This is a genomic window from Pseudomonas sp. Irchel s3a12 (assembly GCF_900187485.1).
Classification (GTDB): domain Bacteria; phylum Pseudomonadota; class Gammaproteobacteria; order Pseudomonadales; family Pseudomonadaceae; genus Aquipseudomonas; species Aquipseudomonas neuropathica.
Map to the genome: position 1 here is coordinate 455,990 of NZ_FYDN01000001.1, position 112,354 is coordinate 568,343.

Here is a 112,354-nt window from a genome sequence, read left to right on the forward strand (position 1 = left end):
GGCGACTGGGAAGCCTGCAGCGTGGCCTACATGGCGGTGCGCGAAGGGCATCGGCGCCAGGGCGTGGCGCGGGCGATGATCGGTGAGATGGTCGGGCGTTATCCCCATGCGGAGCTGGCCTGCACGATCGGCAAAGTCCCGTACTTCGAAGCGTTGGGCTTTGAGGTGATTGGCCAGCGTGAAACCCAGGTGTTGATGAGCACCCGGCATTACCGCAGCAATGGCTTGCGCGGATTTATCGACACCACGCCGATTTACCGCTCGCTGGAAGTGCAGCAGATCCACACCTACCTGCTGCAGAAAAATGGCAAGCGGGCGATGCTCGATGCCGAGAAACAGCGCGACCGGCACCTCGATCAGACCACTCGCCATGTCGAGGATTTTGTCCGCCAGCGCCTGACCGTGCACTGACCTCGCTTCGGCGAAAAAGCCCTTGCTGTGAATCGCGCAGCAAGGGCTTTTTTGTGGGCGCCATTCAGCCGGGTTTGACGTTCAAGGTGATCCGCGCCTTGGGGTTGGCGGGGCCCGTGAAGGGCAGCCCGGAGGACTATCGCGAGTTGCTGGCGCAGGCAGCATAGCGTTCGATTCACGCCGATCAGGCGCCGGGCTACTGATTTGCGCAGACAAAAAAAGAGCCTCAAAGCTCTTTGATGGGGAGGAAGTAGAGCCCTCGAGGCTCAAGATGCGCATGAAGCAAGGCACGGGCTTGATTGGGGTTCAGAGCACCCGTGCCTACGCAGCGCCCGAAGAGCGGAACCACTGCGTGATTCCATCGTAGGAGTGTGCAAGTGACGGCTCAAGTACCGCCAGTCGCCCGAACGGCGGCGCGTCCGACCATGGCAAGGATGGTTGCGAATAACTCGTCGCTGGCCTCTTTCGCGCTGACTTCACCGTTGGCCGCCGCGTGCGACAGCGCTTCGGCAGCGCCGAGCATTGCGCGCAATCCGGCTTGAGTAATTTCCCCGCCGTGGGCGTACGGTTGTAGATCGCGACGGCATTTTTCGAGGAAGATCGCCTCGTACTCACGCTTTATCTTCTCCAGATCCGGAGTGCTCGCCAGCGCTGCGATGATCCCGGGGATTTCTCTGCCTTGCAGCATCACGCAATCAACGTACGCCGTGGCAATCACCGAAGCGATGCCGGTCAGTGTCGGTTCGCTTCGGGCAATCGCGGCGTCCATCAACGCCGTTTGCCGAGCATCGAAATCCCGATAGAGCGCTGCAAGCAAACCGGCTCGGGTGACGAAATGATCGTACACCACCGGTTTGGTCACCCCGGCCATTTCGGCGAGATAGCCGAGGGTCAGGGCGTCAGAGCCTTCGGCGCGGATGATTTGCCAGGCGACATCGAGCAATTGGCGCAGGCGATCTTCACGGGACAGGCGACGCCGCGGAGCGGGGGAGTCGGGTTCGCTGATTTCAGTGGTTGACATCGTTTATATACCAAACGTAACTTACTGTTCGTAACTTACCAAGAGTATATAAGCCTTGGTGAATAATCACCAACCGGAGAATTGCCATGCACGCCTTGATCGTCGTCGCGCATCACGACCCACGCTCGCTGACCCACAGCGTCGCCGCGCAAATCGCTGCAAGCCTTGTTCAGGCCAACCCGGCCAACACTTTTGAAATCGCCGATCTCTATGCCGAGGGCTTCGAGCCATGTTTTGGCGCGGCGGATTTCGCCGTGCATCACCGCGAGTCCGCGCCGCCCGCTGATGTCCTGGCCGAGCAGGCACGCATCGACCGCGCCGATACCTTGGTGCTGGTGTATCCGGTGTACTGGTGGTCGATGCCGGCGCAGCTCAAAGGCTGGATCGATCGGTTGTTCAGCAATGGCTGGGCCTTCGATTTCAGTGGTGACCTCAAGCATGTGAAGCTGCTGCAGCGCCTGCGCGTGCATCTGGTCGGCCTCGCCGGCGCGGATGCACGCACTTACGAGCGCCACGGCTATGGCGCTGCGATGAAGGCGCAGATTGAGCACGGGATTTTCGACTACTGCGGAGCGACGGTGCTGAGTTCGACGTTGTTGCCGGAATCGGAGTTGCGCGATCCATCGGAGCAATTGGCGGTTGCAAGGGAACTCGGTAGCCAAATCTTCACATAACCCCTGTAGGAGCTGCCGGAGGCTGCGATCTTTTGATCTTGTTCTTAAAATCAAAAGATCGCAGCCTCCGGCAGCTCCTACAGTGTTTTTGCGCTGTCAACGGGTGCCAGGCCAGCCTGATTTTTCGAGGGCAGCGAGCAGGGTTTCGGCATCCAGTCCCGGCACCGAGTGACCGTTGCCTTCGGTGCTGTCACTGGCCAGCAAGGCGTTGATGATCGCTTCCTCAACCGCCTCGGTCGCGGCCAGGAACAACTCGCTGATATGGTCATTGTTGACCATGCGCAAGCCGTCACAGGTCGGCGCGCCTTTGCCTTCGTACGCCGCCGGTGGCACATGAGCGTTGCCGGTGGCGAAGGCGATGAAGATGTCGCCGCTATGATCCTCGTTGCCGCCGCCGGTGCGCGCCAGGCCGAGGCTCGCGCGCTGTGCCAGGCGTGTGCACTGGTGGGGCAACAGCGGCGCATCGGTCGCCAGGCAGACGACGATCGAACCCATGCCCGGATGTGGCAACGATGCCCGCAAGAACGGCGAATCTTTCTGTTCCATGTAGCGCCCGACCGGGTAGCCATCGACCCGCAGTTCGCTGCGAATGCCGTGGTTGGCCTGGACGATCGCGCCGACGGTCCAGCCGCCCTGCGCAGCGCTCAAGCGCCGCGACGAGGTGCCGATGCCACCCTTGAATTCATGGCAGATCATGCCGCTGCCACCGCCGACGGCGCCTTCCGTCACTGGGCCGTTGACCGCGTTTTTCAGGGCTTCAGCCACATGCGCGGGCTGCACGTGAAAACCGTTGATATCGTTGAGCAAGCCGTCAAAGGTTTCCAGCACCACTGGCATGTTCCAGTAGAGACGGCCGTCGTCGGGTTGCTGCTGACGATCCAGGACAACCAAGGCATCTCGCACCACACCGAGGCTGTGGGTGTTGGTGAAGGCAATCGGGCTGGTCAGCAGACCCGCCTCGCGAATCCATTCAAGCCCGGTGGCGTCACCATTGCCGTTGAGCACATGCACGCCAGCAAAACACGGTTGCTGATTGGTCGAACCCGGACGCGGTTCGATCAGCGTCACGCCGGTGCAGATATCCCGTCCGGCGCTGCTGCGTCCGCGAACATTGCCGTGGCCGACGCGTACGCCGGGTACATCAGTGATGGCGTTGAGCGGGCCGGGATGCAGTTGACCGATGCGGATGTTGAGGTCACGGGCACGAGGTTTCATTGATTTCTGTCTCTCTAAAAAATGCAGGGTTGTTCACCGCCCCTGTGGGAGCGAGCCTGCTCGCGAAGGCGTCGGCACTTTCAACACATCAGTGCCTGACCCACCGCTTTCGCGAGCAGGCTCGCTCCCACAGGGTTTGGTGAAATGTTCAAAAGGGGTTACTGGCCGTTCTTGACCTTGCTCCACACCCGCGTGCGCACCCGTTCGGTGGCTTTGGGCAGGGGTTCAAGGGTGTACAGCGTGGCCATCGCCGTGGCCGATGGATAAACCGCCGGGTTGTCCCGCGTGGCGGCGGCCACCAGCGCTGTCGCGGCGCGATTGCCATTGGGGTACGACAGATGATCACTGACCGGCGCGATCACTTCGGGGCGCAGCAGATAATCGATAAACGCCAGCCCTTGGGGCCGATTCGGCGCGTCCTTGAGCAGCACCAACGTGTCGAACCACACCGGCGCGCCTTCCTTGGGCAGGCTGTAGGCGATCTTCACGCCGTTGTTGACCTGCTCGGCATTGGTCTTGGCCTCGAGCATCGCCCCGGACCAACCGACCGCCACGCAAATGTTGCCGTTGGACAGGTCGCTGATGAATTTCGACGAGTTGAAATAGGCGATGTGCGGGCGCAGTTTCAGCAGTAGCGCTTCGGCTTTTTTATAGTCTTCGGGATCGGTGCTGTTGGGGGGCAAGCCGAGATAGTGCAGGGCGACCGGCAGCATCTCCGACGGCGAATCGAGCATCGCCACGCCGCACTGGCCGAGTTTGGCGAGGTTGGCTTCGTTGAACACCAGATCCCACGAATCCACCGGTGCCTTGTCGCCTAACGCTGCGCGCACCTTGTCGACGTTGTAACCGATGCCGTTGGTGCCCCACAGATACGGCACGGCGTATTGATTGCCGGGATCGTTGTTGGCCAGTTTTGCCAACAAATCGGCATCAAGATTCTTCCAGCCCGGCAGTTGCTCGCGTGGCAGCGGGGCCAGCGCGCCGGCCTTGATCAGCGTCGGCAGGCTGAAGTTGCTTGCCACCACCACATCGTAGCCGCTGCGACTGGTCATCAATTTGCCTTCGAGGACTTCGGCACTGTCGAAGGTGTCGTAGACCGGCTGGATACCGCTGTCGCGCTGGAAGTCGTGGAGGGTGTTCGGGCCGATGTAGTCGTACCAGTTGTAGACGTGCACGCTCGGCGCGTCAGCGGCCATGGCGATCGAGCTGGCGCCAATACCGGCCAGCAGGCCCAGTTGAATGCTGAGGTTGATACAGCCACGGTGACCACGCATGATGCGGCACTCCTGGCCTGTGCAGGCCGGTGATGAACAGGAGTGGTCAGCCTATCGGGCCGGTCACGCCTGACCCATTCCCATCATGGGTTACTCAAAAGGGGTAGTGCGTGGACGCATTGCTGCAGGAACTGCCGGTGCATCAAAGCCTGGCGCGGGTATTTGCCGGTGTCGGTCAGGACGGTTTCTGGCGTGCGCTGGTAGACACGTTGCGGCTGCTGGTGCCGCTGGACAACGCGCTGGTGGCGTTGATGAAAGCCGGGCAGGCGCCGCAATTGCTGATCGACTTTGACAGCAAGGGCCGCGCCGACGAGGAGGAAGAACTGGCCGGTTACAGCGCCGGGATGTACCTGCTTGATCCGTTCTATCAAACCGCCTCGACCGGTATTGCCGACGGCTTGCACAGCCTCGCCTCGGTGGCGCCGGACCAGTTTCTGCACAGCGAGTACTACCAGAGTTACTTTCGTTCGGTGGTGGGCGAGGACGAGTTGCAGTTCATGATCAACGTCGAGGGCGGCGTGCTCGGTTTGTCATTGGGCCGTTCGACGCCGTTCGACATGGCCGAGCAGGGCCGGTTGCTGTGCGTGCGCGATTGGGTGTTGGCGGCAATGCGTCGGCATGTGCAGTTGCTGCCGCCGCAGGGCGCGGCGGCGGAAATGGTGGTTGGGGATCTGGCGACGTTGCTCGACCGCTTCGACGCGCGGCTGACGGTGCGTGAGGTCGATACGGCGCGGCTGATTTTGCAGGGCTTCTCCAGCAAGGCAATGGCCCAGCAGATGGGCATTTCGCCGGAGACGGTCAAGGTGCATCGGCGCAATCTTTATCACAAGCTCAATGTCACCGGGCATGGCGAGTTGTTTGCTTTGGTGCTGCGCCCACCAACTCCCTGACCCAACACAATCCCCCTGTAGGAGTGAGCCTGCTCGCGATAGCGGTGTGTCAGATATCACCTATTTGACTGATAGACCGCTATCGCGAGCAGGCTCACTCCTACAAGGGATCTTCGGGGTGTCAGATAGTGCGCTGGAAGATCAGGGCCTTGAGACCGCTTTCAGGATCAATGTCCGGAAACTCCGGCGGATTCTCCAGTCGCTCTACAAAGCGCAGACTCGGTGCTTCCTGAGTCACGCCATCAATCAGAAAGTCCGAACCGAATGCCGGGTCGTTCATGCACGCCAGCACTGTGCCTTGCGCCGTGAGCAATTCCGGCAAGCGGCGCAGCACGCGCTGGTAATCCTTGGTCAGCAGGAAGCTGCCTTTCTGGAACGACGGCGGGTCGATGATCACCAGGTCATACGGGCCGCTGTTGATCACCTTGCCCCACGACTTGAACAGGTCGTGGCCGAGGAAACTGACTTTGCTCAGATCATGGCCGTTCAAGCGATGATTGTCGCGGCCACGGCTCAGGGCCGCGCGGGACATGTCCAGGTTGACCACATGACTGGCGCCGCCCTCGATGGCCGCCACGGAAAAACCGCAGGTGTAGGCAAACAGATTGAGCACACGTTTGCCGTTGGCCTGCTCGCGCACCCAGTTGCGCCCGTAACGCATGTCGAGAAACAGCCCGGCGTTCTGTTTGCGCCCCAGGTCGACGCGGTACTGCAAGCCGCCCTCGACGATGCTCATTTCTTCGATTTCATCGCCCAGCAACCATTCGGCAGTGCTCTGTGGCAAGTAGCGATGCTGGATCAGCAACGTGTGCGCGCCAGACTGTTTCCATTCGGCGGAATCTGTGAGACCCAGCAGCAACGCTTTGAGATTGTCCAGTTGCTCAGGCGCCGGTTCCTTGAACAGCGACACCAGCACCACGCCTTGCAGCCAGTCCACGGTCAACTGCTCCAGCCCGGCCCAGCAGCGACCGCGCCCGTGGAACAGGCGACGGGTTTCGCTCGGTGCAGCCGCGAGGGCCGGCAGCAGATGGGCGTGGAGGGTGGCGAGGGCTTCAGGGTTCATCGGTCAGAATCGGCAAGCAAAAGGGCCGGCATTTTAACCACAAATACACCGTCGCGAACGATTGCCGCTGACGGGCAAAAACGCCGTTTCGCAAAAGACCTGTATCAAAAGTGAATTTCTGCAGAGCCCGCTGCTCATACCAGTTAAGCAGCGGATTCAAGCCGCTAAATCGTTAATGCAATTCAGGGAGTGCAGTTCCATGTGCCCAATACCTACGGCGAGCGCGCACCTTCCTGACGGATTGATTCTGGTGGTTGAGGATGATCCGTTGATTCTGGAGTTTCTCTGCGAAATTCTTCAGGAGGAAGGTTTCAAAGTCGAGCCACGTACCAGCGCGGATGACGCCAAGCTGTATCTGGAAGAGCACGCGCCGGAAGTGGCCTTGCTGCTGACCGACATCACCATGCCCGGCGAAATCAATGGCGCCGGGTTGGCCAATCTGGTCGGCGAACGCTGGCCGGACAAGCCGGTCATGGTCATGTCCGGCTATGAAACCCCGGAGACGTCGGGGGTCAAACACCCGGTGGCGTTCATCAAGAAGCCGTGGGCCATCGGCCAGTTACTCGACTGCGTGGATAGCGCGTTCAAGTCCAAGGCTCCGCGCCTGCACTGAGATGCCGGGACGAATCGCCGGGCAAAAATGCTACATTGCCCGGCCAATCCGCCCAGTCTTGTCAAAGGATGCGATCTTTTGTCTGCTCACGATAACGTCTTCGATCGCGCGTTCGGCGCGTTTCTGTTCGACATGGACGGCACCGTCCTTAACTCCATCGCCGCCGCCGAGCGGATCTGGGCAGCCTGGGCCGTGCGCCATGGCGTCGATGTGGAAACGTTTTTGCCGACCATTCATGGTGTGCGCGCGATCGACACCATCACCCGGCTGAACCTGCCGGGGGTGGATGCCGAGGCGCAAGCGGCGTTCATCACCGAGGCGGAAATCGAAGACGTCGAAGGCATTGTCGAGATACCCGGCGCGGCGAGATTTCTCAATAGCCTGCCCAAAGATCGCTGGGCGATGGTGACGTCGGCGCCACGGGATCTGGCGTTGCGGCGCATGGCGGCGGCGGGGATTCCAACGCCTGCGGTGATGATCACCGCTGAAGATGTGAAGGCGGGTAAACCCGACCCGGCCGGCTATTTGCTGGCGGCCCAACGACTGGGCCTGGAGCCGCATGATTGCCTGATCTTTGAAGACGCCACCGTCGGTATTCAGGCTGCCGAAGCGGCCGGTGCACCGCTGATGATCATCACCACGACGCATCAGCATCCGCTGGAAACGGCCCATGCGACGCTGGCCAGTTATGCTGCGGTGCAGGTCAAGGTCGACAACGACGGCAAACTTCACCTGCAAAAAAACTGACACAACACAGTCCCTGTGGGAGCTGGCTTGCCAGCGATGAGGCCCTGTCAGTCACTATAAATTTGACTGAACTACCGCTATCGCTGGCAAGCCAGCTCCCACAGGGTTAAGTGTTGCCCTGTGGTCAGTAAACCCCCGGCACCAACCGCCAGCTCCGTGCGCAATAAGCGTCGTACTCCGTGCCAAACTGCGCCCGCAGCAGGGCTTCTTCCGAGTGAATCCGGGCAATCAACGGGATCAACGTCAGCGCCGCCAGCATCAACCCGACCACCGAACGAAACGCCAATGCCCAGCCCACGGCATTGATCAACAACCCCAGATAACTCGGATTGCGCAGCCGTTGATAAATGCCATCGGTGACTAACCGATGCCCCGGTTGAATCGCCACCAGTCCGCTGAAACGCCGTCCCAGCACAAACACCGGCCACAACCGCAGCACGCCGCCGACGATAAACAGCAATGCGCCGAGCCAGCGCACGCCTTCACCGCCCAGCGTCCAGAAATTCACCCGGTCGCAGTAAGCCGGCAGAAAACCACTGAGCAGCCCGATCACACCGAACGCCGGAATCACCCAGCGATTGGCGCGGTCTTCGCGCTCGCCAGTGCTCAGGTTGACCTCACTGAACAGCGAAGCAATCACCATCGCCACCGTCGCCAATGCGACGATCACCAGCGAACCGTGGGAAAAGAACATCGCCACGCCGCCAATGCCCCACACCGCCAGGCCGAGGTAGGCGAGGGTGGCGAGTACCGCGACGACGGTCATTTGTGCGGACATTCTCATGGTCAACTCACGGCTGGATGCTGATCTGATGAGTGTAGATCCACCGCAAAACCTGTGGGAGCGAGCCTGCTCGCGAAGGCTTTGGGTCAGTCACATTCGATGTTGGATGTGCCGGCCCCTTCGCGAGCAGGCTCGCTCCCACAGGTTATGGGGTAGATTTCAATTCTGTGAACGACACGAATTCCTGTGGGAGCGAGCTTGCTCGCGAAGAGGCCCTGTCAGTCAGCGGCTATCTCACCGTCAGTCAGGACTTTCCTGAAGGTTTCCACCAATGGCCGCAAATTGATCCGGTGCCACGCCGCCCACAACGGCGTGGTCAACGTCAGCCACGGCAGTTCGCGCAGCACCACACCCGGCGGTGCGTTATGGCTCAGGCCTTTTTGAATCATCGCAATCCCCAGCCCCGACGCCACCAGACCCAGCGCGGTAAACGGTTCGGTCGCCTGCATGCGCACATCCGGGGTGAAGCCGGCGCGAATGCAGGCGCTGGCAAACTCATCTTTGGCATCCTGACGCGGCTGCACGCCGATCCATTCCTGATCGGCCAGATCCTCGGGACTCAACGCCGCTTGCTGCGCCAAACGATGCTGCTCCGGCAACGCCAGCAGCATCGGGTCATCGAGCACCTGGAAACTCAGCAGATCCGGATCGTCATCGGTCGGCGGCTCGCTCACCAACGCGATATCGAGACTACGCTGTCGCAAGCCCTCCAATTGCTCGGCGGAGCTGAGGTTGTACAACGCGACGTGTACGTTGGGACGATCCGCGCGTAACACGCGCAAGGCATTGGGCAGGACACCGGCGTGCATGGCGTTCTCGATATAGCCGATGCACAAACCGCCTTCTTCGCCGCGACCGAGGCGCTTGCCGAGGGATTCCAGGCGATTGGCGTGGGTCAGCAGGGCGCGGGTTTCGGCGAGGAAGGTCTGGCCATCACGGGTCAGGCGAATGCGTTGCTGACTGCGCTCGAACAGCGTCAGGCCCAGGCGTTCTTCGAGCTGGGCGATCTGCCGGCTCAGCGGCGACTGGGAAATATGCAGCCGTTCGGCGGCGCGGCCGACGTGTTCTTCCTCGGCGACTACAACGAAGTAGCGCAATTGGCGGATGTCGATCATGTCAGACCTATAGGGACTCAAGTGCTGCAGATTATGTCTTGGACGGTCTCGGTGTCGCAATCTAGGATCTGCTCAACGGTCACGCCGACCAAGAACGTATGAGGACAATCCAATGAGCTTGAAAGACAAACTTCCCGGTCAACTGGGCTTCGGCACCGCGCCACTGGGCAACATGTTCCGCGCCATCCCCGAAGAAGAAGCGCAGGCCACCGTGCACGCCGCGTGGGATGCCGGCGTGCGCTACTTCGATACCGCGCCGTTCTACGGCTCCGGTCTCTCGGAGATCCGCCTCGGCGAAGCACTGAAGCAGTACAAACGCGACGACTACGTGCTGAGCAGCAAGGTCGGCCGGGTGATTCTCGATGAAATCGAAGACGCCGCCGCCCGCGATCTCGGCGAGAAGAGCGGGGTGTTCGAGCACGGTCGGCCGAACAAGATCGTCAACGACTACAGCGCCGACGCGACTATGCGTTCGATCGAAGACAGCCTCAAGCGTCTGCAAACCGATCGCCTCGACATCGTCTGGGTGCACGACATCGCTCAGGATTTTTACGGCGATCAATGGCTGGAGTACTTCAATCAGGCCCGCACTGGCGCATTCAAAGTGCTCACCCGCTTGCGCGAAGAAGGCGTAATCAAAGGCTGGGGCCTGGGCGTGAACAAAGTCGAGCCGTGCGAACTGACCCTTGATCTCAGCGAAGCGCAGCCGGACGGTTTCCTGTTGGCCGGTCGCTACACGCTGCTTGATCACGAACGCCCGCTGCAGCGCTTGATGGATGCGGCTCGGGCGCAGAACGTTGAAATCGTTGTCGGTGGCCCTTACAGCTCAGGCATTCTCGCCGGCGGCTCGCACTTCGAATACCAGCAGGCCAGCCCTGAAGTCATCGCCAAGGTCGAGCAGATCAAACGCATCGCCGCCGCTTACAACGTTGATATCAAAGCCGCCGCGCTACAGTTTTCGCTGGCCAATCCGACGGTCGCTGCAGTGATTCCCGGCGCGAGCAAACCCGGTCGTATCGCCGAAGATGTCGCGGCGTTGTCGGCGATCATTCCTGCCGGTTTCTGGCAGGCGATGCGCGACGCCAGACTGGTTTCTGAACGTGCACCATTGCCAATCGATGAGGTGAAAGCATGAAGATTGATCTGAGTGGAAAACTGGCCATCATCAGCGGCAGCACCGCCGGCATTGGTCTGGGCATCAGCCAGTCGCTGGCCGAATCCGGCGCCACCGTGGTGGTGATCGGCCGCGACACGGCCAAGGTCGAGCAGGCGCTGGCGAGCATTCGGCAGAAAGTGCCGGGGGCGCAGTTGCGTGGTTTGACTGCGGATCTGGGCACGGCCGAGGGCGCGCAAAAACTCTTCGCCGCTGAGCCGCGCGCGGACATTCTGGTGAACAATCTCGGCATCTTTAATGACGTGGATTTCTTCGATACGCCGGACAGCGAGTGGACGCGCTTCTATGAGGTCAATGTGATTTCCGGCGTGCGCTTGGCGCGGCACTACGTGCCGGCGATGGTCGAGCAGGGCTGGGGCCGGGTGATCTTTCTTTCCTCGGAATCCGGCGTGGCCACGCCAGCCGACATGATCAACTACGGCGTCACCAAAAGCGCCAATCTGGCGGTGTCCCACGGTCTGGCCAAACGTCTGGCTGGCACCGGGGTGACGGTCAATGCGATCCTGCCGGGGCCGACCTTCACCGACGGCCTGGAAGACATGCTCAAGGAGGCTGCCGCCGAATCCGGGCGCAACCTGCGCGATGAAGCCGACGCCTTTGTGCGCAAGGCCCGCCCGACCTCGATCATCCAGCGCGTGGCGGATGTCGAAGAGGTCGCGCATCTGGTGACCTACATTGCTTCGCCGCTGTCCTCGGCCACCACCGGCGCCGCGTTGCGCGTCGATGGCGGCGTGGTCGACAGCCTGACTATCTGAATTCTGGAGAGACGTTTATTTATGCCAACAGCATCCGCAACCATCGACATTCCGGCCTCGGCCGATCAGGTCTGGCAATTGATCGGCGGCTTCAACACGCTGCCCGATTGGCTGCCCTTTATTCCCAACAGTGAGCTGAGCGACGGTGGCCGTGTGCGCACCTTGCAGACCGCTGACGGCGCTGTGGTAATCGAGCGACTGCAAGCGTTCGATAACGCCGCGAAGACTTACAGCTATTCGATCGAACAGGCACCGTTCCCGGCGACTGATTACCTGGCGACGATCAAGGTTGAAGCCCAAGGGCAGGGTGCACGGGTGACGTGGTCGGGTCGTTTCAACGCCAAAGGCGTGAGTGATGAGGAAGTGGTGGCGTTGTTTAACGGCATCTATCAGGGTGGCCTCGAGGCACTCCGTGCCAATTACCCAACCTGAGTTGATGATCGTTCCCACGCAGAGCGTGGGAACGATCATGTTGGGAATCAGGAGTTTTCGATCAGGCTCTGCCGGCAATCGAGCAGCAGTTTCGCCCCGCCCAGATCACTGCTGCCGACTTCAAGACTGAAGCCATGCAAGCTGACAATCGCCGCCACAATCGACAATCCGAGGCCAAAGCCACCCTGCGGCTGCCCACCCTCGGCGCGATAGAAGCGCTGGAACACCGCCTCACGCTCAGCCTCGGGAATCCCCGGCCCTGAGTCGTGCACCTCAATCCGCGTTTGCCCACCGGCGTTCACCCCACGCAACATCACCGTGCCGCCCGGTGGCGTGAACTTGATCGAGTTGCTCAGCAGATTGGCCAAGGCCTCGAACAGCAACGCCCGATCACCATTGAGCGGCGGCAGGGTCTCCGGCATGTTCAGCTCGAAACGCAGCTCGCCTTCCTCGGCCAATGGCAAATAAAACTCGTGCAGTTCTTTCAGCAATTGCACTGGATCGAGCTCGACAAAACCTGAACGGCGCTGGCGATCCTCAAGCTCGGAAATCCGCAACAACCCGCGAAACCGCGCCATCAGCGTGTCCGCTTCGGCGAGCACCAGATCCAGTTGCGCCGCTTCCTGCGAACCTTCACCAGCCTGCTGCTGCATGCGATACAACTGCGCGCGCAGGCGCGTCAGTGGCGTGCGCAGATCATGGGCGATGTTGTCGCAGACGCCTTTGACTTCATTCATCAAGCGCTCGATGCGCTCCAGCATCGCATTGACGATGGCCGCGAGCATGTCCAGTTCATCGCGGCGATTGGACAGCGGCAGGCGCCGGGTCAGGTCGCCGGCAACAATCGCCTGAGCGCTGGCCTGAATCGCCCGGATGCGCCGCAACGGTCGACGGCGCAGCAAATGCCAACCGGCAATGCCCGGCAGAATCGTCAGTGACACGCCCCAGAACAACGCATGCAAAATGATCCGCGTGACGGCGAACAGCGAGCCGTTGTCGCGCAGCAACACCAGCCAGCGCCCATCGCGGGTTTGTGTGGCCACCGCATCGCAGCTGTCATTGGGCAGGGTCGGGTCATCGGAGTCGGCGCATTCGGCAAGCATGTGGATCTTGCCGTCCAGCGGCAGGCCTTCGGGGATCTGCTGGAGCGCTCCACCGAGGTAAACGCCGTTGGCGTCGAACAGGCCATAGGCGTCGATGCCGCGAATGTCGAAGGTCATGCTGGCGGCGAGGGCGTCTTCCAGTTGTTCGCCGCGAAAGTGCGAAAACAGGTGCTGACGTTGCATCAACGAGTGTTTGGCGAGGTTGTCGAGGTAGCCGGAGACCTCGTAATACATGACCCCCATGAGGATCGCGCTCCAGGCCACGAACAGCGAACTGTAGAGCGCCAGCAATCGGCTGCTGGAGGAGCGCCAGCCGTCAGACGGGTTCGGCAATGACATAACCCGAGCCCCGTACCGTGCGGATCAACGGCACATGGCCGGCGGCGTCGATCTTCTTGCGCAGACGGCCGATGTGCACGTCGATCAGGTTGGTCCCGGGGTCGAAGTGATAGCCCCAGACCTCTTCGAAAATCATCATCCGCGAAAGGATCTGGCCACTGTTGCGCATAAGGAACTCGAGCAGCTTGTACTCAGTCGGCAACAGCGTCAGCACCTGTTCGGCGCGGCGCGCTTCATGGCTGATCAAGTCCAGTTCGAGGTCGGCCACCTGCAACGTCGTTGCCTGAGTGGCGCCGCTGTTCTGCCGACGCAGCAACACTTCGACCCGTGCGGCCATCTCGTCGGTGGCGAACGGTTTGGTCAGGTAATCATCACCGCCGGCGCGCAAGCCGCGTACGCGCTCGTCGACATCGGAGAGGGCGCTGATCATCAGAATCGGCGTGGCCACGCCCATGGTACGCAGCGTGGTGACGATGGCCAGGCCATCGAGTTCGGGCAGCATGCGGTCGAGGGTGATCAGGTCGTAGTTGCCGCTCACGGCGCGGTCGAGCCCTTCGCGGCCATTGTCGACCCAGTCGACTTCCAGCCCGTGGCTGCTCAGTTCGGCGACGATTTCCCGAGCGGTCACGGCGTCGTCTTCGATGGTCAAGATACGAGTCATAGGCAGGCCTGCTGATCGGTTCAAACGGAATGGCAGCATTTTGCCAAGAAATTCCGCTGACGCTTTAAATTAACTTTCATGTTGACCTGTCACAAACGCAGATTTGGAGCGCTATTGATACTTGAGGCCAATGCATAAAACCCGCTGTTATCCGGCAATTATTGCAATTTGCAAGGTTTGCGTAAGTTCATTCTTTCTAACTTATTGAAATTAAAAATTTTATTTAATTTTCGCGAATGGCACGGTCACTGCAATTCCTCTGCTGACGAGTTGTAACACCATTTTTCATGCCTGGAGCAGAACAACAATGAATAGATCTTCTGATGGGTTTTATCCTGCCGTTGAAGAGTCGAGCAGCGTTTCGGGCGTGTCCTGGGGCGCGATTTTCGCAGGTGCCGCGGCTGCCGCTGCCCTGTCGATGATTTTGGTCCTGCTCGGGTTCGGTTTGGGTTTCTCTGCCGTTTCACCGTGGGCCGGAGAGGGCGTCAGCGCCAAGGGCCTGGGCATTTCAACGATTGTCTGGCTGGCGCTGACGCAAATCATCGCTTCCGGCATGGGCGGTTATATCGCCGGTCGCTTGCGGGTGAAGTGGGCGAACATGCACGGTGACGAGGTGTATTTCCGCGACACCGCGCACGGCTTCCTGGCCTGGTGTGTGGCTACATTGGTCACTGCAGTGCTGGTGGTCGGCTCGGTCAGCAGCGTGATCAGTGGTGGTGTGCAGGCCGGTGCCAGTGTGGCTGGCGGTGCTGCCAGCGCCATGACTCAAGCAGCCGGTTCTGCGGCGGCCAACACCGACAGCAACCAGTACGGCTACTACATCGACAGCCTGTTCCGCGATGACCGTCCGGCCTCTGTCAGCGATGACGCCGCTCATGGCGCTGTGGCCCGCATCTTTGCGCAAAGCCTGGCCAACGGTCAGCTGAGTGCTGAAGACCGTACTTACCTCGCACAACTGGTCGCGCAACGTACCAACCTGACTCAGGCCGATGCCGAACGTCGCGTTGACGAGATTTATGCGCGCACTCAGAAAGCCCTCGCCGACGCCAAAGTCAAAGCTCAACAAGCCGCCGACACCGCTGCGAAAGTCGCTGCCTTGACCTCGCTGTGGATGTTCATTTCGCTGTTGGCCGGTGCGTTCTTCGCCAGCCTCGCGGCTACTTACGGCGGTCGTCGTCGGGATGCCGTCGAGTACGTAGAAGTCGACACCTACACCACGACCACTCCAGTCCGTTAAACAAGGAGCATCACCATGCGCTCATTACTGCTGTTTTTCCTCGGCGTACCGATCCCGATCATCATCCTGATCGCCCTGTTCGTGCACTGATTGCTCCATTGAGGCCCATGCCTCGGCCGTTTCCACCTTCGGGTGGAAGCGGCTTTTTGCTTTCTGACGGGCAACAAGGGGAAAATCCGCGTCGGCAACGGGGCGGCCGTTGCGCGCACGTTTAAGGATGAATACGTTGAACAAGCAAGCAATCAAACGAAAAGTCGTCGAAATGCTCGATAGCGGGCATTCCAGGGCCGAAACCTTCAAGGCGTTTTCGGGTGGCAAGGTCAAGGATCGAGTGCTGGCGGGCTGGATCGGGGCGCATCCGGATCCCGCCCTGAGAAAACGACACGCCGTTAAAGTCAACATTCTGGTCGCACTGATGGGTATCTGGGGACTTCTCGGGGCGATAGCCGGGCTGCTTCAAATCAATGACGGTGGCATCGCTATGGCATTGACCATGGTCTTGATTATTGGCGTGATTCCGCTCTTGTTTGCGTGGGGCTTTTACAAGGGCATCGCGGTGATTTACACAATCTATGTCACCTTCACGATCAGCCAGATTCCTCGTGAATTCTACGGCTTCAGTGAAGAACCCGTGTCGACTCTGCTCGGCGTGGCGTTCATTCTGGCCATGGTGTTCTACGCCGCCTGGGTCAAATCGCTGCTGTTTCCGGACCTCGCTTTGGTCGGTACAAGGAAGATCAAAGGGCAGTACGTCTTCTCCAATTGATCGTTGGACAATCCAGCCGCTTTCACTGGCTTGGATCAATATTTCGCCGGGCGATATCGCCTAACGTAAATGATCCAGGCCTTTGCTGAGGCATGAACTACAGTGCTTCACGCGCACCTTGTTGCGCTGACGAAGTAGCTGCGTCGACGCCCCTCACAGCCACAATAAACGCGTCGACCCGGTGTAGTGCAGCAAGGAGCTGACACCACCTCAACCGAACTCTCACGGATGAACATAGCAATGCACTGCCAAGAAAGAACCTTCGATATCCAGCCGTTGGCGCAGGCGGACATGACCGTCCACATCAACGGTCAAGCGGTCACCGCCGCCATCGGCGAAACCGTCCTCAGCGTTATCCAGTCCCTCGGCGTTCGCCAGATTGCCCGCAACGATCACGACCAGATCACCGGCGCCTATTGCGGCATGGGCGTGTGCCAGTGCTGCCTGGTGAAAATCAACGGCCGGCACAAACGCCGTGCCTGCCAGACTGTGGTGCGTGACGGCATGCAGATTGAAACCCAGGTCAACCGCATCACCGCGCAGGAGGTGGTCGTATGAGCCTGCAACCGGTCATCGTCGGCGGCGGCCCGGCGGGGATGGCGGCGGCCATCGAACTGGCGCGCCACGGGGTGCGTTGCACCTTGCTCGAAGAAGCTTCACGCCTTGGCGGTGTGGTCTATCGCGGGCCGCTGCGTGACGGCGTGCAGCTGGATTATCTCGGCCCGCGCTACTCCGAAGCGCTGGGCAAACTGCACGGTGATTTTCAGGAACAGGCCGGGCTGATCGATGTACGCCTCAACCATCGTGTGGTCGGCGCCGAAGGTACTCGTGCATTGGTAGTGCTGGATGGCGATGAGCAATTGCACGAGATCGAGTATCCGCAATTGCTCCTGGCTGCCGGTTGCCACGAACGCAGCGTGCCGTTTCCGGGCTGGACGTTGCCGGGGGTGATCATGCTCGGCGGTCTGCAACTGCAAATCAAAAGTGGCGTGGTCAAGCCGCAAGGGCCGGTGATCATCGCCGGCACCGGGCCGTTGCTGCCGCTGGTGGCGACGCAGTTGCATGCGTCGGGCGTCAGCGTCGCGGGCGTGTATGAGGCTTGCGCGTTCGGCAAGATTGCCCGCGAAAGTCTGGCGCTGCTGAACAAGCCGCAATTGTTTCTCGATGGTTTGAGCATGCTCGCCTACCTGAAACTGCACGGCATCCCGATGAACTACGGCTGGGGCGTGGTCGAGGCGCATGGCGAGGGCGAGCTGAAAAGCGTCAGCGTCGCGCCGTACTCGGCCACGTGGGAACCGGACATGAGCCGCGTCGAGCGTTTCGAAGCCAAGACCCTCGCGGTCGGTTATGGCTTTATTCCGCGCACCCAACTGAGCCAGCAGATGGGCATGGATCACGGCTTCAGCGATGACGGTTATCTGCGCGCCAACGCGAACGTCTGGCAGCAAAGTAACGAACCCCACGTGCACCTGGCCGGTGACATGGGCGGGATTCGCGGCGGTGAAGCGGCGATGCTCGCCGGCAAGATCGCCGCAACCTCGATTCTCCTGCAACGCGGCGTGCTCGAAGAGGAATTGGCGCGTGTGCGCCGCGACCGCTACTTGAGCAAACTCAAAGCCATCGTGCGCTTTCGCGCTGCTGTGGATCGCTACACCGAACGCGGCGTCGGCCAGACCGCATTGCCTGCCGCTGACACGGTGATCTGCCGTTGCGAACACGCGACCCGCGCTGACATCGACTTGGCGCTGGAGCAAGGCGTGCAAGACATCGCCAGCCTGAAAATGCGCACCCGCGTAAGCATGGGCGATTGCCAGGGGCGCATGTGCGTCGGCTACTGCAGCGACCGCTTGCGTCAAGCGACCGGGCGCAAGGACGTCGGTTGGCTGCGCCCGCGATTCCCGATTGATCCGATTCCTTTTTCCGCGTTCCAGTCTGTCGGCACGGAGGCCGCTGCCCATGAGTAAGTTCTACGACGTGATCATTGCCGGCGGCGGCGTGATCGGGGCGTCCTGCGCCTATCAATTGTCCAAGCGCAAAAACCTCAAAGTGGCGCTGATCGATGCCAAGCGCCCGGGCAACGCCACCCGTGCGTCGGCCGGCGGTTTGTGGGCGATCGGTGAGTCGGTCGGCCTCGGCTGCGGGGTGATTTTCTTCCGCATGATGTCGGCCAACCGCAAGCGCGAAACCCAGGGCGCGGCGGTAGCAGTGGACGCAAGCACGCCGCACATTCTGCCGGAGTCATTCTTCGATTTCGCCCTGCAGTCCAACGCGCTGTACCCGGCGCTGCACCGTGAGCTGAAAGACAACCACGGCATGGATTTCAAGTTCGAAAAGACCGGGTTGAAATTCGTCATTTACGACGATGAAGACCGGCTCTACGCCGAGCACATCGTCGGCTGCATTCCGCACCTGGCCGATCAGGTGCGCTGGCTCGACCAAGCGGCGCTACGCGAGTCTGAACCGAGCGTCAGCCACGAAGCACGCGGGGCACTGGAGTTTCTCTGCGATCACCAGGTCAGCCCGTTCCGCCTCGCCGATGCCTACATGGAAGGTGCACGGCAGAACGGCGTCGACATCTTCGTCAACACCAACGTCACCGGTGTGTTGCATCACGGCAGTCGCGTCACCGGTGTGCAGACGGCCGAGGAGGGCGTGTTCCACTGCAAGACGCTGATCAACGCCGGTGGTGCCTGGGCGGCGGACTTGAGTGAATGGGCGACGGGTATTCGTATCCCGGTGAAACCGGTAAAGGGCCAGATTCTGCTGACCGAGCGCATGCCGAAAATCCTTAACGGCTGCCTGACCACCAGCGACTGCTACGTGGCGCAGAAGGACAACGGCGAGATCCTGATCGGCAGCACCACCGAAGATAAGGGCTTCGACGTCACCACCACCTACCCGGAAATCGCCGGGCTGGTGCAGGGCGCGGTGCGCTGCCTGCCGGAACTCAAGGACGTCAATCTGAAACGCACCTGGGCGGGTTTGCGTCCGGGCTCGCCGGATGAGTTGCCGATTCTCGGACCCATGCGTGGGGTGGAAGGGTATTTGAATGCCTGCGGACACTTCCGCACCGGCATTCTGACCTCGGCGATTACCGGTGTGCTGCTGGACAAACTGGTCAACGATGAGCCGTTGCCGCTGGATATCACGCCGTTTCTGGCGGACCGCTTTGAAGTCGCGCCGGTCAAGCAAGCGTTGGAACTGGAACTGGCCTGACCTTGGCAAGATGATCGTTCCCACGCTCCGCGTGGGAATGCCTCAAGGGACGCTCCGCGTTCCAGCTTGCGAATTGGAACGCAGAGCGTCCCGGGCTGTATTCCCACGCGGAGCGTGGGAACAATCGGGTGTGGCTCAGGTGTTGCGGGATTCTTCTTCTAGCTGGTCCGATTCGAACAACCGCGCCAGTTCCGCCCGAGCTTCCTGGGCGGTTTGCAGGACTTTCGCCGCGTCGTCGTAGATCGCGTGCTGCGCCTCCAGCACCTGTTCGTCGTGGTGCTTGAAGCGCTTGATCCGCGCATCGGCCTGAGCCTGGGTGAGACCGAGCCCGACCAACGTGCGCCGACTCATCTCCAGACTTGAGTAATACGTCTCACGAATCGCCTCCGCGCCAACATCGACCAAACGGTGCACGTGCTGACGGTTACGCGCCCGGGCGATGATCTTCATGTGCGGATACAGCTTGCGCACCACCTCGGCGGTCTTGATATTGGTCTCCGGATCATCCGTGGCAATCACGAAATATTCCGCCTCACCGACCTTGGCCGCATTGAGGATTTCCGGGCGCATCGGGTCGCCGTAGAACACCGGCACACCGCCAAAACTGCGCGACAGTTCAATGGTTTCCACCGAGGTGTCCAGCGCGACGAATTTGATGTTCTGCGCACGCAGAATCCGCGCGACGATCTGGCCCATCCGGCCCATGCCGGCGATCACCACGCGTGGCGTGTCAGTGTCGATCTCACGGTATTTTTCCGGCACTTCCACCGGCTGCACTTTTGGGCTGACCAGCCGCGCGCAGAGCAACAGCAACAACGGCGTCACCGCCATCGACAGGGTGATGGTCAACACCAGCAAGTCATACAAACGCGGTTCGAACAGGCCCTGGTCGCGACCGATCTTGAACACCACAAAAGCGAATTCACCACCGGCCGCCAAGACGATACCGAGGCGAATCGCGCTGACCTTGTTCAAGCCACCAGCCAGACGCCCGACGACGAACAGCAGCGGCAATTTCAGCCCGATCAACAGCAGCGTCAGCCCCAGCACAGTGATCGGCGCACTCAGCAGCAAGCTGAGGTTGGCGCCCATGCCGACGCTGATGAAAAACAGCCCGAGCAGCAAACCTTTGAACGGCTCGATCTGCGCTTCCAGTTCATGGCGATATTCCGAATCCGCCAACAGTAAACCGGCAAGAAACGCGCCCAGCGCCATCGACACACCGACCAGATCCATCAACCACGCCGTGCCGATCACCACCAGCAACGCCGTAGCCGTCGACACTTCCGGCAGACCGGTTTTCGCCACCACGCGAAATACCGGACGCAACAGATAACGCCCACCAACCACGACCACGGCAATACCGCCGAGCACCTGCAACGCATGGTTCAGGCTTTCCGCGTTACTGGTGTCGTGAGCACCACCCGCCAGCATCGGCACCAGTGCGATCAACGGGATCGCGGCGATGTCCTGAAACAACAGAATCGCAAACGCCAACCGCCCATGGGGGCTGGTCAGTTCCTTGCGCTCGGCCAGACTTTGCAGACCGAATGCCGTCGAGGAAAGGGCCAGGCCAAGGCCGAGCACAATCGCGCTGTTCAGTGGTTGACCAAACACCGACAGCGCCAGCACGCCGATCACTGAAGCGGTCAGCAGCACCTGCGCCAGACCAACGCCGAACACCGATTTGCGCATCACCCACAAACGTCGCGGCGACAGCTCAAGGCCGATGATGAACAACAGCAACACCACGCCCAGTTCGGAAATATGCGCGACGCTTTGCGGGTTGCCGATCAGGCCCAGCACCGAAGGACCGATGATCACCCCGGCAAACAGATAACCGAGCACGGCGCCTAGTTGCAGACGTTTGGCCAAAGGCACGGTGAGCACGGCCGCGAACAGAAAGACGACAGCGGCTTGCAACAGATTGCCTTCATGGGGCATGGGGGGTTACTCCTGACAACGGTACGGCGGGGGTGACAAGGATAAGGGCTACAGCGACTTTTCATCCACCGAAGATCCCCTGTAGGAGCTGTCGAGTGCAACGAGGCTGCGATCTTTTGATCTTGCTTTTGCCTTCGAAGAATCAAGATCAAAAGATCGCAGCCTGCGGCAGCTCCTACAGGGGATCTTCATGTGGTCTGTAATAAATTGCATCAATTGGTTACATTTATAGCCTAAGCGAATCAATCTCCCGAGTCCCGCCATGGCCATCAACTTCGACCTCAACGACCTGCAAGCTTTTCGCGCCGTGGTCGAGCAGGGCAGCTTCCGCAAGGCCGCCGACACCGTGCGCCTGTCGCAACCGGCGTTGAGCCGGCGCATCGAAAAGCTTGAAGACGCCCTCGGCGTAAAACTCTTCGAACGCACCACACGCAAGGTCAGCCTGACCCAGGCCGGGCGCGGATTCATGCCCAGTGTCGAGCGTTTGCTCGATGATCTCGACGTTGCGTTATTGGGCATCAGCGAAGTCGCATCGACCCGTTTGGGCCATGTCACCGTTGCTTGTGTGCCTTCGGCGGCGTACTACTTCATGCCCCGCGTGATCGCGCGCTATCACCAGCAATTTCCACGGATCAAAGTCAAAGTGCTCGACTCCAGTGCGCACGATGTCTTGAGTGCGGTGGTCAATGGCGAGGCGGATTTCGGCTTGAGTTTTCTCGGCACGCAGGATGCCAAAGTCGAGTTCGAACCGCTTGTGCAGGAGTGCTACGTCGTCGCTTGTCGCCGCGATCATTTGTTGGCCGGGCGCAGTAGCGTGACGTGGGATGAGTTTTATCAGCAGGATTACATCTCGCTGGACAAGACCTCCGGCAACCGCTTTCTGCTCGACCAGGCGTTGAGCACGGTGGTGCCGCAGCGTTCGAGCGTCTGCGAAACCCGGCATGTGACAACGATGATCGGTTTGGTGGAGGCGGGGTTGGGGGTGGCGGCGGTGCCGCTCATGGCGATGCCTGGGCCGGATCATCCGATCCTGACGCGGGTGCCGCTGACCGATCCGCAAGTGATGCGCAGTGTCGGCATCATCAAGCGCCGGGGTCGTACGCTGACCCCGGCGGCATTGGAACTGGAGCGGCTGGTGGTGGAAATGAAGGTCCAGCCGCCGATTGTCAGCGCTTGACCGAATCCAGTCCGGTGGCCTGCACGTCTGCTTGCGCGGCCGGCGCGGCGAGGTAAGCGAGCAGCGCTTTGGCTTCTTGCGGATGCTGTGCGCCGACCGGAATCCCAGCGGCAAAACGCGTCACCGACTGCACCGATTCCGGAATCTTCGCGACGAAACTCACGCCCGGCACCGGCAGCAATTCGCTGACCTGCTGGAAGCCCAATTGGTAGTCGCCAGTGGCAACCACCGAGCCGACCGGGATTTTCGCAATCATCTTGGCCTTCGGCTTCAACTGATCTTCAATGCCCAGTTTCTTGAACAATTGCTGCTCGATGTACACGCCGCTGGCGCTGTCTGAGTAGGCCACTGACTGTGCGTCGAGCAGGGTTTTCTTAAGGCCGTCGACACTGCTGATGTCCGGTTTCGGCGCGCCTTCGCGCACCACCAGGCCGATCCGCGAATCCGCCAGTTCAACGCGCGAGGCTGGGTCGACCTTGCCTTGCTTGATCAAGTCATCGAGGGCATAGCCGACCATGATCACCACGTCGGCGTGTTCACCGCGCGCGAGGCGATTGGGGATCGCCTCGGGTGCTTTGCCCATCGACGGACCGAGGCTGGTGGTCAGTGTGTTGCCGGAGGCGGCGGCGAATTTCGGGCCGAGGATTTTGTAGGCGGCGGTGAAGCCGCCGGAGGTCATCACGCTCAATTCTTCGGCCTGGGCCGCGAGGTTGAACGCGAGACCGGCGAGCAGGGCGGTGACAGTAAACAGTTTTTTCATGGCGAGTGTTCCTCAGGCCGCGACAGGTTGCAGACGACCACCGGCACGGCGGTACAGATAAAGAGTGGCGCACAAGGCACATAGCGCACCGATGCTCATCCAGTAACCCGGCGCGGCTTTGTCGCCGGTGTACTGAATCAGGAAGGTCGACATCGCCGGGGTGAAACCGCCGAAAATTGCCGTGGCCAGGCTATACGCGAGGGAGAAACCGGCAACCCGCACTTCCACCGGCATGATCTCGGTGAGCGCCGGAATCATTGCGCCGTTGTACAAGCCGTAGATAAACGACAGCCACAACAGTGACAGCAGCATGTGGCTGAAGCTCGGCGCCTGCACCAGGTACGACAGCGCCGGATAAGTCGTGGCAAGGGCCAGCAGCGACATGGCGATCAGCACCGGGCGACGGCCGATACGGTCGGACAACAGGCCGCCAATCGGCAACCAGAAGAAGTTCGACACACCGACCAGCAGCGTCACCAACAGTGCGTCGGAGGTGCTCAGGTGCAGCACGGTTTTGCCGAAGGTTGGCGCGTACACGGTGATCAGGTAAAACGCGGTGGTGGTCAGCGCGACCATCAACATGCCGCCGAGTACCACGCCCCAGTTCTGGCCGAGGGTGCGGAACACTTCGCCCATGCTCGGGCGGTGTTTGCGTGCGGCGAACTCTTCGGTTTCCGCCAGGTTACGGCGCAGGAAAAAGATAAACGGCACGATCATGCAGCCGACGAAAAACGGAATCCGCCAGCCCCAATCGGCCACCACATCCGGCGCCATCCACGCGTTCAAGGCGTAGCCCAAAGCGGCGGCGACGATGATCGCCACTTGCTGACTGGCCGACTGCCAAGCGGTGAAGAAACCTTTGCGGCCCGGCGTGGCGATCTCGGCGAGATACACCGACACACCGCCCAATTCCGCCCCGGCCGAGAAGCCTTGCAGCAAGCGCCCGATCAACACCAGTGCCGGCGCAAACAGGCCGATGCTTTCGTATCCGGGCACCAGCACTATCAGGATCGTGCCGCTGGCCATGATCGACAGCGTGACGATCAACCCTTTGCGCCGACCGACATCATCGATGTACGCACCGAGCACAATGGCGCCGAGCGGACGCATCAAGAAGCCTGCGCCGAACACCGCAAAGGTCATCATCAGAGAGGCGAATTCACTGCTCGCCGGAAAGAACACCGCCGCGATCTGCGTGGCGTAGAAGCCGAAGAGGAAGAAGTCGAATTGTTCGAGGAAGTTGCCCGAGGTCACCCGGAAAATGGCACCGGCCCGCGAGCCGTTGTGAGGGATTGAGGCTGTCATAGAAAAGTACTCCACCGCTTTTATGACGTGCGCGACGGGAGGGCGGCGCACGGTTTTTATTGAGGTGGATGGTGGCGCAGGTGTAACCGGATGTTAATTGCATTATTGGCATGGATTGATGTGCAAAGTGGATCAATGGGGTTTTTTGGGTACAAATCCATTGCTGCTGTGACGGCTGTTTATGGTTTCGCCACCCCAGCCCTCTCCCGAGGGAGAGGGAGCCGATTTCGGTTGGTTTTGAAACTTGCATTCGACTCGGTATCGCACGTCGGCACACTTTTGCCAAACACCTCGGTCAGTCCCCTCTCCCTCCGGGAGAGGGCTAGGGTGAGGGGCTCTTGATTTCCTCTAGCGCCCACCCCCGGCAAAAAAGGAATGATTCCCGCCCCACGCAGTCGGAGTTGAGGTACTACACAATTCAGGAGGTTCACCGATGAACAGCAAAACCCTAATCGCCAGCCTGGCCCTCATCGCCGGCATTGCCGGGATCAGCCCACTTGTTCAAGCGGCGCAAACCTCAAATGAACAGGCCGTGCAATCCCCGGTCAGCGACCGCGAATTGAAGGTCAATGATCGGGCGCCGGATGTTTATCAGCGCAGTGAAAAAGCCATCGACTGGAAAACCAAGGGCCTGAAAAAACCTGTTGATCAGGCGCAATGGGTACAGATCAATGACCAGTACGTCATGGTGATGATCACCAACGGGACGATTGTCGAGATGAAGCCGGTCCCGCGTTAAATCTCCGGCAATAATCAGCCATGGACGGTTGATTGCAATCGAGCGCCGTTCGGGTAAAACCCTTGGGGCGTTTTGGATGTCGGGAAGTCAGGAGCAACAGGTTGGAAAAGAAACCGCTGTATCGCAAAGAAAACACCACCGCCCATAACGTCTGGCGCAACAACCCAGGCGGGCACTACCGTGATCAACGAAACACTAAAGCGCAAAGCCACAGCGAGGCCACGCGCGGCTCTATGCATGGCATCAAACACCACGGCTACGACTACACGCCGTTGTTTCGTTTTCTGTTATCCCGCGTCGGCGGTCATTGGGATGAGATTTTCAGCGAAGCGGTATCTCGCCTTGATCGGCCAGAACCGGTTTTCTGGATGGTTGCCATCCACGAAGACGATCGCAAGGACATTGTGCGACTGGGCGAGTCGGCCTACTTCAACGGCCTCTTCGTCGATGAGCAAAAGCAGCTGCAAATCGTCAATCCGCAGCTGAGTGTCGAAGAGATGAAGCCTCATTGCCGGTGTTGCACGCATACCTTCAATGGCATTCCGTTTGGCCTGCCTGCGGACTGATCGAGCTACTCGACCCGAACGTGATTCATCACCTGCCCACCCCCCAACCGATACTGATTATTGCCACTGCGCTTGGCCTCATACATCGCCAGATCGGCAATGTGCAGCAAGCGATCCATAGCCGTCGCATGATCCGGAAACACCGCCACGCCAAGGCTGGTACCGATATGGCGCTGGTCGTTGCCGATGCTGATCGGTGGCGACAGTTCGATGAAGATTTTCTGGCAGATGCTGCGCGCTTCGTCCTGCAAACTCAGGCTCGGCGCCAGGTCTTGCAGGATCACCACGAACTCATCGCCGCCAATGCGCGCGACGGTATCGGTAGCGCGCAGGATGCGTTTCAGCCGCGTGGCCATGGTGATCAGCACCCGGTCGCCAGCGGCATGGCCGTAGCGGTCGTTGATGGTTTTGAAACCGTTGAGGTCGACGAACACCAGTGCGACGCGTGTCTCGGACTGTCGCGCGTGATCCAGCGCTTCGGACAAGCGTTGTTCCAGCACCAGGCGATTGGGCAGGCCGGTCAGCGGATCGAAGTGGGCGAGGTGTTGCAGGTAGCTGGCCGAGGCTTTTTCTTCGGTGATGTCGCGCACCACGCCCATCATTTTCACCACCGCGTCGTGGTCGTTGCGTACAACGTTGCCGGTTTCCCGCAGCCAGCGAATCGTGCCGTCGGGCCAGACCACGCGGTACTCCTCATCGTGGTTTTCGCCAGTCTCCAGGCAGCGCAGTTCGCCTTCGCGCACCTTGGTGCGGTCGTCCGGATGGACGCAGGAACAGAACAACGCATAGGACGGGGTGATTTCGCCGATCTTGAACCCGAACATGCCGTAAATCGCATCTGACCAGTACAGCCGATCCGTGTCGACTTCCCAATCCCAAGTGCCGATACGCGCAAAGTACTGGCTACGCTTGAAACGCTCGACGTCGCCGTCCTGCTGAATGTGTTGGCCATCGGCGGCCCGTCTCAGCAGATCACGGTACTGCGCGAGCTGCCTGCGCAAACCGCGTTCGCGCCACAGCAGCAGGGCGATGACGGCGAGCATGATCGCGCCCACGGCAAGGCTGATCCAGAACAGAGTCATTCGGGCGCTGCCAGCATGGCGGGTCGATCCGTGGGGTAGTGGCGGTTGGCTATGTTAATGCTTCATTACTCGGTTCGGATACCATGTTGATCTGCGCTGGCAGGTTGCCAATCCCCGGCATTTCTGGGAAAACGGCGGCCGGCTGAACAATAGAGTGAATGTTATGAATGATGAACTGCAGGTAATCGATCTTCAGGCCGGCGAAGGCAAAGCCGCCGTCAAAGGTGCGCTGATCACCACCCAATACACGGGATGGCTGGAAGACGGCAGCGAGTTCGATTCTTCCTACAGCCGTGGCAAACCTTTCCAGTGCGTGATTGGCACCGGGCGGGTGATCAAGGGTTGGGATCAGGGCTTGATGGGGATGCAGGTGGGGGGCAAGCGCAAATTGCTGGTGCCGGCGCATTTGGGGTACGGCGAACGGACGATGGGCAAGATACCGCCGAATTCGAATCTGGTGTTTGAGATTGAGTTGTTGGAAGTGCTGACGCGGGAGGACTGAAACCGGATCTTTTTTTACGCTTGGGAATAAACGCGATGGATGTGTGGCAGTGGGTTTCACAAGTTGCCGATTGGCTGGTGGAGAGGCATGCCTCGCGCAGAGGATCGACCTACAACTACATGTATTTCGTTTCCGCTGCCGCTGCAGTTGGCAGCTGGGTAGTCGCGAAAGAACTGCTCGCCAAACGCAAGGCTCTCAAAGCAAACGTGTCTGAAACTCTGCAAAATGAAACGTTACGTGCGATGTCCTTTGCTCAGGAGGATGGGCGGCCAGTCAAACGCACCGCGACTTTGGTCCGGCAGGAAGATACCTTTTTCGTCACGGTCATTCGTCATGACGATGAAGAACGCGTGGAGTCATCCAGTGAAGCGTTGCACTCGCTGGACGATGTCGACGTTTACTTGCGTGACCACACACCCTTTATCCTCGCGGATTTTCGAGCGTCGTGACTCACGCGTCCGATGCAGAAAGACCGCTTTCGCGAGCAGGCTCGCTCCCACATTGGGTCGGCGGTGTACTCGAATGCCGCGAGTCACCGCGAACACCTGTGGGAGCGAGCCTGCTCGCGAAGAACGATCACGCGGTCAATCAGGCTGCGTGGGCCATTTCGGCGAGTGTGTCGGCCACGGTTCTTTGCAGTGAGGGGAACCGGCGGGTTACGCGGCGCAGTGCGGGCAGGACGGCGTCGATTTCCAGTTCATCGAGTTGGGGAAGGGCGGTGACGGCGGAGGCGACGATGGATTCGCGTTCGCTTTCGAAGAGCACCAGGCAGGCGTTTTGTGCCCAGCGTCCGTCCCGTTCGTTGAAGCCCATGGCCACCAGTGCTGCGACGACTTGTGCATCGGTTTTGTTGGACATGTTTATTGCCTCAGGGCGGGGTCGATTTTGTCGAGGGCGCGGTTGACCGCGAGTTCGCCGAGCATGACCACTTGCTGGATGCCGAGCACGGTGTTGCGGTAGGGCGAGTCGAGCAGGGCGGCGAAGTCGCTGAGCATGATGCTGGCCGAGGCCATGGATTCGCAGGCATGGGCCATGAGGTCTTCGGCGCCGGTGTTGGGGTCGACGAGGAACATGGTGCTGGGTTTGCGTGGTGGTGAAGGCGGTGTGGGTTTCAAGTAGTGGTCGAGGGCGCGTTCGGCGGCTTCGTGGAGTTTTCTGGAACCTGGTGTGGAGTAGGGGGACGTTGGATTTGGATCGATTTCCGCGTCTGTTTCGGGCGGATTTGGCGTGATTTTGAACATATGCTAGGAAACCTCAATGAGGCTGACACCGTTTGCGACTAAACATTGGGTGGCAGCTATACGCAGGTTAGTCGACCGGACTCCTAGCTAAACCGGCGCGCTCGAAAGCGCCCTACGCATAGCCGCCATTGAGTGCAGGCATGGAAATGCCAGACTGAATAACTGCTTGCAAGCTAGAGATGAAACCGAGCGACTAAACCCGATCACTGAACATTCAGTGACGCGAACCAAGTTACCGGCAGCCCCCAAGCCGCACAAGCCGGCGGATTCTGGCGTAGTTGTAGGCAAAGGCGCAAGGCGCTGTAGCCTTGTGGCTGATGTCTAAATGATGCTGCGTTTGACTGCGCGCCTTCGCGAGCAGGCTCGCTCCCACAGGGGGAACGCATTCCAAACTGTGGGAGGGAGCCTGCTCGCGAAGGAGCCTTCAAAATCACCTCAGGATTCAACCCTCACGCCCCGCCCAAACCGCTCCCGATACACCGACGGCGGCACACCTACCACGCCGCGAAACGCCACACGAAAACTCTCCACCGACCGATAACCGCAACGCTCGGCAATCTGCTCGGTGTTATGCGGCGTACTCTCCAGCAACTCCCGCGCCCGCGCCAACCGTTCGTGCTGCAACCACGCCTTCGGCGACTGCCCACTGGCCTCGGTAAACCGCCGCAGAAACGTGCGCTCACTCATCGCCGCTTCACTGGCCAGATCACGCACCTCCAGCGGTTCATGCAAACGCTCGCGCGCCCACTGCATCACCCGCGACAGATCATTGCGCGGCGTCAGGCTGACCGGTGTCGGAATGAACTGCGCCTGGCCGCCGGTGCGTTGCGGCGACATCACCAGTCGCCGCGCCACCGAGTTGGCGACTTGCGTGCCGAAGTCCCGCGCCACCAGATGCAGGCAGGCATCGATCCCGGCAGCGCTGCCGGCCGAGGAGATCAACTGACCGGAATCGACGTAAAGCACATCGGCATCGACAGCAATCGCCGGGAAGCGCTGCGCCAGTTCCGCCGTGTAACGCCAATGGGTGGTGGCGCCGTGGCCATCGAGCAAACCGGTGGCCGCCAGCACAAATACACCGGAGCAGATCGACAGCAAGCGCGCGCCCCGGGCATGGGCCTGACACAACGCGTCGATCAATGCTGGAGGCACCGCCGCGTTGCGGTCGCGCCAGCCGGGAATGATGATGGTGCGCGCCTCGGCCAACAATTCCAGACCGCCATCGGCCAGCACCTGAATGCCGCCCAAGGCGCGCATCGGGCCTTGATCGACCGCCGCAATGGCGTGGGTGTACCACGGGAAATCGAACTCCGGCCGGGTCAGGCCGAAGACCTCCACGGCGATGCCGAACTCGAATGTGCAGAGGCCGTCGTAGGCCAGAATTGCGACCAAACCTGGTGATGTCGGCATTTGGCGGAAAATTCCCGGTGAGTGTCTTGTGCGCCACTGTAGCCGCAAGCGGCGGCTCGATAAAGTCTGTTCACACCCGTTCAGATAAAGGAGCAACACCCATGGTCAGTCTGGTTCGCGACATCCCTGCGGCGCCGTCGGCGATCGCCCTGATGCACTTCAGTAATCGTCTGACCTTCGAAACCGATTGTTCCGACGTATTCAGTAGCCAGGAGGCTGGCGAGATCGATTTTGTCCTGGTCGATGTCCGTGGTCCGCTGGCCTTTGAGCGCGGGCATGTGCCGGGCGCGATCAATATCCCGAACCGTTTGCTGACGGCCGCGGAACTGGCCAGCTACCCGAAAACCACGCTGTTCGTGGTCTATTGCGCCGGCCCGCACTGCAATGGCGCGAACAAGGCAGCGGTGAAACTGGCGGCGTTGGGTTACCCGGTCAAGGAGATGATTGGCGGCGTTACTGGATGGCTGGATGAAGGTTTTCAACTGAGCCTGACGCCTGCGGCCAAATCCGCAATCGGCTGCGAATGCTGATCCCCTTGTAGGAGCTGCCGCAGGCTCGGGCCGCGTTCGGACGATCTCTTGATCTTGATGGTTAAAAAAACAGATCAAAAGATCGCAGCCTGCGGCAGCTCCTACAGGGAAGTCAGCGTTTTTCTGCGCTGGAAATGCGCTTGTCCTACAGCCTTTGCACCACGACGGCGCACCCGTTGACCCCGGTCAATCGGTGCGCCGATCTTTCATAAGTATTTGTCGCTTAAACACAATTTACCCTGTGCGCGCCGCCATAGACTGCCGGCCACTTCGGTTTTTGTAGCCAATTGGCCATGACCGAACGCTGAATCGAAAGCTGCCAATAAAAGCCTCCGCACACAGGAGTTATAAATGAAGAAGCTAGTGATGTTCGGTGCCCTGGCACTGTCGATGTTGTCCCTGACCGCTGTGGCCGAAGACACCAAGCCGATCCGCATCGGTATCGAAGCCGGTTACCCACCATTCTCGATGAAAACCCCTGACGGCAAACTCGCCGGTTTCGACGTCGATATCGGCGATGCGCTGTGCGCGCAGATGAAAGTCAAATGCACTTGGGTCGAGCAGGAATTCGATGGCCTGATCCCGGCGCTGAAAGTGAAGAAGATCGACGCGATTCTGTCGTCGATGACCATCACCGACGACCGCAAGAAAAACGTCGATTTCACCATCAAGTACTACCACACCCCGGCGCGCTTCGTGATGAAGGAAGGCTCCGGTGTCAAAGACCCGCTGACCGAGCTCAAGGGCAAGAAAGTCGGTGTGCTGCGTGCCAGCACCCACGACCGTTACGCCACCGAAGTGCTGGTGCCAGCCGGGATCGACCTGGTGCGTTACGGCTCGCAACAGGAAGCCAACCTCGACATGGTTTCCGGACGTATCGACGCGATGCTGGCTGACTCGGTCAACCTGAGCGACGGTTTCCTGAAAACCGACGCGGGTAAAGGTTTTGAATTCGTTGGCCCAACCTACGAAGACGCCAAGTACTTCGGTGGCGGCGCCGGCATTGCAGTGCGCAAGGGCGATACCGCGCTGGCCGAGCAATTCAACAAAGCCATCACTGAAATCCGCGCCAATGGCGAGTACAAGAAAGTCCAGGACAAGTACTTCGACTTTGATGTGTACGGCCATTAATACGCCGTAGAAGAAAGTGGCCCCGTTTGCGCGGTGGCCACTTTTTTTGCGCTCTAATTGTGATGAGACCCTTGTAGGAGTGAGCCTGCTCGCGATAGCGGTGTGTCATTCAATGAATGTGTTGGCTGACCCACCGCTATCGCGAACAGGCTCACTCCTACAGGGGATCTTTGTGATCCAGATATTGAGGAGTTACCCATGCGACGCATCGACCATGTTCTGCCCTGGAGCCACTTGGGCAGCGAACGTTCGCTAAGTGTGTTCCGCTATGGCGCCGGCCCACGCAAGGTGTACATCCAGGCCAGCCTGCACGCCGATGAACTGCCGGGCATGCGCACTGCGTGGGAACTCAAGCAACGCCTCAACCAACTCGAGCAGCAAGGCCGTTTGCAGGGCGTGATCGAATTGGTGCCAGTGGCCAACCCGATCGGCCTCGATCAACACGTGCAAGGCGCGCACATGGGTCGCTTCGAACTGGGCAGCGGCAAGAATTTCAACCGCGCCTTCGTCGAACTCAGCGCGCCGGTCGGGGCGTTGATCGGTGAGCGTCTGGGCACTGATGCCGAGGCCAACGTTGCACTGATCCGCCAAACCATGGGCCAGGTATTCGATGAACTGCCGGCACCGGCCTCGCAACTGGAAGCCTTGCATCGCCTGTTGCTGCGCCATGCCTGCGATGCCGACATCACCCTCGATTTGCATTGTGATTTCGACGCGGCGATTCACTTGTACGCGCTGCCGCAGCACTGGCCACAGTGGCAATCGCTGGCGGCGCGCTTGAAGGCCGGCGTGGCGCTGCTGTGTGAAGATTCCGGTGGCAGCTCGTTCGATGAATCCTGCTCGACGCCGTGGTTGCGTCTGGCGCGGGCATTCCCGAATGCCGCGATTCCGGCGGCGAATCTGGCGACCACGCTGGAACTGGGTAGCATGGGCGATACCCGGGTCGATCAGGCTCAAGCCAATTGTGAGGCGATTCTCGGCTTCCTCGCGGAGCAGGGTTTCATCAGCGGCGAGTGGCCGGCAGCGCCGAGCGAGTGCTGCGAAGGCCTGCCGTTCGAGGGCACCGAATACCTGTTCGCGCCGCACCATGGTGTGGTGAGTTTCCTGCGCAATGCTGGCGAGTGGGTGGAGCAGGGCGATGCGTTGTTTGAGGTGGTGGATCCGTTGCAGGATCGCGTCACCACCGTGCGCGCGGGCACCAGTGGCGTGTTGTTTGCGCTTGATCGCGGGCGTTACACCGAGCCGGGGATCTGGCAGGCGAAAGTGGCGGGGCGGGTGGCGTTTCGTACTGGGAAACTGACCAACGACTGACGGATCTTCACGGGATTCACCGGCCCTTTCGCGAGCAAGCTCGCTCCCACAGGGGAATGCATTTCCAATGTGGGAGCGAGCTTGCTCGCGAAGGGGCCATCGGCGGCACACTGCTGATAGCCCTTCATTGGATCTGACGGCCTCATCGCTGGCAAGCCAGCTCCCACAGTGATTGAAGGTGTTCACAAACATTGTGTTCACACAAATCCTGTGGGAGCTGGCTTGCCAGCGATGGCGGTATCAGCAACACCATTGAGTTTGGAACCACGCCGCAGGATTTTAGGCTCTCCCCGAACCCGACACTCCCCCAGTGATTGAAGGTGTTCACAAACATTGTGTTCACACAAATCCTGTGGGAGCTGGCTTGCCAGCGATGGCGGCATCGACAGCACCACCGAATTTGGATCCACGCCGCAGGATGTTAGGCTCCCCCCCGAACCCGACACTCCGTGAAGGAAGGCTCTATGTTGAAGGTCTTTGCTCTCTTGACCCTACTGGCGTCCAGCGCCGTGCAGGCGCAAACCACGCTGCAATCCGATCTGCCGCTCAAGTACATCGAACAGGTGCACGCCGACGCCGAGGCGCGTCCGTTGGTGATTTTTCTTCACGGCTACGGTAGTAACGAAGCCGATCTGATCGGCATGAAATTCCAGCTCCCGGCGCAATACAACTACCTGTCGGTGCAGGCGCCGTTGTCGTTGGGCGAAGGACGTTTCCAGTGGTTTCGCAAGAAAGGCGAAGGTGCCTACAACGGCGAGACCGATGATCTGAAGGTCAGTGGCCAGAAACTGCGCGATTTTGTCGCGCAAGCGGCGCAGAAATATCACACCACCCCGAGCAAGGTGTACCTGATCGGTTTCAGCCAGGGCGCGATGATGACCTACGAAGTGGGGCTGCGGCCGCCAGTCGCTGTCGGCGGGATCGCTGCGTTGAGCGGGCGTTTATTGCCAGTGTTGAAAGCTGAACTCAAAGGCGAGCAGCAGCCGTTGCCGCTGAGTATCTTTATCGGCCACGGCACCGCCGATGATCCGGTGCCGTATAAAAACGGCACCGAGGCCAACACGCAACTACAGAAACTCGGTTACAAGCCGCAGTTCCATGCCTATCCCGGCGTCGGCCACAGTATCAGTGCGGCCGAGCTGCGCGACTTGAGTGGCTGGCTGCAGCAGCTCAATCCTTGAGGATGGTTTTCACCAAAGCATCGTGACCTTTCTTGTCGCTGGCGCGGGAGATCACCTGCACCAACGCCATCTTCGTGCCGGAGCCGGCCATCAGCGTAGTGTTGAGGGTCTGGCCACCGCCCTGGGTCGCGGTGCTGTCGACCTGACGCAGGCCAAGGCCGGTGCCTTTCTGGGTCAGGCTTTTTTCGCTGAGTTTGTTGAAGTCCGGCAGGGCCTTGCGTTGGTCGTCGATGAAGCTCGAGACGGTGCTGTCGAGGAACTGGCCGTCGTTGTCCTTGACGTGCTGGCCTTCGGGGATTTGGTTTTCAGCGGTAATGACCACGGTTTTTGTGGCCTCGTTGGTGTACATCGTGCCCTTGGTCCCGCTCGGGCTGGCCGGCAGCGGGTCGGCGATGAAACCTTTAGGCAGCACAAAAGTGAACTTGCCATCGAGCATCGAGACTTTCTCGGCGGTGGCTTTTTCCTTGGCCGCTTGCGCGTGAAGGGCGCCGAAACCGGCGAGGGCCGCCACCAGCAGGACGACGGTTTTTTTGCTCAACAATGACATGTGAATCTCCGGTGGATGGTCGCGCGAGGCGGGCGATCATCCCACGGAGGAGGGCGGGCGTTCCAGCGCGAATCGTCTGAGCGGTTACTGCGCCTGCGCTTTCGCCAACGGACGGGCCAACAGGCGTTTGGTTACGCCGAGCATGGCCACCGACACCGCGACACCGACGGCGAATCCACTCAGCCCCATGCTTGGCAAGGTCAGCGCCGAGACCAGACAAAACGCCGAAAACGAATACATGCCGGTCGCCGTCGCCCGTAACAATGCGGCGGTAAATGCCGGGCCGCGCGTTTGTTGCGAGAACACCGCCATCACACTGCCGAGTACCGGGAACACCGCGAGCAAACCGCTCCAGCGCTCGCCGACGGTGCTGGCGAGCATCGTCACCACCAGGGTCAACGCGGCGCCGGCGATCATCCGCCAGATCAGTTTGTCCGACTTCGGCGCCGGGCCGTTCAACACCGGTTGCACCGTAGGGAACAGATACGGCGATGTCAGCAGCGCAATTGCCGCCACCGCCACGGAAAACGGCAGCGACGCCGGGATCAGTGACAACACCCCCGCGATGACGGCCCACACCGATAGCGACGCCGGCAGTGCCACTGGCCAGTTCGCCCGTTGCGCGACCTGCGCATAGGTGATGCAGAACGCAATCATCGCGAACATCGCCGATAACGCCGCCACCGCTGATTGCGCGGCAAACGCCGGACCCTGCTCGATGGCGAGGAAAAACAGAATCGGCCCGACCACCACCGGCAATCCCGACAGCCACCCGGCTACGCTCGGCCCCCAGCGTTTGCCTGCCAGGGAAATCAGCAGCAGAAAACCGGGAATCAGCAGCAGTTTGAGGATCAGCACGCAGGTGTCTCCGTCCGTTGAGGGTAGGCCACGGTAGCATTGTCGATCGGCGATTGCTGCCTATGTGCGCAGTTTTTGTATACAAACTATCGAGGGTGATACCCGGCTATGCTGTGTGTATCAGGGTTTACCGGAGTCGATGCCGCGATGAGAAGAACACCGAAGCTGGTGCGAGGATGCTGCGGCATCGGCTTGTGGGCGTTGTTGCTGACGCCGACCTGGGCCAATTGGCAGGACGCCGTGCCCGGCGCGCAGATCATCGGCACCGGTGATTTCAGCGTGTTCGGGTTCGATGTCTACAACGCACGCCTGTGGAGCGCCGCGCGGCCCTTGGACGACGACCAGCCGTTTGCGCTGGAGTTGATTTACCGTCGCAAGATTTCTCGCGACGACCTGGTCAAGGCCAGCGTCGATGAAATCAAACGACTGTCAGGGAGTAGCGTCAGCCCGACGCAATTGGCCGGTTGGCAGGTACAGATGCAGCAATCGTTCGTCGATGTGCAGGCTGGCACGCGGATTACTGGGGTCTATCTGCCAGGGCAGGGCGCGCGGTTTTTTGTCGGCCAGCAATTACAGCATGAGATCGATGACCCGCTGTTTGCCCGGGCGTTTTTTGATATCTGGCTCGATCCGCGTACGCGCAATCCCGAGTTGCGTGAGCAGTTGTTGGGTGTGAGTCGATAGATTTTTTGATCTTCTAGGCTTCGGCTGAAACGTCTAAGCTGCGTCTTTCCGATTTGTTTCTGGATGTGTGCGTGAAATTCAGCTTGCCCAAAATCGCCACCGCGCCGTTTTGCCCGCCGGAAGTGGCTGGCAGTGTCGCGGTAGATCCCAATGCCTCGTTCTTCAAACGCGTGCTGCGTTTCGCCGGCCCCGGGTTGCTGGTGTCTATCGGTTACATGGATCCGGGCAACTGGGCCACCGCCATCGAGGCCGGTTCACGGTTCGGTTACAGCCTGTTGTTTGTGGTGTTGCTGGCGAGTCTGGCGGGCATGGTCGTGCAATGCCTGTGTTCGCGGTTGGGCATCGCCACCGGGCGCGATCTGGCGCAACTGTCCCGCGAGCGCTACAGCACGCCGACTGCGCGCTTGCAGTGGGTGTTGGCGGAAATCTCGATTATCGCCACCGATCTGGCCGAAGTGCTTGGGTGTGCGCTGGCGTTCCATTTGCTGCTCGGCTGTTCGCTGACCTTCGGCATTGCCCTGACGGCGTTCGACACCTTGCTGGTGCTGGCCCTGCAAAATCGCGGCTTCCGCCGTCTGGAAGCAATCATGCTGGTATTGGTCGCGACCATTGGCGTGTGTTTCTTCGTTGAACTGCTGCTGATCAAACCCTACTGGCCGGACGTCGCCCAAGGTTTCAAACCGTCGCTGGCGGCGATTGGCGAAGCGGCGCCGTTGTACCTGGCCATCGGTATTCTCGGTGCGACAGTGATGCCGCATAACCTCTACCTGCACACCTCGATCGTGCAGACGCGGATGATCGGCAAGGACCTCGCCAGCAAGCAGGACGCGGTGAAACTGGCGCGTATCGACACCATCGGTTCGCTGGCGCTGGCGTTGCTGGTCAATGCGGCGATCCTGATTCTCGCTGCGGCGGCTTTTCACCAGTCCGGGCACACCGAGGTGGTGGATATTCAGGACGCCTACCACTTACTAGACCCGCTGGTGGGCGGCGCGCTGGCCAGCGTGTTGTTCGGCGTCGCGCTGCTGGCATCGGGGCAGAGTTCGACCTTCACCGGCACCATCGCCGGCCAGGTGATCATGGAGGGTTATCTGAACCTGCGGATCCCGTGCTGGCAGCGGCGCTTGATTACTCGCGGACTGGCGTTGATTCCGGCATTCGTCGGCGTGTGGCTGATGGGCGATAACGCGATCGGCAAGTTGCTGGTGTTGAGTCAGGTGGTGTTGAGTCTGCAGTTGCCGTTTGCCTTGTATCCACTCATTCGAATGACTAACGACAAACAACTGATGGGGCCGTTTGTGAATCGCTGGCCGACACGGGTGTTGGCGTGGGGGTTGTTTGTGGTGATCAGCGGCGCTAACAGCTGGTTGATTTTGCAGTGGGCGGTTTGAGCCATATTTTGCAGTGACTGGGCTAGCCTCTTCGCGAGCAAGCTCGCTCCCACAGTTTCCAAGGTGATTTCAACAGTGTGTACACCTCGTAACCTTGTGGGAGCGAGCCTCCTCGCGAATGCGGAGTTTCAGGCGCCGACATCGCTAAACATTGGAACGCGCCCATTGAGCGAAGGCCGGTAGTGCCAGTTCAAGCGATTCAGATCGATGCCTCGCCCAAGTATTTCCCTCACCGTCGCCCCGGCAATACTCATCGCCAGCGCTTGCCCCGGACACTCATGCCGGCCACTGCCAAAACTGAAACTGCGGCGGTCGGCACGCTGCGGCACAAATTCCTCCGGCTGTTCGTTGAGCGCCGGATCTCGATTGGCCGAGGCCAGCAGCACTAGAATCACATCGCCCGTTTCGACACGTACTCCAGCAATCTCACAGGACGCGGCGACAAAGCGCCGGGTGTTCTGCACGGGCGGGTCGAAGCGCTGGACTTCGCTGAGCAGTGCTTCGATGGATTCGCCGCGCAACGCTGGCTGCCGACGTAGCGCCAGCAGCGTATTGCCGATCATGCCTGCGCAGGCTTCGAACGTCTGTGAACAGAGGCCGATCAGGTTGGCGATCAAGGTTTCCTCATCGCCGGTGAAGCGCTGCTGGATCGCGCTGAGGAAGTCGCTGGCGGGTTCGGCGAGCAACTCGATGAAGTAGCCGCGCAGGTGTTCGGCCGCCGCGTCCGCTGCGGCCAATTGCAGATCATTGCTCAACGGCGACAGGCAGGCGACGAAGTCCGTCGTCAATTCACTGATCGCCCGCGCTTGCGCCGGTGTGAATCCCAAGAGTCCCGCGACCACGCACACAGGGCCACGGAACATGGCTTTGTACAGACCGTCGGTATCCGCTGTGATCAGTCGTGCGGCGACCAAAGCATTGATTGGTTCAAGGTCTAGCGCTGCCAGCTCAGGCTCGATGGCCGAACGCGGACAGCGCTGGCGTTCGCCGTCATTCATGCGCATCAGTTGGCCAAAGACTTTGCCGGCCATGCTTTCGGCAATCGCTTTGGGCACCGGCTCCTGCGCCGGACGCACCCGGCAATCGGCGTGGGCCAACACCGCACAAACCGCCCGGGCGTTGCTGGCCACCCACAGTTTCAGATCCGGATGAAACGTCAGTCCACCTGCTGCGCGCAGTTCGGCGTAGTAGGGATAAGGATCGGCGTGCGTTGCGGCGCTGATCGGGTTCATGGTTTGCATCCTTGTCGGCGGGGAAAGTGTTGCTACTATCTCCACTGCGCAACGACGATGATTCGTCCGGGAGCGAACTATGCACGCAGAGCATCAAGACATCGGCGTTTCCCAAGTGGCCGCCGCCATCGCCGAGCCGGCGCGAACGAAAATCCTCTGCTCGCTGATGGACGGTCACGCCCGTACCAGCACTGAGCTTGCGACCATCGCCGAAGTCAGCGCCTCGACCGCCAGTGTGCACTTGGCGAAACTCAAGGACCTGGCTCTGGTGCGCCTGCACGTGCAGGGCCGTCATCGCTATTACAGCCTCGCCGATCAGCGCGTGGCGCAGGCGCTGGAAGCGTTGATGGTGATTGGCCAGAACGCCGCGCCGACGTTCAAGGCGCACACACCGGATCGCCTGCAATTCGCCCGCACTTGCTACGACCACATGGCCGGGACGCTGGCGGTGTTGCTGCACGACCGTTTGCTCGAGGCTGGTTGGTTGGTGGCAAGCGACGAGCAGGCGTATCGTTTGAGTGACACCGGCGAGGCGTTGTTTCTTGGTTTGGGAATAGACGTGCAGGATTTGACCAGCCTGCGCCGCAAGTTTGCCTGTCGGTGCCTGGACTGGAGCATGCGCCGGCCGCATCTCGGTGGTTCGCTGGGGGCGGCGCTGTTGCAGACCGCGTTGAAGCGCAAGTGGGTGACCCAGGATCTGGACAGTCGGGCGCTGGCGTTGACGGCGGCGGGGCGCAAGGAGATCGGTGCGCGGTTTGGCGTTGAGTGGCCGGTAGACGGGCAGATCAAAAGATCGCAGCCAGCCGTAAAGCGTGCCCACCCGATAAATTCCGACCGTACCGAATCCCTGTAGGAGCTGCCGAAGGCTGCGATCTTTTGATTTTCAGCTTCTGACCGACGAGGGGCGCATCTGCCACCTTGTATCACCGCTGTCGACTCTATACTGTATATACAAACAGTATAGAGCCCGCGCCATGCAAATCATCGACAAGCTGAGCATCCTCGCCGACGCCGCCAAGTACGACGCCTCCTGCGCGAGCAGCGGCGCGCCCAAGCGCAGCTCCGAGGGCAAGAGCGGGCTGGGCTCGACTGATGGCATGGGCATCTGCCACAGCTACACGCCGGACGGGCGCTGCGTGTCGTTGTTGAAGATTCTGCTGACCAATTTCTGCCTTTACGATTGCCAGTATTGCGTCAACCGCCGCTCCAGCGATGTTCCGCGCGCTCGTTTCACCCCCGAGGAAGTCGTGGCGCTGACCATGGATTTCTACCGGCGTAACTGCGTCAGCGGGCTGTTTCTCAGTTCCGGCATCATTCGTTCGGCGGACTACACCATGGAGCAACTGGTGCGGGTGGCGAAGCTGCTGCGTGAAGAGCATGAGTTTCGCGGGTACATCCATCTCAAGACCATTCCCGAAGCCGATCCGGCATTGATTGAAGAGGCTGGCCGCTACGCCGATCGCCTGAGCGTCAACATCGAACTGCCGACCGATGCCAGCCTGCAAGTGCTGGCACCGGAGAAGGACATCACTTCGATCAAACAGGCGATGAACACCATCTACACTGGCGTGCAGACCGTGTTGAACGAACCGCGCTCCGCCAAGTTCGCCCCGGCCGGGCAGAGCACACAGTTGATTGTCGGCGCCGACGACACCGATGACAGCACCATCCTTCACAGCGCCCAGGCCTTGTACGGCAATTTCCGTCTGCGCCGGGTCTACTATTCGGCCTTCAGCCCGATTCCCGACAGCCCGAAAAGCGTGCCGCTGGCCGCGCCGCCGCTGATGCGCGAACACCGTTTGTATCAGGCCGATTTTCTCCTGCGCAGCTACGGCTACAGTGCTGATGAATTGCTCAAGGGGCCGGGTAATCTGGCGCTGGACATCGACCCGAAACTGGCCTGGGCGTTGCAGAACCGCGAAGTGTTTCCGCTCGATCTGAACCGGGCCGAAGCGTCCCTGATTGCGCGTATTCCCGGCATCGGCTTGCGCACCACCGAACGTCTAGTCGAGCTGCGCCGCCAGCGGCGCATCCGTTACGAAGACGTCGCGCGCATGCGCTGCGTGCTGGCCAAGGCCAAGCCGTTCATCATCACCAGCGACTATCACCCGCAGCAGGCCGAGGTCACCAGCCATATGCTTTATCAGCAATTGCGTGACCGGCCGATGCCGCAGCAGATGGGGTTGTGGGGATGATCAATCTCGATTGCGACGACCTGTTCGACACCTGGCGCCAGCAGGCGCGCTGGCTGCTGAGCCATGAAGTCGATCCGAGTCTGGTGAGCTGGGCCTCGCAAGGTGTGGGTGATCTGTTTGCCAGTGATGAGCCGGTGCCTGAAGGGCAGGGGCCATTTCAGGCACGTATTCCGCGCGCGCTGCTCGACACCCTGGAACAGGCCTCGCGTTATCGCGGTGATCAACGCTGGAGCCTGTTGTATGAAGTGTTGTGGCGCGTCAGCCACGGTGACCGTACGGCGATGATGGCCGGTGACAAACTCGGTAGTGAGTTGCAGCGGCGGATCAAACAAGTGCATCGGGAAGCTCATCATCTGCATGCGTTTGTGCGTTTCATCGAGCGACCGTCATCCAGCGCAGGCCCGCAATACGTGGCGTGGCATGAGCCGGCCCATGACATTCTGCACAGCGCCAGTGAGCATTTTATTGGGCGGATGGGTCGCCATCGCTGGTTGATCGCCACCCCGCGTGACGGGGTCTATTACGATGGCGAGCAATTGATCCATCAGCGTCAATGCCCGCTGGAATGGCAGCAGTTGGCGCAGAATGTCGACGATCCTCATGGTGATCTTTGGCTGACCTATTACAGCCACATCTTTAATCCAGCGCGGTTGAACGAGAAGGTCATGCAGGGGCATTTGCCGGCGCGGTTCTGGAAGAATCTGCCGGAGGGGGAGTTGATTCCCGGGTTGATTACGCAGGCGCGGATGGGGAAGCAGCAGAATGGGCAGGCGAGTGGGATTGCCAACCGTGCAGGCAAACGGATTGCCTTGAAGAGCTAAAAGCATACCCTCGCCCCAGCCCTCCCGAAACGTCGGACCGCCCGTAGGGAGAGGGGGCCGACCGAGGTGTTTGGACTTGATCCATCGACCTGAAAGTCCGCGTCGAACTCAGATTTTGAATACCACATAGATCGGCTCCCTTTCCCCCTCGCCCCCCTGGGGGAGAGGGCTGGGGTGAGGGGGAAAAGATCTCAAGCCCTACACAACAATCCCCGCCAAACGCCATAAAAAAGCCCCCCACCAATCACTCGGTGGAGGGCTTTTCTACATCAATTGCCGTCAGATCAAACCTTGACGATCCAGCCCGCTGGCGCTTCGATGTCGCCGGTCTGCACGCCAGTCAGCTCTTTGTAGAGCTTCTGGGTCACCGGGCCGACTTCGGTTTCACTGTGGAACACGTGCAGATGGTCGTTGTAGCTGATCCCACCGATCGGGGTGATCACCGCAGCTGTACCGCAAGCACCGGCTTCCTTGAAGTCCGACAGCTTGTCGATCAGCACATCACCTTCAACCACTTCCAGGCCCAGACGGGTCTTGGCCAGTTCGATCAACGACAGGCGGGTGATGCCTGGCAGAACCGACGGCGAGTTCGGGGTGATGAACTTGTTGTCGTGGGTGATCCCGAAGAAGTTGGCCGAACCGACTTCTTCGATCTTGGTGTGGGTCATCGGGTCCAGATAGATCGCGTCGGCGAAGTTGGCTTTCTTGGCTTTCGAGCCCGGCATCAGGCTGGCAGCGTAGTTGCCGCCGACCTTGGCTGCGCCGGTGCCTTGTGGGGCGGCGCGGTCGTAGCTGGAGATCTGGAAGTTGTGTGGGGTCAGGCCGCCCTTGAAGTAGGCGCCGACCGGGATGCAGAAGATCGAGAAGATGAACTCGGGCGCAGTGCGCACGCCGATGTTGTCACCGACGCCAATCACGAACGGACGCAGGTACAGCGCGCCGCCGGTGCCGTATGGCGGAATGAAGCGTTCGTTGGCGCGAACCACGGCTTTGCAGGCTTCGATGAACTGCTCGGTGTCGACCGTCGGCATCAGCAGACGCGCGCAGCTGCGTTGCATGCGCAGGGCGTTCTGGTCCGGGCGGAACAGATTGATCGAGCCGTCCTTGCAACGATAGGCCTTCATGCCTTCGAAGCATTGCTGGCCATAGTGAAGGGCCGTCGAGCCTTCGCTGATGTGCAGCACGTTATCTTCGGTCAGGGTGCCTTTGTCCCACTCGCCATCGCGAAAGTACGACAGATAGCGTTTGTCGGTCTTGATGTAGTCAAAACCCAGCTTGTCCCAATTGATGCTTTCGTTACCCATGACACCCTCTATCACTGAACAACCGCCGAAACGGTTCAAGGCTTCTGACGTTTTTTGGATGGGCACAACAATACTTCATTCTTGAGCGGTTTCGCAGCCGGAATTCGCTCCACTGATCGTTCCCACGCTTGATCGTTCCTACGCTCTGCGTGGGAATGCCTCATCGGACGCTCCGCGTTCGGCTTTTGGGACGCAGAGCGTCCCCGGCTGCATTCCCACGCAGAGCGTGGGAACGATCAACGCAGCTACAGGTGCAACGCATGCCCCAGGGCACGCAACGCCGCTTCCTGCACCGCTTCACCCAGGGTTGGATGCGCATGGATCGTGCCGCCGATGTCTTCCAGCCGCGCGCCCATTTCCAGGCTTTGCGCAAACGCTGTCGACAACTCCGACACGCCAACGCCCACCGCTTGCCAACCGACAATCACATGGTTGTCCCGACGAGCGACCACGCGCACGAAGCCGCTTTTTGACTCCAGCGTCATCGCCCGGCCATTGGCGGCGAACGGGAAACTCGAAACAATGCAGTCCAGCCCCGCAGCCTTGGCCTCGTCCGGGGTCTTGCCGACCACCACCAGTTCCGGGTCGGTGAAGCACACGGCAGCAATCGCAGTCGGGTTGAATTCACGGGTTTTGCCGCTGATCAACTCGGCAACCATCTCGCCCTGAGCCATGGCGCGGTGGGCCAGCATCGGCTCGCCGCTCAGATCGCCGATGGCGTAGACGTTGCGCATGCTGGTCTGGCAGCGACTGTCGATCTTGATCGCCGAACCGTTCATATCCAGGTTCAGCGCTTCGAGGTTCCAGCCTTGGGTATTCGGTTTGCGGCCGACGGCGACCAGCACCTGATCGGTTTCCAGGTTCAGGGTTTCGCCCTCCGGATCGCGCACCTGCAAGGTGCCATCGAAACCCAGCACGCTGTGTTTGAGGTACAGCTTCACGCCCAGTTGCTTCAGCGCGTCATGCACCGGTTGCGTCAGTTCAGCGTCATATGCCGGCAGGATTCGATCCTGCGCTTCAACCACGCTGACCTCGGCACCGAGCTTGCGATAAGCGATGCCCAGTTCCAGACCAATGTAACCACCGCCGACCACGACCAGACGTTTCGGCACGGATTTCGGCGCCAACGCTTCGGTGGAGGAGATGATCGGCCCGCCAATCGGCAGGATCGGCAGATTGACGCTGGTCGAACCAGTGGCCAGCACTAGATGCTCGCACTGGATGCGCGTGTCGCCGACATCCACGGTTTTACCGTCGATGACTTTGGCCCAGCCGTTGATGACCTGAACCTTGTTCTTCTTCAACAGTGCAGCGACGCCGGTGGTCAGGCGATCAACGATGCCGTCCTTCCACTCGACGCTTTTAGTGATGTCGAGCGTCGGCGCCGAAACGCTGATGCCTAGCGCCGAATGCTGGCTGTGATGCCGGGTCTGGTGAAACTGCTCAGCCACATGAATCAGCGCTTTCGACGGGATGCAGCCGATGTTCAGGCAGGTGCCGCCCAGCGATTGGCCTTCGACCAGAATCGTCGGGATGCCCAGTTGTCCGGCGCGGATCGCCGTTACATAGCCGCCGGGGCCGCCGCCAATGATCAGCAGCGTAGTGTTCAGAGATTGCATGCGCGCCTTACTCCACAAACAAAGTGGCGGGTTGTTCGATCAAGCCACGAATGGCCTGGATGAAGAGCGCCGCGTCCATGCCGTCGACCACGCGGTGATCGAACGAGCTGGAGAGGTTCATCATCTTGCGGATCACCACTTGGCCTTTGACGACCATTGGCCGTTCGACGATTTTGTTCACGCCGACGATCGCTACTTCCGGCAGATTCAGCACTGGCGTACTGACGATGCCGCCCAGCGCGCCGAGGCTGGTCAGGGTGATGGTCGAGCCGGACAACTCATCGCGGCTGGCTTTGCCGTTACGCGCGGCGTTGGCCAAACGCGAGATTTCTGTAGCACTGTCCCACAGGCTGCGCGCCTCGGCGTGACGCACCACCGGCACCATCAGGCCAACATCGCTTTGTGTGGCGACGCCGACATGCACCGCGCCGAGACGGGTGATGACCTGGGCTTCGTCATCGTAACGTGCGTTCATCTGCGGGAAGTCGCGCAGGGCAACGACCAGAGCGCGAACGAGGAACGGCAGCAAGGTCAACTTGCCACGGCTGGCGCCATGTTTTTCATTGAGATGCGCGCGCAGTTCTTCAATCGCGGTGACGTCGATTTCTTCGACGTAGCTGAAATGCGCGGCACGCTGAGTGGCGTCCTGCATGCGCTGGGCGATCTTGCGGCGCATGCCGATGACTTGAATCTGTTCTTCGTCGTTACGCTGGGCGTAAGCGGCGGCCACTGGTGCCGAAGCGTTGGACTGACCTTGCGCCAGATAGGCTTCAAGGTCTTCGTGCAGCACACGACCGGCCGGGCCGGAACCGCGCACCAGACGCAGTTGAATGCCCAGATCCAGCGCATGTTTGCGCACGGCCGGGGAGGCCAGTGGGCGCTCATCCGCTTCGCGGGCAACCATCGGGCCTTGGCAAACAGGAGCCGGACGTGGGGCGGCTGGAGCAGGTTTGCTCTCAACAACCGCTTCAACTTTCGGCGCAACAGGCTCTTTCGTAACAACAGGAGCGGCGGACTCTTTCAGGTTGCCAGCACCCTCAACTTCAATGCTGATCAGCACACTGCCAACCGCCATCACTTCACCCGGCTGACCACCGAGGGCAATTACCTTGCCGTGTACCGGCGATGGAATATCGACCATCGCCTTGTCGGTCATCACGTCCGCCAGCACCTGATCCTCAACGACCAGATCGCCAACCTTGACGTGCCACTGCGACAGTTCTACTTCTGCGATGCCTTCGCCGATGTCCGGCATCTTGATAACGTGCGTGCCCATTCAGACCTCCATAACCCGTTTCAGCGCTGCGCCCACTCGGGACGGCCCTGGGAAATACGCCCACTCTTGCGCGTGCGGGTAGGGGGTGTCCCAACCGGTGACGCGTTCGATCGGCGCTTCCAGGTGATGGAAGCAATGCTCTTGCACCAGCGACACCAGTTCGGCGCCGAAACCGCAGGTGCGGGTGGCTTCGTGAACCACCACGCAGCGGCCGGTTTTCTTCACCGACTTGACGATGGTTTCCAGGTCCAGCGGCCACAGGCTACGCAGGTCGATAACTTCAGCATCCACGCCGGATTCCTCGGCAGCGACTTGCGAGACATAAACGGTGGTGCCGTAAGTCAGCACGGTGACGTCCTTGCCCGGACGGGTAATCGCAGCAACATCCAGCGGTACGGTGTAGTAACCGTCCGGGACCTGGGCTTGCGGGTGTTTCGACCACGGCGTTACCGGGCGGTCGTGGTGGCCGTCGAACGGGCCGTTGTACAGGCGTTTCGGCTCAAGGAAGATCACCGGATCATCGTTTTCGATGGAGGCGATCAGCAGGCCTTTGGCGTCATACGGGTTGGACGGCATCACCGTGCGCAAGCCGCACACCTGAGTGAACATCGCCTCGATGCTCTGGCTGTGGGTCTGACCGCCATAGATGCCGCCACCGCAAGGCATGCGCAGGGTCATCGGCGCGGTGAACTCGCCGGCCGAGCGATAACGCAGGCGCGCCGCTTCGGAAATGATTTGGTCGGAGGCGGGGTAGACGTAGTCGGCGAACTGAATCTCGGCGACCGGACGCAGACCGTAAGCGCCCATGCCCACGGCCACGCCGACGATGCCGCTTTCGGAGATCGGGGCGTCGAATACGCGCGAGGTGCCGTACTTGGTCTGCAGGCCTTCGGTGCAACGGAACACGCCGCCGAAGTAGCCGACGTCTTGACCGAACACCACCACATTGTCGTCACGCTCAAGCATCACATCCATGGCCGAGCGCAGGGCCTGGATCATGGTCATGGTGGTCGTGGTCATGGCGGTTTCCAACTGAATATTGTTGTTGTGATCGTTCATGTCAGATCCCCAACTGCTGACGCTGGCGCTTCAAGTGCTCCGGCATCTCTTTGTAAACGTCTTCGAACATGGTCGCGGCGCTTGGAATCTGGCCGCCGGCAAGGGTGCCGTACTGTTCGGCCTGTTTCTGCGCGGCAATCACTTCGGCTTCAAGCTCGGCGCTGACGGCGGCGTGCTCTTCGTCTGACCAGTGGCCGACCTTGATCAGGTGCTGTTTGAGACGGGCGATCGGGTCGCCGAGCGGGAAGTGGCTCCAGTCATCGGCCGGGCGGTATTTGGATGGATCGTCGGAAGTCGAGTGCGGGCCCGCGCGGTAGGTGACCCACTCGATCATGGTCGGGCCGAGGTTGCGGCGGGCGCGTTCGGCAGCCCAGGCAGAAGCGGCGTACACCGCGTAGAAGTCGTTGCCATCCACGCGCAGCGAGGCGATGCCGCAACCGACGCCGCGTCCGGCGAAGGTGGTGGCTTCACCACCGGCGATGGCCTGGAAGGTCGAGATCGCCCACTGGTTATTCACCACGTTGAGGATCACCGGCGCGCGATAAACGTGGGCGAAGGTGAGGGCGGTGTGGAAGTCCGATTCGGCGGTAGCGCCGTCACCGATCCACGCCGAAGCGATTTTCGTGTCGCCCTTGATCGCCGAAGCCATGCCCCAGCCGACGGCCTGAATGAACTGGGTGGCGAGGTTGCCGGAGATGGTGAAGAAACCGGCGTCCTTGACCGAGTACATGATCGGCAACTGGCGGCCCTTGAGCGGATCGCGCTCGTTGGACAGCAGTTGGCAGATCAGGTCGACCAGCGGCACTTCGCGGGCCATCAGGATGCTTTGCTGGCGATAAGTCGGGAAGCACATGTCGTCGATGTTCAAGGCCAATGCCTGAGCACTGCCGATGGCTTCTTCGCCGAGGCTCTGCATGTAGAACGACATTTTTTTCTGACGCTGGGCGACCACCATGCGGTTGTCGTAGATCCGCGTCTTGAGCATGGCGCGCATGCCCTTGCGAAGGATCTCGACCGGGACGTTTTCGGCCCAGGGGCCGAGGGCGTTGCCCTGATCGTCGAGCACGCGAATCAGCCCACGCGCCAGGTCGGCGGTGTCGGCAGGCTCGACGTCAATGGAAGGTTTGCGCACCGTACCGGCATCGGTCAGATGCAGGTAGGAAAAGTCGGTTTTGCAGCCTGGACGGCCCGAGGGTTCAGGGACGTGCAGACGCAGCGGTTCATACGCTTGGGTCATGGCTTCTACGCTCGATCTTGTGAATTTCTTGTAGTGAGCTGGCAGTCATTCTTCGGTAGAAGAAATCTTGTCCTACAACAATCATAGGCCCGGGCAAGAAGAATATTTATCTCTGTTTCGTTGCGCTGGAGATGATTTGCAGATAGAAATTCTGCATAAACATAAAAAACAGGTGGTTTTGTCTCATGCGCAAACTGGACCGTACCGACATCGGCATTCTCAACAGCCTTCAGGAGAATGCGCGCATCACCAACGCCGACCTCGCACGCTCGGTCAATCTGTCGCCGACACCGTGCTTCAACCGGGTCAAGGCGATGGAGGAATTAGGGCTGATTCGCGAGCAGGTCACGCTGCTGGATGCTGATCTGCTGGGGCTGCATGTGAACGTGTTTATTCACGTCAGCCTGGAAAAGCAGGTCGAGGAAGCGCTGCAGCATTTCGAAGAGGCGATCTCCGATCGCCCGGAAGTGATGGAGTGCTACCTCATGGCCGGAGACCCGGATTACCTCATCCGGGTCCTGGTGCCAACGATTCAGTCGCTTGAGCGCTTCATGATGGACTTCCTGACCAAAGTGCCGGGTGTGGCGAATATCCGGTCGAGTTTTGCGCTGAAGCAGGTGAGATACAAAACTGCATTGCCGCTGCCGGCGAACGGTTTGACGTTGGGGACGTGAAGATCAAAAGATCGCAGCCTGCGGCAGCTCCTACAGGGAAAACGCGTTCCAACTGTAGGAGCTGCCGCAGGCTGCGATCTTTTGATGTTAAAGCTTGTTGATCGGGATCTTCAGATACACGACGCCATTGTCCTCAGCCGCCGGCAGATTCCCCGCCCGCACATTCACCTGAATCGCCGGCAGCAGCAAAGTCGGCATGCCCAACCCGGCATCACGTTTGGTGCGCATCTCGACGAACGCCGCTTCATTGATCCCGTCATGCACATGAATATTGCCTTTGCGCTGCTCACCGACAGTGGTCTGGCACTGCGACTCACGACCCTCGGGCGGATAGTCGTGGCAAACGTAGAGTTTCACGCTGGCCGGAAAGGCCAGCAGTTTGTGAATCGAGTTGAACAATTGGTGGGCATTGCCACCGGGAAAGTCGCAACGCGCGGTGCCGACATCAGGCATGAACAGGGTGTCGCCCACCAGAATCTGTTCGCCGTCGATCAAGTAGGCCATGTCCGCCGGCGTATGCCCGGGCACATGCAGGGCCGTAGCCTTGAGATTGCCGATCCGGAATGATTCGTTCGGCGCAAACAGGTGATCGAACTGCGAGCCGTCGACGCAGAACTCCGGCTCCAGATTGAACAGCGCCTTGAACACGTTCTGCACTTTGCTGATCGATTCACCAATAGCTATTTTCCCGCCCAGCTCTCGGCGCAGATACGGCGCGGCGGACAGGTGGTCAGCGTGCGCGTGGGTTTCCAGCAGCCACTGCACTTGCAGGTTGTGGGCGCGAACGAAGGCGATGATTTTGTCGGCCTGGGCGGTGCAGGTGCGCCCGGCGGCGCCGTCGTAATCGAGCACCGGATCGACGATTGCACATTGCCCGCCGTCGGCTTCATAGACCACATAGCTGTAAGTCGAGGAGGCGGGGTCGAGGAAAGCTTCAATCTGCGCGGGCATGGACACCAACCTGAACGAGGAAAATGGGTTGCAACACTTTATCTAAAAACATAATGTTCGCAGCTTAAGTGACCTTGAAGGCATCGTGCAAATGCAATCCAGTCTGACCGAATGTGAAGTCGCCCAACTGCGCGCCTCGGCCTCCAAGGCCTGTGCGTTGCTCAAGGCCATGGCCAATGAGGATCGCCTGTTGATCCTCTGTCAACTGACTCAGGGTGAGCGCAACGTCGGCGAACTGGAAAAAATGACCGGTGTGCGCCAGCCGACGCTGTCCCAGCAACTGGGCATCCTGCGTGATGAGGGACTGGTCGCGACCCGTCGTGAAGGCAAATACATTTTTTACGGCCTTGCCAGTCCGGAAGTCATCCAGGTCATGAAAACGCTTTCCGGGTTGTATTGCGGCGCCGTGCTGAAAAGTCTCGGCCATCAATAAATGCCAGCCAACACACAACCCCTGTAGGAGTGAGCCTGCTCGCGATAGCGGTGTATCAGTCAATAAAGATATGGCTGACCCACCGCTATCGCGAGCAGGCTCACTCCTACAATGGATTTGTGTGAAGGCTGAGAAATCCTTGCGTGCAGCAAAAGGAACAAGCAATGAACGATCAACACTGGGGCCCATCCATCAGTGCAGACATCGTGGTCATCGGCGGCGGTACGGCCGGTATCGGTTTTGTCGCCAGCCTGCTCAAGCGTGACCCTGCGCTGAAAATTACCGTGATCGAACCGAGTGCCCAGCATTACTACCAACCGGCGTGGACGCTGGTCGGCGGTGGCGCCTACGACGTCAAAGACACCGCACGGCCGATGAACAAGGTCATGCCCCGGCAAGCGAACTGGTTGCAAGCGGCAGTCACCGCGATCGACCCGGACAAGCGCCAGCTCACCCTCAACGATCAACGCACAGTCAGCTATCAAAACCTGATTGTTTGCCCCGGCCTGCGTCTGGCCTGGGAGAAGATCGAAGGCTTGCAAGAGAGCCTCGGCCAGCACGGCGTCACCTCCAATTACAGCTATCAGCACGCGCAGTACACCTGGGATCAGGTGCAGAAACTGCGCGGCGGCAAAGCGCTGTTCACCCAGCCGGCGATGCCGATCAAATGCGCCGGTGCGCCGCAAAAGGCGCTGTACCTGTCCTGCGATCACTGGCGTAAAACCGCCGTGTTGAACAACATCCATGTCGAATTCAATCTCGCTGGCGCCGCACTGTTCGGCGTGGCGACGTTTGTGCCGCCGCTGATGAAGTACATCGAAAAATACAACGCGCAGTTGGCGTTCAACTCGAATCTGGTCAAGGTCGACGGCCCGGCGAAAACCGCCTGGTTCGAGATCAAGGACGCCGACGGCAACGTCAGCCGCGTAGCGAAAACCTTCGATCTGTTGCACGTGGTGCCGCCGCAGGTGTCGCCGGACTTCATCGCGCAAAGTCCCTTGGCCGACGCGGCCGGCTGGTGTGAAGTCAATCCGCACAGCCTGCAGCATCCGCGTTATCCAGACGTGTTCGCGCTGGGTGATATCTGCGGCACCAGCAACGCGAAAACCGCCGCAGCAGTGCGTAAACAAGTCGTGGTGGTCGCGGAAAACCTGCTGGCCCTGCGCAAGCAACAATCGCTGCCGCTGAAGTACGACGGTTACGGTTCCTGCCCGCTGACGGTGGAGAAGGGCAAGGTGATCCTCGCCGAGTTCGGTTATGCCGGTAAGTTGCTGCCGACCTTCCCGTTGGACCCGACCGTGGCGCGGCGCTCGGCGTGGTTGCTCAAGGCGACGCTGCTGCCGTGGTTCTACTGGAACGGCATGCTCAAAGGGCGCGAGTGGCTGACCGGCCTGTCCAAAGTCGACTGAGAACATCCTATGTTGCTGGCAAGCCTGTTTGGTGTGGTGATGGGGTTGGTGCTCGGTTTGACCGGGGCCGGCGGTGGGATTCTCGCGGTGCCGGCGCTGGTCCTCGGCCTCGGCTGGACGATGACTCAGGCAGCGCCGGTGGCGTTGTTTGCGGTGGGCAGTGCGGCGGCGGTCGGTGCGATCGATGGCCTGCGTCATGGCCTGGTGCGCTATCGTGCGGCGTTGTTGATTGCCGCGCTCGGCGCGGTGTTTTCGCCGTTGGGCATTTACTTCGCGCACCAGTTGCCGGAGAAAATCCTGATGATCCTGTTCAGTCTGCTTATGGTCATGGTGGCCTGGCGCATGCTGCGCCGCGAGCGTCAGCAGGAAGGGCCGAGTGATCATGGCCATGCCAGTTGGGGTCAGAAGAATTGCATGCTCAATGAAGACACCGGGCGCTTCGACTGGACTGCCAAATGCACCGCAACGCTGGCGGCGTTGGGCGCGATTACCGGGGTGGTGTCCGGTTTGCTTGGGGTCGGTGGCGGCTTCTTGATCGTGCCGGCGTTCAAGCAACTGACTGACGTGCAGATGCGCGGGATTGTCGCGACGTCGTTGATGGTGATCAGTCTGATCTCGGCGATCGGGGTGATCGGCTCGTTTCACGCCGGTGTGCGGATTGATGCGCAGGGCGCGGCGTTTATCGTCGCCAGCATTGTCGGCATGATCATTGGGCGCAAGCTCTGTGCGCGGGTGCCGGCGCGGGCGTTGCAGGTGGGATTTGCCAGTGTCTGTCTGGTGGTGGCGGGGTATATGTTGTTGCGGGCGTAAAGCAAAAATCGCAGCCCGTGAGGGCTGCGATCCATTAACCGCTTACAACACCAGATGTGGCAACCACAGCGAAATCGCCGGAATGTAGGTCACCAGCATCAACACCAGGAACAGCACCGCGTAAAACGGCAGCAGCGCTTTCACAGTGCTCTCGATGCTGACCTTGCCCACCGCCGAACCGACAAACAGCACCGCGCCTACCGGCGGTGTTATCAGCCCGATCCCGAGGTTGACCAGCATGATCATGCCGAACTGCACCGGATCCACACCGATACCGAGAATCACCGGCATCAGGATCGGCGTCAGGATCAGGATCAGCGGCGCCATGTCCATCACCGTGCCGAGCAACAGCAGCATGACGTTGATGCACATCAGGATCACGTAGCGGTTGTCCGACAGGGTCAGGAACAGCGTGGTGATCTTCGCCGGGATCTGCATCAGGGTCATGATGTAGCCGAAGCTCGCGGCGAAACCGATCAGGATCATCACGATCGAAATCGTCCGCACGGTGCGGTGCATCAGTTTCGGCAGTTCACTCCATTTGTAGTCGCGGTAAATGAACATGGTGACGAAGAATGACCACAGCACGGCAATCGCCGCCGATTCGGTCGCGGTGAAGATCCCCGAGAGGATGCCGCCGAGGATGATCACCATCGCCATCAGGCCCCAGAGGGCTTCGCCGACGATTTTCAACGCCTGGCGCATCGGGATCACTTCACCCTTGGGATAATCGCGTTTTCTCGCAAAAATCAGACACAGCACCATCAGGCAGGCGCTCATCAGCAAGCCCGGCACGATGCCCGCCATGAATAGCGAGGCAATCGAAACCGTACCACCGGCGGCCAGGGAGTAGAGCACCGAGTTATGGCTTGGCGGAGTCAGCAGGGCTTGCACCGAGCCGCTGACGGTCACGGCGGTGGAGAAATCCCGTGGATAGCCCTTGCGTTCCATTTCCGGAATCAGCACCGAACCCACCGACGCGGTGTCGGCCACTGACGACCCGGAGATCGCGCCGAAAAAGGTCGAGGCGACAATGTTGACCAGTGACAGGCCACCGCGCACAAACCCCACCAGCACCCCGGCACACGCCACCAAGCGGCGAGACATGCCGCCCTCGGCCATGATCGCACCGGCCAGCACGAAGAACGGAATGGCCAGTAGCGAGAATTTGTTCACTCCTGACGCGACCTGGATCATCACCGCCTGGAACGGGATGTCGATCCACCATGCACCGATCAGCGCGGCGGCGCCCAGTGCGTAGGCGACGGGCATGCCGATCAGGATCAATACGATAAAACTGCCCAGCAGTATCAAAGCGTCCATTAAGCGGCACCTTCACTTTCTTCCACCAGGTCGAACTGCACGACCCGCCGTTTGCTCTGATCACCGAGCAAGAGTTTTTCCAGCACGAAAATCAGCGTCAGCAAACCGCCCACGGGAATGGGCAAGTAGGTCACGCCAACCCGCAGATCGGGCAGAGCAGCCATGAACTGATTCCAAGTGGACATGCACAGTTTGGCGCCCCAGATCGTCATGAAGATGCAGATCGCCGCCATGAGCAGTTGTGAAAATATCGCCGCTGCAGATCTCAGTTGTGGAGGCATGCGATCGGTGAGCATGGCCACGGCCATGTGCGCACCGGCGCGGTAACTGGCGGCGGCGCCGATGAAGGTAAACACCATCATCAGCAGGATCGCCGTGGGCTCGGGCCAGCTCGAGCCGGTGCCCAGCACGTAGCGGGCGAACACGCCCCAGGGAATCATCAGGGAGATCGCCAGAACAGAAAGGCCGGCGACCCAGATGCACGTCATGTAGATCTTGTCGTTGATACGCAGCAGTAGATTCTTCATCGGGTTCCACCGTAACCGGGCGCGCCGCAGTCATCGGGCGCACCGGGCCTTGTTCATGAGGACGGAGCGGGAGACGTTACTGAACGGTTTCGATTTTCTTGATCAGGTCGGCGTACTTCGCGCCGTACTTTTCCCGCACCGGAGCGGTGGCGTCGTAGAAGGGTTTCTTGTCGACCTCGATGAACTCGACGCCGGCGGCCTTGAGTTTTTCTTCACTGGCAGCGGACTTCTTGTCCCACAGCACGCGCTCTTCGGCTTGGGCAGCCTTGGCGGCGGTCTTGACCAGCGTCTGCTGATCCGGGGTCAGTTTTTCCCAAGTGATTTTCGACATCACGATCGGCTCTGGCAGGATCAGGTGACCGGTGAGGCTGTAGTACTTCGCGTTCTGGAAGTGGTTATGTTCGAGCAGGGTTGGCGGGTTGTTTTCCGCGCCGTCGATTACGCCGGTCTGCAGGGCGCTGAAGATCTCTCCGGTGTCCATGGCGATGCCGTTGCCGCCCATGGCGTTCATCATGTCGATGAACATCGGGTTGCCTTGCACGCGGATTTTCATGCCCTTGAGGTCTTCGAGCTTGCGCACCGGTTTCTTGGTGTAGACGTTGCGCGTGCCGCCGTCCATCCAGGCCAGGGCCACCAAGCCGAATTCGGAGTTGGTGATTTTGTCGAGGATTTCGTCGCCCACCGGGCCGTCGATGACGTTACGCATGTGTTGATGGTCGCGGAAGATGAACGGCATGTTGAACACGTTCACGTCCGGTACCACCGGGCCGACGATACCCAGGCTGACGCGAGACAGCTGTACGGCGCCGACTTGCATCTGCTCGATGACCTCCTTTTCGGAACCCAGCACACCGCCGGGGAAGTACTGAAAGGTCAGCTCGCCGTTGGTTTCCTTGGTCAGGGTCTTGCCCATGTTTTCTTCGGCCACCACGGTTGGATAACCGGCGGGATGAATGTCAGCGAATTTGAGTTGCAGGGCCTGAGCGGCGCCAGTGAAGGTAAACATCAGCGGGATTGCAGCGGCCAGCAAGGTGCGTTTGAAGTACATGGGGGTGAGTCTCCAGTCTTGTTATTGTTGTGTTCAAGGCGCAGCGGTGCAGCAGAGGGTTTAAAGCAAATCGTTGAACAAGGGTTCCGCAAGGCCTTTGACATTGGGGTTCAGGGCGAATACGCCACCGGCCAGAGAGTGCGGATCGTGGTCGTCGCCGGGACGAATCGAGGTGACGAACAAAGTGTCCATGCGGCTGCCGCCGAAGGCACACATGGTCGGTTTTTTCACCGGCACCTCCAGTGAGAAATCAAGACGACCGTCCGGCGCGAAGCGGTGAATCAGGCCGGCGTCGTTGGCGCAGATCCAGTAGAAACCTTCAGCATCCACGGCAGCGCCATCTGGCCGCCCGGGGAAGTGGTTCATGTCGACGAACACACGACGGTTCGACGGCGTGCCAGTCTCGGTGTCGTAATCGAACGCCCAGATCAGTTGCACGTCGGGGTGCGAATCGGACAGGTACATCGTCTTGCCGTCAGGGCTGAAGCCGAGGCCGTTGGGCACGATGAAACCGTCGAGCTGCGTTTCGATCACGCCAGACTGCCCGGCGCCGTAGCGGTAGAGCCGGCCTTCAGGCGCACTCAGGCCCATGTTCAACACCATGCTGCCGGCCCAGAAACGGCCCTGTCGGTCGCAGCGACCATCGTTGAGGCGCATGTCTGCGCGACTGTGCTCGACGCTGGCCAGCCGTTCGCTGTCGAGGCTGCCGTCGCTGTGCGGGTGCAGATGAAAAAAGCCGCTCTCCATGCCGGCGACCCAGCCGCCACCGCTATGGTGGGCGATGCAGGCGAGCATTTCCGGGGTTTTCCAGGCATGCACGTGGCCGGTGTCGGCGCTCCAGCGTTGCAGCCCGCCGTTGGCAATATCCACCCAATACAGCGCGTTTTCCTGCGGCACCCAGACCGGGCTTTCGCCCACGGCGTTGCGGGCATCGACGATCAATTCGGCTTGCATACTCATTCCTTCGCGTCGTTGTCAGGGTGATCAGTCGCCGAACGGACCTGCGGCGACAAACGCGCCGCCCTGATAGATCCGCGCCGGGTCATCGGCGGCCGGCATCGGTTGCGCCTCGACTTTTTCGCGGAACACTTCGGAGCTGTCCTTCGCCTCAAAGCCGAGGTGGCTGGCGAAGCGGTTGTCCCACCAGACGTCCTTGTTGGCGGACATGCCGTAGACCACGGTGTGGCCGACGTTCGGCGTGTATAGCGCGCGTTCGAGCAATTGCGTGAGGTCGTCGAAACTCAGCCAGGTGTGCATCATCCGGCGGTTTTGCGGCTCGGGAAACGAGGAGCCGATGCGGATACTGACGGTCTCGATGCCGTAGCGATCGAAGTAGAAACTGGCCATGTCTTCGCCGTAGGACTTGGACAAGCCGTAGTAGCCATCCGGGCGGCGCGCGGAGCTGGCGTCGAGCGGTTCGTCCTGTTTGTAGAAGCCGATGACGTGGTTGGAACTGGCGAAGATCACTCGCTTCACGCCATGCCGGCGCGCCGCTTCGTAGATGTGAAACACGCCGCAGATATTGGCGCCGAGGATTTCTTCGAAGGGCCGCTCGACGGAGACGCCGCCGAAATGCAGGATCGCATCGACGCCTTCGACCAGTTGATGCACGGCGTGTTTGTCGGCCAGATCGCAAGGGGCGATTTCTTCGCGATCATCGACGGCCGGGGCGAGGGTCGCAATGTCTGACAGGCGCAGCACATTGGCATAAGGGCGCATACGTTCGCGCAGGACTTTGCCCAGGCCACCGGCAGCGCCGGTCAGCAGCAGGCGGTTGAACGGGGCGTGGGGAGTAGAGGTAGACGTCATGGCAAGCCCTTACACGTTGTTATTAGGTTTGTTGTAGGTTGTCGTATGACTTAGCTGAAGTATCGGTAGGGTTTCCGGAACTTGTCAACGCGACTTTTGGTGTAAATGACGGAAGGCCCGGTTCTCTTTTCGATCACCACCGTTCCGTATTTGCAATGCAATCCCATGTGGGAGCGAGCCTGCTCGCGAAAGCGGTGTGCCAATCAACATCAATGCTGAATCTGCCGCCGCCATCGCTGGCAAGCCAGCTCCCACAGGTATCAGCGTTGTTTTCAATTACCGCATTCACCACAAAATCCTGTGGGAGCTGGCTTGCCAGCGATGAGGCCGGTCCAGGCAACTCTTGTATCGACTGACACGCCGCCTTCGCGAGCAGGCTCGCTCCCACAGGGAAACTCGGTGTGACGACTGGCTTTACAACAACGAAATCGGATAACTGATAAAGATCCGGTTCTCGTCAAACTCGTTGGTGCTGAAGTCCCGGCGTATCGTCGCGTTGCGCCATTTCACGTTGAGATTCTTCAGCGGGCCGCTTTGCACGGTGTAGGCCAGTTCCGACTCGCGGCCCCATTCCTTGCCGTCATTGGTGGTGGCGGTGTGCACGTTGTCGCCGCTGATGTAGCGGTTCATCAGGGTCAGGCCCGGAACACCGAGGGCGACGAAGTTGTAGTCGTGGCGCAACTGCCAGGAGCGTTCCTTGGCGTTGTCATAACTGGCGTTGTAACTGTCGTTGGCGAGGGTGCCGCCGCTGGTGCCGTTGACCCGCATCCACGCGTCGTCGCCACTGAGCTTTTGCAGACCGACATAGAAGGTGTTGCCGCCGTAGCGGGCCGAAAGCAGGGCGAACGCGGTTTTGTTGTCGAGGTCGCCAGCTTGGGCGCTGCCGTCTTCCTTGCCGGTGAAGAAACCGAGGTTGGCGCCGAGGGTCCAGTCGCCCAACGGCTGGCTGTGGCTGAGGTTGAAATACTGCTGCTGGTAGATGTCGCTGAGTTCGGCGTACCACACGCCGACGAGGGTACGCTTGTCGTTGAAGGTGTATTCGCCGCCGCCGAAGTTGAAGCGGTCGGAAGTGAACGCGCCGCGGCCGTTCATCGACATGTCTTCCATGCTCGCGTCATTGCGCGGGCTGTTGCCACGGAACTGGCCACCGTAGACAGTCAGGCCATTGATCTCGGTGGAGGTGATCTGGCCGCCGCGAAAGGTCTGCGGCAGCGAGCGGCCATCGTCGGAACGCAGGATCGGCAGCACCGGCATCCATTCGCCGACCTTCAATTCAGTCTTGGAGACTTTGGCCTTCAACGCCACGCCGAGCCGTCCGAAATTGTCGGCCGGACGCCCGTCATCGTGGATCGGCAACAGTTGCGTACCGCCCGTACCTTTGCCGCCATCGAGCTTCTGCGAGTACATACCAAGGATGTCGAGCCCGAAGCCGACCGTGCCTTGGGTGAAGCCGGATTTGGCATCGAGAATGAAGTTCTGCGTCCACTCTTCAGCCTTGCCCTGCGGGTTGGCCGGGTTGACGAAGTTACGGTTGAAGTAGGCATTGCGCAGGTTCAGCGTGGCTTTGCTGTCTTCGAGAAAGCCTTCGGCATCGGCGCTCATCGGTAAGGCAAGGGCGAGGCTGCTGCAGCCGATCAGGCCGAGGGTGGAACGCGGGCGAAGCGTGGCAAAGCGGGAAGGGCGGACGGAACTGCAGACGAGTGTGCTCACTGTGACGCTCCCTGTTTCGTTTGTTGTTTTTATTATTTGTCATACGTCGTCGTACAACATGGTTGCGGATATTTCCTCGGTTTTCCGGGAATGTCAACAGCAAGTTATACGATGACTTGCCGTCGCGACGCAGATCACTTTGTAGGAGCTGCGGCACGCTGCGATCTTTTGATCTGGCTTTTTAAAAAACAGGATCAAAAGATCGCAGCCTCGTTTCACTCGACAGCTCCTACAAGGATTTGTGTTGTCCATGGGATGTGTGTTGCCGGTGAATTTGCGGCAAACTTCACCCACGTTCCGCACAAGGCCTTTCCATGGATCAATACGCCCCGCGCAACTGGCAGCCCCACGAAAAGCCCAGTCTGCCCGGTTCCCCCTCGACGCCGTTGCACTCCAACCCCAAGCGCCTGGCCTATGCGCTGGTCGGTTTACTGGTGGCGGTGACCGGTGGCTTGGGCAACTCGCTGGTGGTGGCCAACCTGCCTTATCTGCAAGGCGCACTCGGCGCAACCACGGCGGAAATGGCCTGGCTGCCGGCGGCGTATGTGATGACCAACGTGTCGATGAACCTGTTGCTGGTGAAGTTTCGTCAGCAGTTCGGTTTGCGTGCATTCACCGAAGTGTTTCTGGTGCTGTATGCGTTGGTAACTTTCGGCCATCTGTTCGTCAACGACCTGAATTCCGCGGTGGCGGTGCGCGCGGCCCACGGCATGGTGGGCGCGGCGCTGAGTTCGCTGGGCCTGTATTACATGGTCCAGGCGTTCCCGGCGAAGTGGCGGCTGAAGGCGCTGGTACTCGGCCTCGGCACCTCGCAACTGGCCTTGCCATTGGCGCGATTATTTTCCGAAGACTTGCTGCAGATCGCCGAATGGCGCGGCTTGTATCTGTTCGAACTGGGCATGGCACTGCTGTCGCTGGGCTGCGTATTGATGCTCAAGTTGCCACCGGGCGACCGCTTCAAAACCTTCGAAAAACTCGACTTTCTCACCTTCGCCATTCTCGCCACTGGCGTGGCGCTGCTGTGTGCGGTGTTGTCGCTGGGGCGGATTGACTGGTGGCTGGAGGCCAACTGGATCGGCTACGCGCTGGCTGCCTCGATTGCTTTGATCCTCGCCGGTCTGGCCATCGAACATAACCGCAGCAACCCGCTGCTGATGACCCGCTGGCTTGGCAGCGGGACGATGATCCGCCTGGCGCTGGCGGTGACCCTGATTCGCATGGTCACCTCGGAGCAGTCCACCGGTGCGGTCGGTTTCATGCAGAACCTGAACATGGGCTACGAGCAACTGCACAGCCTGTACGTGGTGATGCTGATCGGCAGTGTCGCGGGATTGTTGACCAGTGCGCTGACCATCGACCCCAAACACCTGCTGATGCCGCTGATTATCTCGCTGGCACTGATGGCCACCGGGTCGGTGATGGACAGCTTTTCCAACAACCTGACCCGCCCGGAAAACCTCTACTTCAGCCAGTTTCTGCTGGCCTTCGGCAGCACGTTTTTCCTCGGCCCGACCATGGTTTTCGGTACGCGCAACGTGCTGACCAATCCGCGCAATCTGGTGAGTTTTTCCGTGCTGTTCGGGATCTGCAACAACCTCGGTGGCCTGCTCGGTGCGGCGCTTCTGGGCACTTTTCAGATCGTCCGGGAAAAATTTCATTCCAGTCAAATCGTTGAGCACCTGACGCTGTCTGACCCTTTGGTGGCTGCGCGTGTGCAGAGCGGCGGTTCGGCGTATGGCTCGCTGTTGGCCGACCCGAGTTTGCGCAATCTGGCGGGTATTCGCAGCCTGTCCAATGCCGCCACCCGTGAGGCCAATGTACTGGCCTACAACGATGTGTTCATGTTGATCGCTGTGATTGCTGTGCTGACCATGATCTGGCTGTCCATTCGTGCGCTGTGGCTGATGAGCACCACCAAAGCCGTCGCCCCCGCGCCTTCCACACCTTCGAGCGGTGCCACTTCTTCATGACCGAACCGACCACCACAACCACCAATGCCATTGCCGCCACGCCCGAGGGTGTGGCACCGCCGTCATCGCCGAACACCGAGCCGCGCTCGCTGCGCGTGCGGATCATTTCTTCGCTGGGCTTTGCCGCGATTGCCATCGTCGGCGTGTTGATCGTTTTGTATGCCTGGCAATTGCCGCCGTTCAGCAGTGCGGTTGAGACTACCGAAAACGCGTTGGTGCGCGGGCAGGTGACGATCATCGGCCCGCAACTCGCCGGTTATGTTTACGAGGTCCCGGTGCAGGATTTCCAGTACGTGAAGGCCGGGGATTTGCTGGTGCGTCTGGACGACCGCATCTATCAGCAGCGACTCGACCAGTCACTGGCGCAACTGGCGGTGCAGAAAGCCGCGTTGGCCAATGTGGTGCAGCAACGCAACAGCGCCGAGGCGACGATCAAATTGCGTCAGGCGGCGCAGGCCGACAGCGAAGCGCAGTTGCGCAAGAGTGAAGCGGATCTGCGGCGGAATCAGGAATTGGTACGCGACGGTTCGGTGTCGAAGCGCGAGATGGACGTCGCGCTGGCGGCGAATGCGCAAAGCATTGCGGCGGTCGCGCAAGCCAAGGCCAATCTGGAAATCGCCCGTCAGGATCTGCAAACGGTGATCGTCAATCGTGGCTCGCTGGAGGCGGCCGTGGCCAGCGCCGAAGCGGCGGTGCAACTGGCACGGATTGATCTGTCGAATACGCGCATCGTCGCCCCGCGTGACGGCCAGCTCGGGCAGATCGGCGTGCGCCTCGGTGCCTACGTCAACTCCGGAGCGCAGTTGATGGCGTTGGTGCCAAACCAGAAATGGGTGATCGCCAACATGAAAGAAACCCAGATGGATAACGTGCGCGTCGGGCAACCGGTGCGCTTCACCGTCGATGCGCTGAATCACCGCCGATTCACCGGGCATGTGCAGCATATTTCGCCGGGGACGGGCTCGGAATTTGCCCTGTTGCAGGCGGACAACGCCACCGGCAATTTCGTCAAAATTGCCCAGCGGGTGCCGGTGCGGATCACCATCGATCCGGATCAGCAGGAAGAGGAGCGTTTGCGGCCGGGGATGTCGGTGGTGGTCAGCATCGACACCGCAGCGGGCGACACCCAACCCCATTAAGATCAAAAGATCGCAGCCTTCGGCAGCTCCTACAGATTACCCATGTAGGAGCTGCCGAAGGCTGCGATCTTTTGATTTTCAGGTTGTGATCATCGGGGGCAGGGTACCGAGCAGCGAGACAGCCGCAACCGCGCCAATGCCCAGCAGCCATTCGAGCATCACACTGCGCCTGAGCGCGCCCATCCGCTGCTCGCAATCCTCAACCCGCAAGCGGTTGAACAGCGCCAATCCGAGCATGGCCAACACCAGCAGCGCCTTGATCAACAGAATCAACGCAAACCCGCTGAACAGCGGCGTCGGCCACCACTGGCCAGTGAGCACGCGCACATTGATCAACCCCGTGATCAGCAACCCTGCGACCAAGGCATAACCGATCCCGCTGAAGCGCCGCAAAATTTCACGCATCGGCTCCGTCGGCTGACGCAGAATCAGCACCAGCACCAGCATCAACAACCCGCCCAACCACGCCGCCACGCAGGTCAGATGAACGATCTGGTTGAGAATCAGCAATTGCCCGCTCAAACCATCGAGCATCGCACCATGCCCGACCGGTGCCAGGGTCGCGAGCAACAATGCGCTCAAGCCCAAACGCAACGGCATGCTCGAACGCCAAGGCGTGAACAACAGCGCCAACAGCGCGGCATTGATCAGCAGATGCCAGCGCCATACCTGACCAAAAAACGTATGGCCCAGCACCAGCGCAACCGTGTCTGGGTCAAACGCCGCCGCTGCCGAACCGGTCATGCTCGCGGTGATCAACAGCGCCCAGGCAATTCCGCTGAGCAGTGCCACAGTCGCCAGCCAACGCGCCAGTCGCGCCAGGTGCCGGTCCACTTGCGGCGCTTCATCCTTGAGCAGCAACGGCCTGAACAACCAGGCCCCGAACAGCATCAACACCACGATGAAATGCACAAAGCGGCACAGCACCAGCGCTTCACTCATGAATTACTGACTCACCTTGAACTGGTAGGCGCCTTCGCTTGTGTGCGTGTCGACAGACACTGCGTGCCATTCGACTTTGTACTCGCCGGCGCTCAAAGGAGCTGCGGGGGTAACGATCAGGGTTTTCTTGTCGCCCTCGGTGGTCAGCGGTTTGACCACGACCGGTGCGCCATCGCGAGTCAACGTGACTTTGGTGAAACTGGCCTCGACACCTTCGGAAAAGGTCAGGCGCAAATCGGCGGGAGCTGCGACTGTGCTATCGGCGGCCGGGATCTGGCTTTTCAGGTGGGCGTGGGCAAATACGGAAGATGCGGCGAACAGCGAAGCGAGCAGGGCAGTGGTGGTCAGGACGTTCTTGAACAGCATCGCGAATACCTCTGCGGCAGGAGTGAAGAAGCGTCAGTTTAGCCATCCGCTCACGCCAGTACGAAGTTTTGTTTGCAGCGGTCGCCCGCGGACCAGAGCGGATGCTAGTCTTGGGCAACGCTGTTGTCAGGGAGCCCTCATGGGCAATCACAAGATCGAGATTCGTCGCAACAACGTCGAGAAAATTCTCCTCGCGGCGGAAAAAGTCTTCGCCGAAAAAGGCTTCGGCGGCACGGCCATGGCCGACATCGCGGCTGAAGTGCAACTGCCGCGCTCCAACCTGCATTACTACTTCAGCACCAAGAGCGAGCTGTACAGCGCGGTGCTGTTCGATCTGCTGGAAGTATGGAAACAGGATGCGCTGTGCTTTGAGATGTTCGACGATCCGCGCGTGGTGCTGAGCAGCTACATCCGCGCCAAGATGAACCACTCGCGCAGCCGACCGTACGGCTCGAAAGTCTGGGCCAACGAGATCATCCACGGCGCGCCAACGTTGGGCGAGGCGCTGGATGTCAGCCTGTATGACTGGGCGAAAATGAAGGAAGCGAAGATTCGTCAGTGGGTCGAGGACAAGCGGATTCTGCCGGTGGAACCGTCGAGTTTGCTGTACATGATCTGGGCGTCGACGCAGCACTATGCCGACTTTGATCATCAGGTGAATATTCTGAATGAGCATCAGCCGTTGTCGGATATGCAGTTTGAGCGGGCGGTGCAGACGGTGACGAGTGTGATATTGCGTGGGATCGGGCTGGAGCCCTAGAAGCAGACCCTCACCCCAGCCCTCTCCCAGAGGGAGAGGGGGCCGACCGAGGTGTCTTTCGAGTTACATCGACCTGAAGAACCGAGTCGATTGCGGATTCAAAGCCGTCCGAGCCTGTGGCTGTTTCGACTATGGATTCAAAGCAAATCGTTCACGTCGGTGGATTTCTGAAGCATCCCCCAATCAGTCCCCTCTCCCTTTGGGAGAGGGTTAGGGTGAGGGGCTAGACCGCAACGTGATACGGATTCCGCGGATCATGATTCCAGTCCAGAAACGGCTTCCCAGTCTCCATCGGCACCATCTCGATACAGTCCGCCACCGGACACGTGATCTGGCACAGATTGCAGCCCACACACTCCTCATCAATCACTTCATATTTATGCGTGCCGTCCGCCTGCTTCAGACTGCTGATCGCCTGGTGTGAAGTGTCCTCACAAGCAATGTGGCAACGCCCGCAACCAATGCACGCGTCCTGATCAATCTTGGCGATCACCTGATAGTTGATATCGAGGTACTTCCAGTCCGTGGTATTGCCCACCGCGCGCCCGGAAAACTCGGCGATGCTGGCGTAACCCTGACTGTCCATCCACCGCGACAACCCATCCTTCATCTCTTCGACAATGCGGAACCCATGCAGCATCGCCGCCGTGCACACCTGCACTGCGCCGCTGCCCAGCGCCATGAATTCTGCCGCATCGCGCCAACTGCCGATGCCGCCAATCCCGCAGATCGGCAAGCCCTGGGTCTGCGGATCGCGGGCGATTTCGGCGACCATGTTCAGCGCAATCGGCTTCACGGCCGAGCCGCAATAACCGCCGTGGGTGCTTTTGCTGCCGACGGTGGGCAGGGCGACCATGTGTTCCAGGTCGACGCTGGTGATCGAGTTGATCGTATTGATCAGCGACACTGCATCGGCACCGCCGCGATGGGCGGCGCGGGCGGCGACGCGGATGTCGGTGATGTTCGGCGTCAGTTTGACGATCACCGGCAGCGAGCAATAGGTCTTGCACCAGCGCGTGACCTGTTCGACGTACTCCGGCACCTGACCGACCGCCGCCCCCATGCCACGCTCGGGCATGCCGTGCGGGCAGCCGAAATTCAGCTCGATACCGTCAGCGCCGGTGGCTTCCACCAGCGGCAGAATGTGTTTCCACGATTCCTCCACGCACGGCACCATCAGCGAAACGATCAGCGCGCGATCCGGCCAGTCCTTCTTCACCTGAGTGATTTCGCGCAGGTTGATTTCCAGCGAACGGTCGGTGATCAGCTCGATGTTGTTGATGCCCAGCACTTCACGGTTATTGCCGTAGTGCGCCGAGTAACGCGACGACACGTTGACCGCCGCCGGATCCTCTCCGAGGGTTTTCCAGACCACGCCACCCCAGCCCGCTTCGAAGGCGCGGACCACGTTGTAAGCTTTGTCGGTCGGTGGCGCAGAGGCCAGCCAGAAAGGATTCGGCGCTTTGATGCCAGCGAAGACAATCGACAGATCGGCCATTTACGCAGCCTCCACGTTAAGCATCAGTTGAGCATTAATCGCCTCGGCGGCGCGTTTGCCGTGCTGTACGGCTTGCACGGTGAGGTCCTGATCGAGGCTGGTGCAGTCGCCGCCGGCATACACGCCGGGGATGCTGGTGCGCAGGTTTTCATCGACGTAGATGCGTTCGCCCTGACGCTTGAGTTCACGGGCCAACGGGTCGGCGAGGGCGCTGCCGTCGAAGGCCTGACCGATGGCTTTGAAGATCGCATCAGCGGCCAGCTCGAAAGTTTCGCCGGTGGTTTGCAGGCGACCGTCGACAAGATCGGTGCGGGCGAAACGCATGCCGCGCACCTGGCCCTGAGCGTCGAGCAGCACCTCTTCCGGTTGCGCCCAGGTCAGCAGACGTACTTGGTTGGCTTTGGCGATGTCCTGTTCATGACCGGTGGCGCCCATGTCGGCGGCGCCACGGCGATACACCAGATTGACGTCGCGGGCACCGAGGCGGGCCATTTGCACGGCCATGTCGATCGCGGTGTTGCCGGCGCCGAGGACGATGCAGCGTTCGGCCAGTGGCAGTTGCGTGAGGTCATCGGCCTGGCGCAATTCGCGAATGTAGTCGGTGGCAGCGAGCAGGCCGGGGGCATCTTCGTGGGCCAAACCGAGTTGCTTGCTTGCGTTGAGGCCGAGGCCGAGGAACACCGCGTCGAACTGCTGATGCAGTTCACTCAGCGTCAGATTCTCGCCGAGCTTGTGCCCGTGACGAATCTCGATGCCGCCGATCTGCAGAAGGAAATCCAGTTCCTTCTGCGCGTAGTCGTCGACCAGTTTGTACTTGGCGATTCCGTATTCATTGAGGCCGCCAGCCTTTTCCCGAGCTTCGAAAATCACCACGTCATGGCCGTGCATGGCGCTGCGATGCGCACAGGACAAACCGGCCGGCCCGGCACCGACCACGGCGATGCGTTTGCCGCTGGCAGCCGCGCGCTGGAACGGGTGCTCGCTGAAGTGCGCGTTGTCCACGGCGTAGCGTTGCAACAGGCCGATCAACACCGGCGCGCATTCCTGGGCGTTATTGCGCACGCAGGCTTGCTGGCAAAGAATTTCCGTCGGACACACCCTCGCGCAACTGCCACCGAGGATGTTCGCCGAGAGGATTTTCTGCGCAGCACCGGGGACGTTGTCCTGATGAATGTTGCGGATGAACGACGGGATGTCGATCTCGCTGGGGCACGCGTTGACGCACGGCGCGTCGTAGCAATACAGGCAGCGCGAGGCTTCCAGATGCGCCTGCCGGGCATTGAGCGGCGGCGCCAGATCGGTGAAATGCCCGGCGAGGGCGGCCGCGCTTTCGTGCGGGTGGGGGAGATGGTTCAGGGTCTCGATCACGGTTTTGTGCCTCACGGTTATTGAGGTTCTCTGCCTCTATCGGGCAGTGGTTTTTGTGGCGTTCGGGATGGCCTCATCGCTGGCAAGCCAGCTCCCACAAGGTTTTGTGAGCACCACAGATCCCTGTGGGAGCTGGCTTGCCAGCGATAGGCCGAAGGCCGCTTTCAGCGTTTCACAGCAACTGGCTTGTGCCGCTCAGCCCGCTTGCTCAGCAAATCAAACACCGCCGGATACGCCGGCCGTTCGATGTACCGCCCGGCCCCGCGCTCGGCGCGCAGGTCGCCATCGGCCCAGACCACCCGGCCCTGGCTGACGGTATGGCTCGGCACACCGCGCACGGTCTTGCCTTCGAAGATGTTGAAGTCCACCTGCTGATGGTGGGTCTTGGCGGAAATGGTCCGGGTGCCTTGCGGATCCCACAGCACCAAGTCGGCATCGGCACCCACACGAATCGCGCCTTTGCGTGGATACAGGTTGAAGATCTTCGCGGTGTTGGTGGAGGTGAGGGCGACGAAATCCTGCATCGACAAACGCCCGGAGTTAACCCCCTCATCCCAAAGCACTGCCATGCGATCTTCGATACCCGCCGTACCGTTGGGAATCTTGCTGAAGTCATCGCGCCCGGCGGCTTTTTGCTCGGCGCAGAAGCAGCAATGGTCAGTCGCGGTGGTGTGCAGATTGCCATTTTGCAGTCCGTGCCACAGCGCCTCTTGATGACCCCGCGGACGGAACGGCGGGCTCATCACGTAACCGGCAGCGGTCTGCCAGTCCGGGTGTTGATAGACGCTGTCGTCGAGCAGCAAATGCCCGGCGAGGACTTCGCCATAAACCGGTTGGCCCTTGCTGCGCGCATAAGTGATTTCGTCGAGGGCTTCCTTGGTCGAAACGTGCACCAGATACAACGGCGTGCCGATGGTTTCAGCAATACGAATCGCCCGGCTCGCCGCTTCACCTTCAACCTGCGAGGGCCGCGACAGCGGATGCGCCTCCGGCCCGGTGATGCCCTGGGCCATCAACTTGCGTTGCAAGTGATAAACCAGCTCGCCGTTTTCCGCGTGCACGGTCGGCACCGCGCCGAGTTCCAGGCAGCGCTCGAAACTCGCCACCAGCGTGTCGTCGGCGGCCATGATTGCGTTCTTGTAAGCCATGAAATGCTTGAAGCTGTTGATCCCGTGATGGCTGACCAGCTCGGCCATTTCCTCACGCACCTGCTCGCTCCACCAGGTGATTGCGACGTGGAAGCCATAGTCGGAAGCCGACTTTTCCGCCCAGCCGCGCCACTGATGAAAGGCTTCCATCAGCGACTGCTGCGGATTGGGAATCACAAAATCGATGATCGACGTGGTGCCGCCGGCCAGACCGGCCGCCGTGCCGCTATAGAAATCTTCGCTGGCCACGGTGCCCATGAACGGTAGTTGCATGTGCGTGTGCGGATCGATGCCGCCAGGCATCAGGTATTGCCCGCTGCCGTCGAGGACTTCGGCGCCGGCGGGAACATCAAGGTTTTCACCGATGGCTTTGATCACGCCGTCGGCACAATAGACGTCGGCGCGATAACTTTCATCATGGGTAACAACGGTGGCGCCACGGATCAACAGAGACATTCCGAGTTCCTCGCAGGCATTGACCGACTTGTGCCGGTTCTAGATGTTTTATTGATGTACAGCGTTGCAGGTCGTATTCCTGTCAGCGCTGTCAGGAATAGAAGCTAGTCGCAGATTTGCAATAGATCAAGATTATTTTTTATAAGCTTATGACTGTTTTAAGTGTATGAAAAATAAGAATAAAAACTATAAATCACCAAAATGGTGAGGCCGTTCACCATTTTGACGCACTTGACAGGATGGAAATATGAGCAAGATTTCCTATGTGAAATCAGCCGCTTGAAGTTGAGCTGCGGTTGCTCGCTCACGGTGAAAATAAATGCAGTGCACCAGATTGAGTCCTGTCTGTTCGGACAACTTGCCAAGTGTTTAGCCTGAGCACCCAGACAAGTTTCCGCGAACTCATCCGGTGAATAATTAAAACTGATGAATATCAGAAAGTTGCAAAGCGTTTGAAACACCGCCCGATGCGTAAGCGGGGCACCCGGCACGTTTATTGATGCCGCCGCTGACACCATGGCCGGTGCACGAAAGTTGTCAGTTCCTCCGGCCATCGTCCGGTTCGTACCCTCGGGTGCAGCCGCCTGATGAGCAAAAAAATAATCAGAAGAACAGTGGAGCGGCCATGCAACAGATCAGATCGCAAGTGACCGAGCGCGACGGCTTGTTCGAGCTTGAAGCCGGCAGCGACGTCCTCGACAGTCCCCGTTACAACCACGACATGGCACCGACCAAGGTGCGCGAACGTACCTGGAACAAGTGGCACATCACCGCGCTATGGGTCGGCATGTCGATCTGTGTGCCGACTTATACCCTCGGTGGCGTGCTCACGGCGTACTTCGGCTTGAGCGTCGGTGAAGCGCTGCTGGCGATTCTGTTCGCCAACGTCATCGTGCTGATTCCGCTGACACTTAACGCTTTCCCCGGCACCAAGTACGGCATCCCGTTTCCGGTGTTGCTGCGCTCGTCGTTCGGCATTCTCGGCTCCAACGTGCCGTGCCTGATTCGCGCACTGGTGGCGTGTGGCTGGTTCGGCATTCAGACGATGTTTGGCGGGCTGGCGATTCACCTGTTTCTCGGCTCGGTGTTCGAGGGCTGGAAATCCCTCGGCGGCACGGGGGAGGTGATTGGCTTCTTGGTGTTCTGGGCGTTGAATCTGTGGGTGGTGATTCGCGGTGCCGAGTCGATCAAGTGGCTGGAAACCTTGTCGGCGCCGCTGTTGGTGGCGGTCGGCATCGGGCTGCTGGTGTGGGCGATGCCCAATGTGTCGATGACCGAGCTGCTGGCGATTCCGGCTAAACGTCCGGAGGGCGCCAGTGTGGTCAGTTACTTCGCCGCCGGGCTGACCGCAATGGTCGGTTTCTGGGCCACGTTGTCGCTGAACATTCCTGACTTCAGCCGTTATGCCAAGAGCCAGAAGGATCAGATCCTCGGGCAGATTTTCGGCCTGCCGCTGACGATGTTTTTGTTTGCATCGCTGGGCGTGATCATGACCGCCGCTTCGGTGAAACTGGTCGGTGTCACCGTCTCCGATCCGGTCACTCTGATCGGTCATATCCAGAGCCCAGTGTGGGTCGCGGTGGCCATGGCGCTGATCATTATCGCCACGTTGTCGACCAACACTGCCGCGAACATCGTCTCACCGACCAACGACTTCCAGAACATCGCACCGAAGGTCATCAACCGCACCAAAGCGGTGTTGCTGACCGGGTTTGTCGGACTGTTGCTGATGGGTCATGAATTGCTGAAAAAACTCGGTTTGATCGTCTCCGATGTCAGCCTGGAAACCGTGTATTCCAACTGGCTGCTGGGTTATTCGAGCCTGCTCGGGCCGATCGCCGGGATCATGGTGGTGGACTATTTCCTGATCAAGAAACAGCAACTGGACCTGGCCGGTTTATACCGCGACGACGTCTATCCGGCGTGGAACTGGGCCGGGTTTCTCGCGTTCGGTGTGCCGGTGGTGCTGACCTTGCTGTCGCTGGGTAGCGATGCGTTCAGCTGGTTCTACAGCTATGGCTGGTTCACCGGCTCGGCGCTGGGCGGGATTATTTATTACGGGTTGTGCGTGATGCGCGCGCAGCCTTCGGTCGTGAAGTCGGCGGTGTAGCACATGATCATTCCCACGCTCTGCGTGGGAATGCAGCCCGGGACGCTCCGCGTCCCAACAGCGGACGCAGAGCGTCCATGGATGAGTTCCCACGCAGAGCGTGGGAACTATCGGTATCAGCACTGAGGAGATCCCCATGAACGCAGCCGTAGACGTTCTGCAATCAACCCATCAGCACATCAACCGCGACCGCTTATGGGCGTCGCTCATGGAGCTGGCCAAGCTCGGCGCCACGGTCAAGGGCGGTGTCTGTCGCCTGGCCCTGACCGATCTCGACCGCCAGGCCCGCGACCTCTTCGTGCAATGGTGCAAGGACGCCGGATGCAGCGTCACGGTCGATGCCGTCGGCAACATCTTCGCCCGTCGCCCCGGGCGTAATCCGAATCTGCCACCGGTGATGACCGGCAGTCACATCGACACCCAACCCACCGGCGGCAAGTTCGACGGATGCTTCGGCGTGCTTGCCGGCGTCGAAGTCCTGCGCACGCTCAACGACCTCGGCGTCGAAACCGAAGCGCCGCTGGAAGTGGTGGTCTGGACCAACGAAGAAGGCTCACGCTTCGCCCCATGCATGATGGGCTCCGGTGTGTTCGCCGAGAAATTCACCCTCGAAGAAACCCTCGCCAAAGTCGATGCCGACGGCGTCACCGTTGGCGAAGCGCTCAACGCGATCGGCTACGCTGGCCCGCGCAAGGTCAGCGGGCATAAGGTCGGCGCCTATTTCGAGGCGCACATCGAGCAAGGCCCGATCCTCGAAGACGAACAGAAAACCATCGGCGTGGTGCTCGGTGCTCTGGGGCAGAAGTGGTTCGACCTCAAACTTCGCGGCGTCGAAGCGCATGCCGGCCCGACGCCGATGCACCTGCGCAAAGATGCACTGGTCGGCGCTTCGGTGATCGTCGGCGCCGTCAACCGCGCCGCCCTCGGCCACCAGCCGCATGCCTGCGGCACCGTCGGCTGCCTGCAAGCCTATCCCGGTTCGCGCAACGTCATTCCTGGCGAAGTGCGCATGACCCTCGACTTCCGTCATCTGGAACCGGCGCGTCTGGACTCGATGATCGCTGAAGTAAAGCAAGTCATCAACGCCACCTGCGAAGAACACGGCCTGACTTATGAACTGACCCCGACCGCGGACTTCCCGCCGCTGTACTTCGAAAAAGGCTGTGTGGAAGCGGTGCGCAGCGCAGCAAAAGGGCTTGGCTTGTCGAATATGGACATCGTCAGCGGCGCCGGGCATGACGCGATTTTTCTCGCCGAACTCGGCCCGGCCGGGATGATCTTCGTGCCGTGCGAAGGCGGCATCAGCCACAACGAAATCGAGAACGCCGCGCCGGATGATCTGGCGGCCGGGTGTGCGGTGTTGTTGCGGGCGATGCTGGCGGCTTCGGCGATGGTCGCGGGAGGGCAGCGGGCGGCTTGAAGATGAAAAGATCGCAGCCTTCGGCAACTCCTACAGGGAAACCATAAATCCTGTGTAGGAGCTGCCGGAGGCTGCGATCTTTTCGCTGTCACCACAACGTCATGAAAATGTGCGATTTTGCCGGCCCATGAAAATCATCACCTCCGGCGCGTCCTATCTGGACATCGACGCCTACGCCTGCTGCATCGCTTATGCAGAACTGCTCAATCTGCGAGGCATTCCCGCCCGCGCCATGAGCAGCGCACAACCCAACGCCAGCGTTTCGCACACCGTGCTCGGGTGGGCTGCTGCTTTTGACGATTGCCAGCCGACGCTGGACGATGAGTTTGTCCTGGTCGATGTCTCGGACTATCACCATTTCGACCCGTTGGTGGTGCTCGAACGGGTGGTGGAAGTCATCGATCATCATCCGGGGTACGAGCATTACTGGGCGCAGAAGCTTGGGTCTGCTGCCGATATTCGCCCGATCGGCGCGGCGGCAACTCAGGTTTTTCAGCGCTGGCAGGCGGCCGGTGTGCTGCTGCAGATCAGCGTGCAAAGTGCCGCTTTGCTGGCCACCGCGATTCTCGACAACACGCAGAATTTCACCGGGCAGATGACCACGCCAGCGGACATCGAGGCTTACGCCGACCTCGCTTCACGGGCAAAACTGCCGGCAGACTGGCCTCGGCAATATTTTCTCGAGTGCCAGGCCAACATCGAGTCGAACCTTGCCGCTGCATTGGCAGCCGACTCGAAACGGATGAAACCCGAGAGCAACCTGCCATGCTTTTTCGCGCAAATGACTGTTTGGGATGCCGACACCTTGCTGCAAAAGCACCGGCCGATGATCAATTGCTGGATGGCAGAGCAGGGCGATGACTGGCTGCTGAATGTGATCAGTATCCGCGACCGCGAAAGCTGCTTTCTGGCGCCAGCCGAGGTCAGCCAGCAAAAGCTCAATCGCTTGTTGCCACTCGACTGGCAGGGCGGATTGGCCGTGCGGGCGCCGTCAATGCTGCGCAAGGAACTGTTGAAATTGGCACTGGACGCTGCCAGTCACTGCGCGCCAAACACCATCGTCCAGTAAACCCCTTCGTCACTGCGCGCCTCACTGGCAAACCCGGCGCCGACCTGGGTAAACATCGGATTCATCAGATTGGCGCAGTGCCCAGGGCTGGCCAGCCATCCAGCCATGGCCTTGCCCGGTGAACTCTGTCCGGCAGCAATGTTTTCGCCGATCTGCCGACCGCGATAGCCGGCCGCCCGGGCGCGATCGGCAGGCAGGTCGCCGTCCGGATCGCGGTGGGCGAAGTAGTTGCCGTAAGCCATGGCTTTGCTGTGCCCCTGCGCGGCTGCGCCCAGTGCTGCGTTCCAGCTCAACGGCCGGGCGGCGGCGAAGCGCTGGCGTCCGCACATCCGTGGCCGGGCGCGCGCGGCGTTTACCTCAGCGAGCAAGGCCTTGCCGACGCTGCGGTTATCTCCGACACGGCTGTCGAGCACCGGTTGCGCCAACACCACTTGCCATTCATTACGCGAACGACTGACACCGATGTCGGCGTAGCTCGCATCCAGCAGCGCGGCGCAGTGTTCGTCTTGCAGCAGGTCGAAGGCCTCTTCGGCGTCCTCGGCCCCAATCACGCGAATACTGCGCACCGCGATGGCGGAATACCCGGACGACTTCAGCGCTTCACGCATGCCACCGGCGTAGCGATAACCGATCGGCAAGGCCAGGTTCGACTTCAGCGCCAACGGTGCCAGACGTTGCGCCGGGCGTCGATCGCAGCGCTGCGGATGGGCACGATAGTCGTTGATGGCAGCCACCAGTTGTCGCTCCGCACCGGCATGGGCGGTTTCAGCGAACAGCGGTGAAAGGATCAGCAGGCACAGCGAAACGAAGCGAGACGAACGAACGGCGTGGCGCATGAGACGGGCAGCTCTGAAGGAGGACAGCGCAAAAGTTGAGTGAACCGCAGAAAGCGGCGCGAGTAGGACTGGGCTTTTTGGACTTGGTTCAAGGGGCGGGGAGGGGGTTTATTGTGGGGCGACGACTTGCTGCATGTTTCAGGACGATTAAGCGTGGTTGGACTGGCCTCATCGCTGGCAAGCCAGCTCCCACAGGGGACGGAGCCGTACACAAAAATTGTGTTCACCGCAAAAACTGTGGGAGCTGGCTTGCCAGCGATAGCGTTCGCCCAGCCAACACAAAAAGCACAGGTGAATCCTCATTAGCGATTCAACAGATCCCCCATCCACTGCAAATACTGCGCACGGTCGGAAATCGAGTTATGCCCTGACTCCGGTACCACTCTGAGCAGCGCCACGCCTTGCGGGAAATTTTCCAGCAAGCGCTGGGTACTGGCGCGTGGAATCACCTCGTCGTCACTGGCCGCGAGCAACAACGTCGGCACGCGGATATGCGCGGCGTACTTGCCGGACTCAAATCGGTCCTTGAGCAACCACTTCACCGGCACCCACGGGTATTGCCGCGCCGCGATTTCTTCAAGGCTGTTGTAAGGCGTCACCAGAATCAAATGTTGCAGCGGCCGCTGACTGGCCAGACGCACCGCGACGCCCGATCCCAGGCTGCGGCCAATGAGCGAAACCTGCGGGTGGCTGGCGTACACCTGATCAAAAAGTGCCAAGGCATCCTCGGCAATCGCCGCTTCCGACGGTGAACCGCCGCTGCCACCGAAACCGCGGTAGTTGAGCAGATACACCGCGTAATCGGGAAACGCCTCGGCAAACTCCGGCAGATTGCGCGACACGTCCTCGGCATTGCCGCCGAAATAGATCAGCGCCCGTGGCCCGACGCGCTCGCGGGTGATCACTGAAACCCGCGCGTCCGGCATCGACAGGATCAGTTGTGAGTCGCTGCTGCTGACGGCATTGGGCTGCGGAAAATAGATCAGCGAGCGCTGAAAAAAAAACAGCGCCGCGCACAGCACCAGGTACACGGCAACGATCAATGCGACGAGTGACATCAAGGTTCGGGACATTCGGCTACTTTTAACGGTGTGTGAAGGATCGCTGTCGCAGTGTAGTTCAGCCCTGCAACCGGGCCGCTCGCACACACAACATGCAACAGATCAGCGCAACAGGGGAACCAGCATGAGCCACACTGAGGGTTACTCCCGTCGCCGATTGCTCACGCTGGCTGCCGGGGTTTCGGCGGTCTTCACCTTTGATCGGGCGCTGGCCACAACCACCACGTCCGCGACCACCGGAGGCCAAACCATGCAGACCCGTGCCATCCCGTCCAGTGCCGAGTCGCTGCCAATCGTGGGCCTGGGCACCTATCGCGGCTTTGACGTCGCGCCCGGTGACCCGGCCTATCGGCAATTGCCGGCGGTGCTCGATGAGCTGTTCAAAAAGGGCGGCACGCTGATCGACAGTTCACCGATGTATGGCCGCGCCGAACAGACTGCCGGTGAACTGCTATCGATCCACGAACCGCGTTCGCCAGCATTTCTGGCGACCAAGGTGTGGACGCGCGGGCGCAAGGAAGGCATCGCGCAGATGGAGCAGTCGTTCAGCCTGCTGCGCACCGAACGCATCGACCTGATGCAGATCCACAACCTGCTCGACTGGCAAACCCACCTGCCGACCCTACGTGAATGGAAAGCCCAGGGGCGCATCCGTTACATCGGCATCACCCATTACACACCCTCGGCCTACGACGAAGTCGAAGCGGTGCTGAAGGCCGAGCCACTGGATTTTCTGCAAATCAACTACGCCCTCGATGACCGAGGCGTGGAGAAACGTATTTTGCCTTTGTGCCGCGAACGCGGCGTCGCGGTGATCTGTAATCGGCCGTTCGGTGGCGGGGGACTGCTGGCCCGGCTCAAAGGCAAATCGCTGCCGGGCTGGGTGTCGGATGTGCAGGTCAACAGTTGGCCACAATTGGCGTTGAAGTTTCTGCTCTCGCATTCGGCGGTGACTTGCGTGATCCCGGGCACGGGCAATCCGCGCTATATGGCCGATAACGCCAAGGCCGGGTTCGGGCCGATGCTCACCGATGCGCAGCGGCATCAGTTGATTGCGCTGCTGGGTTAATCGATCTCGTAGACGGCGCTCAGCCGCGATAGCGCAACGCCTCCAGCAACAACGCAAACGCCGGCGCAGCCTGACGCCGGCTCGGGTAATACAGGTGATAACCGGCAAACGTCGGGCACCAATCCTCCAGCACTTGCCGCAAACGACCGTCGGCCAGATACGGCGCAACGATGTTTTCCGGGATGTAACTCAGGCCGAAACCGTCCAGCGCAGCGTCGAGCAACGGGTAGACACCGTTCAAGGTGATTTGCCCGGAGACCCGCACTTTCAGGCTTTCGCCATCCTTCTCGAACTCCCAGCTGTACAACCCGCCATTGGTCGGCAGACGCAGGTTGTTGCAGGCGTGGTCGGTCAGGTCGCGGGGCGTTTGCGGCTTGGCGCGTTTGGCAAAATAGGCCGGTGAACCGACCACCGCCATGCGCATGTCGGGGCCGATGCGGGTGGCGATCATGCCTTGCGCGACGTCTTCGCCCAGGCGCACGCCGGCGTCGAAACCCTGGCCGGCGATGTCGACGAAACCATAGTCGCAGCTCACCTCGACGCTGATGTCCGGGTACTGCGGCAGAAAGGATTTGAGTACCGGGCGCAGCAGCCAGTCCAGCGAATGGTCGGTGGCGTTGAGGCGGATCTTGCCCGCCGGGGTGTCACGTAGATTGCTCAGTGCCGCCAGTTCCACTTCGATCTCTTCGAAGCGCGGGCCGATGGTTTGCAACAGGTGCTCGCCAGCCTCGGTGGGCGAGACGCTGCGGGTGGTACGGGTCAGCAGACGCAGGCCCAAACGGGCTTCGAGTGCGCGGATGGTATGGCTCAACGCGGACTGCGAGACACCGAGCTTGGCCGCGGCCTTGGTGAAACTGCGCTCGCGGGCCACGGCGAGGAAGGCGAGCAGGTCGGTGGCGTTTTCTCGAAGCATTGATGAGTGTCCTGCATAAGTTTTTTCGAATTCTAGTCGATTATCTGAAGAGTTGACGCCGGTAGAGTGCTGACTTTGTTTATCCGGAGGAACCGCCATGAACCCGATTGCCGCTTCTGCATTGACCCTTTCCCTGTTAGCGGGTGAGGTGCAGGCCAATGAAACACCACGAGTGACCGTCACACCGAATGGTTCGCAACCTTCGGCCAAGGGCCCAACGGACTGGTTCACCGGCACTGTGCGGGTCGATGCGCCGTTCAAAGGCACCGAAGCAGCGCGGGTCAGTGGTGCGACGGTGACGTTTGAGCCGGGCGCGCGCACCGCGTGGCATACACATCCGTTGGGACAGACCTTGATCGTCACGGCCGGTTCCGGGTTTGTGCAGGAGTGGGGGCAGCCGGTTCGTGAGATTCGTCCAGGGGATACCGTGTGGATTGCGCCGGGGGCCAAGCATTGGCACGGTGCGGCGCCCGGCACGGCGATGACTCATATCGCGATTGCTGAAGTGCTCGATGGCAAAGTCGCGGATTGGATGGAGCAGGTGAGTGATGAGCAATATCCGCGAGCTGACTGAAAGCTGTTGGTAGCGCACTAGCACCCCATGCTGGTGCGCCACCTGATTTCCCTCACCCCAGCCCTCTCCCGGAGGGAGAGGGGGCCGACCGAGGTGTCTTGCGCCATACATCGACCTGAGAGACCGAGTCGATTATGGGTTCACAGCACTTCGACCTGAAAGTGCCGTGTCGATTACGGATTCACAGCACTCCGACCTGAAAGTGCCGTGTCGATTACGGATTCACAGCACTCCGACCTGAAAGTGCCGTGTCGATTACGGATTCACAGCACTCCGACCTGAAAGTGCCGTGTCGATTATGGATTCACAGCAAGACGTTCAGGTCGGTGCAGATCCCGAACATCCCCGGATCGGTCCCCTCTCCCTCTGGGAGAGGGCTAGGGTGAGGGGCTCTTTTCAGGCGTTTAGATCATCTCCGGCAGTGAAGAGAGGATTTTATCGAGGGTGATTGGATACTCCCGCACCCTAGCCCCCGTAGCATTGTAAATAGCATTCGCCACCGCCGCACTGACCCCGCAAATCCCCAACTCACCGACACCCTTGGCCTTCATCGGCGAAGACAGCGGATCAGTCTCATCAAGGAAAATCACCTCCTGATGCGGAATATCGGCATGCACCGGCACCTCGTACCCGGCCAGATCATGGTTGACGAAAAACCCAAGTTTCTTGTCCACCGCCAACTCTTCCATCAACGCTGCACCGACGCCCATGGTCATCGCACCAATCACCTGACTGCGCGCCGATGTCGGATTGAGAATCCGCCCTGCTGCACACACCGCGAGCATGCGTCGCACGCGTACTTCACCGGTGGCCGCGTCGACGGCGACTTCGACGAAATGCGCACCAAAGGTCGACTGCTGATATTTCTCGGCCAGATCACCGAACTCGATGCTGTCCTCGCCGACCAGTGCGCCGCCTTCAGCCGCATTGCGCAATGGCACGCTCTTGCTGCCGAAGCGCACCTGACCGTCGATGAATTTGGCCTGGTCCGCCGCCAGCCCCAGTTTGCTCGCCACTGCTTCGCGCAGTTTTACGCACGCGGCATAGACCCCGGAGGTCGAGCAGTTACCGCCGAACTGGCCGCCGGAGCCGGCCGACACGGGGAAGTTCGAGTCACCCAGCCGCACCACCACCGCGTCGAGGCCAACGCCCATCATCTCGGCGGCAGTCTGCGCGATGATCGTATAGCTGCCGGTGCCGATATCGGTCATGTCGGTTTCCACAACAATCTTGCCGTCACGCTCCAAATGAACGCGGGCGCCGGACTTGACCAGCAGGTTGTTGCGAAACGCCGCAGCCACGCCCATGCCGATCAGCCAGCGACCTTCACGACGGCTGCCCGGTTGAGCCTTGCGCTGATCCCAGCCAAATTTCTCGGCCCCGGTCTGCAGGCACTTGATCAATTGCCGCTGGGAAAACGGCCGTTCGGTCTTCACCGGATCGACCTGCGTATCGTTGAGAATGCGGAATTGCACCGGGTCCATCTTCAGTTGCTCGGCCATCTCGTCCATGGCGATTTCCAGCACCATCAACCCCGGTGCTTCACCCGGCGCACGCATGGCGTTGCCTTCGGGCAAATCGAGCGGCGCGAGGCGCATGCTCACGCGACGGTTTTCGGCGGCGTACAGCAACTGGCTCGGTTGTGCGGCGAGTTCGACCTTGCCGTCGGCAAGGTTGCCCGACCAGCCTTCGTGAGCGATGGCGGTGAGCTTGCCGTCCGCCGTGGCGCCCATGCGGATGCGCTGAATTGTCGCCGGACGGTGCGTGGTGTTGTTGGCCATCTGCGGGCGGGCGAGGGCCACCTTCACCGGTCGGCCAGCCATGCGCGCACCGAGGGCGGCAAGAATCGCGTCGGCGCGGATGAACAGCTTGCCGCCGAAACCGCCACCGATATACGGCGAGACCAAACGAACTTTTTCCTTCGGTAGGCCGAGGGTTTTCGCAATGTCGCCGACACTCCACGCGACCATCTGATTGGAGGTCCACAACGTCAGTTGATCGCCTTTCCACGCTGCCAATGTCGCGTGGGGTTCCATCATCGCGTGGGACTGGTCCGGGGTGGTGTAAGTCTGATCGAACTGCACCGGCGCGGCGGCAAAGGCCTTGTCGAAGTCACCATGATTGACGTCGGGCAACTCGTCTTTCGGCTCGACGCCCAAGTCTTTCACGCTGGCCAGATCGAATTTGCCTTCGACGGCTTCGTAATCGACCTTGACCCGTTGCGCGGCGGCGCGGGCCTGTTCGAAGGTCTCAGCGACCACCAGCGCGACGGCTTGCTGATAATGCTGCACTTCGGGACCGGCGAGCAGGTGGGCGGCGTTGTATTGACCCTTGTCGAGCTTGCCGGCATTCGCGGCGGTGACAATCGCCAGCACGCCCGGCGCGGCTTTCGCCGCGTCCAGATGAATGGCTTTGATCCGCCCTTTGGCGATGGCCGCATCGACCATGACACCGTAGGCCTGATTGGCGGCCGCTTCATGTTGCTCGTAGGCATACGTGGCCTGGCCGCAGGTTTTCAACGGCCCTTCGATGCGCTCGGTGGGTTGGCCGATGACCTTCAACTGGTCGATTGGGTTGGTGGTGGCGGGCGTGTCGAATTTCATGCTTCATCCCTCGCTTGCGCCAACACCGAGCCGAGCGTGCGCTCGACCAGGGTCAGTTTGAACTGGTTGTCGTGGGTCGGCGTGGCGCCGTCGAGCAGGCGTTCGCTGACGGCTTTGGCGCCTTTTGGCAGCAGCGCTTCGGCCGCTTCAACCCGCCACGGTTTCGGCGCGATACCGCCGACCGCAACGCGGCCGCTGCCGTCTTTTTGCAGGATCAGGCCGACCGAGACCAGCGCGAATGCGTAGGACGAACGATCACGCACCTTGTGATAAATGTGGGTGCCGCCGACGGGCGCGGGCAGTGTCACCGAGGTGATGAACTCGCCGGGCGTCAGGCTGGTTTCGATGTTCGGCGTGGTACCGGGCAACTGGTGAAAGTCGGCCATGGCGATGCTGCGGGTGCTGCCGTCGGGTTTCACCGTGTCAATCTGCGCATCGAGGGCACGCATGGCAATTGCCATGTCACTCGGGTGCGTGGCGATGCACGCGTCGCTGACGCCGATGATGCCGAGTTGCCGACTGACCCCGCCAATCGCCGCGCAACCGCTGCCGGGATTGCGTTTGTTGCAGGCTTGATGGGTGTCGTAGAAATACGGGCAGCGCGTGCGTTGCAGCAGGTTGCCGGCGGTGCTCGCCATGTTGCGCAACTGTCCGGAAGCCCCGGCGAGCAAGGCGCGCGAGAGCAGGGCGTAGTCTTTCCGCACGCGCATATCGGCCGCCAGATCGGTGTTGCGCACCAGCGCGCCGATGCGCAAGCCGCCCTCGGGCGTGGCTTCGATCTGATCCAGGCCGAGGTGGTTGACGTCGATCAGGTGCAGCGGGGTTTCGATGTCGAGTTTCATCAAGTCCAGCAGGTTGGTGCCGCCAGCGATGAAGCGTGCGCCTTCGACCTGTGCGGCTTGCGCAGCGGCAGCGGCGGGGGAGTCGGCGCGGCTGTAATTGAACGGTCTCATGCCGGTACCTCCGCGACTTCGGTAATGGCTTCTATGATGTTCGAGTAGGCACCGCAGCGGCAGATATTGCCGCTCATGCGCTCCTGAAACTCTCTGGCGATCAACTGCGGCGCCTCGGTGAGGCTCTCACTGACGTGGCTGGGGATACCGTCGCGGATTTCCTTGATCACTGACACCGCCGAGCAAATCTGCCCCGGTGTGCAATAGCCGCACTGATAGCCGTCGTGCTTGATGAATGCGGCCTGCATCGGGTGCAGATTGTCCGGCATGCCGAGGCCTTCGATGGTGGTGATCTCGCTGCCTTCGTGCATTACCGCCAGGGTCAGGCAAGAGTTGATGCGTCGACCATCGGCGATCACCGTGCAGGCGCCGCACTGGCCGTGGTCGCAGCCTTTTTTGGTGCCGCTCAGGTGCAGGTGCTCGCGCAAGGCATCGAGCAGGGTCGTGCGGGTGTCGACGTCAAGCGCACGCGGCTTGCCGTTGACGTTGATCGTCACTTTGCTCATGGCCGGTTGCTCCAGGTTGGCCGCATAGGCCTTGAGGCTGATAAACGGCGGCATCGCGAAGGCAGTGGCGGTCACGGCGCCGAGGATCAGAAATCCGCGTCGGGAAATCGTCATGGTTCGATTCCTTTTCTCTCTTCATCAGGGCAGCAGGGTCGTGAATGGCCCAAGCAGGCAGCCAGCGTCATCGCCGGTCTCGTTAAGGAGTGACTGCCGGAAAGAGGAAAAGGTTTTGTCGGATTTTCGCTATAGAGTTATGCGCACAGCTCATCAATCTTCTGCCTTACATACATCCCTGTGGGAGCGAGCCTGCTCGCGAAGAGGTCGGCCCAGCCAAAATCTTCATTGCCTGACCGGCCGCTTTCGCGAGCAGGCTCGCTCCCACATTTGAAATGTGTTCGGCCGGACTAATGCCCGCCCACCACCATCGAGGTAAATGGCGCCACATACGCCTGCAACGTCACCAGCCCGCCGACAAGAATTGCCAACACAATCGAGTGGAAGAACACATAGCGCAGAATCTCGCCTTCATGCCCGTACCAACGGGTCGCGGTGGAGGCGACCACGATCGATTGCGCATCGACCATTTTGCCCATCACCCCGCCGGAGCTGTTCGCCGCCGCCATCAGGATCGGACTGATCCCGAGCTGTTCCGACGTCACCCGCTGCAAACCACCAAACAACACGTTCGACGCGGTATCCGACCCGGTCAACGCCACTCCCAGCCAACCGAGCAACGTGCCGAACATCGGGTAGAAAATCCCCGTCGCGGCAAACGCCAGACCCATGGTCGCGTCGAGTCCCGAGTAGCGCGTGAGAAACCCCAGCGCCAGCATCGCCGCAATGGTGATCAACGAAAACCGCACCACCCACAACGTGCGCAGGTACTGCTTGATCAGTTGCGGGATGGAATAGCCCATCAGCAAACCGCCGACAATTGCTGCCAGCAGAATCCCGCTGCCGGTGGCGGTCAGCCAAGTGAATTTGTACACCGCTTCTTCCGCTTTCGGCGCGGCAACCACGGGCGGGACTTTTTCGATTTGCAGGTGCAGGCTGGTGAACGTCACCGCCGGGGCGAAAATCGGGTTAGCCTCGCGCAGCGGTTTGCCAGCGGGATCAAGCTTGGCCGACTGGGTGACCGGATCAATCGCGGGCCGGGTGTCGAACATATTCTTGAAGCCTTGAGTGCCCCAGGCAAAAACGAATACGGTGAGGATGATCCACGGCATCCACGCGCGCATCACCGCCGGGCGCGCCTGATCGCTGAACGCGGCGCTGGCAGTGATTTTTTCTTCCTCGACTTTGGAGTTGTCGACGCGCCCTGACAGCGCTGCCGAGGTGTGAATGGTCGCCGGTTTCCACACCTTCAAAAACAGCGTCAGACAGGCCATGGAAATCAGCGCGGCGATCACGTCCACCAACATTGGGCCGTGGTAGTTCGACACCAGAAATTGCGGGATCGCGAAGCTGACGCCGGCCACCAGAATCGCCGGCCAGATCTCCAGCATCTTGCGCCACCCGGCGAAGGCCCAGATCAGCCAGAACGGCACTAGCACCGAGAAAAACGGCAACTGCCGACCAACCATCATCGACAGTTCCATTTCATCCAGCCCGGTAACTTTGGCCAGCGTGATGATCGGCGTACCGAGTGCGCCGAATGCCACCGGCGCGGTGTTGGCGATCAGCGCCAGACCCGACGCGGCCAACGGCGAAAACCCCAGCCCGATCAGAATCGCCCCGGTCACCGCTACCGGCGTGCCGAACCCCGCCGCACCTTCGAAAAACGCACCGAAGCAGAACGCGATCAGCAACAACTGCAAACGGCGGTCATCGGTGATCCGCGCAAGGGAATCCTGCAGCACTTTGAACGAGCCGTTCTCGGTGGTCAGACGGTGCAGAAAGATGATGTTGAGGACGATCCAGCCGATTGGCAGCAAGCCATTCGCCGCACCGAACAACGCCGCAGAACCGGCCATGCTCGCCGGCATGCCGAAGGCAAAAATCGAAATCAGCAGGGCGGACGCCAGCGCCAGCAGCGCCGCGAGATGCGCCTTGACGTGGAAGAACGCCAGCGCCGCAAGCATCACCACCACCGGTACGGCGGCCATGAGCGTGGAGATCACCGGGTTGCCGAACGGGTCGTAAATTTGCTGCCAGACCATGGTCCACCTCTGCTTGTTGTTATTGAGGGCGCAGATCCATTGCGTGGTGCTTGGTTGCAAGGAGTATAGGTGGCGTTTCGCCGCCGCTCGGTCAGCGCGGGCTGGGCGACAAACGGTCGATAGTGGCCACTGAATCAAAGGCGTTTTGCCCGGTCGTATCTGCGGCTGCGCGCACCGCGTCCTGAAGGCGCGGGCAGCGTCGCCGATTCCGTCGTCAAGACCTTGGTTTTAGGGAAGTGTTGAATGAAGCGTGCAACAACAATACTGCTGACCGTGACCGCCGCCGTATTGCTCGGCGGCTGTGTCGCGGATTTTGATGATGACCACCGCCATGGCCGGCATTACGACCGCGATCATGGCCGCAATTACGACCACGACCGGCGCTGGGACGACCGCGATGATCGTCGCGACGGGCGTCGCTACTACCGCGATCGGGATGATGATTGACTGAGTTCTGCGCGCCCCATTAGTAGAACAGTCGCGCAGACGCGGGGGAGTGGACGCAATGATGGCAATTCAGTAGCATCGCCGTTTTTTTTCCCCTTCTCCCCCAAGGATGATCATGTCTGTGGCTTTGCTGTCGCGCCGTATACCCGTTGTTATCAGTGCAGTTCTGTCGGGCCTGCTGCTGTCGGGGTGCACCCAGTTGGGAACCTATCAGGATTCGGTCGCACCTGATGCCGCTAAGCTGCGCTTTGTCGCCAGCACCGATAACGCGTCGGTGGATTATTACGATGCAGAGCATTGCGATGGCCAGACCACCGGCTTGCTCAACAACCTGTTCATCGTCGACAGTGCGCGCCGGGTGGGCATGAGCGTGGCGCCCCCGGAAAAGGCCAAGAGCTACCTGGAAATCAAGCTGCCGCCCGACAAGGAAATGTACCTGAAGGTCAACACCCAGACCGGTTATGCCGTGTGCGGGTCGGGTTTCAGCTTCAAACCTCAGCACGATACAGAATATGAGCTGACCTTCGACCTCAAGGGCCGCCAGTGTTCGACGCTGATGCAGCGCGTGCAGCGCATCGATGGCAAGGACGTACGCACGCCGCTCCCGATGAAACGCGAGGGGCTGGCGGCCTGTGCCGGGCGCAACCCGATCTTTCCCAAGCCGCCAGTGCTGCTGCCGGATACGCCGGAGCGGACGGTCATGATCGACCGCATCGTCAATGGCAGCCTCTTCGTGGTGTTGAAGTCCGACGCGAAGACGCGCGCCGCGACGACGTTTACGCCGGAAAAACTCGATTCGCTGGTCAGCGAGCGCAAGGCGAAAATGGGCTTTGAACTGCCAGACGATTACTGGGCGCTGTACCGTCAGAATCTAGACGCCTTCAACATTGAGGGTTCCGCGATTCCCAGCGAGGCGATCACCCGTTCCAGCGACGAGTATCGCAAACGTCTGCGCAGTATCGACGACAAGCGCTTGAAAGAATGGTCTGCCGTCGATGGTACTTCCGGCAAGCGTGGCAATGCGGTGCAGGCCGACATGGAAACCGGCATGATCACGTACTACTTCCAGTCGTCCAAGGAGGTCATGGGCGAAACCGTCATACGCCATCTCGACCGTATGGCCAAAATGGATGCGCAGTACAACGTCTGCTCGCGTTACGCCGAGTGCTGGAAGCGCTGAACGGCGCAATCCTGATGTGAAAAAGCCCGCTGCGCCGATACGGCCAGTGGGCTTTTTTGTGCCTGTTGCAATTAAAAATGAGCGCTCGCCCGGACGCTGGATCGCGCAGGCACAGAGGCCTCGATGTCCAGCAAATGGGTGGCGAGAATGTCGCTCAGAAAACGGAACTGATCGTTGATGCCGACCACTTCATTGTTGAAATGATTCGTGGCGGCGGGCATCAGCAGATCTTCGAAATCTTCGTTGAACACCAGCGCTTGAGCCTTATGCGACACGGCGTGCTGGTCGTAATAGTTGCTGCCGAACACCGGGAAACTCACGGAGAGTGTGACGTGGGTGTGAATCATGTTGTGAACTCCTCGTTGTGTTTCGGATGGGTCAATCGTGCCTTTGATGGGCGGTGGGCGGAAGGCAATCGTGGCGATGGTGAATATCGATGGCAGTGATGGTTAGAGTTTTTGGGGTGTTGCTGATGGCCTTATCGCTGGCAAGCCAGCTCCCACAGGTTCTGAGGCGATCACAAAATCTGCGGCTGCTGGAAATCCTTGTGGGAGCTGGCTTGCCAGCGATGAGGCCGGTACATCCAACATCAGGCTCAATTGACACACCTATACTCAAATCTGCATCCCACTCATCTCAAGGACACCGCCACCGTGAACTCGCGTGCGCTGCTCGTCGCCGCACTGTTGTTGCTGGCCGGCTGCGCCACTTCGGCGCGGGCGCCGGTGTCAGCGCCGCAAGCCGTGTTTGTCTCGCCGGCCACCTGGCAGCAGATCGACCGGGAAATTGTCAGCGCTTCGCAGCAGTCCACCGAGCAAGTTAAAGTCTTTGCCCGCGGTTCGATGGAACATTGGCGCACTCGCGTCTATCAGCAAACTGAAGAAAATTTCATTCCGTGGTTCAGCAGCTACTGGACCCAGGAATGGCTGTCGATGAAAGTCAGTTGGTACACGATCAATGCCGGCGGTGAGCAAGATGCATCAGCCAAGCGGCTGGCGGCGTATCTGCTTGAGCAATATCAGGAAAGAGTGCTGGCGCCGGTGGCGGTGGAGATCGATCCGGATGCAATTCTGGGGCAGGCGACGGCGTTCTATGCGCAGTTGATGGCGCAGCAGATGCCGCTCATCGCCCAGCGTCATGGTGTGCCTGTCGCTCAGCTCAACGGGCGTTTGCAGAAAATCCCCGCCATTGCACTGGGCCCGCCGCCAGCGCGCGATGCTTCGTTGTTTCAAGTGATCAGCACGGAACCGTTGAACACCTTGCCGGCCTATGCCGCGTTGATCGACAAGATCCACACTGACGGCGGCGCCAAGGGCATTGCCTCGACCGATGCTGGCATGGCCCCGGTGGCCAAGCGCGCCAGTCAGCGGATGGAAGCGGAAATGGCCCCGCGCGGGGCCGCCAGTGCTGTAGCGGCCGCGGCGGGGAAACTGGCTGGAGGGCTGATCTCGGTCGGTGTCGCCGGCATTCGCGCCATCCTCCAGGCCAATGACCGACCCGACAGCGAAGCGCTGATTCGCACCAGTCTGGGCAGCACCTTCGACAAAGCCTGGCTGAAACTGGTGCAGAGCCCGACGACTGGCGTTATGGCCGGCACGTTGCACCTGGCCGGGCAGGTCGAGCGCAATCTGGATAGGGTTGATGAACCGTCGGTCGGCTTGGGGGGGAATCGTGTCGAATGGCAGCCGCCGCAATCGACCAATCAGCAGATCGAACCCAACGTGCAAGGAGAGTGATCATGGCTTACATCGATATTTTCGTAGCGCCGGTGCCGACTGCCAATCGTGAGCAGTACAAAAAGCACTGCGCAATCGCGGCGAAACTGTTCAAAGAATACGGTGCACAGGATGTGATGCAGTGCTGGGGCGATGACGTGCCGGAGGGCAAAGTCACCTCATTCCCGATGGCGGTCAAACTCAAGGAGGGCGAGACGGTTTCATCCGGCTGGCTGATCTGGCCCGACAAGGCCACTCGGGACGCCGGCATGGGCAAAATTATGGAAGATCCGCGCATGCAACCGGACGTCAATCCAATGGGGTTTGATGGCCAGCGGATGATCTTTGGTGGCTTTAAAAATATCCTCGAACCCTGAAACCAGCGTAAATCTTTTGTACGAGTGAGCCTGCTCGCGATCGCGGTGGGTCTGTCAATGAAGCATTGAATGTGCGAACGCCATCGCGAGCAGGCTCACTCCTACAGGTATTGTGTTCACTCCGAGGGAGTGATTCTGCAGCTTTTACGGTTGCGGATCTGCTCGTCCGTCGGGCGTTCACGGACGAATTCGAAGCGCGGCTCGCCCTCGCTGTAATGCACCAGCCAGCCCCATTCCAGTTCGCTTTCATCCTGCCCAGGATTGGGCGGCCGGGCCCACCACGGTTCTTTGCTGAGGATCTCGCGCATGGCGGCCTCCGGTTGATGGCAATCCTTGAACTATAGCTTCCTGTCACGAGTCGTCAGATCAGGCTGTGTAGAATCCGGCGGATCACTTTGAACAGGGGAGCAGGGCCATGACCGAAGAAGCGAAGCGACTGTTTTTCGCCCTCGATTGCCCGGCGGTGCAACGCAAGGCAATTGCTCATTGGCGCGGGGAGTTGGGTTTGCGAACCGGTAAGCCGGTGCCGGCGGACAATTTCCACCTTACGCTGCTGTTTCTCGGCGCCGTGCCCTTGGCGCAGATCAACGAAGTCTGCGAGGCCGCCGGACAAGTGCGTACGCCGGGAGAAGCCTTGAGAATTCCGCTTGATCGACTGCAGGTCTGGCATCGCGCCGGGGTGTTGTCGCTCGCCCCCGAGCAGGCCCCGCAGGCGCTGCTGCGGCTGGTCTACGCATTGGAGCAGGCGATGTTGCCTTTTGGTTTTGAAGAGACGCCCCGAGAGTTTCGTCCGCATCTGACCCTCGCCCGAGACTACCGTGCGCCAGAGCCGGAATCCGCCACGCCGCCGGAGTTTTTCTTGCGTGCCGAACGCTTTGCCTTGTTCGAATCGCACAAGGGTCGCTATCGCATCCTGCAGGATTGGCCGCTGATTTGAGCGCACAAAAAAAGGCGCCCGAGGGCGCCTGAAATTCACCTTGACCGAGGAAGCCAGGTGAGGCCGTTCATTGCAGGGTGCAGCGGTGGTAAGGCGCTGCGTGAACGGGAAATTTTTACACTGATCGTTCCCACGCTCTGCGTGGGAATGCCTCTTGTGACGCTCCGCGTCACGCTTTGGGACGCAGAGCGTCCCGGACTGCGTTCCCACGCGGAGCGTGGGAACGATCATCGGCTCACTTACCGAGTTTCACCCGGGTCCAGCCACGGGTCATGATCCGCTGGGTGGCAATCGGCTGATCCGGCACCGCATACAGCGTCGCCATCACCGCTTGCGACGGGTACGAACCCGGGTCGTTGCGGATCGCTTCATCCACCAATGGCGTCGCCGCCGCATTGGCGTTGCTGTAGCCGTTGCTGTTGGTGATCTCGGCGATGATCTCCGGGCGCATCAGGAAGTCCATGAACAGGTAGGCGTTCTCGACGTTCGCCGCATCGCGGGGGATCGCGACCATGTCGTAGAAGCTGCCGGCGCCTTCTTTGGGAATGCTGTAGTCGATCACCACGTTGTTGCCCGATTCCACCGCGCGAGCCTTGGCCTGCAGCACATCACCGGAGTAACCGACCGCGACGCAGATGTTGCCGTTGGCCAGATCCGAGATGTATTTCGAGGAGTGGAAGTACGCCACGTTCGGGCGGATCTTCATGAACAGCGCCTCGGCTTCCTTGATGTGCGCGGTATCCTTGTCGTTCACCGGGTAGCCCAGGTAGTGCAGGGCGGCCGGGATCATTTCGGTCGGCGAATCGAGGAAACTGATGCCGCAGGCTTTGAGTTTTTCAGCGTTTTCCGGTTTGAACAACAAATCCCATGAATTGGTCGGGGCGTTGGCGCCGAGCACTTCCTTGACCTTGGCCGGGTTGAAGCCGATGCCGATCGAGCCCCACATATAAGGGAACGCGTGGGCGTTGTCCGGATCACTGGCGGCGGCGTTTTTCAGCAGCACCGGGTTGAGATTCTTCCAGTTCGGCAGCTTCGATTTGTCCAGCGTCTGATAGACGCCGGCCTTGATCTGCTTGGCCAGGAAACTGTTCGACGGCACGACCAGGTCGTAGCCGGATTTGCCCGCCAGCAAACGCGCCTCGAGGGTTTCGTTGCTGTCGAAGACGTCGTAGGTCACGCGGATGCCGGTCTCGTCCTCGAACTTCTTGACGGTGTCCGGCGCGATGTAATCAGACCAGTTGTAAACACGCAGCACCTTGTCGTTGGCCTGGGCGCCCATGACGATTGCGCCCATTAAGGACAGTGTCAGCAGAGTCCTGCCAAACATTTTCATCGGTACAACTCCATTCTTTTTATTCACGTTACGCAAAGCCCCCTCACCCTAACCCTCTCCCAGGGGGAGAGGGGACTGACCGAGGGGCTGACTACATTTGTGTAGGAGCTGTCGAGTGAAACGAGGCTGCGATCTTTTGATCTTTCACATCAAGATCAGAAGATCGCAGCGTGCCGCAGCTCCTACAGGGTTATGCGGTGACGGCTTGTTGCGGTTGCTGCCACGACTCATTCGCCGTCTGATCCATCGCTTCCTGAATTGCCCGCTTGCGGTTGGCTTCTGCCTTGCGGCCGAAGTACCAGACCAGGAAGGTCACCAGCGACACCGCCAGCAGAATCAGGCTGGCCACGGCGTTGATCTCAGGCTTCACGCCCAGACGCACCGCCGAGAACACTTCCATCGGCAACGTGGTCGAACCCGGGCCGGAAACGAAGCTCGCCAACACCAGGTCATCCAGCGACAAGGCGAACGACATCATGCCGCCCGCCGCCAGCGACGGCGCGATCATTGGAATGGTGATCAGGAAAAACACCTTGAACGGTTTCGCGCCGAGATCCATCGCCGCTTCTTCGATCGACAGATCCAGTTCCCGCAAGCGCGCGGAGACTACCACCGCGACATAAGCGGCACAAAACGTGGTGTGGGCGATCCAGATCGTGACGATGCCACGCTCCTGCGGCCAGCCGATCAACTGCGCCATGGCCACGAACAGCAGCAACAGCGACAGACCGGTGATCACTTCAGGCATCACCAACGGCGCGGTGACCAGACCACCGAACAGCGTGCGACCCTTGAAGCGCGTGACGCGGGTCAGCACGAAAGCGGCCAGGGTGCCCAGCGCCACGGCAGCAATCGCGGTGTAGCAGGCGATTTCCAGCGAGCGCACCACCGAGCCCATCAGTTGCGTGTTGTCGAGCAGGCCGACGTACCACTTCACCGACCAGCCGCCCCATACCGTCACCAGTTTCGAGGCGTTGAACGAGTAGATCACCAGAATCAGCATCGGCAGATAAATGAACATCAGGCCGAAGATCAGCATGAACTTGGAAAAACCGAAGCGTTTCATCCCCGTGCCTCCATCTCTTTGGCCTGGCTGCGGTTGAACAGCAGAATCGGCACAATCAGGATCAACAGCATCACCACCGCCAGCGCAGACGCCACCGGCCAGTCGCGGTTATTGAAGAACTCTTGCCACAGCACGCGACCGATCATCAGGGTCTCCGGGCCACCCAACAGTTCGGGAATCACGAACTCACCGACCACCGGAATGAACACCAGCATGCAGCCTGCAATAATCCCGTTCTTGGCCAGCGGCACGGTGATTTTCCAGAAGTTGTTGAAGTTGCTCGAACCCAGGTCCTGCGCGGCTTCCAGCAAGCTGCCGTCGTGCTTCACCAGGTTGGCGTACAGCGGCAACACCATGAACGGCAGGTAGGCGTAGACCACGCCGATATACACGGCCGTGTTGGTGTTGAGGATCTCGATCGGGTGGTCGGTGAGCCCCGTCCACATCAGAAACCCGTTGAGCAAACCGTTGTTGCTGAGGATGCCCATCCATGCGTAAACGCGGATCAGGATCGCGGTCCAGGTCGGCATCATGATCAACAGCAGCAGGACGTTTTGCGTTTCCTTGCCGGTCTTGGTGATCGCGTAGGCCATCGGGAAACCGATCAGCAGACACATCAGCGTGCTCAGCGCTGCGACTTTCAGCGAGCCGAGATAGGCCGACAGGTACAGCTCGTCTTCGCCGAGCATGGTGTAGTTGCCGATGTTGAGCATCAGCTGGAATTTCTGTTCGGCGTAGGTGTAGATCTCCGAGTACGGCGGGATCGACAGCGCGGCTTCCGAGAAACTGATCTTCATCACCAGGAAGAACGGCAACATGAAGAACAGGAACAGCCAGATGAACGGAATGCCGATCACCAGTTTTCGCCCGCTGGGCACCAGGCGCAGGAATTGCTGATTGAAGGTTTTCATGAGCGCAGTACCACGCCGCTGTCGTCTTCCCACCAGACGTAGACCTTGTCGTCCCAGGTCGGGCGCGCGCCACGGCGTTCGGCGTTGGCCATGAACGACTGGACGATTTTGCCGCCGGGCAATTCGACGTAGAACACCGAGTGACCGCCGAGGTAGGCGATGTCATGCACCTTGCCTTCGGACCAGTTGTAGCGGAACTCGGGTTGGGTGGTGCTGACGAGCATTTTTTCCGGACGGATCGCGTAGGTGACCGACTTGTCCTGCACCGAGGTGCTGACGCCGTGACCGACGTAGATCTTCTGCTGCAAGTCCGGGCTGTGGATGATCGCGTGACCTTCAAGGTCTTCCACCACGGTGCCATCGAAGGCGTTCACGTTGCCGATGAATTCGCAGACCATGCGGCTGACCGGGGCTTCGTAGATGTCGACGGGGCTGCCGATTTGCGCGATCCAGCCCAGGTGCATGATCGCGATGCGCTCAGCCATGGTCATGGCCTCTTCCTGGTCGTGGGTCACCATCACGCAGGTCACGCCGACGCGTTCGATGATCTGCACCAGTTCCAGTTGCATCTGCGAACGCAGCTTTTTGTCCAGCGCACCCATTGGCTCGTCGAGCAGCAACAGCTTCGGACGCTTGGCCAGCGAGCGGGCGAGGGCGACGCGCTGACGCTGCCCGCCGGACAACTGGTGCGGACGGCGTTTGGCGTATTGAGTCATATGCACCAGACGCAGCATTTCATCGACACGGGCATCGATTTCACTGGCCGGCAAACGGTCCTGCTTGAGGCCGAAGGCGATGTTCTGCGCGACGGTCATGTGTGGGAACAGCGCGTAGGACTGGAACATCATGTTGATCGGCCGCTCGTACGGCGGCATGTCAGTGATGTCCACGCCGTCGAGCAGAATCCGCCCTTCGGTCGGCCGCTCGAAACCGGCGAGCATGCGCAGCAGGGTCGATTTGCCCGAACCGGAGCCGCCGAGCAGGGCGAAGATTTCGCCCTGATGGATCTCCAGGGACACATCGTCCACTGCCACGGTTTCGTCGAACTTCTTGGTGACACGATCGACTTTCACCAGCACCTTTTTCGGTTGCTGATGACCTTCAAGTGCCTTCCTGTAAGTGCTGGAGGCGTTTGCCATGTGAAACTCCCAACAGGTTTCGTTCGCCGGGCCAATGTGGCCGGGCTTAAGTGGATTGCAAGCCAGGAACAACCATCCCCCTCACACATATCCCTGTAGGAGCAGCCTTCGGCAGCTCCTACAGGGGCCACATTTTCAGTGGGTTGTCCTGGCTTGTTCGGCGCCGCCGTCCTGGCTGCCTGGGTCGTACTTGTTGTTATTACGGGTGTTGTTGTTCACGAATGACGGATGCGCAAAGGCACACCCGACGTCCGTGGGGGCAGTAAATCGTTGTGACCTTTGGGGTGTGTCAGCGCTGGTTGCGCCGCGCCGCCCGTTGCCGACAAGCCGCGCCGAATGCCTGGAAAATCTTCAGGTAGTTCGGGTTATCGAGCACTTGCCATTCCGGGTGCCATTGCACGCCGAGGGCGAAGGTCGGGCTGTGCTCGACCGAGATCGCCTCGATCAAGCCGTCCGGCGCCACCGCTTCGGCACGCAAGCCGGGAGCGAGGCGATCAATGCCCTGGCTGTGAATCGAGTTGACCTGGAACTCGCCGGGCAATCCCAGCGCCTCGAACACGCCGCCAGCAAGCACGGTCACCGCGTGAGCCGGCGCGTATTGCACGGCCACATCAGGGCTGTCGGCTTCACGGTGATCAAGCATGCCTGGCAGCTCATGCACCTTCTGATGCAGGCTACCGCCGAACGCCACGTTCATTTCCTGGAAGCCCCGGCAAATGCCGAGCACCGGAACGCCCGCCGCGATGGCTGCACGTAATAAAGGAAGGGTGGTGGCATCCCGCGCCGGATCATGATCCGTGCCGGGTTCGCTGGCCGGGCCTTGATAGTGGAAGGGCTCCACGTTCGAGGGCGAGCCGGTCAGCAGCAGACCGTCGAGTTGACCGAGCAGGTCTTCGATTTCAGTCAGCTTGCCAAGGGAAGGAATGACCACTGGCAGCCCGTTAGCGCCAACGCTGACAGCACGTACGTACTTGTCGCCGCTGACGTGATAGGGGTGCAGGCCAATCTGTTTGACGCAGGCAGTAACGCCGATCAATGGCTTGAATGCCATTTTTATTCACCTCGAAGTTTGACACTTGAACGAGCTTTTCCGGAGCTTAGCCTCGTTGATTTTAATTAACAACTGCCATGTAAAAAATTCTAAACGCCGTTCATCAAATCTTCATGATTCTCGGGGCTGTGGCGCCTGTATTGGCACGCAGGTGTTAAAAAAAGCCCGAAAAATAAACCCTGAACGGCCATCTGTTCGCTATTGACTTCACTTTGCCGTTCGGGTTGACTGGCTCGGCGAAACAGCAGTGAACATAATAATTAACAGCTAAATAGGTGCATCATGTCGGTCCCTCTGCGTACCGTTCAACTCAACGAAGCAAACGCATTCCTTAAGAAATATCCTGAGGTTTTGTACGTCGACCTTCTGATTGCGGATATGAACGGTGTGGTGCGCGGCAAGCGTATCGAACGCACCAGTCTTCATAAGGTTTACGAGAAAGGCATCAACCTGCCGGCCTCGCTTTTCGCGCTCGACATCAACGGCTCCACGGTGGAAAGCACCGGTCTGGGTCTGGATATCGGCGACGCTGACCGCATCTGCTACCCGATCCCCGGCACCCTGAGTATCGAGCCGTGGCAGAAGCGCCCAACCGCACAACTTCTAATGACCATGCACGAGATCGAAGGCCAGCCGTTCTTCGCCGACCCGCGTGAAGTGCTGGCCAACGTCGTGCGCAAATTCGACGACCTCGGCCTGACCATCTGCGCGGCATTCGAACTCGAGTTCTATCTGATCGACCAGGACAACGTGAACGGTCGTCCGCAATCGCCACGTTCGCCGGTGTCCGGCAAGCGTCCGGTGTCGACTCAGGTGTACCTGATCGACGACCTCGACGAATACGTCGATTGCCTGCAAGACATCCTCGAAGGCGCGAAAGAGCAGGGCATCCCGGCTGACGCGATCGTCAAGGAAAGCGCCCCGGCGCAGTTCGAAGTCAACCTGCATCACGTCTCCGACCCGATCAAGGCGTGCGACTACGCCGTCCTGCTCAAGCGTCTGGTGAAGAACATCGCCTACGACCATGAGATGGACACCACCTTCATGGCCAAGCCGTATCCGGGCCAGGCGGGCAATGGTCTGCACGTGCACATTTCGATCCTGGACAAAGAGGGCAACAACATCTTTGCCAGCGAGGATCCCGAGCAGAACGCCGCGCTGCGCCACGCGATCGGCGGTGTGCTGGAGACCCTGCCTGCGCAAATGGCGTTCCTCTGCCCGAACGTCAACTCGTACCGCCGCTTCGGCGCGCAGTTCTACGTACCGAACTCGCCGAGTTGGGGTATCGATAACCGCACCGTTGCGGTTCGTGTGCCAACCGGTTCGGCCGACGCTGTGCGTATCGAGCATCGCGTCGCCGGTGCCGATGCCAACCCGTACCTGCTGATGGCGTCGGTGCTGGCCGGTATTCACCACGGTTTGACCAATCAGATCGAGCCGGGCGCCCCGGTGGAAGGCAACAGCTACGAGCAGAACGAACAGAGCCTGCCGAACAACCTGCGCGACGCACTGCGCGAACTGGACGACAGCGAAGTCATGGCCCGCTACATCGACCCGATGTACATCGACGTGTTTGTTGCGTGCAAGGAAAGTGAGCTGGCCGAGTTTGAGAACTCGATTTCTGACCTTGAGTACAACTGGTATCTGCATACGGTGTGATTGGCTGAGGCCCTCAAAAGCTGAAGAGCCCCTCACCCTAACCCTCCCGAAACGTCGGACCGCCCGGAGGGAGAGGGGACTGATTCGGGGATGCTCGGGGAATCCGCCGACCTGAACGATTTTTGCCGAATCTATATTCGACTCGGTCGTTCAGGTCGGTGTATCTCCCAAGACAACTCGGTCGGTCCCCTCTACCCCCGGGAGAGGGCTAGGGTGAGGGCAGCCATCTCAAACCAGACACAACACCCCGACACCCCCAATCCCCCCCTTGTCGAGCCACAACAATGACAACGACCCGCAACGACTGGGAACAACGCTTCCAGTCCCTGACCATCGAAGCCCGCGCGTTCATCAACGGTGAATACCGCCCGGCCATCAGTGGCGACACGTTTGAATGCCTGAGCCCCGTCGACGGGCGTTACCTCGCCTCCGTGGCCAGCACCGATGAAGCCGACGCCAACCTCGCCGTTGAAGTCGCGCGTCAGTCTTTTGAATCCGGCGTGTGGGCGAAAAAAGCCCCGGCCGAGCGCAAGCGCATCCTGATTCGCTTCGCCGATCTGATCCTGCAGAACCAGGAAGAGCTGGCGCTGCTGGAAACCCTCGACATGGGTAAACCGATCAGCGATTCGATGAGTATCGACATCCCGGCGACCGCCAACGCGATCCGCTGGAGCGCCGAAGCCATCGACAAGATCTACGACGAAGTCGCCGCCACACCCCACGACCAACTCGGCCTCGTCACTCGCGAGCCGTCGGGCGTCGTTGCGGCGATCGTGCCGTGGAACTTCCCGCTGATCATGGCCAGTTGGAAGTTCGCGCCGGCACTGGCAGCAGGCAACTCGTTCATTCTCAAACCTTCGGAAAAATCGCCACTGACCGCAATCCGCATCGCGCAGTTGGCGCTGGATGCCGGCATTCCGAAAGGCGTGTTCAACGTGCTGCCAGGCTTCGGCCACACTGTCGGCAAGGCGCTGGCGTTGCACATGGACGTCGACGTGCTGGCCTTCACTGGCTCGACGGCGATTGCCAAGCAACTGATGATTTATGCCGGGCAAAGCAACATGAAACGCGTCTGGCTCGAAGCCGGGGGCAAGAGCCCGAACGTGGTGTTTGCCGACGCACCGGACTTGCGTGCGGCAGCACAAGCAGCGGCCGGCGCCATTGCCTTCAACCAGGGCGAAGTGTGCACCGCCGGTTCGCGCTTGCTGGTCGAGCGTTCGATCCGCGAGCAGTTCATTCCGCTGTTGGTGGAAGCGCTGCAAGCGTGGAAACCGGGTCATTCACTGGATCCTGCCACCACCGTCGGTGCCGTGGTCGATCAGCGTCAACTCGACAACGTGCTGCGCTACATCAGCATCGGTCGCGAGCAGGGCGCCGAGCTGATTGCTGGCGGTCAACGCACCCTTGAAGAAACTGGCGGCCTCTATGTGCAACCGGCGCTGTTCGACGGCGTGACCAACGCGATGACCATCGCCCAGGAAGAAATCTTCGGCCCAGTGCTGTCGCTGATCACCTTCGACACCGCCGAAGAAGCGCTGCGGATCGCCAACGACAGCATCTTCGGCCTCGCCGCCGGCGTGTGGACCAGCAACCTGAGCAAGGCGCACACCTTCGCCCGTGGCCTGCGTGCCGGCAGCGTCTGGGTCAACCAGTACGACGGCGGCGACATGACCGCACCGTTCGGTGGTTTCAAGCAGTCGGGCAACGGTCGCGATAAATCGCTGCACGCGTTCGACAAGTACACCGAGCTGAAAGCGACCTGGATCAAGCTCTAATTCTTTTACAGCGGCGGTCGCCAGCGTCTGGCGGCCATCGGAGAAACGTATGAAACAACAACACGTAAACAGCTACTACGCCGCCACTCGCAATGAAGTCATCGACTTTCCGGTTCTGGAAGAGTCGGTCGAGTGCGATGTCTGCATCATCGGCGCCGGCTACACCGGCCTATCTTCGGCGCTGTTCCTCACCGAAGCCGGCTACAAAGTGACGGTGCTGGAAGCGGCGAAAGTCGGCTACGGCGCCAGCGGTCGCAACGGCGGTCAACTGGTCAACTCCTACAGCCGCGACGTCGACGTGATCGAAGAGCGCTACGGCGACAAGACCGCAGAAATCCTCGGCAGCATGATCTTCGAAGGCGCCGACATCATCCGTTCGCGCATCAAGGAATACGACATCCAATGCGACTACCGCCCGGGCGGTATCTTCGCAGCGATGAACAAGAAACAACTCAACGGTCTGGCCGAGCAGAAGCGCGGCTGGGAGCGTTATGGCAACCGCAATCTGAAGATGCTCGACGCGGCTGATATTCGTCGTGAAGTCGGCTCCGATGCTTACGTCGGTGGTCTGCTCGATATGCAGGGCGGCCACGTGCATCCGCTGAATCTGGCGCTCGGTGAAGCGGCTGCGATCACGCGTTTGGGCGGCAAGATTTACGAGCAATCAGCGGCTGTAGAAATCAAATACGGCGAGCCTAACGTCGTGCGCACCGCCAAAGGCCAGGTCCGCGCCAAGTACCTGCTGATCGCCGGCAACGCTTATCTGCCGCAAGGTCTCGACAACCGCGTGACCGCGAAAAGCATGCCGTGCGGTTCGCAGATCGTCGTCACCGAGCCGTTGACCGAAAAGCAGGCGCGCAGCCTGATCACCAACAACTACTGCGTCGAAGACTGTAACTATCTGCTGGATTACTACCGCCTCACCGCCGACAACCGTCTGCTTTACGGCGGCGGTGTGGTTTACGGCGCGCGGGAACCGGACGACATCGAACAACTGATCCGCCCGAAGATCCTCAAGACCTTCCCGCAGCTCAAAGACGTCAAGATCGACTACCGCTGGACCGGCAACTTCCTGCTGACCATGTCACGCATGCCGCAATTCGGCCGCATCGAGAAAAACGCCTACTACATGCAAGGCTACAGCGGCCACGGCGTCACCTGCTCGCACCTGGCCGGCAAACTGATCTCGGAAATGATCCGTGGCGACGCCGAACGTTTCGACGCTTTCGCGTCCTTGCCGCACATGCCAATGCTCGGCGGCCGCACCTTCTCCGCGCCACTGACCGCCCTCGGTGCTGTCTACTACTCACTGCGCGACCGTTTCGGCATCTAAGTTACCTCCCCGGCGGCGGCCCCCAAGACCCCGCCGGTTTTTTAATGCTGCAGCAACACCACCGATGTCACTGACACCCAGATGTCCAACTGTGGGAGCGAGCCTGCTCGCGAAGAGGCCAGCAAAGGCAAAATCAATCCTGCTGAAATGCCAAAGATCAAATTGTAGGAGTGAGCCTGCTCGCGATGAGGCCAGTCCAGCCACCATCCCTCCCACAGAAACACCAAAAAACCTGTGGGAGCGAGCTTGCTCGCGAAGGCGGCCATCCAGTCAAAAATAATGTTGAATGTGCCACCGAATCGCGAGCAGGCTCACTCCTACAGGACTGTATTACCAAGGCAAGAAGGACTTTTACCCCTCCGTCCATCGAACCTGCTGAGCAACACCGGCAAACGTGATTTAATAGCCGCCTTTCACGGTTCCGGGACACGGGAGCAACGTGATCCGCGCCCCTCGCGCGGCACCCGCCACCCACCCCCATTACCCGTGGGTCTGCGCGAGAACCGCCGAGCGGCGATCAGGCAAGGCAAAAAACAGGCGAGGAAGCGGAGTGTAGGGCCCTACATGAGCATTCCGAGCCTGTTTTTAACGCAGCATGATCGTCGCGCAGGCAGTTTTCGCGCAGAGCCTAAGTACTACTCACATAAGGCAGTCATGGATACGGGTTCTCGACTCAAACTAGTACGCGAAAGCTACAAACTCTCCCAGCGCGAGCTGGCCCGGCGTAGCGGCGTGACCAATGCCACCATCTCCCTGATCGAACAGAATCGCGTCAGCCCCTCCGTCAGCTCACTGAAAAAGCTGCTCGAAGGCATCCCGATGTCCCTGGCCGACTTCTTCACCTTCGACCAACCCCCGCGCGAACACCAATACGTCTTCCGCGCCAACGAACAACCCGACCTCGGCCGCCACGGCCTGCGCCTGCTGTTGATCGGCGCCTCCGTACCGAGTCGTCAGATGCGCCTGCTGCGTGAGCAATACGCACCGGGCGCGAGTTCGGGGGAAGAGCCGATTGTGCATGCTGAGGGCGAGGAGTGCGGGTTGGTGACGCGGGGCACGGTTGAGTTGACCGTGGATGGGTCGGTGAGTGTGTTGAATGCGGGGGATGGGTATTACTTTCCGACGACGTTGCCGCATAAGTTTCGGAATATCGGGGCGGATGAGGCTGAGATAATTAGTGCGAATACGCCGGCGAATTTTTGAAATGAGGATTTTGTTCGACATTCGGAACAGCTGATACCGAGAAAAACCGCAGACAATGCGGTTTTTTTGTGCCTTTTATTTTTGTGTCTCTAATTCGCTAGGGTGTTTTTCAGGTGATGTTTTTGTGCCATCATTCGGTTCGGCGGATCTAGCGTGTGTTGAATGAGTCTTGACGTTTTCGCCGGTTTTAGCATTTGGCAGCTACGCATTTTTGCCTGGTGTTAACGGGTTTCGAATGCTAGTCGAGCGTTTAGGTTGTAGCCTGATTAAGTTTTATCTAATTAATGGAATGGTTGAGGTCATGTATGAAAGGGAGTTTTATAAAAGATTTTGTAGCGTTAGACATGGCGCTTTTTACAGAGTCAAAGGAACCTGTCGCAGATTGGTTGATTAATGAAATTGATTTTTGGAAAGACGTAACTTCTCGTGCTTATCCTGGTGGTGGTGTCGCGCAGGCTGATGTTCCAGAGATTGTTGAGTACTTACACGACTTGCATAGGATCAGGGAGGATCTGGATGCAGCCAACGGCAGTCTAAAGGTTCTTGGCCACAGGATTAAAGAGGCTAATGTGACTCGAAGATTGCCTTGTTTTGATGAGGTTTTGTCTGGCGACTTTAAGTCCGCAGTAGTAAGTGGCGAAGCACTCAAAATGGGTCTATTCGTTTATAGGTCATCGATGAGTGCCTCAGCTGTCGCTTTGGAAGACTTTTATAAAAGTTGGAAGAGTAGTCTGGCAGATGAAATAAAATCAACCAAGGAGTCAACATTTTCCGAGTTGAATAATTACCAAAAGTCTGTAAACGATCAATCTGATATGTATCTCAAGGCAATTAAAGAGGATGGGGATGCGAAGGTTAAGTTGATTCGTGAGACTGCGGAAAATGCTAAAATCGCCGCTGTCGAAGAAATAGAAAATTATGCAAGTACAGTTACCGATAGCGTTATCTCAAATGAGCCTGTAAGGTTTTGGGATGAAAAAAGAAAGCATCACCGGTTCAGGGCGTTGATGTTTTCAGGAGGGGCTGGTGTTTTGATAGTGTCGGTGGTTTCCTTGTTAGGTGTCCTCCTTCATATGACTTATTCATCAGATAAGGTTGAGAAAGTTGATTTTTTGAACATTACTCTGCCAGATCATTATCTTGTTGCTCTTGCCGTTCTTTTGGGGTCCGTAGGTGTATGGGTGCTAAGAGTTATCCTAAAGCTGATGATGACTAATCTGAATCTTGAAAGTGAAGCATATGCGAAATTGACTGCAATTAAGACTTATGTGGCCCTCAGTAAGTCGAAGTTGAGTGATGATACAGTTAATGGGTTTCACAAATCACTATTACAGTCTGGAGCTGCAGACTTTTCGGTTGAGGGAACATCGCCAGAGTTGGTAAAAATTGTGGAGCTGATCCTGAAAAAGCAAGAGAAGCCGTAACAGTTTTTCGGAGTTGGAAATTTCCAAGGGCTGTTTTTAACGCGCAAGTGCGGTTAATGCAGCCCTTGAGAAATTAGAGTCATTCTAGATAGCACTCATGTGCGTTTTTTATTCTTGTTTCTTACGTCATTAGATCTGCATCAAACCCCCGCTGCTCAATCACCCGAAACACATCACTCACATCCAGCACCATAATCCTGGCGATGTTGGTCACGGTGTTTATGTCCTGCTCGGCATGGTCGGGGAGGCGGATGCAGGCCATGAGGTCGAGGTATTTGAGGACGGCGTTGAGGCGTTCGGCGGCGCAGGCGTGGAGGTCGCGTAGTGGGGCGTTGGTGTCGATGAGGAGGACGGGGGGGTCGGTGGCGGGGTGGGACATTTTTGCGTAGTGGTGAAGCGGTTTATCACTTGTCATAAGTAAGCTTCCTCGTACCTGGGAGAGAAGCTACTGCCATTCGCTGCGAGTCGAAGGGTGGTAGCCATGTGCGGGTTCGCAGACCGAGGATACGAGGAACCCGGCAGACCCGAAGGTCTCCCACACACAGCCACCATTGAGCGGATTTAGGGCGCTAGTGCGACCGCCACCGCTTTTAGGGGGCGCTAGGTTACTACACGTATCGTCAGGGCTGCGAAACCCTGGTGCTGAATTTGCTCAGCGACAACCCCACTCTAGGCATCAATTTCACCAGCCACAACCAACCTGTAGGACGTAAAATCCGTACCCGTGGCGAGGGCGCTTGCTCCCGCTCGACGACACATCCGTCGTAATCCGGGGCGTGCGGTATATCTGAGAGAAACGGACTATCCGGTTTTGGCGCAGCTTCGCAGCCCAGCGGGAGCAAGCTCTCTCGCCACACGGGGTGTTTTCCTACGAAGTTTTCAGACGTCGAAATTGCGCGAGCCTTTTGGGCGATAACCATTCGTCCGACACACCGCACGTTCGCCACACACCTTCTTCCAATGCTGTAACTCACCACGCAAAGGAAGAGCCACCATGCTGAACCATAAAATTGCGGTGTTAACCCTCGCGGCGTTGCTGTCCGGCAGTTCGCTGTACGCGATCGCGGCTGGCGAAACGCCGACTCCGACAGCGAACGACGGCAACAGCCAGACTCGTGAACCGGCGTCTCCAGCCACCAATGCCGACCCGGATGCCGATTCGCTGCCCAAGGGTGGTGATGGTGGCAAGACCGACAATGGGCCGGTGCCTTCTGCCTCCAAACCCAGCCCTGCGGGTCAACCGTCCGGTAGCAGCAGTGGTGGTAATGGCGGTGGTTAACGGAAATCGCGCACTAAAAAGCCCGGTTTTTTAAGCCGGGCTTTTCTTTGTCTGTCGCAAGCGTGGATATCAGTCGTTTACTTCGTTTTCCAATGCCCGCCGCCATTCTCACAATCAATCCGCGCCTGCGCCAAATGTTCCACGTCGTAGTAATACGTGGTCACTTGTGCGTTGTCGGGGATGTTTAGGGCTTTGGCGTTTTTGTCTTTGCTGGTTGAGTGCGGGTTGGCCAGGGATTCCTGGGTGATCGTGGCGATACACGTGGCCTGGTAGTGATCGGCGCAATGTTCAACCTTGGTTTTTGTGCTGTTGAGCATGTCTTTGCTTTCGTTGCTGCACGACCAGTCGATGGAGTTGACGGGCATGCCTTCGTATTCATAGCAACTGTGGGTTTCCACCGCTGGTACCGAGGCGCTGGAGGATTGGGTCTGGACGTCGCAGCCTTCGGCCATGACGCAGGTGGGGATGATGGCGAAGGTGGCGATCAGAAGCAGGAAGCGAATGTTCATCGGGGTTTCCTCTTCAATGGCGCCGTGTCTGATCGGTGATTTGGCGCTAATACAGATTCGAGATTCTGTGGAGGAGGGAGGTTCCATCGGGTTTTTGATTTGCTCCCGTCGCGTACACTGCGAAACAATCAGAAACATTAGCGCCCAAGGAATGGAGCATCACCATGATGGTCATCGGTAGCCGCAACAACGCTCCCACGACGCAACACAAAACCCACGACGTCTACATTTTCAGCATCGACCTGTCCCGGCCGGCCACGCCTTTGTGTTTCGAGCAGTCAATAGGTGGCGGGCATGCCGAGCAGGGCGGTGCGCGATGGTTGGCGCTGGATGAGCTGGACGCCTGGCCCGGCGATTGGCGTGAGCATCTGAACAAGGCTGATTGTGCCTGGGTTGCCGAATTGATCGATGCTCATCCGAAAGCCGATCAGGCTACCTTGGTGTCGTTGATTCTTCAGCGTCATTCCGGGCCTGCGGAGCCAGTCGGACGATTGAAAGCAATCGGCAACTGGCTCAAACGCAACATCCATGTCGGCGGCCGCTACGGCGTCTAACCCTCGGAGACTCCCATGACCCAGACCCTCGAACGCGCTATCGCCATTGCCGCCACGGCTCATGCCGGGCAGGTCGACAAGGGCGGTGCACCGTACATTCTGCATCCGTTGAAAGTCATGTTGCGCATGAGCACGCAGGAAGAACGCATCGTCGCCGTGCTGCACGATGTGGTTGAGGATTGCGGTATCAGTCTCGATGACTTGCGCAAGGAAGGTTTCAGCGAGGAAGTTTTGAGCGCTATCGAATCCGTGACCAAAGTGCCGGGCGAGTCCTATGAAGACTTCGTCGACCGCGCCGCGCAGAACCCGATCGGTCGGGTGGTGAAATTGGCGGATCTGGAAGAGAACAGCGACCTGTCGCGGATTGCCTCGCCGAGTTGGGAGGACCTCGAACGAATCGAAAAATACCGCCGGGCGATTGGCCGGTTGCGCGGCTGAAAACGAATACATCCCCTGTAGGAGCTGCCGAAGGCTGCGATCTTTTGATCTTGCTTTTAAAAACAAAAGTCAAAAGATCGCAGCCTTCGGCAGCTCCTACACGGGTTGTGGTGTGTCAGGTAAAAAGCCAGGAAGGCGACTATGAAATCCATTGTGTGTTTGTTGATTGCTGCCGGTTTCGGTGCGCTGTTGCAGTTCGAAGGTGTGCCCCACGGTTTACTGTTGGGTTCGATTGTCGTTACCGCATTGTTTGCCAGCAAAACTGGTATCGCGCCGGCAACTCCTTATGGACTGGGCTACATCCAGGTCACGCTGGGCATCGCCACCGGGCTGATGTTCGAAGCGTGGGACAGCGAGACGGCCTCGACGATGTTGCCGAGCCTCGGCGTGTTGCTGATTTGCCTGGCAGTGCAGATCGCATTGGCCGGATGGTGGCTGACGCGCGGTGCAGGCTGGAACCGCACTGATGCGCTGTTGGCGGTTTATCCCGGTGCGCTGGCCGCAGTGTTCGATCTACTCGAGTCGGAAAAGGCGTCGAGCAAGGTCATCATCGTGCATCTGATGCGCTTGCTGCTCATCACGGTGTTGGTGAGTTTCTTGATTCCCGGTCAAGCCGCTGCCGTGGCGGTTGCCGATGGTGATCCTTTAACGACAGGCATGGCACTGACCGCGTTTTCGGTGATCGCGTTGAGCGTGCTGCTCGGGCGCTTACTGCTGGTGATCGGTGTACCGGCGCCGTTCATGCTCACGGCGATCATCATTACGGCGGTGTTTGTGAAATCGGGATGGTTGCACGGGTTTCACATGCCAGACTGGAGTTTGAATCTTGCGGCGCTGATTCTCGGCGTGCGGATCGGCTCACGGTTTCAAGGTCTCGGCTTCGCGGAGCTGACGCGTCACGGCCGCACGGCGTTGGTCTCGGTTGGTTTGATGATCGTGGTCGCGGCGGTGTTTGCTGAAGTCGCGGCACGCTGGTTGGGCAGCGATCCGCTGTCGCTATGGCTGGCGTATATGCCGGGGGCGATTGAGACGATTGCGATTGTCGCGTTTGGTGGCGGGCTGAATGTGGTGTTTATTCTGACTCACCATCTGAGCCGGATGGTGTTGCTGCATTTCGCGCCGGCGTTGTTGGTGCAGGTGCGTCGGGCGCGCGAAGAAGCCTGACCGGAGCCACTGATGCCTGCATGTTGCGGTGTGTCAGTTAGATCCGTCCCCCTCACCCCAGCCCTCTCCCCCAAGGGGGCGAGGGGGAAGGGAGCCGATTGTGGGCTGTTCAAAACTTGAGTTCGGCTCGATATACCAGGTCGGCGTAGCTCGAAAAAACAACTCGGTCAGTCCCCTCTCCCTCTGGGAGAGGGCGGCGCTAGCGGATGTGTGATTGGAAGCCTTCGCTATCCGGTGCGATATCGCTCTTCAACGTCAAAGCAGGAATTTCGTATTCGCCGCCATTCTGCTGCCGAAACCCAATCGGCCGTGCACTCCACAACTCATCCAGCCGCCGCCCCAGCTCATCACAAGTCTCGGCATACCGCGCCGCATCCATCCGACTCGTCCGATACACCACAAACGGTGGCACTACTTCAAAACCGGGGTAGTACAAAATCCCGTGTTGAATCGGAAACAACAAATCATCAATCGGCCCGTTAATCCCGCGCGGCGCGTAATGCGACTCCCAGCCGCCAGTGGTGACCATCAACATCGCCCGTTTGCCTTGCATTTTCCCTTCGCCATAACGCTCGCCCCAACGACTGTCGGAGTGTTCGCCAACACCGTAGGCAAAACCGTAGGCGTACACCCGATCGACCCAGCCTTTGAGAATCGCCGGCATGGTGAACCACCACAATGGAAACTGCAGGATCAGCGCGTCAGCCCATAGCAGTTTCTCCTGCTCACGGGCGATGTCGGCAGCCTGAGTGCCTTCGGCGTAGGCGACTTTCGAGTCGAGGGAGGCGTGGAACGGTTTCGTCGCGTCGCGCTGCGGGGCGTCGTCGGCGTCGAGGGTGGCTTTCCAGTTCATCGCGTAGAGGTCGGAGACCTGCACGGTGTGGCCGGCGGCTTGCAGGCGCTGGACGCTGAAGTCGCGCAGCGAGCCGTTGAGGGACGTCGGTTCTGGGTGCGCGTAAACGAGTAAGACATTCATGTTGAAGCTCCGTTAGCTGAGTAACAGCAGGATCGGCGTTCAACAGGTATATTGGAAATGAATGTCTGATATGTCTGGTATAGCCATGAATAATTTGAGACGGCTGGATATCAATCTACTGCTGACCCTCGATGTGTTGCTGTCGGAGCACAACGTCACCCGCGCGGCACAACGGCTGAACCTGTCGCAGCCGTCTGTGAGCGTGCATCTGGCCAAGTTGCGCGACATCTTTGGTGATCCGCTGCTGTTGCCCGGGCCGCGTGGTATGCGCCCGACGGCGCGCGCCGATGAACTGCGTGAACCGTTGCGCGAAGCGTTGGAGGCGTTGGCGAGGGCGGTGGCGCCGGCCAGTGCGTTCGACCCGGCGCAGGCGACGCACACCTGGAAAATCGCCGCGACCGATTACGGCGAGACGACGGTGGTGCTGCCGGCGCTGAACGGCTTGCGCGTACAGGCGCCGGGCACGCGGCTGGCGGTGGTCGATCTGACCCCGGCGCATTTGGTCAAACAGGCCGAGCAGGGTGTATTTGATCTGGCGCTGCACATCAGCGAAGACGCGCCGCCGGAGTTGCATCGGCGGCCGCTGTTCACCGAGCGTTATGTGCTGGCTGGTCGAGTTGGCCATCCGGGATTGAAGTCTGCACCCACACGCAAGCAATTCTGCGCGCTGGAACACGTCATGGTGTCGCGCGAGGGCGGGGGCTTTTTCGGGGTGACCGATCGGGCGTTGGCCGATGTCGGGCTGATGCGCAAAGTGGTGTTGTCGGTGCCGCACTTTCTGATGGCGATGTCGGTGTTGGCCAGCACCGATCTGGTGGCGATGCTGCCGTCACGCCTGGTGCGCGGCAACCCGGCGTTGCAAGTGGTCGACGTGCCGCTGGAGGTGCCGGGCTACGAGATGGCGATGTTCTGGGGTGAACGTTCGCACCGCGATCCGGCGCACAAATGGTTGCGCGAGCAATTGCTGGCGTCGGTCTGAGGCGCTGTCAGGCGTGGCCGAGGGCAATCGCAAACGACACGACGATCATGCACGCAAACGCAAAATTGAGATTCATGAGGTGTTCATCCTGAGCCTTTTAGAGTGGGGCCATTCTGAACAGGTTGAAAGCAAAGAAAAAATTCGCCTTGTTGATTCCAAAGATCGAAACCATTGATACCCGGTCGGTTTGTGTTTGCTCGGGGCTTTCGCTAATCTCGCGAAACCTGCAATTACAAGCACAAACAGGCACAACCATGCACGATCATTCCGCGGCTGAACTACCATCCCTGCGCCGGCAGAAAATCCTTTTGCTCCTCGAACGTGACGGCAAAGTCATGGCGTCCGAGTTGAGTCAGCACTTCGCAGTCTCCGAAGACACCATCCGCCGCGACCTCGCCGAGCTGGACAATGCCGGGCTGGTACAGCGCGTGCACGGCGGGGCGCTGCCGCGTCCGAAAGACTCCGGCAAGGACTACTTCACCCGGCTGGACGAGACGGATGAGGTCAAGATCCGTTTGGCGCAAAGAGCGGCGCAGGAGATTGAAGACGGGCAGATTGTGCTGTTCGATTCCGGCTCGACCACGTTGCAGGTGGCGCGCTCGTTGCGTGCCGATATCAGCATCACGGCGGTGACCGCCTCACCGATGACGGCGATTGCCTTGTCCGAATTCAAGGGTGTGAAAGTGATTCTCGCTGGCGGCCAGTTGAACCCGCGAACGATGGCGGCGGGTGGGCATGAGGCGCTGCGGCTGCTGGCCGGGATCAAGGCGGATCTGGCGATTACCGGGGTGTGTGCGATTCATCCGGAAGTGGGGATTACCTCGCTGCATTTTGATGAAGTGCCGGTGAAGCAGGCGATGCTAGAGGGCGCGGCGCGGGTGATTGCGGTGACCACGGCGGATAAGTTGGGGGCGGTGGAGCCGTTTGTGGTGGCGCCGTGTTCGCGCCTGCATACGCTGATTACCGAGCGGCATGTGGCGTCGGGGAGTGTCGAGGATTACCGGCGGTTGGGGATTGTGGTCGAGCAGTTGGCGGATTGAAGTTTTGTAGTGGGGCTGATGGCCTCATCGCTGGCAAGCCAGCTCCCACAGGTTTTTGCGGTGTACATGAAATTTGGGTACGCCACGGACACTGTGGGAGCTGGCTTGCCAGCGATGGGGTCAGCAGGATCAACACAGGCTTAGCGAAGTCGCTCAAGCATCTGGTAATACCACATCCCCGCCGCCAGCAACGGGTTACCCAACAAATCCCCCATCGGCACGCGGATGTGCTGGCACTGGGCAAACGTATCGAACTGCTCCATCTGCCCGGTGATCGCGCGGCTCATGATTTCGCCCATGATGTGCGTCGTCGCGATGCCGTGCCCCGAGTAACCCTGGCAATACCAGACGTTATCCGAGAGCTTGCCCAGTTGCGGGATGCGGTTGATGACGATGCCCATTGCGCAGCTCCACTGGTAGTCGATCTGCACGCCTTTGAGCGCCGGGAAGGTCTGCTCGATGCACGGGCGCAGTTCGGCGGCGATGTCCCGTGAATCCTTGCCGCTGTAGTTGGCACCGCCACCGAACAGCAAGCGGCCGTCGGCGGTGAGGCGGTAGTAGTCGAGCACGAAACGGCAGTCGTACACTGCGAGGTCTTCGGGGTTGATCTGTTTTGCCAGATCGCCCAGTGGCGCGGTGGTGACGATGCCGCCCATGGCCGGGAAAATCTTGCCCTTGAGCTGTCCCGGTTCGAGCTTGTGATAGACGTCGCCGGCGAGCATCACCTGCTTGGCGTCGATCTGGCCGTGGGCGGTTCTTACGCCAGGCGTAGCGCCGTGAATGATCTCCAGCACTTCGCTGTTTTCAAAAATCAGCGCGCCAAGACTTTCCGCCGCCCGCGCTTCACCGATGCACAGGTTGAGCGGGTGCAGATGCATGTTGCGGGTGTTCTTGATTGCGCCGTGGTACAGGTCGCTTTGCAGCAGATCACGTACCTGACTGCGGTCGAGCAGGCTGACCTCATCGCCCAATCCGCGACGCACGGCTTCTTCATAATCCTTACGCAAATCAGTCATGTGGCTGGGTTTGTACGCAGCGTGTAAGTGGCCGTGTTTGAGATCGCATTGAATGCCGTACTTGTCGACGCGTTGCTGGATGATTTCATGTCCGCGCCAGCGCAGGTGCCAGATGAAATCATCGACCTCGTCGCCGAGTTTCGCGCGCATCTGTTTGCGCATCGCACCATCGCCGGAAAGGCTGCCGGTGACTTGTCCGCCGTTGCGCCCGGTGGCGCCCCAGCCGATCTTGTGGCTTTCGACGATGGCGACTTTCAGGCCTTTTTCGGCGAGTTCGACAGCGGTGGCGACGCCGGTGAAGCCGCCGCCGATGATCACCACGTCGACCTTGTGCCGGCCTTGCAGGGTCGGGTAGTTGGTGTCCTGATTGAGGGTGGCAGTGTAGTAGGAATTGCAGCGTTCGGTCATGTCAGTGTCCACACGAATTCTTAGGTTGTACGCGCTCCCCTGTAGGAGTGAGCCTGCTCGCGATGAGGCCATGTCAGACACATTATTGCTGAATGACACACCGCTATCGCGAGCAGGCTCACTCCTACAGGGGGTAGGGGTGAGTCTTCAGGCCTCGGTGAGATACCAGCGCCAATCCTGCTCACCCACCTCGGCCATGAACTGCCGATACTCGGCACGCTTCACCGCCAGATACACCCCGAGAAATTCCTGCCCCAAGGCATCCCGTGCCCACACCGAATTCTCCAGCGCCTGCAGCGACGTCAGCCAATCCGTCGGCAGCAATTCCTTCGCCTGCGCATAGCCATTGCCTTCCACCGGCGCACCCGGATCAATGTCTTCACGAATACCACGATGAATCCCGGCAAGGATCGCCGCTGCGGCCAGATACGGGTTGGCATCGGCGCCGCAGATGCGGTGTTCGATGTGCCGGGTATTGGCCGGGCCGCCGGGAACACGCAGGCTGACGGTGCGGTTGTCGACGCCCCAGGTTGGCGCCAACGGTGCATAGCTATTGGCCTGGAAGCGCCGGTACGAGTTGGCGTTCGGGCAGAACAGCAGCAACGAATCGAGTAGCGAGGCGAGCATGCCGCCAATCGCCGTACGCAGCAGCGGGGTGCCGGCCGGGTCTTCCGAGGCAAAGAGGTTACGTCCCTCGCCATCGGCCAGACTCACATGCATGTGCATGCCGGTGCCGGCCAGATCATCGAACGGCTTGGCCATGAACGTTGCCTGCATGCCGTGCTTATGGGCGATGGCTTTGACCAGACGTTTGTAGCGCACGGCTTGGTCCATCGCCTCCAGCGCATCGCCATGTTCAAGGGTGATTTCCACCTGACCCGGCGCGTATTCGGAGATCGCCGTGCGCGCCGGAATGCCGTGCAGTTTGCAGGCGCTGTAGAGGTCGGCGAGGAACGGTTCGATCTGCTCCAGTTCACGCAAACCGTAGACTTGGGTGTGTCGCGGTCGACCGCCGTCCGCGTCCAGTGCCGGTTGCGGGCGGCCGTTGTGATCGCGTTTGGCATCGAGCAAGTAGAACTCCAGTTCGCAGGCCATCACCGGGTGATAACCCTCGGCCTTGAGCCCGTCGATAACCTTGATCAGCAAGTGTCGCGGGTCGGCGATGCTCGCGGGCATGCCCTCGGTCGGATGCATGCTGACCTGCACGGCGGCGGTCGGAATCTTGCGCCATGGCAGGCGTACCAGACTGCCTTCCAGCGGATAGGCACGGCAGTCGATGTCGCCGACATCCCAGACCAGACCGGAGTTTTCGACGTCTTCACCCTGTACGGTCAGGCCGAGGATGGTGCTGGGTAGCGGCCGACCGCTTTGGTACACGGCAAGCAGTTCTTCGCGGTGCAACAGCTTGCCGCGCGGCACGCCGTTGGCGTCGAGGATAAACAGCTCGATCATGTCGATATCGGGGTTCTGTTCAAGGAACAGGCGTGCGTCTTCAATAGCTGCGAATTTCATAACGATCACTCACGATGGCGCCGCACAGGCGCGCAGATTCGGGCCGGGCACGACGCGACAAAAAGGCGTAGGTGTCCTGGCAGGGATATCAAGAAGTAGGGGACTGTCGCGGTTCTTTAACGGACGCGATCAGACAGACCGGGCGATATCCGGCGGGCGTGCGGAGTGACGCAGCTTGGAACGGCGCAGGGCCATGGGGAGATTGACGATACGATTCATACGCCGCCCCTGTGAGAGAGGGGGCGCAGGGTAGAGACGTTCAACGATTCTGGTTGTTGTAGTGACGTACTCATAACGCGTGTTTCCGTTGGCGGAAAACGTCGGTGGCGGGCTGAGCCGCCGACCGGTGTGCCCGGATAGTAAGGGGGAATTCGCGGGCGTGTAAACGGGAGATTCGCGGGCCAAAGTTCAGCGCATCAGGTGAAAGCCCAGCCCGGCGAGGGCGCAAACGATCAACACACTGATCACGCCGCGTTTGAAAACGAACAAAGCCAATGCTGCCGCCACCGCCAGCATCAGCGAAAACACATCCAGCGCCCCAGCAAAACCATTCGGCCAGAACACGTGGTAGGCGAAAAAACACGCCAGGTTCAGAATCACCCCGACCACGGCAGCGGTGATCGCCGTCAGCGGTGCGGTGAACTTCAGTTCGTTGTGCGTCGATTCCACCAACGGCCCGCCGGCGAGGATGAACAGAAACGAGGGCAGGAAGGTGAACCAGGT

111 protein-coding genes (2 of these 111 cut by a window edge) are annotated in these 112,354 nt (G+C 59.9%); 55 read left to right on the plus strand and 56 right to left on the minus strand.

Translation table 11 applies throughout. The features are described from left to right. Nucleotides 1-411 carry the 3' portion of a GNAT family N-acetyltransferase gene (locus CKW14_RS02120; protein WP_095048104.1) on the plus strand. It extends 276 nt beyond the left edge of the window, so the window shows 411 of its 687 coding nt (coding positions 277-687); its start codon lies off the left edge, out of view; its stop codon occupies nt 409-411. Nucleotides 412-796: 385 nt separating this feature from the next. On the opposite strand, the gene CKW14_RS02125 is transcribed toward CKW14_RS02120, so the two are convergent. Beyond that, the gene (locus CKW14_RS02125) at nt 797-1,432 is read right to left on the minus strand and encodes a TetR/AcrR family transcriptional regulator (protein WP_095048033.1); all 636 of its coding nucleotides are present in this window, start codon (nt 1,430-1,432) and stop codon (nt 797-799) included. A gap of 86 nt (nt 1,433-1,518) precedes the next feature. Between CKW14_RS02125 and CKW14_RS02130 the strand changes: the two genes are divergently transcribed. Further along, a complete protein-coding gene (locus CKW14_RS02130) occupies nt 1,519-2,106 on the plus strand; it encodes an NAD(P)H-dependent oxidoreductase (protein ID WP_095124518.1) in 588 nt (195 codons plus the stop codon). A 96-nt stretch (nt 2,107-2,202) separates the two neighbouring features. On the opposite strand, the gene CKW14_RS02135 is transcribed toward CKW14_RS02130, so the two are convergent. Both CKW14_RS02135 and CKW14_RS02140 read right to left on the minus strand, forming a co-directional pair. Further along, a complete protein-coding gene (locus CKW14_RS02135; RefSeq protein ID WP_095124519.1) occupies nt 2,203-3,321 on the minus strand; it encodes a P1 family peptidase in 1,119 nt (372 codons plus the stop codon). A 158-nt stretch (nt 3,322-3,479) separates the two neighbouring features. After that, the gene (locus CKW14_RS02140; RefSeq protein WP_095124520.1) at nt 3,480-4,595 is read right to left on the minus strand and encodes a polyamine ABC transporter substrate-binding protein; all 1,116 of its coding nucleotides are present in this window, start codon (nt 4,593-4,595) and stop codon (nt 3,480-3,482) included. 110 nt (nt 4,596-4,705) lie between these two features. On the opposite strand from CKW14_RS02140, the gene CKW14_RS02145 reads away from it, so the two are divergent. Next, nucleotides 4,706-5,485, plus strand: a complete 780-nt coding sequence (locus tag CKW14_RS02145) for a helix-turn-helix transcriptional regulator (protein ID WP_095124521.1) — start codon at nt 4,706-4,708, stop codon at nt 5,483-5,485. A gap of 121 nt (nt 5,486-5,606) precedes the next feature. Here CKW14_RS02145 and CKW14_RS02150 read toward each other — a convergent pair whose 3' ends face one another. Further along, on the minus strand, nt 5,607-6,548 hold the full coding sequence (locus CKW14_RS02150; RefSeq protein WP_095124522.1) for a class I SAM-dependent methyltransferase: 942 nt from the start codon (nt 6,546-6,548) through the stop codon (nt 5,607-5,609). 199 nt (nt 6,549-6,747) lie between these two features. Here CKW14_RS02150 and CKW14_RS02155 point away from each other — a divergent pair, with 199 nt between their 5' ends. Next, on the plus strand, nt 6,748-7,161 hold the full coding sequence (locus tag CKW14_RS02155) for a response regulator (protein WP_095048027.1): 414 nt from the start codon (nt 6,748-6,750) through the stop codon (nt 7,159-7,161). Between the two features lie 78 nt (nt 7,162-7,239). Next, nucleotides 7,240-7,908, plus strand: a complete 669-nt coding sequence (locus tag CKW14_RS02160; RefSeq protein ID WP_095124523.1) for an HAD family hydrolase — start codon at nt 7,240-7,242, stop codon at nt 7,906-7,908. Nucleotides 7,909-8,032: 124 nt separating this feature from the next. Here CKW14_RS02160 and CKW14_RS02165 read toward each other — a convergent pair whose 3' ends face one another. Both CKW14_RS02165 and CKW14_RS02170 read right to left on the minus strand, forming a co-directional pair. Beyond that, entirely contained in the window at nt 8,033-8,692 is a 660-nt protein-coding gene (locus CKW14_RS02165) for an isoprenylcysteine carboxylmethyltransferase family protein (RefSeq protein WP_095124524.1), read from the minus strand. 218 nt (nt 8,693-8,910) lie between these two features. Continuing rightward, on the minus strand, nt 8,911-9,807 hold the full coding sequence (locus tag CKW14_RS02170; protein ID WP_095048024.1) for a LysR substrate-binding domain-containing protein: 897 nt from the start codon (nt 9,805-9,807) through the stop codon (nt 8,911-8,913). 112 nt (nt 9,808-9,919) lie between these two features. On the opposite strand from CKW14_RS02170, the gene CKW14_RS02175 reads away from it, so the two are divergent. The 3 genes from CKW14_RS02175 to CKW14_RS02185 are packed head-to-tail and all read left to right on the plus strand — an operon-like array spanning nt 9,920 to nt 12,168. Beyond that, the gene (locus CKW14_RS02175) at nt 9,920-10,942 is read left to right on the plus strand and encodes an aldo/keto reductase (protein WP_095124525.1); all 1,023 of its coding nucleotides are present in this window, start codon (nt 9,920-9,922) and stop codon (nt 10,940-10,942) included. Next, nucleotides 10,939-11,736: an SDR family NAD(P)-dependent oxidoreductase gene (locus CKW14_RS02180; RefSeq protein ID WP_095124526.1), complete on the plus strand. Its 798-nt coding sequence runs from the start codon at nt 10,939-10,941 to the stop codon at nt 11,734-11,736. Before CKW14_RS02175 ends, CKW14_RS02180 begins: the two co-directional genes overlap by 4 nt. A gap of 21 nt (nt 11,737-11,757) precedes the next feature. Continuing rightward, nucleotides 11,758-12,168 carry an SRPBCC family protein gene (locus CKW14_RS02185; RefSeq protein ID WP_095048021.1) on the plus strand — a complete coding sequence of 137 codons (411 nt, stop codon included), beginning with the start codon at nt 11,758-11,760 and terminating at the stop codon, nt 12,166-12,168. Between the two features lie 47 nt (nt 12,169-12,215). On the opposite strand, the gene CKW14_RS02190 is transcribed toward CKW14_RS02185, so the two are convergent. Next, nucleotides 12,216-13,610: a HAMP domain-containing sensor histidine kinase gene (locus CKW14_RS02190; protein WP_095124527.1), complete on the minus strand. Its 1,395-nt coding sequence runs from the start codon at nt 13,608-13,610 to the stop codon at nt 12,216-12,218. Then, on the minus strand, nt 13,588-14,271 hold the full coding sequence (locus CKW14_RS02195; protein ID WP_007914996.1) for a response regulator transcription factor: 684 nt from the start codon (nt 14,269-14,271) through the stop codon (nt 13,588-13,590). Before CKW14_RS02195 ends, CKW14_RS02190 begins: the two co-directional genes overlap by 23 nt. Nucleotides 14,272-14,578: 307 nt before the next feature. Here CKW14_RS02195 and CKW14_RS02200 point away from each other — a divergent pair, with 307 nt between their 5' ends. Continuing rightward, nucleotides 14,579-15,508, plus strand: a complete 930-nt coding sequence (locus tag CKW14_RS02200) for a hypothetical protein (RefSeq protein WP_095048019.1) — start codon at nt 14,579-14,581, stop codon at nt 15,506-15,508. Between the two features lie 24 nt (nt 15,509-15,532). On the opposite strand, the gene CKW14_RS29220 is transcribed toward CKW14_RS02200, so the two are convergent. Next, nucleotides 15,533-15,742: a hypothetical protein gene (locus CKW14_RS29220; RefSeq protein WP_141231768.1), complete on the minus strand. Its 210-nt coding sequence runs from the start codon at nt 15,740-15,742 to the stop codon at nt 15,533-15,535. Between CKW14_RS29220 and CKW14_RS02205 the strand changes: the two genes are divergently transcribed. From CKW14_RS02205 to hcnC, 4 genes are all read left to right on the plus strand, one after another. Further along, nucleotides 15,735-16,274, plus strand: a complete 540-nt coding sequence (locus CKW14_RS02205) for a hypothetical protein (protein WP_007915001.1) — start codon at nt 15,735-15,737, stop codon at nt 16,272-16,274. The genes CKW14_RS29220 and CKW14_RS02205 overlap by 8 nt on opposite strands. Nucleotides 16,275-16,514: 240 nt before the next feature. Beyond that, complete coding sequence (hcnA, locus tag CKW14_RS02210) at nt 16,515-16,832, plus strand: cyanide-forming glycine dehydrogenase subunit HcnA (protein ID WP_034156200.1); 318 nt, start codon at nt 16,515-16,517, stop codon at nt 16,830-16,832. Continuing rightward, nucleotides 16,829-18,238, plus strand: a complete 1,410-nt coding sequence (gene hcnB, locus CKW14_RS02215; RefSeq protein ID WP_095124528.1) for a cyanide-forming glycine dehydrogenase subunit HcnB — start codon at nt 16,829-16,831, stop codon at nt 18,236-18,238. The genes hcnA and hcnB overlap by 4 nt, the downstream gene beginning before the upstream one ends. Next, on the plus strand, nt 18,231-19,490 hold the full coding sequence (gene hcnC, locus CKW14_RS02220) for a cyanide-forming glycine dehydrogenase subunit HcnC (protein WP_095048017.1): 1,260 nt from the start codon (nt 18,231-18,233) through the stop codon (nt 19,488-19,490). The genes hcnB and hcnC overlap by 8 nt, the downstream gene beginning before the upstream one ends. A gap of 135 nt (nt 19,491-19,625) precedes the next feature. Here the strand turns inward: hcnC and CKW14_RS02225 are convergent, their stop codons facing one another. Further along, complete coding sequence (locus tag CKW14_RS02225; RefSeq protein ID WP_034156156.1) at nt 19,626-21,434, minus strand: monovalent cation:proton antiporter-2 (CPA2) family protein; 1,809 nt, start codon at nt 21,432-21,434, stop codon at nt 19,626-19,628. 262 nt (nt 21,435-21,696) lie between these two features. Here CKW14_RS02225 and CKW14_RS02230 point away from each other — a divergent pair, with 262 nt between their 5' ends. Next, complete coding sequence (locus CKW14_RS02230; protein ID WP_095048015.1) at nt 21,697-22,611, plus strand: LysR family transcriptional regulator; 915 nt, start codon at nt 21,697-21,699, stop codon at nt 22,609-22,611. Here CKW14_RS02230 and CKW14_RS02235 read toward each other — a convergent pair. Beyond that, entirely contained in the window at nt 22,601-23,371 is a 771-nt protein-coding gene (locus CKW14_RS02235) for a substrate-binding domain-containing protein (RefSeq protein ID WP_095048014.1), read from the minus strand. The genes CKW14_RS02230 and CKW14_RS02235 overlap by 11 nt on opposite strands. A gap of 12 nt (nt 23,372-23,383) precedes the next feature. Next, complete coding sequence (locus CKW14_RS02240; protein ID WP_095048013.1) at nt 23,384-24,676, minus strand: MFS transporter; 1,293 nt, start codon at nt 24,674-24,676, stop codon at nt 23,384-23,386. Nucleotides 24,677-25,109: 433 nt separating this feature from the next. Between CKW14_RS02240 and CKW14_RS02245 the strand changes: the two genes are divergently transcribed. Both CKW14_RS02245 and CKW14_RS02250 read left to right on the plus strand, forming a co-directional pair. Beyond that, nucleotides 25,110-25,415: an RcnB family protein gene (locus CKW14_RS02245; protein WP_095124529.1), complete on the plus strand. Its 306-nt coding sequence runs from the start codon at nt 25,110-25,112 to the stop codon at nt 25,413-25,415. A gap of 101 nt (nt 25,416-25,516) precedes the next feature. After that, nucleotides 25,517-25,981, plus strand: coding sequence for a hypothetical protein (locus tag CKW14_RS02250; protein ID WP_095124530.1), 465 nt, complete (start codon nt 25,517-25,519; stop codon nt 25,979-25,981). Between the two features lie 5 nt (nt 25,982-25,986). Here CKW14_RS02250 and CKW14_RS02255 read toward each other — a convergent pair whose 3' ends face one another. After that, nucleotides 25,987-27,063 carry a sensor domain-containing diguanylate cyclase gene (locus CKW14_RS02255; RefSeq protein WP_095124531.1) on the minus strand — a complete coding sequence of 359 codons (1,077 nt, stop codon included), beginning with the start codon at nt 27,061-27,063 and terminating at the stop codon, nt 25,987-25,989. A 163-nt stretch (nt 27,064-27,226) separates the two neighbouring features. On the opposite strand from CKW14_RS02255, the gene CKW14_RS02260 reads away from it, so the two are divergent. Both CKW14_RS02260 and CKW14_RS02265 read left to right on the plus strand, forming a co-directional pair. Next, entirely contained in the window at nt 27,227-27,565 is a 339-nt protein-coding gene (locus CKW14_RS02260) for an FKBP-type peptidyl-prolyl cis-trans isomerase (protein ID WP_095048010.1), read from the plus strand. A 35-nt stretch (nt 27,566-27,600) separates the two neighbouring features. Continuing rightward, nucleotides 27,601-28,014, plus strand: a complete 414-nt coding sequence (locus CKW14_RS02265) for a hypothetical protein (RefSeq protein ID WP_095124532.1) — start codon at nt 27,601-27,603, stop codon at nt 28,012-28,014. Between the two features lie 139 nt (nt 28,015-28,153). On the opposite strand, the gene CKW14_RS02270 is transcribed toward CKW14_RS02265, so the two are convergent. From CKW14_RS02270 to ftrA, 3 genes are all read right to left on the minus strand, one after another. Next, entirely contained in the window at nt 28,154-28,423 is a 270-nt protein-coding gene (locus CKW14_RS02270) for a hypothetical protein (RefSeq protein ID WP_095124533.1), read from the minus strand. A 2-nt stretch (nt 28,424-28,425) separates the two neighbouring features. Next, nucleotides 28,426-28,806 (minus strand): DUF6124 family protein, encoded by a 381-nt coding sequence (locus CKW14_RS02275; RefSeq protein ID WP_095124534.1) that lies wholly within the window; start codon nt 28,804-28,806, stop codon nt 28,426-28,428. A 435-nt stretch (nt 28,807-29,241) separates the two neighbouring features. After that, nucleotides 29,242-30,216 (minus strand): transcriptional regulator FtrA, encoded by a 975-nt coding sequence (gene ftrA, locus CKW14_RS02280; RefSeq protein ID WP_095124535.1) that lies wholly within the window; start codon nt 30,214-30,216, stop codon nt 29,242-29,244. A 101-nt stretch (nt 30,217-30,317) separates the two neighbouring features. On the opposite strand from ftrA, the gene CKW14_RS02285 reads away from it, so the two are divergent. The 4 genes from CKW14_RS02285 (at nt 30,318) to CKW14_RS02300 (ending at nt 34,369) form a co-directional block, all read left to right on the plus strand. Next, nucleotides 30,318-30,746: a rhodanese-like domain-containing protein gene (locus CKW14_RS02285; protein WP_095048006.1), complete on the plus strand. Its 429-nt coding sequence runs from the start codon at nt 30,318-30,320 to the stop codon at nt 30,744-30,746. A gap of 351 nt (nt 30,747-31,097) precedes the next feature. Beyond that, nucleotides 31,098-31,877 carry an ABC transporter substrate-binding protein gene (locus CKW14_RS02290; RefSeq protein WP_095048005.1) on the plus strand — a complete coding sequence of 260 codons (780 nt, stop codon included), beginning with the start codon at nt 31,098-31,100 and terminating at the stop codon, nt 31,875-31,877. Nucleotides 31,878-32,075: 198 nt separating this feature from the next. Then, a complete protein-coding gene (locus CKW14_RS02295; RefSeq protein WP_095048004.1) occupies nt 32,076-33,188 on the plus strand; it encodes a M14 family metallopeptidase in 1,113 nt (370 codons plus the stop codon). Nucleotides 33,189-33,652: 464 nt separating this feature from the next. Then, a complete protein-coding gene (locus CKW14_RS02300) occupies nt 33,653-34,369 on the plus strand; it encodes an alpha/beta hydrolase (RefSeq protein ID WP_095048003.1) in 717 nt (238 codons plus the stop codon). Here CKW14_RS02300 and CKW14_RS02305 read toward each other — a convergent pair. Beyond that, nucleotides 34,359-34,916 carry a hypothetical protein gene (locus CKW14_RS02305; protein ID WP_095124536.1) on the minus strand — a complete coding sequence of 186 codons (558 nt, stop codon included), beginning with the start codon at nt 34,914-34,916 and terminating at the stop codon, nt 34,359-34,361. The two genes, CKW14_RS02300 and CKW14_RS02305, sit on opposite strands and share 11 nt — an antisense overlap. An 84-nt stretch (nt 34,917-35,000) precedes the next feature. Next, nucleotides 35,001-35,774 (minus strand): hypothetical protein, encoded by a 774-nt coding sequence (locus CKW14_RS02310; protein WP_095124537.1) that lies wholly within the window; start codon nt 35,772-35,774, stop codon nt 35,001-35,003. A gap of 147 nt (nt 35,775-35,921) precedes the next feature. Here CKW14_RS02310 and CKW14_RS02315 point away from each other — a divergent pair, with 147 nt between their 5' ends. Together CKW14_RS02315 and CKW14_RS02320 are read left to right on the plus strand one after the other, a co-directional pair. After that, complete coding sequence (locus CKW14_RS02315) at nt 35,922-36,458, plus strand: chalcone isomerase family protein (protein WP_095048000.1); 537 nt, start codon at nt 35,922-35,924, stop codon at nt 36,456-36,458. 71 nt (nt 36,459-36,529) lie between these two features. After that, a complete protein-coding gene (locus CKW14_RS02320) occupies nt 36,530-37,849 on the plus strand; it encodes an Nramp family divalent metal transporter (RefSeq protein WP_095124538.1) in 1,320 nt (439 codons plus the stop codon). 128 nt (nt 37,850-37,977) lie between these two features. On the opposite strand, the gene CKW14_RS02325 is transcribed toward CKW14_RS02320, so the two are convergent. Then, nucleotides 37,978-39,081, minus strand: a complete 1,104-nt coding sequence (locus CKW14_RS02325; RefSeq protein WP_095124539.1) for a cytochrome P450 — start codon at nt 39,079-39,081, stop codon at nt 37,978-37,980. A 79-nt stretch (nt 39,082-39,160) separates the two neighbouring features. Here CKW14_RS02325 and CKW14_RS02330 point away from each other — a divergent pair, with 79 nt between their 5' ends. The 3 genes from CKW14_RS02330 (at nt 39,161) to CKW14_RS02340 (ending at nt 42,097) form a co-directional block, all read left to right on the plus strand. Next, nucleotides 39,161-39,934 carry a helix-turn-helix transcriptional regulator gene (locus tag CKW14_RS02330; RefSeq protein ID WP_095124540.1) on the plus strand — a complete coding sequence of 258 codons (774 nt, stop codon included), beginning with the start codon at nt 39,161-39,163 and terminating at the stop codon, nt 39,932-39,934. 121 nt (nt 39,935-40,055) lie between these two features. Further along, nucleotides 40,056-41,276 carry a putative DNA modification/repair radical SAM protein gene (locus CKW14_RS02335; RefSeq protein ID WP_093440974.1) on the plus strand — a complete coding sequence of 407 codons (1,221 nt, stop codon included), beginning with the start codon at nt 40,056-40,058 and terminating at the stop codon, nt 41,274-41,276. Next, nucleotides 41,273-42,097 carry a TIGR03915 family putative DNA repair protein gene (locus tag CKW14_RS02340; RefSeq protein WP_095047996.1) on the plus strand — a complete coding sequence of 275 codons (825 nt, stop codon included), beginning with the start codon at nt 41,273-41,275 and terminating at the stop codon, nt 42,095-42,097. Before CKW14_RS02335 ends, CKW14_RS02340 begins: the two co-directional genes overlap by 4 nt. Nucleotides 42,098-42,381: 284 nt before the next feature. Here the strand turns inward: CKW14_RS02340 and CKW14_RS02345 are convergent, their stop codons facing one another. The 5 genes from CKW14_RS02345 to CKW14_RS02365 form a co-directional block, all read right to left on the minus strand. After that, nucleotides 42,382-43,401 (minus strand): branched-chain amino acid aminotransferase, encoded by a 1,020-nt coding sequence (locus tag CKW14_RS02345; protein ID WP_007915073.1) that lies wholly within the window; start codon nt 43,399-43,401, stop codon nt 42,382-42,384. Between the two features lie 245 nt (nt 43,402-43,646). After that, nucleotides 43,647-45,020: a dihydrolipoyl dehydrogenase gene (gene lpdA / locus CKW14_RS02350; RefSeq protein ID WP_095047995.1), complete on the minus strand. Its 1,374-nt coding sequence runs from the start codon at nt 45,018-45,020 to the stop codon at nt 43,647-43,649. A gap of 7 nt (nt 45,021-45,027) precedes the next feature. Further along, nucleotides 45,028-46,296, minus strand: a complete 1,269-nt coding sequence (locus CKW14_RS02355; RefSeq protein ID WP_095047994.1) for a dihydrolipoamide acetyltransferase family protein — start codon at nt 46,294-46,296, stop codon at nt 45,028-45,030. Continuing rightward, the gene (locus CKW14_RS02360; RefSeq protein ID WP_003224000.1) at nt 46,297-47,355 is read right to left on the minus strand and encodes an alpha-ketoacid dehydrogenase subunit beta; all 1,059 of its coding nucleotides are present in this window, start codon (nt 47,353-47,355) and stop codon (nt 46,297-46,299) included. It lies immediately after the preceding gene. A gap of 1 nt (nt 47,356) precedes the next feature. Continuing rightward, nucleotides 47,357-48,592 carry a 3-methyl-2-oxobutanoate dehydrogenase (2-methylpropanoyl-transferring) subunit alpha gene (locus CKW14_RS02365; protein ID WP_016985244.1) on the minus strand — a complete coding sequence of 412 codons (1,236 nt, stop codon included), beginning with the start codon at nt 48,590-48,592 and terminating at the stop codon, nt 47,357-47,359. Nucleotides 48,593-48,777: 185 nt separating this feature from the next. On the opposite strand from CKW14_RS02365, the gene bkdR reads away from it, so the two are divergent. Next, nucleotides 48,778-49,266, plus strand: coding sequence for a Bkd operon transcriptional regulator BkdR (gene bkdR / locus CKW14_RS02370; protein WP_008059350.1), 489 nt, complete (start codon nt 48,778-48,780; stop codon nt 49,264-49,266). A gap of 87 nt (nt 49,267-49,353) precedes the next feature. Here the strand turns inward: bkdR and CKW14_RS02375 are convergent, their stop codons facing one another. Next, a complete protein-coding gene (locus CKW14_RS02375; RefSeq protein WP_095047993.1) occupies nt 49,354-50,217 on the minus strand; it encodes an MBL fold metallo-hydrolase in 864 nt (287 codons plus the stop codon). 91 nt (nt 50,218-50,308) lie between these two features. Here CKW14_RS02375 and CKW14_RS02380 point away from each other — a divergent pair, with 91 nt between their 5' ends. The 3 genes from CKW14_RS02380 to CKW14_RS02390 all read left to right on the plus strand — a co-directional run bounded on the left by CKW14_RS02380 (nt 50,309) and on the right by CKW14_RS02390 (nt 52,869). Continuing rightward, complete coding sequence (locus CKW14_RS02380) at nt 50,309-50,650, plus strand: helix-turn-helix transcriptional regulator (RefSeq protein WP_007915092.1); 342 nt, start codon at nt 50,309-50,311, stop codon at nt 50,648-50,650. Between the two features lie 164 nt (nt 50,651-50,814). Then, nucleotides 50,815-52,059 (plus strand): FAD/NAD(P)-binding oxidoreductase, encoded by a 1,245-nt coding sequence (locus CKW14_RS02385; RefSeq protein ID WP_095124541.1) that lies wholly within the window; start codon nt 50,815-50,817, stop codon nt 52,057-52,059. 9 nt (nt 52,060-52,068) lie between these two features. After that, on the plus strand, nt 52,069-52,869 hold the full coding sequence (locus tag CKW14_RS02390) for a sulfite exporter TauE/SafE family protein (RefSeq protein ID WP_095124542.1): 801 nt from the start codon (nt 52,069-52,071) through the stop codon (nt 52,867-52,869). 42 nt (nt 52,870-52,911) lie between these two features. Here CKW14_RS02390 and CKW14_RS02395 read toward each other — a convergent pair whose 3' ends face one another. The 6 genes from CKW14_RS02395 to CKW14_RS02420 form a co-directional block, all read right to left on the minus strand. Then, entirely contained in the window at nt 52,912-54,192 is a 1,281-nt protein-coding gene (locus CKW14_RS02395) for a TRAP transporter large permease (protein ID WP_095047990.1), read from the minus strand. Then, on the minus strand, nt 54,192-54,719 hold the full coding sequence (locus CKW14_RS02400; protein ID WP_038365548.1) for a TRAP transporter small permease: 528 nt from the start codon (nt 54,717-54,719) through the stop codon (nt 54,192-54,194). The genes CKW14_RS02395 and CKW14_RS02400 overlap by 1 nt, the downstream gene beginning before the upstream one ends. Before the next feature lie 76 nt (nt 54,720-54,795). Next, nucleotides 54,796-55,767 (minus strand): TRAP transporter substrate-binding protein, encoded by a 972-nt coding sequence (locus CKW14_RS02405; protein ID WP_095124543.1) that lies wholly within the window; start codon nt 55,765-55,767, stop codon nt 54,796-54,798. A gap of 60 nt (nt 55,768-55,827) precedes the next feature. After that, the gene (locus CKW14_RS02410) at nt 55,828-56,721 is read right to left on the minus strand and encodes an SMP-30/gluconolactonase/LRE family protein (protein WP_095124544.1); all 894 of its coding nucleotides are present in this window, start codon (nt 56,719-56,721) and stop codon (nt 55,828-55,830) included. Between the two features lie 30 nt (nt 56,722-56,751). After that, nucleotides 56,752-57,576: an NAD(P)-dependent oxidoreductase gene (locus CKW14_RS02415; RefSeq protein WP_095124545.1), complete on the minus strand. Its 825-nt coding sequence runs from the start codon at nt 57,574-57,576 to the stop codon at nt 56,752-56,754. A gap of 414 nt (nt 57,577-57,990) precedes the next feature. Further along, nucleotides 57,991-59,286 carry an OprD family porin gene (locus CKW14_RS02420; RefSeq protein WP_095047986.1) on the minus strand — a complete coding sequence of 432 codons (1,296 nt, stop codon included), beginning with the start codon at nt 59,284-59,286 and terminating at the stop codon, nt 57,991-57,993. Nucleotides 59,287-59,600: 314 nt separating this feature from the next. Here CKW14_RS02420 and CKW14_RS02425 point away from each other — a divergent pair, with 314 nt between their 5' ends. Both CKW14_RS02425 and CKW14_RS02430 read left to right on the plus strand, forming a co-directional pair. Next, nucleotides 59,601-61,256 carry an MFS transporter gene (locus tag CKW14_RS02425; protein WP_095047985.1) on the plus strand — a complete coding sequence of 552 codons (1,656 nt, stop codon included), beginning with the start codon at nt 59,601-59,603 and terminating at the stop codon, nt 61,254-61,256. Further along, the gene (locus tag CKW14_RS02430; RefSeq protein WP_095124546.1) at nt 61,253-62,395 is read left to right on the plus strand and encodes an HlyD family secretion protein; all 1,143 of its coding nucleotides are present in this window, start codon (nt 61,253-61,255) and stop codon (nt 62,393-62,395) included. The genes CKW14_RS02425 and CKW14_RS02430 overlap by 4 nt, the downstream gene beginning before the upstream one ends. A gap of 78 nt (nt 62,396-62,473) precedes the next feature. Here the strand turns inward: CKW14_RS02430 and copD are convergent, their stop codons facing one another. After that, a complete protein-coding gene (gene copD, locus CKW14_RS02435) occupies nt 62,474-63,337 on the minus strand; it encodes a copper homeostasis membrane protein CopD (protein WP_095124547.1) in 864 nt (287 codons plus the stop codon). Nucleotides 63,338-63,340: 3 nt separating this feature from the next. Continuing rightward, a complete protein-coding gene (copC, locus tag CKW14_RS02440) occupies nt 63,341-63,703 on the minus strand; it encodes a copper homeostasis periplasmic binding protein CopC (RefSeq protein ID WP_095047982.1) in 363 nt (120 codons plus the stop codon). Nucleotides 63,704-63,842: 139 nt separating this feature from the next. Here copC and CKW14_RS02445 point away from each other — a divergent pair, with 139 nt between their 5' ends. Next, nucleotides 63,843-64,463, plus strand: coding sequence for a TetR/AcrR family transcriptional regulator (locus tag CKW14_RS02445; protein WP_007919317.1), 621 nt, complete (start codon nt 63,843-63,845; stop codon nt 64,461-64,463). Between the two features lie 223 nt (nt 64,464-64,686). Here CKW14_RS02445 and preA read toward each other — a convergent pair whose 3' ends face one another. The 3 genes from preA to hydA all read right to left on the minus strand — a co-directional run bounded on the left by preA (nt 64,687) and on the right by hydA (nt 68,933). Beyond that, nucleotides 64,687-65,961 (minus strand): NAD-dependent dihydropyrimidine dehydrogenase subunit PreA, encoded by a 1,275-nt coding sequence (gene preA / locus CKW14_RS02450; protein WP_093440896.1) that lies wholly within the window; start codon nt 65,959-65,961, stop codon nt 64,687-64,689. After that, entirely contained in the window at nt 65,962-67,329 is a 1,368-nt protein-coding gene (locus CKW14_RS02455; protein ID WP_095124548.1) for an NAD(P)-dependent oxidoreductase, read from the minus strand. It lies immediately after the preceding gene. 164 nt (nt 67,330-67,493) lie between these two features. Continuing rightward, on the minus strand, nt 67,494-68,933 hold the full coding sequence (gene hydA, locus CKW14_RS02460) for a dihydropyrimidinase (protein ID WP_095124549.1): 1,440 nt from the start codon (nt 68,931-68,933) through the stop codon (nt 67,494-67,496). A 625-nt stretch (nt 68,934-69,558) separates the two neighbouring features. Between hydA and CKW14_RS02465 the strand changes: the two genes are divergently transcribed. From CKW14_RS02465 to CKW14_RS02475, 3 genes are all read left to right on the plus strand, one after another. After that, nucleotides 69,559-71,043, plus strand: coding sequence for an NCS1 family nucleobase:cation symporter-1 (locus CKW14_RS02465; RefSeq protein WP_095124550.1), 1,485 nt, complete (start codon nt 69,559-69,561; stop codon nt 71,041-71,043). A gap of 136 nt (nt 71,044-71,179) precedes the next feature. Beyond that, complete coding sequence (locus CKW14_RS02470) at nt 71,180-72,463, plus strand: Zn-dependent hydrolase (protein WP_095047978.1); 1,284 nt, start codon at nt 71,180-71,182, stop codon at nt 72,461-72,463. A gap of 127 nt (nt 72,464-72,590) precedes the next feature. Beyond that, entirely contained in the window at nt 72,591-73,532 is a 942-nt protein-coding gene (locus CKW14_RS02475) for a bifunctional oligoribonuclease/PAP phosphatase NrnA (RefSeq protein ID WP_095124551.1), read from the plus strand. On the opposite strand, the gene CKW14_RS02480 is transcribed toward CKW14_RS02475, so the two are convergent. Together CKW14_RS02480 and CKW14_RS02485 are read right to left on the minus strand one after the other, a co-directional pair. Then, the gene (locus CKW14_RS02480) at nt 73,502-74,368 is read right to left on the minus strand and encodes a CAP domain-containing protein (protein ID WP_095124552.1); all 867 of its coding nucleotides are present in this window, start codon (nt 74,366-74,368) and stop codon (nt 73,502-73,504) included. The genes CKW14_RS02475 and CKW14_RS02480 overlap by 31 nt on opposite strands. A gap of 302 nt (nt 74,369-74,670) precedes the next feature. Beyond that, nucleotides 74,671-75,441, minus strand: a complete 771-nt coding sequence (locus CKW14_RS02485; RefSeq protein ID WP_095124553.1) for an alpha/beta hydrolase — start codon at nt 75,439-75,441, stop codon at nt 74,671-74,673. Nucleotides 75,442-75,553: 112 nt separating this feature from the next. Between CKW14_RS02485 and CKW14_RS02490 the strand changes: the two genes are divergently transcribed. After that, entirely contained in the window at nt 75,554-76,498 is a 945-nt protein-coding gene (locus CKW14_RS02490; RefSeq protein ID WP_176471237.1) for an aldo/keto reductase, read from the plus strand. 19 nt (nt 76,499-76,517) lie between these two features. Here CKW14_RS02490 and CKW14_RS02495 read toward each other — a convergent pair whose 3' ends face one another. Beyond that, the gene (locus CKW14_RS02495; RefSeq protein ID WP_095047974.1) at nt 76,518-77,411 is read right to left on the minus strand and encodes a LysR family transcriptional regulator; all 894 of its coding nucleotides are present in this window, start codon (nt 77,409-77,411) and stop codon (nt 76,518-76,520) included. A 97-nt stretch (nt 77,412-77,508) separates the two neighbouring features. On the opposite strand from CKW14_RS02495, the gene CKW14_RS02500 reads away from it, so the two are divergent. Then, entirely contained in the window at nt 77,509-77,985 is a 477-nt protein-coding gene (locus CKW14_RS02500; RefSeq protein WP_095124554.1) for a cupin domain-containing protein, read from the plus strand. A gap of 404 nt (nt 77,986-78,389) precedes the next feature. Here the strand turns inward: CKW14_RS02500 and paoC are convergent, their stop codons facing one another. From paoC to CKW14_RS02520, 4 genes are all read right to left on the minus strand, one after another. Then, the gene (paoC, locus tag CKW14_RS02505; protein ID WP_095124555.1) at nt 78,390-80,588 is read right to left on the minus strand and encodes an aldehyde oxidoreductase molybdenum-binding subunit PaoC; all 2,199 of its coding nucleotides are present in this window, start codon (nt 80,586-80,588) and stop codon (nt 78,390-78,392) included. After that, nucleotides 80,585-81,541, minus strand: a complete 957-nt coding sequence (locus tag CKW14_RS02510; protein WP_095047971.1) for a xanthine dehydrogenase family protein subunit M — start codon at nt 81,539-81,541, stop codon at nt 80,585-80,587. The genes paoC and CKW14_RS02510 overlap by 4 nt, the downstream gene beginning before the upstream one ends. After that, complete coding sequence (paoA, locus tag CKW14_RS02515) at nt 81,538-82,161, minus strand: aldehyde dehydrogenase iron-sulfur subunit PaoA (RefSeq protein ID WP_093440843.1); 624 nt, start codon at nt 82,159-82,161, stop codon at nt 81,538-81,540. Before paoA ends, CKW14_RS02510 begins: the two co-directional genes overlap by 4 nt. 290 nt (nt 82,162-82,451) lie before the next feature. Further along, nucleotides 82,452-84,206, minus strand: a complete 1,755-nt coding sequence (locus CKW14_RS02520; RefSeq protein WP_095047969.1) for an L-lactate permease — start codon at nt 84,204-84,206, stop codon at nt 82,452-82,454. 243 nt (nt 84,207-84,449) lie between these two features. Here CKW14_RS02520 and CKW14_RS02525 point away from each other — a divergent pair, with 243 nt between their 5' ends. Further along, nucleotides 84,450-84,653: a hypothetical protein gene (locus CKW14_RS02525; RefSeq protein WP_095124556.1), complete on the plus strand. Its 204-nt coding sequence runs from the start codon at nt 84,450-84,452 to the stop codon at nt 84,651-84,653. A gap of 115 nt (nt 84,654-84,768) precedes the next feature. Continuing rightward, complete coding sequence (locus CKW14_RS02530; protein WP_095124557.1) at nt 84,769-85,833, plus strand: hypothetical protein; 1,065 nt, start codon at nt 84,769-84,771, stop codon at nt 85,831-85,833. Nucleotides 85,834-85,904: 71 nt separating this feature from the next. On the opposite strand, the gene CKW14_RS02535 is transcribed toward CKW14_RS02530, so the two are convergent. Next, on the minus strand, nt 85,905-86,180 hold the full coding sequence (locus tag CKW14_RS02535) for a hypothetical protein (RefSeq protein ID WP_095047967.1): 276 nt from the start codon (nt 86,178-86,180) through the stop codon (nt 85,905-85,907). Between the two features lie 306 nt (nt 86,181-86,486). Between CKW14_RS02535 and CKW14_RS02540 the strand changes: the two genes are divergently transcribed. Both CKW14_RS02540 and CKW14_RS02545 read left to right on the plus strand, forming a co-directional pair. After that, nucleotides 86,487-87,569, plus strand: a complete 1,083-nt coding sequence (locus CKW14_RS02540) for a hypothetical protein (RefSeq protein WP_095124558.1) — start codon at nt 86,487-86,489, stop codon at nt 87,567-87,569. Nucleotides 87,570-87,571: 2 nt separating this feature from the next. Then, nucleotides 87,572-87,925, plus strand: coding sequence for a DUF1428 domain-containing protein (locus tag CKW14_RS02545; RefSeq protein ID WP_095124559.1), 354 nt, complete (start codon nt 87,572-87,574; stop codon nt 87,923-87,925). A gap of 116 nt (nt 87,926-88,041) precedes the next feature. Here the strand turns inward: CKW14_RS02545 and CKW14_RS02550 are convergent, their stop codons facing one another. Further along, a complete protein-coding gene (locus CKW14_RS02550; protein WP_095047965.1) occupies nt 88,042-88,233 on the minus strand; it encodes a hypothetical protein in 192 nt (63 codons plus the stop codon). 107 nt (nt 88,234-88,340) lie between these two features. On the opposite strand from CKW14_RS02550, the gene thpR reads away from it, so the two are divergent. Further along, complete coding sequence (gene thpR / locus CKW14_RS02555) at nt 88,341-88,862, plus strand: RNA 2',3'-cyclic phosphodiesterase (protein ID WP_095047964.1); 522 nt, start codon at nt 88,341-88,343, stop codon at nt 88,860-88,862. A gap of 235 nt (nt 88,863-89,097) precedes the next feature. On the opposite strand, the gene CKW14_RS02565 is transcribed toward thpR, so the two are convergent. The 5 genes from CKW14_RS02565 to CKW14_RS02585 form a co-directional block, all read right to left on the minus strand. After that, a complete protein-coding gene (locus CKW14_RS02565) occupies nt 89,098-90,195 on the minus strand; it encodes a polyamine ABC transporter substrate-binding protein (protein ID WP_095124560.1) in 1,098 nt (365 codons plus the stop codon). 190 nt (nt 90,196-90,385) lie between these two features. Then, nucleotides 90,386-91,261, minus strand: coding sequence for an ABC transporter permease subunit (locus tag CKW14_RS02570; protein WP_095124561.1), 876 nt, complete (start codon nt 91,259-91,261; stop codon nt 90,386-90,388). Then, nucleotides 91,258-92,139, minus strand: coding sequence for an ABC transporter permease subunit (locus CKW14_RS02575; RefSeq protein WP_371857722.1), 882 nt, complete (start codon nt 92,137-92,139; stop codon nt 91,258-91,260). Before CKW14_RS02575 ends, CKW14_RS02570 begins: the two co-directional genes overlap by 4 nt. Nucleotides 92,140-92,168: 29 nt before the next feature. Then, nucleotides 92,169-93,311 carry an ABC transporter ATP-binding protein gene (locus CKW14_RS02580; RefSeq protein ID WP_007919249.1) on the minus strand — a complete coding sequence of 381 codons (1,143 nt, stop codon included), beginning with the start codon at nt 93,309-93,311 and terminating at the stop codon, nt 92,169-92,171. Nucleotides 93,312-93,600: 289 nt separating this feature from the next. Then, nucleotides 93,601-94,362, minus strand: coding sequence for a gamma-glutamyl-gamma-aminobutyrate hydrolase family protein (locus tag CKW14_RS02585; protein WP_095124563.1), 762 nt, complete (start codon nt 94,360-94,362; stop codon nt 93,601-93,603). Between the two features lie 282 nt (nt 94,363-94,644). On the opposite strand from CKW14_RS02585, the gene CKW14_RS02590 reads away from it, so the two are divergent. The 5 genes from CKW14_RS02590 (at nt 94,645) to CKW14_RS02610 (ending at nt 101,756) form a co-directional block, all read left to right on the plus strand. Then, on the plus strand, nt 94,645-96,021 hold the full coding sequence (locus tag CKW14_RS02590; protein WP_007918694.1) for a glutamine synthetase family protein: 1,377 nt from the start codon (nt 94,645-94,647) through the stop codon (nt 96,019-96,021). 284 nt (nt 96,022-96,305) lie between these two features. Then, nucleotides 96,306-97,796, plus strand: a complete 1,491-nt coding sequence (locus tag CKW14_RS02595) for an aldehyde dehydrogenase (RefSeq protein ID WP_095124564.1) — start codon at nt 96,306-96,308, stop codon at nt 97,794-97,796. A gap of 49 nt (nt 97,797-97,845) precedes the next feature. Next, nucleotides 97,846-99,129 carry an FAD-binding oxidoreductase gene (locus CKW14_RS02600; protein WP_095124565.1) on the plus strand — a complete coding sequence of 428 codons (1,284 nt, stop codon included), beginning with the start codon at nt 97,846-97,848 and terminating at the stop codon, nt 99,127-99,129. Nucleotides 99,130-99,783: 654 nt separating this feature from the next. Beyond that, nucleotides 99,784-100,332, plus strand: a complete 549-nt coding sequence (locus tag CKW14_RS02605) for a cupin domain-containing protein (protein ID WP_007950154.1) — start codon at nt 99,784-99,786, stop codon at nt 100,330-100,332. Between the two features lie 305 nt (nt 100,333-100,637). Continuing rightward, nucleotides 100,638-101,756, plus strand: a complete 1,119-nt coding sequence (locus CKW14_RS02610) for a hypothetical protein (RefSeq protein WP_095124566.1) — start codon at nt 100,638-100,640, stop codon at nt 101,754-101,756. A gap of 121 nt (nt 101,757-101,877) precedes the next feature. Here the strand turns inward: CKW14_RS02610 and CKW14_RS02615 are convergent, their stop codons facing one another. Further along, complete coding sequence (locus CKW14_RS02615; RefSeq protein ID WP_095124567.1) at nt 101,878-102,171, minus strand: fructose-bisphosphate aldolase; 294 nt, start codon at nt 102,169-102,171, stop codon at nt 101,878-101,880. 579 nt (nt 102,172-102,750) lie between these two features. Here CKW14_RS02615 and CKW14_RS02620 point away from each other — a divergent pair. Beyond that, complete coding sequence (locus CKW14_RS02620) at nt 102,751-103,035, plus strand: hypothetical protein (protein ID WP_095124568.1); 285 nt, start codon at nt 102,751-102,753, stop codon at nt 103,033-103,035. 77 nt (nt 103,036-103,112) lie between these two features. On the opposite strand, the gene CKW14_RS02625 is transcribed toward CKW14_RS02620, so the two are convergent. Continuing rightward, on the minus strand, nt 103,113-103,544 hold the full coding sequence (locus CKW14_RS02625; RefSeq protein WP_095047954.1) for a hypothetical protein: 432 nt from the start codon (nt 103,542-103,544) through the stop codon (nt 103,113-103,115). A gap of 164 nt (nt 103,545-103,708) precedes the next feature. Between CKW14_RS02625 and CKW14_RS02630 the strand changes: the two genes are divergently transcribed. From CKW14_RS02630 to CKW14_RS02640, 3 genes are all read left to right on the plus strand, one after another. Beyond that, complete coding sequence (locus tag CKW14_RS02630) at nt 103,709-104,098, plus strand: hypothetical protein (RefSeq protein ID WP_095047953.1); 390 nt, start codon at nt 103,709-103,711, stop codon at nt 104,096-104,098. 15 nt (nt 104,099-104,113) lie between these two features. Further along, entirely contained in the window at nt 104,114-104,536 is a 423-nt protein-coding gene (locus tag CKW14_RS02635) for an HD domain-containing protein (protein WP_095124569.1), read from the plus strand. Between the two features lie 141 nt (nt 104,537-104,677). Beyond that, nucleotides 104,678-105,700 (plus strand): AbrB family transcriptional regulator, encoded by a 1,023-nt coding sequence (locus tag CKW14_RS02640; RefSeq protein WP_095124570.1) that lies wholly within the window; start codon nt 104,678-104,680, stop codon nt 105,698-105,700. 199 nt (nt 105,701-105,899) lie between these two features. Here the strand turns inward: CKW14_RS02640 and CKW14_RS02645 are convergent, their stop codons facing one another. Next, nucleotides 105,900-106,676 carry an NAD(P)H-dependent oxidoreductase gene (locus tag CKW14_RS02645; RefSeq protein WP_095124571.1) on the minus strand — a complete coding sequence of 259 codons (777 nt, stop codon included), beginning with the start codon at nt 106,674-106,676 and terminating at the stop codon, nt 105,900-105,902. An 85-nt stretch (nt 106,677-106,761) separates the two neighbouring features. Between CKW14_RS02645 and CKW14_RS02650 the strand changes: the two genes are divergently transcribed. Together CKW14_RS02650 and CKW14_RS02660 are read left to right on the plus strand one after the other, a co-directional pair. After that, nucleotides 106,762-107,655 carry a LysR family transcriptional regulator gene (locus tag CKW14_RS02650; RefSeq protein WP_218233127.1) on the plus strand — a complete coding sequence of 298 codons (894 nt, stop codon included), beginning with the start codon at nt 106,762-106,764 and terminating at the stop codon, nt 107,653-107,655. A gap of 254 nt (nt 107,656-107,909) precedes the next feature. Next, nucleotides 107,910-108,695: a DeoR/GlpR family DNA-binding transcription regulator gene (locus CKW14_RS02660; RefSeq protein WP_095124573.1), complete on the plus strand. Its 786-nt coding sequence runs from the start codon at nt 107,910-107,912 to the stop codon at nt 108,693-108,695. A 140-nt stretch (nt 108,696-108,835) separates the two neighbouring features. Here CKW14_RS02660 and CKW14_RS02665 read toward each other — a convergent pair whose 3' ends face one another. The 3 genes from CKW14_RS02665 to chrA form a co-directional block, all read right to left on the minus strand. Continuing rightward, the gene (locus CKW14_RS02665; RefSeq protein WP_095124574.1) at nt 108,836-110,119 is read right to left on the minus strand and encodes an FAD-binding oxidoreductase; all 1,284 of its coding nucleotides are present in this window, start codon (nt 110,117-110,119) and stop codon (nt 108,836-108,838) included. Between the two features lie 147 nt (nt 110,120-110,266). Next, nucleotides 110,267-111,631: a glutamine synthetase family protein gene (locus tag CKW14_RS02670; protein WP_095124575.1), complete on the minus strand. Its 1,365-nt coding sequence runs from the start codon at nt 111,629-111,631 to the stop codon at nt 110,267-110,269. 408 nt (nt 111,632-112,039) lie between these two features. After that, nucleotides 112,040-112,354 carry the 3' portion of a chromate efflux transporter gene (chrA, locus tag CKW14_RS02675; RefSeq protein WP_095124576.1) on the minus strand. Its footprint extends 1,029 nt past the window's final position, so only the last 315 of its 1,344 coding nucleotides appear in the window; its start codon lies beyond the right edge, outside the window; it ends in the stop codon at nt 112,040-112,042.

Coding starts and splice junctions, on each gene's coding strand:
- CKW14_RS02125 (WP_095048033.1), bottom strand. CDS start 1,432: ATGTCAACCACTGAAATCAGCGAACCCGACTCCCCCGCTCCGCGGCGT.
- CKW14_RS02130 (WP_095124518.1), top strand. CDS start 1,519: ATGCACGCCTTGATCGTCGTCGCGCATCACGACCCACGCTCGCTGACC.
- CKW14_RS02135 (WP_095124519.1), bottom strand. CDS start 3,321: ATGAAACCTCGTGCCCGTGACCTCAACATCCGCATCGGTCAACTGCAT.
- CKW14_RS02140 (WP_095124520.1), bottom strand. CDS start 4,595: ATGCGTGGTCACCGTGGCTGTATCAACCTCAGCATTCAACTGGGCCTG.
- CKW14_RS02150 (WP_095124522.1), bottom strand. CDS start 6,548: ATGAACCCTGAAGCCCTCGCCACCCTCCACGCCCATCTGCTGCCGGCC.
- CKW14_RS02155 (WP_095048027.1), top strand. CDS start 6,748: ATGTGCCCAATACCTACGGCGAGCGCGCACCTTCCTGACGGATTGATT.
- CKW14_RS02165 (WP_095124524.1), bottom strand. CDS start 8,692: ATGAGAATGTCCGCACAAATGACCGTCGTCGCGGTACTCGCCACCCTC.
- CKW14_RS02170 (WP_095048024.1), bottom strand. CDS start 9,807: ATGATCGACATCCGCCAATTGCGCTACTTCGTTGTAGTCGCCGAGGAA.
- CKW14_RS02175 (WP_095124525.1), top strand. CDS start 9,920: ATGAGCTTGAAAGACAAACTTCCCGGTCAACTGGGCTTCGGCACCGCG.
- CKW14_RS02180 (WP_095124526.1), top strand. CDS start 10,939: ATGAAGATTGATCTGAGTGGAAAACTGGCCATCATCAGCGGCAGCACC.
- CKW14_RS02185 (WP_095048021.1), top strand. CDS start 11,758: ATGCCAACAGCATCCGCAACCATCGACATTCCGGCCTCGGCCGATCAG.
- CKW14_RS02190 (WP_095124527.1), bottom strand. CDS start 13,610: ATGTCATTGCCGAACCCGTCTGACGGCTGGCGCTCCTCCAGCAGCCGA.
- CKW14_RS02195 (WP_007914996.1), bottom strand. CDS start 14,271: ATGACTCGTATCTTGACCATCGAAGACGACGCCGTGACCGCTCGGGAA.
- CKW14_RS02200 (WP_095048019.1), top strand. CDS start 14,579: ATGAATAGATCTTCTGATGGGTTTTATCCTGCCGTTGAAGAGTCGAGC.
- hcnA (WP_034156200.1), top strand. CDS start 16,515: ATGCACTGCCAAGAAAGAACCTTCGATATCCAGCCGTTGGCGCAGGCG.
- hcnB (WP_095124528.1), top strand. CDS start 16,829: ATGAGCCTGCAACCGGTCATCGTCGGCGGCGGCCCGGCGGGGATGGCG.
- hcnC (WP_095048017.1), top strand. CDS start 18,231: ATGAGTAAGTTCTACGACGTGATCATTGCCGGCGGCGGCGTGATCGGG.
- CKW14_RS02225 (WP_034156156.1), bottom strand. CDS start 21,434: ATGCCCCATGAAGGCAATCTGTTGCAAGCCGCTGTCGTCTTTCTGTTC.
- CKW14_RS02230 (WP_095048015.1), top strand. CDS start 21,697: ATGGCCATCAACTTCGACCTCAACGACCTGCAAGCTTTTCGCGCCGTG.
- CKW14_RS02235 (WP_095048014.1), bottom strand. CDS start 23,371: ATGAAAAAACTGTTTACTGTCACCGCCCTGCTCGCCGGTCTCGCGTTC.
- CKW14_RS02240 (WP_095048013.1), bottom strand. CDS start 24,676: ATGACAGCCTCAATCCCTCACAACGGCTCGCGGGCCGGTGCCATTTTC.
- CKW14_RS02245 (WP_095124529.1), top strand. CDS start 25,110: ATGAACAGCAAAACCCTAATCGCCAGCCTGGCCCTCATCGCCGGCATT.
- CKW14_RS02255 (WP_095124531.1), bottom strand. CDS start 27,063: ATGACTCTGTTCTGGATCAGCCTTGCCGTGGGCGCGATCATGCTCGCC.
- CKW14_RS02260 (WP_095048010.1), top strand. CDS start 27,227: ATGAATGATGAACTGCAGGTAATCGATCTTCAGGCCGGCGAAGGCAAA.
- CKW14_RS02265 (WP_095124532.1), top strand. CDS start 27,601: ATGGATGTGTGGCAGTGGGTTTCACAAGTTGCCGATTGGCTGGTGGAG.
- CKW14_RS02270 (WP_095124533.1), bottom strand. CDS start 28,423: ATGTCCAACAAAACCGATGCACAAGTCGTCGCAGCACTGGTGGCCATG.
- CKW14_RS02275 (WP_095124534.1), bottom strand. CDS start 28,806: ATGTTCAAAATCACGCCAAATCCGCCCGAAACAGACGCGGAAATCGAT.
- ftrA (WP_095124535.1), bottom strand. CDS start 30,216: ATGCCGACATCACCAGGTTTGGTCGCAATTCTGGCCTACGACGGCCTC.
- CKW14_RS02285 (WP_095048006.1), top strand. CDS start 30,318: ATGGTCAGTCTGGTTCGCGACATCCCTGCGGCGCCGTCGGCGATCGCC.
- CKW14_RS02290 (WP_095048005.1), top strand. CDS start 31,098: ATGAAGAAGCTAGTGATGTTCGGTGCCCTGGCACTGTCGATGTTGTCC.
- CKW14_RS02295 (WP_095048004.1), top strand. CDS start 32,076: ATGCGACGCATCGACCATGTTCTGCCCTGGAGCCACTTGGGCAGCGAA.
- CKW14_RS02300 (WP_095048003.1), top strand. CDS start 33,653: ATGTTGAAGGTCTTTGCTCTCTTGACCCTACTGGCGTCCAGCGCCGTG.
- CKW14_RS02305 (WP_095124536.1), bottom strand. CDS start 34,916: ATGTCATTGTTGAGCAAAAAAACCGTCGTCCTGCTGGTGGCGGCCCTC.
- CKW14_RS02315 (WP_095048000.1), top strand. CDS start 35,922: ATGAGAAGAACACCGAAGCTGGTGCGAGGATGCTGCGGCATCGGCTTG.
- CKW14_RS02325 (WP_095124539.1), bottom strand. CDS start 39,081: ATGAACCCGATCAGCGCCGCAACGCACGCCGATCCTTATCCCTACTAC.
- CKW14_RS02330 (WP_095124540.1), top strand. CDS start 39,161: ATGCACGCAGAGCATCAAGACATCGGCGTTTCCCAAGTGGCCGCCGCC.
- CKW14_RS02335 (WP_093440974.1), top strand. CDS start 40,056: ATGCAAATCATCGACAAGCTGAGCATCCTCGCCGACGCCGCCAAGTAC.
- CKW14_RS02340 (WP_095047996.1), top strand. CDS start 41,273: ATGATCAATCTCGATTGCGACGACCTGTTCGACACCTGGCGCCAGCAG.
- CKW14_RS02345 (WP_007915073.1), bottom strand. CDS start 43,401: ATGGGTAACGAAAGCATCAATTGGGACAAGCTGGGTTTTGACTACATC.
- lpdA (WP_095047995.1), bottom strand. CDS start 45,020: ATGCAATCTCTGAACACTACGCTGCTGATCATTGGCGGCGGCCCCGGC.
- CKW14_RS02355 (WP_095047994.1), bottom strand. CDS start 46,296: ATGGGCACGCACGTTATCAAGATGCCGGACATCGGCGAAGGCATCGCA.
- CKW14_RS02360 (WP_003224000.1), bottom strand. CDS start 47,355: ATGAACGATCACAACAACAATATTCAGTTGGAAACCGCCATGACCACG.
- CKW14_RS02365 (WP_016985244.1), bottom strand. CDS start 48,592: ATGACCCAAGCGTATGAACCGCTGCGTCTGCACGTCCCTGAACCCTCG.
- bkdR (WP_008059350.1), top strand. CDS start 48,778: ATGCGCAAACTGGACCGTACCGACATCGGCATTCTCAACAGCCTTCAG.
- CKW14_RS02375 (WP_095047993.1), bottom strand. CDS start 50,217: ATGCCCGCGCAGATTGAAGCTTTCCTCGACCCCGCCTCCTCGACTTAC.
- CKW14_RS02380 (WP_007915092.1), top strand. CDS start 50,309: ATGCAATCCAGTCTGACCGAATGTGAAGTCGCCCAACTGCGCGCCTCG.
- CKW14_RS02385 (WP_095124541.1), top strand. CDS start 50,815: ATGAACGATCAACACTGGGGCCCATCCATCAGTGCAGACATCGTGGTC.
- CKW14_RS02390 (WP_095124542.1), top strand. CDS start 52,069: ATGTTGCTGGCAAGCCTGTTTGGTGTGGTGATGGGGTTGGTGCTCGGT.
- CKW14_RS02395 (WP_095047990.1), bottom strand. CDS start 54,192: ATGGACGCTTTGATACTGCTGGGCAGTTTTATCGTATTGATCCTGATC.
- CKW14_RS02400 (WP_038365548.1), bottom strand. CDS start 54,719: ATGAAGAATCTACTGCTGCGTATCAACGACAAGATCTACATGACGTGC.
- CKW14_RS02405 (WP_095124543.1), bottom strand. CDS start 55,767: ATGTACTTCAAACGCACCTTGCTGGCCGCTGCAATCCCGCTGATGTTT.
- CKW14_RS02410 (WP_095124544.1), bottom strand. CDS start 56,721: ATGCAAGCCGAATTGATCGTCGATGCCCGCAACGCCGTGGGCGAAAGC.
- CKW14_RS02415 (WP_095124545.1), bottom strand. CDS start 57,576: ATGACGTCTACCTCTACTCCCCACGCCCCGTTCAACCGCCTGCTGCTG.
- CKW14_RS02425 (WP_095047985.1), top strand. CDS start 59,601: ATGGATCAATACGCCCCGCGCAACTGGCAGCCCCACGAAAAGCCCAGT.
- CKW14_RS02430 (WP_095124546.1), top strand. CDS start 61,253: ATGACCGAACCGACCACCACAACCACCAATGCCATTGCCGCCACGCCC.
- copD (WP_095124547.1), bottom strand. CDS start 63,337: ATGAGTGAAGCGCTGGTGCTGTGCCGCTTTGTGCATTTCATCGTGGTG.
- copC (WP_095047982.1), bottom strand. CDS start 63,703: ATGCTGTTCAAGAACGTCCTGACCACCACTGCCCTGCTCGCTTCGCTG.
- CKW14_RS02445 (WP_007919317.1), top strand. CDS start 63,843: ATGGGCAATCACAAGATCGAGATTCGTCGCAACAACGTCGAGAAAATT.
- preA (WP_093440896.1), bottom strand. CDS start 65,961: ATGGCCGATCTGTCGATTGTCTTCGCTGGCATCAAAGCGCCGAATCCT.
- hydA (WP_095124549.1), bottom strand. CDS start 68,933: ATGTCTCTGTTGATCCGTGGCGCCACCGTTGTTACCCATGATGAAAGT.
- CKW14_RS02465 (WP_095124550.1), top strand. CDS start 69,559: ATGCAACAGATCAGATCGCAAGTGACCGAGCGCGACGGCTTGTTCGAG.
- CKW14_RS02470 (WP_095047978.1), top strand. CDS start 71,180: ATGAACGCAGCCGTAGACGTTCTGCAATCAACCCATCAGCACATCAAC.
- CKW14_RS02475 (WP_095124551.1), top strand. CDS start 72,591: ATGAAAATCATCACCTCCGGCGCGTCCTATCTGGACATCGACGCCTAC.
- CKW14_RS02480 (WP_095124552.1), bottom strand. CDS start 74,368: ATGCGCCACGCCGTTCGTTCGTCTCGCTTCGTTTCGCTGTGCCTGCTG.
- CKW14_RS02485 (WP_095124553.1), bottom strand. CDS start 75,441: ATGTCCCGAACCTTGATGTCACTCGTCGCATTGATCGTTGCCGTGTAC.
- CKW14_RS02490 (WP_176471237.1), top strand. CDS start 75,554: ATGAGCCACACTGAGGGTTACTCCCGTCGCCGATTGCTCACGCTGGCT.
- CKW14_RS02495 (WP_095047974.1), bottom strand. CDS start 77,411: ATGCTTCGAGAAAACGCCACCGACCTGCTCGCCTTCCTCGCCGTGGCC.
- CKW14_RS02500 (WP_095124554.1), top strand. CDS start 77,509: ATGAACCCGATTGCCGCTTCTGCATTGACCCTTTCCCTGTTAGCGGGT.
- paoC (WP_095124555.1), bottom strand. CDS start 80,588: ATGAAATTCGACACGCCCGCCACCACCAACCCAATCGACCAGTTGAAG.
- CKW14_RS02510 (WP_095047971.1), bottom strand. CDS start 81,541: ATGAGACCGTTCAATTACAGCCGCGCCGACTCCCCCGCCGCTGCCGCT.
- paoA (WP_093440843.1), bottom strand. CDS start 82,161: ATGACGATTTCCCGACGCGGATTTCTGATCCTCGGCGCCGTGACCGCC.
- CKW14_RS02520 (WP_095047969.1), bottom strand. CDS start 84,206: ATGGTCTGGCAGCAAATTTACGACCCGTTCGGCAACCCGGTGATCTCC.
- CKW14_RS02525 (WP_095124556.1), top strand. CDS start 84,450: ATGAAGCGTGCAACAACAATACTGCTGACCGTGACCGCCGCCGTATTG.
- CKW14_RS02530 (WP_095124557.1), top strand. CDS start 84,769: ATGTCTGTGGCTTTGCTGTCGCGCCGTATACCCGTTGTTATCAGTGCA.
- CKW14_RS02535 (WP_095047967.1), bottom strand. CDS start 86,180: ATGATTCACACCCACGTCACACTCTCCGTGAGTTTCCCGGTGTTCGGC.
- CKW14_RS02545 (WP_095124559.1), top strand. CDS start 87,572: ATGGCTTACATCGATATTTTCGTAGCGCCGGTGCCGACTGCCAATCGT.
- CKW14_RS02550 (WP_095047965.1), bottom strand. CDS start 88,233: ATGCGCGAGATCCTCAGCAAAGAACCGTGGTGGGCCCGGCCGCCCAAT.
- thpR (WP_095047964.1), top strand. CDS start 88,341: ATGACCGAAGAAGCGAAGCGACTGTTTTTCGCCCTCGATTGCCCGGCG.
- CKW14_RS02565 (WP_095124560.1), bottom strand. CDS start 90,195: ATGAAAATGTTTGGCAGGACTCTGCTGACACTGTCCTTAATGGGCGCA.
- CKW14_RS02570 (WP_095124561.1), bottom strand. CDS start 91,261: ATGAAACGCTTCGGTTTTTCCAAGTTCATGCTGATCTTCGGCCTGATG.
- CKW14_RS02580 (WP_007919249.1), bottom strand. CDS start 93,311: ATGGCAAACGCCTCCAGCACTTACAGGAAGGCACTTGAAGGTCATCAG.
- CKW14_RS02585 (WP_095124563.1), bottom strand. CDS start 94,362: ATGGCATTCAAGCCATTGATCGGCGTTACTGCCTGCGTCAAACAGATT.
- CKW14_RS02590 (WP_007918694.1), top strand. CDS start 94,645: ATGTCGGTCCCTCTGCGTACCGTTCAACTCAACGAAGCAAACGCATTC.
- CKW14_RS02595 (WP_095124564.1), top strand. CDS start 96,306: ATGACAACGACCCGCAACGACTGGGAACAACGCTTCCAGTCCCTGACC.
- CKW14_RS02600 (WP_095124565.1), top strand. CDS start 97,846: ATGAAACAACAACACGTAAACAGCTACTACGCCGCCACTCGCAATGAA.
- CKW14_RS02605 (WP_007950154.1), top strand. CDS start 99,784: ATGGATACGGGTTCTCGACTCAAACTAGTACGCGAAAGCTACAAACTC.
- CKW14_RS02610 (WP_095124566.1), top strand. CDS start 100,638: ATGAAAGGGAGTTTTATAAAAGATTTTGTAGCGTTAGACATGGCGCTT.
- CKW14_RS02615 (WP_095124567.1), bottom strand. CDS start 102,171: ATGACAAGTGATAAACCGCTTCACCACTACGCAAAAATGTCCCACCCC.
- CKW14_RS02620 (WP_095124568.1), top strand. CDS start 102,751: ATGCTGAACCATAAAATTGCGGTGTTAACCCTCGCGGCGTTGCTGTCC.
- CKW14_RS02625 (WP_095047954.1), bottom strand. CDS start 103,544: ATGAACATTCGCTTCCTGCTTCTGATCGCCACCTTCGCCATCATCCCC.
- CKW14_RS02630 (WP_095047953.1), top strand. CDS start 103,709: ATGATGGTCATCGGTAGCCGCAACAACGCTCCCACGACGCAACACAAA.
- CKW14_RS02635 (WP_095124569.1), top strand. CDS start 104,114: ATGACCCAGACCCTCGAACGCGCTATCGCCATTGCCGCCACGGCTCAT.
- CKW14_RS02640 (WP_095124570.1), top strand. CDS start 104,678: ATGAAATCCATTGTGTGTTTGTTGATTGCTGCCGGTTTCGGTGCGCTG.
- CKW14_RS02645 (WP_095124571.1), bottom strand. CDS start 106,676: ATGAATGTCTTACTCGTTTACGCGCACCCAGAACCGACGTCCCTCAAC.
- CKW14_RS02650 (WP_218233127.1), top strand. CDS start 106,762: ATGAATAATTTGAGACGGCTGGATATCAATCTACTGCTGACCCTCGAT.
- CKW14_RS02660 (WP_095124573.1), top strand. CDS start 107,910: ATGCACGATCATTCCGCGGCTGAACTACCATCCCTGCGCCGGCAGAAA.
- CKW14_RS02665 (WP_095124574.1), bottom strand. CDS start 110,119: ATGACCGAACGCTGCAATTCCTACTACACTGCCACCCTCAATCAGGAC.
- CKW14_RS02670 (WP_095124575.1), bottom strand. CDS start 111,631: ATGAAATTCGCAGCTATTGAAGACGCACGCCTGTTCCTTGAACAGAAC.